Genomic DNA, 115,343 nt, shown 5'->3' on the forward strand with positions numbered 1-115,343 from the left:
TATTCGCATCCGGCATGAGTCTCTTGGATACAGCAGATGGCATGTTTATGACCAAAGCTTACCGCTGGGCCTTCAATACGCCGCTTCGGAAAATGTTTTATAACGTTACCGTCACAAGTGTATCTGTCATATCGGCGCTGTTGATCGGCATGGTGGAGCTGCTGCAAATTGTAACGGAGAGGCTGAACCTGCAAGCTCCGTTCCTGCAGTGGGTTAGCAGGCTTGATCTGGGAGACCTCGGTTATTTCTTAGTCGCCTTGTTCGCCATTGCATGGCTTGTGTCGGTGGTCGTCTGGAAGACGATGAAGCTAGAGGAACGTTATTAGTAGCGCTGCTCTAGCTAGGGTACTAGCAACGAAGCGCTCTGACTTGCTATAATGATCGCAGGTAGGTGATCACGATGGCTAAGAAATCGAAGTACAAACCGGCTTCCCACTCGCAGCAGCAGCAGAAGCAATCCAATGAGGAGAAGCCTGCGACACTGAAGGATCTATTGCGACCGGAAGTGCTTGATAAGCTCAAAGGCGCGGCTCAGGATTTAAAAGATGCGGAAGAAAAGCGTAAGGCAGACCTGCGCAAGCAAGAAGAAGATGCGCGCGCGGCTGAGAAGAAGCGGCAAGAGAACGATTTCGAATATTTGTTGAACAACAGTAAGATGGATTGGCGGAATAATAAAAGCTAAATGTAATGAAAGCTCCCGTCTGGCAAAGAGACGGGAGCTTTTTTCAGTGGAATTATTTGGATTACACGACCACCTGTCCAATCTTTATCCTTCTATTTTACATATGAATAGATAAAGGAGGTGATGTGTAATGGCAGTTTTATTGCTAGATTCGAAAACATCACAAAATGCGAGCTATGCCAACTCCATTAATGTTCCGATCTTGGTTATCAACACGCCGAACTTGATTGCACAGCAAACATTGAATTTATCCGCCGGTGTAGCCGGACAAACCCGTGTCGAGTTTTCTGGCGTTGCGGCAGTTCAATTGCCTCTTGTACCGCTTGTAACGACAGTTACAATTTTCGTGACAAGAGGATTGACAGCGGGCGATGTAAACGTGTTCTCCGCTGCGGCAAACCTTTCGCTGAGTATTCTAGGACCGCAGCTCATCGCGTTCTCCGGATCTGATTTCAATGCCCCTAATATTGCGAACCAGGCTTACTCCGTGTGGATTCAGACGTCTGCAATCGGTACGATTCGCGTAGGACCAGAGAGCTTTAACTTCACCGCATACTCAAACTAATTTTCATTTTTTTTGCCAAGAGGATGCAAGCTCGAAATCGCCATGCTATAATGGGGTATCTTGAACGTTGTAGGAGGTATCCAATTAGACATCATGTGGACCTAATTTTCTGTCGATCATGATTTTCGAAAATGACGATAAGAAATGAGCTCAGCCTGTGCGCGGAGCGGAATAGGTTACGTGTGTCTATAGGAGACGACTCCTTTAGCCTTTATTGATGCCATTCTTTGGTGTCTGTTAGAGGTATGTTCACGCTATCTCTATGTCCGTATATCTGAAGCCGCAGGCGTGCCTTGCGGTTTTTTTGTTGTCTTCGACAATCATCGCCCGTGTCAGTTGTTCAACTAAACTAAAAGTGGTGATTGGTATGACATTATTAACATTGCGCGGAATTAAGAAGAGCTTCGGCGACACGAATGTGCTCGTGAAAGTAGACGCCGATCTGGCAAGCAGAGAACGAGTCGGCTTGGTCGGAATGAATGGCGCAGGCAAAACAACATTGGCCAATATGATCTTCGGCAGCATCCAGCCCGATGAAGGGAAGCTTACGTTTCATAAGGATCAGCTGCGAATTGGGTATTTGCTGCAATCGACTTCGTATACGGTCAGCACGTTCAGTCAAATGATGGACCCCGCTGCAGAATCACGCGAAACCGAGCAATTCCTTCAGACTGCAAGTCATCTGGGCTTGCAGAAGGTGAAGGAGTGGGACGGCGAACGTCTTGCGGGATTAAGCGGAGGCGAGAAGACGAAGCTTGCCATCGCTCATATTTGGGCCTCGAAGCCGGATATTCTGCTGCTCGATGAACCGACGAATCATTTGGATTTTGACGGCGTAGATTGGCTTGTACAAGAGCTGCGGCGGTACAGCGGTACGACAATTGTTATTTCGCATGACCGTTATTTCCTCGATCAAACCGTTGACCGTATTATCGAGCTGCAAGACGGCGTCTCGACATCCTTCCCCGGCAATTATACGTTCTACCGGGAGGAGAAAGCCCGGCGTTTCCAAAGCCAGCTGCATCAGTTCGAAGAGCAGCAGAAGTATGAACAGAAGATTGAAGCCGAGATCAATCGGCTGAAGAACTGGTCGGATAAAGCGCATCGCGAAGCCGGTAAAGTCGGGAAGATGGCTGAAATGCGCACAGGTGTGAAAGAGTTTTATCGCAGCAAAGCCAAAGCAATGGATAAGCAGATCAAGTCGCGCTTACACCGACTGGAGAAGATTGATCTGGAAGGCGTGAAGAAGCCGGTTGAAGAAGCCAAGATTTCCTTCGGGTGGGATCAGCCGGAGAAACGAGGCCGCCGCATCGTCGAAGCACAACGTATTGGCAAATCGTACGGTGGCAGGTCGCTATTTTCAGACAGTTCGTTCTATCTTCAGCGTGGCGAGAAAGTCGGCTTGCTTGGACCAAACGGCAGCGGGAAGACGACGCTCATTCAAATGCTGCTTGGTCAGAAAGCAGTCGATGCCGGGCAGCTGTGGATCAGCCCGACTGCAAAGGTCGCTTATCTAACGCAGGATGTGTCGGATCTGGATCAGCGGCGCACCGTTCTTGAGCTGCTGCAAGACAGCCATGAAATTCGCAGTGATGTTGGGAAAGCGCGGACGATGCTGGCTAATATGGGCTTTGATGCTTCCATGCTGCAGAAGCCGATCGCGCAGCTAAGTCTAGGAGAGCGGACTCGTATTAAGCTGTCGCAGCTTATGATGCGTGAACAGGATCTGCTCATTCTGGATGAGCCGACGAATCATTTGGATTTGCACAGCCGCGAGCAGTTGGAGGTGACATTATCCGACTATCGCGGAACGCTGATCGTGGTCTCCCATGACAGGTATCTGATGGATAAGATTTGTACGAAGCTGCTGGTCTTCCAAGATGGCGGGATCAAGCGGATCGACTCCGGTTATGAGGCGTTTCGCGAGAAGCCGCAAACCTCACAGTCCGGCGAGAACGAGACAATGGATGTGGGTGCAAAGCAGCAGCTTGAGGAAGAGAAGATGGTTATCGCGAACCGAATCGCCTTCCTACTCGGGGAATTCAGTTTGCTAAAGCCAACCGACAGCCGTTATACGGAGCTCGACGCGGAGTATAAGCAGCTCCTTGCCCAGAAGAAGCAATTGAATACACGATAACAATAGTGAAGAGTTATGATGGCATTTTATGCTGCCGCATAACTCTTTTTTTATGGTCAAGTAGCCACCGGTCATGTGCTTCAATTGCTTGAAAATGAGAAACGACTTCACAGGTTTCGAATATAATATCTTAACGTTTGCAGCAGTGAATGACAACGTATTCACCGCCGCATACTAAGTGCTGACGGTCGCACTAGCATATTCGGCCAACACAACAGGGCGGTGACAACAGCATGCAGGCAGATGTTACCTTGGATTGGGATGTCTACTTATTGGCGGGAATAGGCTCGAGTCGTACTATTTTTGCGGAATGTGTGAAGGAACTGCAGCGTCGCTATGCCGAAGCCGGTAAAGCTTCGAGCATCAGGGAGTTATTTCCGTATGGCGATCATACACATAATTTCTTTCAACAGCTGCTAAAGGTGCGGAAGGATTTATACCGAATTCGGCGTGCGGTACAGTTTGGAGCTCGTGCCGTCGCGGGGCAGGTGCGCAAGCAATCCTCAGGCAAGCCCGTGCTGTTCATCGGGCATAGCGGAGGGGGCGTAGCCGCTTACCAAGCGGCTGTCATGCTGCATAAAGAAGGCGTGATTCCGGATTGGAGAGTTGTGCAGGTGGGTTCACCTAAGATGCCGATTGCTGCGGAAAACATCAGTAAAGTACATTATGTCGTGGCGGTAAACGAGAAAGGTGCGTGTGCCGATTTAATTACGCGGCTGGGAAGTTGGGGCGGCATTAGCCGAAACCGGTATGGCATCTGGTACTGGAATCGTGTAAAATATGCTCCGAAACATATTATTCCACTTCCGTTAATCGGAGGGCATCAACACTATTTCCGCAAAGAAGCGCCGTACATTCATCCCGAGCGCGGCTCTAACCTGGTTGTTATGATCGATATGATCTGGGAACGAGTGGCCAGGGAACTGGCACTTGCAGCTTCGAGTTTGATGTAAGCGCGGTATTGCAGGGCAAGAAGGGGATTTGCGCCATGATCCGTACCATTCAAACGTACCAAGCGACGATGCATGACCTTCCGGAGCTAGCCAATCTGTTTGATCAATATCGGCAGTTCTACGGCCAGTCTACCGATCGAGAAGGCGCGCTGCAGTTCCTGAAGGAGCGATTCGTTCATCGGCAATCGGTCGTATTTGTCGCAAAGTTTGATGATCAATTGATCGGTTTTACACAGCTGTATCCGACCTTCTCCTCCATCTCCATGAAGCGCTCGTGGATTCTCAACGATCTCTATGTCTTGCAAGCTTATAGGAGCGCAGGAGCCGGACAGCTTCTGCTCGATGCCGCGAAGCAGTACGGCGAGCAGACTGAGGCGAAAGGAATCGAACTGTCCACCGCGGTTGATAATAGGGTGGCACAACGCCTTTATGAACGTAATGGCTATGAGAAGGACGATCATTACTTGCACTATTTCCGTAAATTATAAGAAAAAGCTTGGTGAGCAACGCATCTGCCATGCATTGCGCGCACCAAGCTTTTTTCTATGCTTCGATTAGGCTTCTGTTGTAGATTCGCTGCTGCTGGTTCCGGATTCACTGAGTTCGCTCGTTTCCGCTTTGCTCGAGCTGCGGATTTTGCGCGGGCCTTTGGCCATTTCAGAATCGAAATAGGCTTCAAGCTCAGCGACTTTACGCGGGTCCTCAAGTGTAACTTTACCACTTAGGACATGTTCCACAATCATCGACCATGTCGGCGTAACTTTCTGGGATGCGATAATGCGGATCGCGTTCTTGACGATTTTGCGTTCCTTCGCGTTTGAATAGACGTCCTTGAACTGCTGAATCCGCTCGAAATCCATATGTTCAAATACAGCGCGGAAGATATCCGCCGTCATCCGAGCATCCTCCAACGCACGATGGGCATTGTTCTCTTCACCGCCAAGACCCAGCTCATTAAGGGCCGTTTCAACGCTTACATCGTTCGTGACGTCCTTGTAACGAATATAGCCTTTCAACAAATCGAAGTAATTAACCGCAAGCCAATATGCATCATCCATCTTATGCATGCGCGTATCGAACACGATTCGCTTCATATCTTCGCCGCCCCAAGTGACGAACAGAAAGTTCTCATTAGAGCCGAGCCAATGCATGAAGTCGCGAATGACGGCCGGGAAACCTTCTGCCGCATCGATACCTTCTTGCGGAATGCCGGTTTTCTTCTTGATAAATTCGTTGAGCTTGGCAAAATAGACCGGTTTGACTAATGCCGAGAATTCAGCAATGGGCTGCAATTCCGCATTCAATCTGACCGCTCCGATTTCGATAACCTCCATCGGCAATTCACTTGCGAATTTGCGTCCGTTAAACTCGATGTCTAAAATAATGTAGTCCAATTACGAAACCTCCGCTGCATTGTTGTCGTCCTTCATTGTAACAGAATTAAGGCCATGCTGTCTTGCGTAGTCTGAAGTCGCAGCTTTAATCGTAATTCTGGCATTTTGAGCCGGATTGATAGATAATGGAGTCCGAATAACCGTTCGTTCGGTACATTGCAGGAGGTGCCTGTGGTTACGTTTCTACAGCTCAATACGATATTTTTAAGCATGATTATGGAAGCGATTCCTTTTATCCTGCTCGGCGTCATCATTTCGGGACTTATCCAGACGTTTCTGTCTGAACGATGGATCGCACGAATTCTTCCGCGTAACCGTTACTTGGCTTCCTTAATTGGCTGCGGCGTGGGACTGTTCTTCCCGGCCTGTGAGTGCGGGATAGTTCCCATAACAAGGCGGCTGATTCGCAAAGGTGTACCGCTTCATGCGGGCATTGCGTTCATGCTGACCGGTCCGATCATTAATCCGATCGTGTTGTTCGCTACCTATATCGCATTCGGCAACGATTGGAGAATGGTGCTGATCCGCGGTGGCATGGCAATCGTTGTCGCGTATATCACGGCAATCGTCATTTCATACCTGTATCCGAAGCTGCCGCTTAGAGGGATGGAAGGAGCGGGTCTCGAAATTGCAGCCAGTGCCGAAATTATTCCTGCTGATATCGTTCGTGTGCCGTTGCGTTCACGCTTATATGAAGTGATGCTGCATGGGATTGACGAATTCTTCTCGGTCGGAAAATATTTGGTATTAGGTGCATTCATCGCGGCATCGATGCAAACCTTCATTCCTACGTCCACGCTGATGCATATCGGCAGCACGCCAATTACAGCCTCTCTGATGATGATTGGACTAGCGTTCGTGATGTCGCTGTGCTCGGAAGCCGATGCTTTCATTGCTTCCTCGTTTCGGAGTACATTCTCGATCGGTTCCTTGTCTGCTTTTCTCGTATTCGGACCCATGATCGACATCAAGAACACGCTTATGCTGCTGGCTGTTTTCCGTGGAAAATTCGTGTTCGTTCTCATTGGACTGGTTGCGGCTTGTACGCTGGCTTCATCGTTACTTGTAGGGAGGTTGATGGGATGATCCGTCTCTATGTGCTTGCCGGTTTCGCATGTTTGTTTATTATGATGCACCTCGGCGGCAATTTGAATAAATACATTAATCTGAAGTACGCCTATTTGACGCAAAGCGCGATTGTGATGTTAGTGATTCTGTTTTTGTTCGAATTTGTGCGGCTGTATAAGAAGGAGAGAGAAGAGAACAAGCGGAAGGCGAAAGAGGCGGAGTGGCATCAAGAACAAGATCAAGACCATGTGCACCACGAACATGAACACGTGCACGCACATCATGATCATCACGAGCCTGCCCATGAACATGAGCATGCGCACTCGCATCATGACCATCACAATCATCACGACCATGCGCACGCGCGCCACGACCATTTCGGCCACTCGCATGAACAACCCATTCGCTGGAAGCGGATTGTCTCTTACAGCATCTTGATTTTTCCGCTGCTCACCGGGTTCTTCTTGCCCGTTAAGACGCTGGATTCCAGTTTCGTGAAGGCCAAAGGTTTCTCGTTTCCGAATTTCGACGCTTCCGCAGATAATCCCGGCTTCCATCAGTTTCTCAAGCCTGATTCCAGTGTGTTCTATGGCAAACAAGGGTATGCGAAGGTGTCGCGAGAAGAGCTTCAGGAGTTTCTGCCTCTGAAGGAGGTTGGATTGACGGATACCAACTACTTGAAGGGACTTGAAGCGGTCTATAACTTCCCGGATGCGTTTATCGGCCGGAAGCTTAGCTTTGACGGGTTTGTTTATACGGGGGAGCAGACGGAAGCGAATCATTATTTCGTATTCCGCTTCGGTTTCATACACTGCGTAGCGGATTCCGGCGTCTTCGGCATGCTGGTTGATTTTCCGTCAGACACGGCTGCCTTTCATAATGATGAGTGGGTGCGAGTAACCGGCACGTTATCCTGGTCGTTCTACCAACCCTTCAAGCAAACGATTCCGATGCTGAAAGTAAGCGAATGGAAGTCGATCCCAAAACCGAAAGACCCTTACGTGTACCGCACATAGCTTACCAACAGGAAAGGCTCTCCGCTCGGATTTCGAATGAGCAGAGAGCCTTTATTTGCATTTCCATTGATTCACACCGTTCTGTGCACTATTCCTCATGGGTTTCGATCACAATCGTAACCTCGTTGGAATAAACCGAGTTGGTGAACAACTCGCCATTCACTTCGTAACTAAATTGCGCCAGTACACGGAACCTCAGACGGTTTTGGAGTGGATGAGCAGTCAACCGGAGTTGATAGGTGACAATTATCGTCTGGTTCGGTGCCAGTATGCCAATCGGCAACCCTTCCCCGGGTATGAAAGGAACCTCGACTCCATTCACCCGAACGCTAGCGATTTCAATGCTCGTTTCATCCGGGATGAGTGCGAATAATGTGACGGCGGCTGCATAATTACCCGTATTCGTGATGGCAACGGAAACCGCAATATATTCGCCCGGTCCAACGACCGGCGGCGCAGCGCTCAGCTCCGCGCGAATAATCGGCACAACTACGGAAGTAGCAACATCATTGGTTAATACGGCATCTGTAACGACGACGCCGCTTGGAAGCCTGAAAGAGTATGCGACGTTTGCTCTGTTGATTAGCTGCGATTGGTTGCCTGAGCGGGTAACCGTTACAAGGAAGGAAAGAACAAACTGCAAACCGGGCTGCAATGTACCTAGCTGGATGCCTGAATCAGGGTTAGCACCGGGCAGCGGACGACCATTCACTTCAGCGCTGCCTTGCGCGAAGAGGGCTCCGGCAGGGATCGCATCGCGTACGGTTACGTCAGCGCCGGTCGTGCCGCTGTTAAAGATGGTAATCGTGTATCGAATAGATTGGCCCACGGTTGCTTGCGATAGACTCGCGGATTTACTGACCGCCAAAGCGGGTCCGGAAACGATCGATGACACGGCATTCGAGGTGACGGATTGATCGAACGTGCCGAATTGGAATCTCAACTCGGCACGATTCGATAATTGGGTGTGAACGGGAACATCCAGCACAATGACGCTAAACATCACTTGGATGGATATACCCGGCTGAATCAAGCCAAGTGTAATGCCGGTCACAGGTGAAGCCGATGGAGAGCGAACACCATTAATAGTGACGCTCCCCTGAACGAACAACGTTCCTTGCGGCAGTGCGTCATAGAGCACACTCTGGCGCATCGGCTCCGTACCTTCATTTGCAGCTGTAACGCTATAGACCAGCATATCACCGGTGTACGTATAAGCAGTATTCACGCCTTTAAGCAGACTTACCTGCTGCACCGTAACAGGAAGCGTCACGATATTCGAGCTTTCCGACCCGGTAATCGTACGACCATCCATCGTTATAAAATAATAGTCGACCGTCGCTTGATTATCGAGCTGACCGGAAGGGGGGGCGGAAACGAGCAGCAGTTGAAATAAAATGGTAACTGTACTGCCGGGAAGGACCTCCCCAATCGGTATACCGCCGTCCGGCGTGACGCCGGGTATAGGAGAACCGTCTACGATGACACTGTTCGCAACAAACACGGTACCCAGCGGCAACAGATCAAAGACCGTTACATTGGCGGAGCGATTCCCGCTATTGGAGACCGTGATCTGATACGTAACCGGCAGCGTCAAACCAGCTTGCGTCGATGTGGTTGTCAAGACAACGGAAATGACCGGACCGTTCACATTGGTATCTACGATATTCGAGTACGAGAAGCTTGTTGTGCTGCCGGTGGAGAAGGACACGACGGACTGGTTGCGAATCGTCTGCGGCGGGTCCGGGACTGCCATCATACTACAAGCACCTGGAATTGTACGGTAGAAACCGCGCCGACCGCAATAGAACCGATGTGGATACTCGTATTCGGATTATCACCTGGCATCGGTACACCATTAACGGTGACGGTTCCTGCAATGAAGCTTGCACTAGGTGGAAGCGGGTCAACCAAGGTGACGTTGTTAACCGGCGATAAGCCATTATTCGTAACCGTGATGGTATACGTAATCGTATCGCCTATAACAGCATCGATTGCGTTGCTGCTCTTCACAACGGACACATCCGGCGAGGAAACCGGAATGATAACGGTATTCGAGTTCACCGTTGCATTGATAACACGGCCATCCGGCGGCGAGAACGTGTACGAGATAGACGCTTGGTTGGCGAGCTGCTGTGGCGAAGGAAGCGCATCGACGGTAACCTGTAACGTGACAAGTACATGGACGGAAGCACCGGCAGGTACGACGCCGACATTAATGCCTGTAACCGGATCAGCTCCCGGCTGAGGAACGCCGCCGACCGCCACGCTGTTCGGGACAAATTCGGCTCCTGTCGGAATGGTATCGAACAGGATAACAGTTGCTTCAAGATTACCTGTATTCGAGATAAGCAAGGAGTAAGTAATCGTATCGCCGACTGTAGCATTCGCTGTACTTGCGCTCTTCACGACAGACATGATTGGATTATAGACCGGTGTCGTCACGACATTCGACATACCTGTGCCGGAGAACACGCCTGATGTAAAGGATACTGTAGACTGATTGCTGATTTGTCCGCTTACAGGCAGTGTATTGACCGTAATGTTAAACGTAACGGTTACAGAAGAAGACGGTGTAATCACGCCAAGCGCGATACCCGATGCTGGATTCGCATCCGGACGAGGCACGCCGCCTACGATAACCGAACCAGGTACGAAGGTCGTACCGGCTGGCACCGGATCGGAGAGAACCGCACTGTTCAAGTTCGCGATGCTTGTATTCGTGACGATATTCGTATACGTGATGACATCACCGAGAATCGCATCCGTGGACAATGTACTCTTCACGACGCTTACATTAGGTGATGTGACCGGAATGGTGAGCGAATTGGATGCAGCGGAACGAATGAACGATCTTGAATCCGGCAATGTAAAGGCATAGCTTGCCGTTGCTTGGTTGGTTAATTGCTGATTAGGCGGCATCGTGTTGATGATGTATTCGAACGTGGTCAGCACCGTCGCTCCCGGCGCAACAACGCCGACGCTGTACCCGACCGCCGGATCTGCACCTGCTTGCGGCGACCCGCTTACAATGACGCTGTTTGGGACTAAAGCTGTTCCCGTTGGTGTAGGATCCGTGATTGTAACGGTTGTTGGATAGTTGCCACTGTTGGTTACGTTAACCCGATATACGATCGTGTTCCCAACGCTGGCCAAGGAGCTGTCGGCTGTTTTAACTAGCGTAATTACAGGCTGATATACAGGTGTAGTAACGGTATTTGAGAACGTAACCGCCGAGAATACGCCGGAGGTAAAGCTGACCGATGAGCGATTGCTGACAAGTTCCCCTACCGGAACTGCGTTAACGGTTACGCTGAAGGCAACAGTGACCGTAGCGCCTGCCGGAATGGGGTCAAGCGAGAAGCCGGCCGCCGGATTCGCATTTGGAAGCGGCACGCCGTTAATCGTGACACTGCCGGATAAGAAGGAGGTTCCCGCCGGGATCGGATCAGAGAAGATAATGTTGTCGACCGTCGCTATCCCGCTATTGGTCACAAGAATGCTGTACGTCTGAATATCGCCGACCGTGAGTGCAGTTTGTGAGGCACTCTTAACGACATCTACATCCGGAGAGGATACCGGATAGGACAGTGTATTGGATACGGAGGAGCCTGTAAGTGTACGGCTGTCAGGCAGCGTATAGCTGTAAGCGGCAGTCGCTTGGTTGGAGAGCGACTGCGTTGGCGGCAAGGATGTAATAACAGCGGTAAAGGTAACATTTACCGTAGCGCCAGGCTGAACGGGTCCGACGGGAATACCGGTAATCGGATCGGCCCCTGCTTGCGGCGAACCCCCGACTATGACGCTGTTCGGGACAAAAGAAAGCTCAGGCGCAAGCGTCGGGTCCGATAGGACAACGGATGCGGCATAGTTTCCGGAGTTGGTGACAGCCATCGTATAGATGACGGTATCACCGACTGACGCATTTGTTGTACTGGCGCTTTTCACAACACTGATAACCGGCTGATAGACCGGAATGTCTACGCCATTTGAGAAGGAGGAGCTGGAGAATGCCCCGGATGTGTAAGTTACGGTAGCTTGGTTAGAAATGAGTGCAGGCGTCGGTACGGAAACAACAAGTAAGCTGAAGGTTACGGTGGCAGAGCTTCCGTTTGGAATCGTGCCTACATTTACACCTACTGCCGGATTCGCATTCGGTACAGGGACGCCATTAACAGCTACGCTTCCGGATACAAACACCGTGCCGCTTGGGATGCCATCGATGAATACGGTATTCGTGATGGGCGCAATCCCGTTGTTCGATACGAGCACTGTGTAGGGGATCGTATCGCCGATCGAAACGGCAGTTGATGTCGAAGTCTTCACCGCAGTCACATTTGGTGAAGACACTGAAATCGAGAGTGAGTTCGATAAGGATGTCCCTGACAGCAGACGCCCGTCAGGCGGGGTAAATTGATAGTTTGCTGTCGCTTGGTTGACGATCTGCTGCGGATTCGGAAGCGAATCTATGACGACGGAGAACATGATGAAGACGGTTTGGTTCACGTTTACCGTGCCAGCATTGATTCCGCCGGAAGGCGTGGCGCTGGGCTGCGGAACTCCGTCAACAATAACACTGTTTGATACGAACGTCGTATTCGCCGGAATCGTATCCGTTACCGTTACGGTGGCAGGAAGATTACCGGTATTGCTGACCGCAATCGTGTACGTGATGGTATCGCCTACTGTGGCAGAGCTTGTGCCCGCCGATTTCACCACGTTAATTTGCGGCTGCGTAATCGGAGTAGTAACGACGTTAGACGATGATGTGCTCGAGAAGCTGCCGGACGTAAAGCTTACTGTCGACTGGTTAACAATTTGATCGGACACAGGCATGATTAGTTTCACCTCATAGGTCACGGTTGCGAAGGCACTCGGTGCCAAGGAACCGATCGGAATACCAGCGGTCTCATCCGCCTGGGGAAGGGCAATACCGTTCACTTTTACACTGCCCGGAACAAAGGCTGTGCCTGGGATCGCTGATCCGACATAGATGATATTGTTGACGTTCGTAATGCCGTTGTTCGTAATGACGGCCGTGTACAGAATCGTATCGCCGGTCGTGATATCTGTTGCGGCTGTGCTAAGCACAACCGATACATTCGGTGCGGATACCGGGATGGTTACCGTATTCGAGTTTGCCGAGCCGTTTACCACGCGTCCAGCCGGAAGGGTGAAGGTGTACGCGGCTGTTCCTTGGTCGACAAGCTGCTGCGGACTGGGAAGCGAATCGACAGATACTTGAAACGTAACCGTCGATGTTTGAAGCGGCGCTACAATGACGCCAGGAATGCCTGTAACGGGATTTACGCCCGGCTGAGGAACGCCATTGACAAGGACAGAGTTCACTACGAACGTCGACCCTGCCGGAATGTTATCCGTCAGCGTCACGTTAGCGCTGATATTGCCGCTGTTGCTGATTTGCAGCGTATATGCGATGGCATCCCCAAGTGTTGCAGCTGATGAATTGGCAGTCTTGGAAACCGCGAGTATCGGCGAATAGACGGGGATATTCACCGTATCGGAGAAGGACGTCCCCATAAATGCACCGGAGGTATAGTTGACTGCAGCCCGATTGGATAAGACAGCAGATGTCGTAAGTGACGTCACGCGAACCTGGAAGCTGACGATCGTTATCGCAGATGGTGCCAGCGTTCCGATCAGAATACCCGCCGCAGGATCTGCGCTTGGAACCGGAATGCCGCCAACGGTCACGCTGCCTGTAATAAATGTAGAGCCATCCGGAATCGGATCCGATACGAATACTTGATTAACGGGCACAATGCTGTTGTTAGAGACGATGATCGTATACGTAATTACATCGTTCAGGGTCGCTTCCGCGAAATCAGCGCCTTTACTGATGCTTACGTTAGGCGCGGAAGCGGGAATGGAAACCGTGTTCGAGCTGCCGCTTCCGTTCATCACACGACTGTCCGGCAACGTGTAGGTATACGTAAAGGTACCGAAATTGGTTAAGGTAGGCGGATTAGGCAGCGATTGAAGCACCACTTGAAACACAACGCTCACTGTGCTTCCTGCGGGAACTGGCCCGACCGGTATACCGGTTTGCGGTGTAGAACCCGGCCTTGGCGAACCGTTGACGGTGATACTGTCAGCAACATACGTCGTTCCGGAAGGAAGCGTGTCGGTCAACGTGAGCTGCGCTCCGAAATTGCCTGTATTCTGAACGGCAAAGGTGTACGTTAACGTATCGCCTACCGTCGCGCGGGTCGTATTCACCGATTTCTGGGCCGAGATGATCGGCTGAAAGACCGGAACCGATATCGTATTCGATAGGGAGGAACCGTTGAATGTGCCTGAGCTATAGGAAACGGCAGCTCGGTTATCGATTTGGGCAGGCGACGGCAGCGATGTGACAGTGAGTTGGAAGACGACCGTTACGGAGGCGCCGGATGCAATTGTACCGATGGAAATACCGGCGGCAGGATTGGCAGTAGGCCTAGCGACACCGCCTACGATGACCGAACCATCTATAAAGCTCGTTCCGGTCGGGATCGGATCGCTGAAGACGACATTCGAAACGGCGGCAACCCCGTTATTGGAAATGAGGGTTGAGAACGTTATCGTATCGCCTACCGTCGTAGCGGAGCGATTCGAGCTCTTCACCGCGTTAACATTCGGCAGTGAAACCGGAATGACAAGCGTATTCGACGTGGCTGATCCGCTAAGCGTTCTGCCGCTGCCATCAGGCGGCGAGTAGGTATAAGATGCAGCTGCCTGATTCGTAATTTGCGGCTGAACAGGAGTCGGCAGCGAATTGACGATGACTTGAAAGGTAACTGTCGTTGACCCGCCGGAAGGGACTAAACCGATGGGAAAGCCGGTAACCGGATTTGCACCGGTTTGGGTGACGCCATTTACTTTGACGCTGTTCGGGACAAAGGTCGTACTTCCCGGAATATTATCCGTAAACGTGGTTGTCGCGCCAATACTGCCGGAATTGGATACAAGCACGGAATACGTTACGGTCGTACCAACGGCTGCGTTCGCTGTATCCGCGCTTTTGACCATCGTAAGTACGGGTGAATAAACCGGTGTTGTAACGGTATTCGAAGGGATGACACCGCTAATAACGTCCCCGCCGGCTACACTTTGAAAGGTGAAAGCGGCTTTGGCGACGTTTGGAATTTGAGGAGGATTAGGCAGAGAGGTGACCTTTGCTTTGTATGTAATGGTTACGGAGCTGTTCAGGGCAAGTGAACCTATCGGCACGCCTGCTGTGATATCGAAGGTAGGCTTAGCGACTCCTGCTACGACGACACTGCCGGCTACAAATGCGGAGCCGGTTGGAAGGGCATCTGAAACGACGACGCTTGCCGCGTTCGCATTACCTGTATTACCGACCGTGACCGTATACGTAATCGTATCGCCAATGACTGCTCCGGTAACGTTCGCGCTCTTGGATGTCGTGATATTCGGGGCGTTAATATTGATCTGCAGCGCATTGGCATTGACGACATAGGCATCCCCAGAGGTGGTTAACGTCAATACGGCCGAGGATTGGTTGTTGGCTAAGTTGGCAGATACATTGACGTTCGTAATGTCCCAGCCTTGCCGGCCGCCGATAATATTCGAGCCCGGTGCTCCGTTAGTCTGATTTCGCGTCCCAAACGTGCCGGTCGTATTCAGCGCACCGGTATCGTCATTAATCTGAGAAGCGAAGAAATTGTTGGCGAAATTGTTAGTTCCGGACAAAGCAACCTGTGTGCCGGTTGTCGGACCGAATAGCGCCTGGTCGCCTGTGCGATTCGCATCGCCTTCCTGGGCGCTGAATAGTGCTCTGCCGCCAAGCGCCCCTGAGACCGGGGTAGCGAATCCGGTTATGGTCGTAACAACCGGGGCAGAGGTGGATTGAACAAGCACGGCTCCTACGCGCAGTGACATGTTTCTAAAAGGCAGCGTAGGATTCTGATAGATGACTGCGAGCGTCCAGCCTGCATGGTTGGCCGTCGGATCCGTAACCGTAATGGTTCCGACAACGGCTCCTACCGTATACGTACCGGCGCCGCCTGTCGTGATCTGCGAGGTTACGTTCGCTGATCGCGTATAACCGAAGGCGCCGCTGCCGAGATCGAATGTATTTGCGGTTGCCGCGTCAGGTGTGATGCTGACGTTCGTCGAATTCGGCAAGGTGAGTGTGACAGGATTGTTGATGGCAGCGGATAAATTGACGCCGGGTACGATATACGTACCGCCCCAGATCAATTCCGCATACAGCACTGTACTGCCTGCCGGCAGCACAAGAATGGCAGATGAGTTGTTGAGCAGATAGTTGTTGGTCGTTCCAAAGGGATAGGTACCGAACCGAACTGCTGTATTGGTCGTGACGAATGCGCCGATACTGTCTTGGGTACCGGGAACCCCTTCCACCGTGGAACGGCTTAGACCGAGCGTGTTACCGGTGAAGGTAATCGCGCCGGTTGCATTAAGGGTAGCCCGAACTACTAGTGCAATGCTCCTCGCCCCCCTTAAGTTCCTATTGGAATATGATGCAGTTTGCACACTAACTCAAACATATGCACCTGCTTAAGGGGCTATGCTACGGAGCATGGTTACCGCATGAGGCTCAGGGTGAACTTCATTACACATCGCTAACCACTCCTCGTCCGTCATAGGCGCCTTCACGACGACAAAGTAATACAGAATCTCATCTACAACGTTAGCTTGCAGCTCTTTGAGTACTTCCAGCTCATCGGGTTCGTAGAGATCGGTTAGATAAGGGGCTTGATAGAAAAGCTCCATACGAAGCAGTCTGAAATCATAAGGCGGAGGCGTGACATAGCTGTACGGCGATAGGGGAGGGCAGATCGGATTTCCCGGAGGTTGTTTAAAAGATGACGTCATATAACGAGGCGTGTGTTCATCGAAACGGTGTTTTAAGAAAGGATTCGAGCTGTGGCGAAAATTGTGCGCATACGGGCATAGCAAACAAACGACGGTCTTATGGACGCTGACACGGTATAACTCTCGCAGTGTAAAGTTTAAGTCAGTTACGTAGGGCAGCATGCGGCTTACGGCAATGAAATCGATGGAGTTATCGGGGAACGGAATTTCAGTATTCAGATCACTGACCAGATTGACACCCGGCAATGCATAACGGTCAATTCCGTAACAGTCAGGGAGCTTATTGGCGCCGCATCCGATATCCAATTTCATTGTTCGAACCCCCTTACACCCGAATACTCTACTAGCTTCTAGTGTATGGAGTCCAAGGTTAGCCTGTATATACGCTTGCCCACCGAAACGAAAAACGTGCAGAGCACCTAAGTGCCCTGCACGTAAAATTACCTAAATGACATCGCGAGCCGTAATGAATGTTTTGTCCCAAATGCTGCCTTTGAAGGTGGAAATGGTAACGCCGATTCCGACGCGGTACGTTTGAAGTACTTTGCCGTTGCCGATATAGATGCTGACATGATTGATTTTGCCATCACGATTCGTATCCGAGAAAATAAGGTCGCCCGGTTTCAGGTTGCTTTTCAGAACCCTAGTTCCTTTAAGGGCTTGCTGTCTGGACGAACGCGGGAGGCTGATGCCATTCTTCTTATAGATGTATTGCACGAATGAAGAACAATCGAATGCGCTCGTAATGCCGGATTTGGCACCGAATTTGTAAGGAACGCCCATATATTGTTTGCCCTTATTAATGATGTTTTTCGCTACGACAGAATCGGATGCTGCGTGTGTCGTCTTCGGCGTAAGAAGCATGCTTCCGGCAAAAGCGATAGATAGGCTGAGTGCTACACCTGCTAGTTTTCTACCTATACGCTTGGTTGTTGTGTTATTCATGTCTTCCTCCTATTAATTGAGAGTATAGTGTGATTACTGGATGCCATGATCACCTGGAGACCACTATACCACAGCAAAAAAAACCACTACTTACCAATGTGGAGGAAAACTCTTCATTACGAACGCTTTCACTGACATTGTTAGAATACGATTAGAAAACATTCATGCAATTCCCATTGACAATGAGAAAAGGCCAATCAGAAAAATCCTGATTGGCCTCTTACTTAATCATGTATGGTTTAAGTGCGTTTAATGAGCGTGAAATCATCATAATGAAAGCCCGGTGCTACCACGCATGAAACAAAGACAGGCTCATTGCCGAGCGGCTTGGCCATCTGCCAAACATTCGCCGGCACTAACGCTTGCGGGCGCTGGCCTTTGGCGATATCCGGTCCAATAATAATCTCTTCAGTCGTTTCCGGATTCTCTCCGATACCGCCTAAGCGGAGCAGAAGCGGGCTGCCGGAGTGCCAGAGCCACAGCTCATCGGACAATACGGTATGCCAATCCGACGTTTCTTCCGGATGCAGGACGAAATAAATGGATGTTGCAGCTACGCGTGCGCCGGAATAGCGCTCGCCCAGAATAGCTTGCGGAATCTCGAATGAGGCTTTCCACAATTCTTTGTACCAGCCGCCTTCCGGATGCGGTTTGAGGTCCAAGGCTTGTACAAGCGGTGATAATTCTTTGGTTATCATCAGTTTGGTTTGCTCCTTTAGCTTTTCTCTGTATTGGATCTATAAGTCCATCTCCATGTTTCAATTTAACGTATGACTCGTCCAATTGTAAATGGCCATGAACCTCGGTTAAGTGAAGGTCATGGCCACGAATGGTTTACATTTCGTTATTGAATAACGCCGCATACAATGCGATTGCCTGAATTTCCGGAAGGGTCGGTCGCGTAGTCATCGGCTTTCTCGTGGATCACAAGCGCAGTGCCGCCTGCCTTCCTGAGGGAGTTCGGTTGGTTCGGTGCTAATGTAACGATTCGCGTCTCGATATCCACTTTAACGGAACCATCTGCTGCGACCGTGATATTCGGCAGATCCCCAACATGGAACCCTTTTGGATTGTTAAATCCGTGCTGCTTGGTTTGCGGATTGAAATGCGCACCGGCTGTTTTGAAATCAGGTGCTTCACATTTGCCTGTTTCGTGAAAATGAATGCCATGTACGCCGGGCGGCAGGTTTTTGGCTTCAACATGCAACACGACGGCATCATTCTTCTGGGTCAACGATGCCATTCCGACGTCGGTGCCGGCTGCCCCAATTAGTTTCACTTGTACGACGGTTGGCGTCGTTTCTTGAACGGGATGCGCGCCGGCAGGACCGCCAATCGTTGCGGCAAGCAGGACGAAGCAAACGGCTGTTCGCGTTGTGTGTAGCAGAGTTCTTCTCATTGCGCTGCGTAATCCTCCTGTGAATTAATCTCCTAGCTCTTGCTTATCATTGCCTACTTTATAATTGCCCAAACGTGGACATTGCTTAGCAGATTTTGTCGCATATTTGGATTGGTAGCAGTCATGTTTTGTGGTAGCTTAAGGTGGAGATGTCTGATTTAACCAAATGCTATATCTATTCCAAGCAGAAGCGGGAGGCTGAATGATGAGCTTGATTCGAGTTGGGATGATTGGAACCGGCGGCATTGCGGGGTGGCACGCGCGCCAGCTGTCGGAGTTAACGGAAGTTCGAATTGCAGCGATAGCGGATCCGAATGGAGCGGGCAGAGAGCAGTTTATGGCTCAGCATCAATTAGGCGATATTCCGGCATTCGCGGATTACGTTGACATGCTGAATGAGGTGGAACTGGATGCGGTAGTCATTTGTTCTCCGCATACCCTGCACTTCGAACAGGCAAGCGCTGTATTACGCAAAGGGCTTCATGTATTAATCGAGAAGCCGATGACTTGCTCTTCCGAGGAAGCGAAAGCACTGATCGAACTGGCGAATGAAGCGGGCAAAATCATGCAAGTATCGTATCAGCGCCATTTTCAGCCCGAATTTCTCTATATCCGGGATGCGATTGCCAGAGGCGAGATCGGCAAACTGACCTCGATTACCGCTTCATTGTATCAAGAGTGGAAACAGGGTACTCCGGGCTCCTGGCGTCAAGACCCTGCGCTCTCCGGCGGTGGATTCTTGATGGATTCCGGCAGCCACATCATTGATGTTCTGCTATGGACGACAGGTCTGACACCGATTGAAGTCAAACCTCAGCTGCATATGCATGGCACGCCCGTTGAAATCGACACCTTCACTTCCATTCGTTTTGCAGAAGGGGCTGTTGCCGGTCTGAACCTCGTTGGTTACGCCCCTTGTTGGCATGAGACATTTGTATTCTGCGGTGAAGAGGGCGGGATCTTCTATGATAACGGCCGTATTACGCTTCGCCGTTTGAGACAAGAACCAGTCGTTCCCGAGCTGCCGGCTGCAACCACTAACCAAGACAAGAGTTTCATTGACGCCATCTTAGGGCGCCATGACGTGCTCGTTCCAGGCGAGTATGCGCTTAAAGTCGTGAAATTATCCGAAATGATTTATGAAGCTGCCGGTTATTCTCCATTGGGACATTTGGAATCTGAGGAGGTAAGTTAAATGACGTATTCAATCGGTATGCGAATTCCGCCCATCATTGGACGCACAGGCATTAAACAAACAGCCGCCTGGGCTGCGGAAATCGGACTTGACATCTTGGATCTATCCGAGCTGACTCCGGAAGTGAAGCAAGCCTGCAGTGAGTTCGGAATTGGCATCGGTTCCGTTGATGCTCGTCACACAGCGCAGCTGCTTAGCCGCGACGATAATCGCCGCTCAGAAGCGATCGAAGCAACAAAGCGCCAAATGGATACCATGGCTGAGCTTGGCGGAAGCGTCCTGTTTATGTGTTTGGTTCCGGAAGATCTCACGCTTCCGCGCTCGGAAGGCTTCGCAATTTGGAAGGATTCCTTTCCGGAAGTCGTTCGACATGCCGAGCAGCGCGGCATCTATATCGCCATCGAAGGCTGGCCGGGGCCGGCGCCTCATTATCCGACGCTCGGTTGCACGCCGGAAATGTGGAGAGCGATGTTTGAGGCGATTCCATCGAAGCATTTTGGCCTCAATTATGATCCTTCCCATCTTGTGCGCCTTGGCATCGATTACTTACGCGCGTTATCGGAGTTCGGCGATCGCGTTAATCATTGTCACGGTAAGGATACAGAGCTGCTAAATGAAGAGCTGTATGAATCCGGCGTATTATCGGCTACATTCGGCGCGAAATACGGCTTCTCGGAAGGCTCGTGGCGTTACACGATCCCCGGTCACGGTGCAGTCGAATGGAGCAAGGTAGCCGTGCGATTGGACCGTCTCGGGTATAAAGGGGCGATCAGCATTGAGCTGGAGGACCATCGTTTCTGGGGAACCTTGGAACGGGAGCAGCAGGGGATTGTGAAAGCGGCGGAGCACCTGCGGACTTATTTTAAATAAAAGGAGGAACGGGAATCGGAGTGTCGCTCGTGGACATCTGGTTCTCGTTTTTCATGCGAACGAACTAGGCCGAGCGCCGTTTGACCTTGTTCGTTCGATTCTAGTACACTTAATGTAAGGAGTGGATATGAAAGTGGACCAAATTCATTTTACATTAAGCGAAGCGAATGCACTATTGCCGCAGCTGCAGGAAGACTTGCTGAAGCTGCAGCTGCTGACGCAGCAATTCGAAGAAAAGTTTGATGAATTGCAAGTACTGAAGGCGAGTACATCCAGAGAAAATGACGATCCATTCTTTGAAGTGGAGAGTCACCTTGAATTCATGAGGATGGAAATTGATCTTCACATCGGAAATTTTGATCGAAAAGGCGTTTTTCTCAAAATGATCAACCCCGGATTGATCGATTTTCCCTCAATTCTCAATGGTGAGGAAATTCTAATCTGTTGGAAGCAAGGCGAGGAGCGAATCTCTCACTATCACGGCTGGAATGACGGTTTTATGGGGCGCAAGGCGTTTCCGGAAGCGTGAAAAAAGATTAAAAAACACTCATAAAGGAGCCTGATTAACTCAGGCTTCTTTTTTGTTCGCCATAGTAGGAATGTCCATCGACAAAAGTACATATTTTTCTTACAGAAGGTTTGACATGCTTTTCAGAAGATAGCATTTACAATCTAACCTATATCGGAAAGGCCCTTAAATCCAAGGAAGAGGTGTTTCAATGACTAGAACCATCCAGTGGAATGTAGTGGCTTATATGATTTGTGCTTTGTTTGTAACTACCGTTATCCTATCCTTTACCTTTACGAATGCACTGTGGAATTCCCAAATAGCCGGTTTATCTGCTCCGCATTGGCTCCATCACAAGACAGTCACATCCCAAACGACCCTATCACCTGCCGCAGAAATCACGCATCTTCCGAAATCCATGTTCCAACCCGCTACAGTCATCCCCAAAGCAACGGCTGAAGTTGCTGAGCCGATTCGCAAGATCCCCGTACCTGCAGCGCCTGTCGTAATTACAAAGACGGCAAATCCTCTTCATACATATAAAGTAACCTCATTCTACCTCAACGTACGTTCCATGCCCGATGCAACCTCGAAGATCCTGACAGAAGTGAAGCAAGGCGAATTGCTGCAAGTTGTGAGCATGACCGAAACCGGATGGTTGTCGCTCAAAGGTGGCGGGTATGTACATGGCGGTTATGCCGTGGAAGTACCCCAAGCAGCACAAACGAAAGCAATGCCGGCTGACCAAGTGAAATCAGCTAAAGCGGAAGTATCTACATTATCTGTGATTCATCAGACGGTCAAGAAGGTGAATGCGCCAACGGCTGCTATTGATAATTTACCCGTGAAGAAGAAGCTTGTAACGCCTCTTGGGAAGCTGGCTAAACCAACATCGAAGGTGATGTCTGACTCGGGACTAACCAAAGAGCAAATCGCGACAATACTGAAAGGAACAAAGCTTGCCGGTCACGGAATCGAAGCAGCCGTTCTTGCGATTGAAGATAAATACGGCATCAATGCTTTCTTCACCATCGCCGTCATGAAGCTTGAAAGCGGTAACGGGTCGAGTCGACTGGCGCAAAATAAAAATAATTTGTTCGGATTAAACGCCATCACAGGCAAAAGCGCTTATAAAAAGGCCTTTACCTTCGCCACCAAGGGGGAGAGCGTAAGGAAATTCGGACAACTCCTCTCGGACAATTACGTGGAGCGCGGCTATACCACGATCGAGAAAGTAGCGAAGAAATATTGTCCTGCAAACGGCCGATGGGCAGGGCATGTCCGAAGTATCATGCGAAGTGATTTTCTTAAATTAGCGTAATTCCCGTCAATCTCCTGTTGACAGAAGCTCACGAGTCATGTTACATTTCCATGAGTGATCACAAGTAATTGCAACGGAAAATATACTTAACTTCATAAAAAATTCGTATAACCTCACGAACCAATAGGGTGAGGGTATCTACAGGAAGCCTTAACTTCCTTACTACGAATACGGAATGATCAGGTGATGATTCTGTATTTGTGGTAAGGAAGTTTTTTGTATTGTTTATTGAATATACGCAAGTGTCGAAAGGGGCATCTTAGATATGAAATATATGATTTCTGTATTTCTTGGCGCGGTCAGTTACGGCATATTGTCGACGATCGTAGTGAAAGCATATGGAGAAGGATACAGCTTAGGTGAGGTTGTAGGTACACAGCTGCTAACGGGATTTATTTTATCCTGGCTGCTGGTCATTATGCTGAAAGTACGCAGTAAACGACAAGCTGCGGGTTCAAGTGAACCGGCTCAGAAACCAATCGGCTTAACATGGAAACAACGTTTCATGCTGATGTCGGCAGGTATTCCGACGGCGATGACTGGTTTGCTGTATTATCAGTCATTACGCTACATTCCGAATTCACTTGCGATCGTATTGCTGTTCCAATTCACGTGGATGGGCGTTCTCATTCATGCAATCAGCACACGCAAACGTCCGAACGGAATTATGCTGCTCACGCTTAGCATCTTGTTCGGTGGAACGCTTCTCGCTGCCGGAATTATGGAGCAGGGGATTTCGGAGTTCAACCTGCTTGGTATTACGCTTGGCTTGCTCGCAGCAGTCAGCTACTCGCTCTTTATTATCTTCAGCGGGAAAGCCGTACCGAGTGTTCATCCCGCTCAGCGAAGCTTATGGATGATTACGGGTGGATTAATCTTCGTGTTTATTCTATTCCCGCCGGTCTATCTGTTTAACGGCGTGATCTGGAGCAGCTTGCTGCTGTTCGGTTTCCTGCTTGGTCTGTTCGGAGCTTTTATTCCTCCCGTATTATTCGCGGCAGGTGTTCCTCATATCGGTGGAGGCATGGCTGGTATTCTTGGCGCTTCCGAGCTGCCTGTCGCGGTCATGCTCTCAGCGGTTGTCTTGCATGAACAGGTTAGCGCGCTGCAGTGGGCAGGCGTCATCCTTGTGTTGCTTGGCGTTGCTCTTCCTGAGCTGGTTAAGGGATCAAGAAACAAAGGCAAAGGTAAAGGTAATGCTCGCAAGAAACTCGAATATTCTGCCGGTTAATTTGTACGTTGACTGGGTTGAGAAAATAAGTGAAGCCCGATTCCACAAGGAACGGGCTTCATGTTTTGTTTCCGATTATGGGCTACTCTTCGTCTTCAGCTTCATTAGCCGCAACGTTAGCCGCAGTTTGGTTCGAAGCCGGGTTGTGCTGGAATACTTCAGCCGCTTCTTCTGCGGAGAACTCGGTGTCTGCTGCACCCGCAACCGGAAGCTTGTTTAATGCCACGGATTGCACGTCTGCTTTAGAAACTTCATTTTGCCCGTTTGCCATGTGTGTGATCCTCCTCATTCTTGTAAATTGCAACAGACATTAATATACCCAAGCAGGTATCGATCTTATGCATGACGAATTGAAAAATTAAACTTTTTATCGATTTAAGCCGTTATTAAGATTAGCTTCATTTCAATTTTAGGTCGAGCTGGTATAGTTGTGGAGCAACAAGATGCAAACGTAAGGAGGAAGTTTCTGAAATGAAGAGAAGAAAGAAGAAGTCACCCGGCACTGCCTTACTTGCCTTAATCGTCTTTGCCGCGGCTTTATTCATATTCCAAGCTCAGAATCGTGCCAACGGATCAAGTGAACATGACGAAGCAGCAGGGGGGCCGATCGTCGCGAGTCAGAACTTGCTTCTTGCCGGCAAAACGATCGTTCTGGATGCCGGACATGGCGGGAAAGACGCCGGTTCGATCGGGCAGCAAGGGACGTTCGAGAAGGATGTCACCCTGCAGACGGTTCTTCACATACGGGACGAGCTGCAGAAGAGAACAGGGGCTAAAGTGATCCTTACTCGCCCTGACGATGAAACCGTATCGCTTGACGAGCGTGTGGAGATCGCAAATGAATCGAACGCCGATGTATTTGTAAGCATTCATTACGATGCCTTCGAATCCAATGATGTCGCTGGGATGACGACGTACTACTACAATGATGCCGATCTCGGCCTTGCGGAGCTCATGCATGGCGAGCTTGTGAAATCCATCGATGCTAAGGATCGCGGCGTAAAGGTTGGCAATTATCAAGTCATACGCGAGAACACCAGACCGGCGCTGCTGCTCGAGCTTGGGTATATTTCGAATCATGCGGAGGAAGCGCGTATGCAGTCAGCCGCGTTTCAGGAAACGGTGTCTAGTGCGATTGTATCGGGTATTATAGATTTTCTATCCTAATCGAAAAGAGGCACAAGTGATAAACACTTGTGCCTCTTTCTTGTCCTTACATCAAGAACGTTCCGATTACAATCGACGATCCGAGAATAATAGCGCGGAGCAGCTGGGCAACGGACTTATTGCCTTTGGAGATCTCTTCACACACGTTTAGTTTAGGTGTAAGGAAATCAAATAGGATATAAACAAGACAGAGCAGGAGAATACCAATCCCCGACCAGATCAGCATCGCCTCCCAATCATGAGAGCTGTACGATACCATCGCTACGATGATGCCTAGACCGAGCAGCTTGCTGCCCATGTATATGCCTGCAGCCTCGTTTCCTTTTTTAATTTCCTCCCAGTCATTAAACCGCGTAAGCTTACTAAATACGAATGCACCAACCAACAGTGCCGCGAGCAAAATAAGGATGCCAATTCCTACATTCAACAGATCATTTCCAAAGTTATTCACGTCTTGATCCTCCTTGGGTTGTGTATGTAATTGCAGCCGGGCAATAATAAGCCATATCTCCGGTAATTCGTCCGCCAATTCGAGGCAGAAGGCCGGCGTAGTGTCCGCCTATGACATAAGCTCCTGTCAGCAGATAGCCGTCGAAGGGACCTTCTTCCGTCTCAACGCGAGCCTCTTGCATCGTGAACATCTGCTGGTACACTTTCGGCTGGTTGTCATAATAGTCTTGAACCTCTACAAGATCATCTTCCTCATGCCCCCACTCCGCTTGCTGGAATTGTCCTTCACCATCATAGAGGGAGGTGCCTTTGCCTTCGCGTCCCCAATACCCTTTGGCTACATAAGGTGTACCGACTTGCACGAACGGAGCCGCATCATAATAAGTCGGGAGCAGGTAGCGCTCTATATCTGCGATATCGCTTTGATCGAACAGAGTGAACCCGATGAATTCTTCGGTTTGATCTCGACGTTCATAGAGCGACCAAATAAGTGCCATAAACCCTTTGCTTTGCGTAATGATGCTTTGTGCGGGATTGATCAACCCGAGCTTGCCCATGGCAACAAGCTGAATTAAGGCTTCACCGACCGGCTCGTTGTCATGTCCATCGTCTGTATCGTGAATTATATATTCGAGCGGATATAAGCGATATAACACGGCAATGCGCTGACCGCCGGCATAGAGTCCGTCTCCCGGAATGATTTCGAGTTCTTCGAGAGGGACGTAGAGTGTCTCATAACCGAGCTCATTGACTGCCTGCATTAAATACTCCGTATTCGTACGATCCTCGAGATGCCAGCCATAACTGGAAAATACGATCGGGCCTGATAAACCTTGCTTGGCGTAATGCCGAATCAGTTGGTCGAAAGCAGTCTGAATCTCATGGCGCATCCCGATTGAAGCGGCTGTATAGGAGGAATAAGCATGAATAAGCTGCTCTGCCAGATAAGCCGTTTCGGGAATGCCAGTCGGCGTATCCGTGTTATTTTCGATACATTTCATGCCATGTGCGTTGATGATCCAATCCTGTCTGGAAACACCGTGATACGGAACTTGCATTCGAGCTGCCGGTAAGAGAGAGGGATGAAGTCCTAATTGCTGAATGAGAAACGCATCGGGCAGATCGTGTTGAGCGAAACGCAGTACCTTCCAGTAAATCCGGTCAACCGCTTCGGAAGCGGCTTGCAGCGCGGCTGCTTCTTCGGGCTGGAACAGCGTTACGGCAGGAAGACAGTATTGCTTGCCATTCATCCGGTGATAGGGGATGTTGCGGGCAATCTCACCTTTAAATATCTCCTCATGGGTCCCTTCGAGCTTCACAATCCGGTTCATCATGCTTTATCCTCCACTGCTGTGGCTGCCGCTGCTGCCAAACCCCTTGTAGGAGCCGGAGCCGCTGCTAGAGCCTTTGACAATACCGGAGCCGCTAGAACCATTATCGCTGTACGTCGGATTCTTTGTCGTAGAACCGCCGCTAGAATAGTAGGTATCGCCGTAATAACCATCATCACAATTCTCGTAGTTCGGGTCGCAGTTATAGCTGGAGCTAGTGTTACAGCCGCTTAACGCGACAGGCACAGCAAGCAATAACGCGAATTTCAGCACCTTGGCGGATGTAATCTCGTCTTTCATTTAAACGTGAACCTCCTTCAGGTACAATAGGACTTTGTTGCGATCATCATCGAGCACGGAATATAAGGACTCGAAGGTACGGGTTTGCTTCACCAAATAATGATCGAGAAGCAGCCTTGCTATATCTTGCGGCCCTTGCGTGCGAACCAGCTGTTCGCCGAGTTCGAAGGATCGGCCGTTCCAGTAAAGGAACTCCGTTTCCAGGAACACAGATCGGTCACAGCGCTCAAGCAGGGCCGGTTTAATATCCGCGCCATAGCTCTCCAGATCGCCGGTTTGGAAAGTAGCTGCATAGATCAGATGAGCACCGGTATCTTCGGATTCATGTGAACTGTGGTGGAGCAGCCTATTCTGGATAACCGTTGCATTGACGAGCTTGCGGACGAACAGTTCATCCGTATCCACGGAATATTGCTTGAGCGTTCGCACTACTCGCTGCGATGTTTCATCCCATTCTTGATAACTAATCGTATGCATTAAGCGCGCACCCCTTTGGTTATAGTCTGATAGACTTCGACTTCACAAACGACGAAGAGCTTGGCGTCCGCAGGAATGGGAGCATTCAGCTTCGTGTTAATGGACATGTCTCCGCGATCAGAGATCAATGTCGCGCCTTGCTTCAAGAGGGCGAGGAAGGCATCCTCATACGTTTTCCACTCCGGCGAGACGACTGGTATCGGGAACACATCCGCGCCATGTTGGCGACTAAGCAGCTGCGTGAAGATTTCAACGCTGCCATCGTTTAGAGCCGAGCGAACCGCGAGCCTTGCAACGGCATCATGAGAGAGGACGAATTCATTCACTTTGACATGTTTGAAGTTGTGGATATGCTTCTCTAGCATAATCTCTACGGTCGTATGTACCTGCGGAGCGATGCTTTCGATGCTGGAGGCAATCAGCAAGGATTTGCCGTCGACTAGCGAGGACTCATCGATGCGATAGTCGGCGAAGATGATCGCTGCTTTCGCGCTGGCGATGCCTGCTTGCTCCAAGATCTCGCTGGAGCTGGGATCACCGTTTACGAAGTGTACGTTATGATGCTCATAAGGATGTTGATCGATGGCATCAATAATCACGATATGAGTGGCAGGCGAGATGGATAGCAGCTCTTCCACCGCGTATCTGGCTTTCTTGCTCCAATTGATAAAGATGACGTGCTGTTTGCCTGAATAGGTCAACTTGCCAGCTCTCCTTTGTCGATGATACTGTGAGACCGAATCTATGATTTTGCCGATGATCAAACTGAGTAGACCGATGCCGAACACATAAATAAAGAGGGTAAGCACCTTGCCTGCGAACGTATGCGCGAAATAATCCCCATAACCGACTGTAGCCATCGTGGTCATCACCCAGTAAAGCGCGTTGAACCACGATTCGAATGTTTCCGGCTCCAACCAGTAGGCTAACGTAGAGAGGATCAGCAGGAAGGCGAGGAAGAGAATGGCGACAGCTGAGTTCTTAAGCCTGAGCAGCTTTAACGACAGCGTGTGCAGAAATAGCGGCATATAAGGGATCCTCCTTCTCTGTTCAGCGTCGCAGTGCACGGTTAACCCGCGAAGCCCTTTACAATAGTACACTATTTCAGTTCATACGAGAACCATATCCATAGGTGTCAATTTATTGAAAAATGGACAAAAGGATACAGTACAATAGTCGGTACTCTCGGCGGGCATGAGCATAAATGTGTATTGTTTATGGAGGTTGTTTTCCTTTATAATCAAGCATAGTAAACGAATGGAGGCGAAGCCCATGCTAATCAGAGAACTAGGACAAGGTGAGCGTGATGCTTCGTTAGCCATTCCAATTCCATATGTGATCCGTAAACACTAAGGCAGCTGCTTTAGTGTTTTATTTTTGTCCAAGGAGGATTGTAATGAGCACATACAAGAGGGTACTTATCAAGTTAAGCGGCGGGGCTGTTGCAGGCAGCAGCGAGTTTGGGTTTGATCCGAGCAGACTGGAGCATATCGCGGGTGAGATTTTGTCGGTGGTGAGCAAAGGTGTAGAGGTATCCTTGGTTATTGGCGGAGGCAACATCTTCAGAGGCAATATGGCGGAGAGCTGGGGAATTGAGCGCGCGGAAGCCGATAATATCGGCACTCTTGCAACGGTAGTGAACAGTTTGATGCTAAGAGGTGTGCTAAAGGCGAAATGCAGCAACGAAGTGCGCGTCATGACTGCCATTCCGCTCACCTCAGTGGCAGAACCCTATATCCGACTGCGCGCGATCCATCATCTGGAGAAAGGGTATATCGTCATCTTCGCAGGTGGGAATGGCCAGCCTTACGTCACAACGGATTATCCTTCTGTACAGCGGGCGATTGAAGTGAATTGCGATGCCTTGTTCGTAGCAAAACAAGGGGTAGACGGTGTATATGAAGCTGATCCGAAGAAGAATCGGGACGCGCGGAAATTCCAATCGCTCCACTATAACGATGTGATTAAGAATGACTTGCGTGTGATGGATCAGTCCGCGTTCCTGCTTGCGCGAGATTATAAGCTCCCCATTCATGTGTTTAATTTCGATGAACCGGGTTCGATGGCAGCCATATGCGATGGCGAGATGATCGGTACCTCTATCAATAGTGAATCCGTCATGACCTTCGCTTGATACGGGGGAGAACGCACGATTCCTTCTCGAACACAATAAAAATGGCTGTCTCAAATGTGCGAAGTTGCACGATTGAGACAGCCATCTCTTTATTCAATGACTCAGCAGCTATTACCTTGAGACTTGTTGTCGCTCTCTTCCGAGAGCTTCTCTCCGTATTGATCCAGGCGTCCCGGGTGGGATGCCGGACCTTTCTTCTTCGGTTTGCTGTTTCGACCTGTCATGGTAATGCTCACCTCCGTCATCCATAAGATGAGCGGAGGGAGCTGAAATCATGCACCGTAAAGCAATTTACGGCTTGCGTGCGACAAGATTACCCCATATCCGGTACATGAGCAGGAGTCGGGACACCGCTAGACTGAGGACGCTTCAAGGTGACAGCGAGCAGCAGACCGAAGATCGCCAATCCGGCAAGCGCTAAGTAAGTATCATGGAAACCGTGTGCCATCGCATCCGGCATTGGCTTCTCGCCTTCAGCCACGTGATGGGTTGTACGGCTGACGATTAATGTGGTTAATCCAGCAACGGCAAACGACGTAACGACTTGCTGCGCAGCGCTTGTAAGCGATGTAACCCTGCTGACCAAGTTGCTTGGCGCAGATTGAATGAGATGCGTGTTTAGCGCCAGGAAGGACAACCCCATTCCCATGCCAAGCATAGCACGGGGAATTAGGAACATCACGGCACTGTCAGTTGGATCGATGCGCGAGATGAGGAATGCGCCTACCGCAACAATCGACAAGCCGGTGACCACTAGCGGACGAGCACCGATTTTGTCGTATAATCGGCCTCCTATAGGCATAAACACCCCGGCGGCAAGCGCTTGAGGCAATGTCCACATGCCGGCATGGAATGCGCTCATTCCCATGAGCTCTTGCATGAAGTAAGGCACGGTGAAGATAATGCCGAACATGACGAACTGCAGCACCCACTGGACGATAATGCCGCGCGTAAACAAAGGAGAGCGGAATACTCGAAGCTCGAGGAGCGGTTCTTTCTTGCGTTTCAGTTCAACGATGATAAAGAGAATCAGCGATACGGAACCAACTGCAAGACCGATAATGGTCTTATCCGACGTCCAGCTTGTAGAGCCTTCGCTTAGTCCATAGGATAAGCCTGCGAAAGCAAGAGGTCCGAGAATAATGCCCCACATATCAAGCGAAGTGAATGACTTCTTCGGCAGTTTCGGCAGCAGCGTTACGCATAGGATGACGCCGAGAATGCCGATCGGTACGTTGATGAAGAAAATCCATTCCCAGTGAACATAATCGACGAGATAGCCGGCTACGATCGGTCCGAGTGCAGGTGCCAGCAGAATAGGCATACCCATAAGGCCCATAATCGAGCCTGCTTTCTCAGGAGGGCTGAGCTGGTACGTCATCGCGAATGCGATCGGAAGCACCATACCGCCGCCGAGCCCTTGCAGAACGCGGAACATAATAAGCTGCTCTGCTGTCGTTGCCAGCGCGCAGAGCACCGAGCCGACTGTAAAGAGAATGAGTGAAATGATGAAGATTTGCTTCGAGCCGAACCGGTCTGTCATCCAGCCGGCTAGCGGAATGACGGCTGCTTGCGCCAGCGCATAACCGGTAACGGTCCACTGCACGGTGCTCAGCGTGCTGTCAAAATCTTTCACAAGAACAGGGATGGCTACATTAACAGCGGTGCTGTCAAGGATAACCATGAAGATGCCGACAATAATGGCCAATAACGGCCCTACAAGTTGTCGCATAGTGGTAAAAGGTATAACAGGTGAATCTGATCGCGCAGCGCTCATGGCAGCCTCCTTGTATAGAAATTCAACCTACTTTTACCACTTTACTTTCCAGTACTCGGGTTGTCAAAAAGGTTTTGAAAATAACAAAAGAGAGGCTTAAATCGCCTCTCTGCGTCTTCTTATTCGGTTTCGGATTCCGGCTCAACCTCGCGGAACGCTTGATTGTAACAGCGTCTGCAAACCGGCTTATAATCTTCATTGCCGCCGATCTGGATTTGCGCGCCTGCATTAACCGGCTGCCCATCGCGGAAACGGATCACCATCGTTGCTTTCCGATCGCAGAACCAGCAGATGGTCTTGATCTCTTCGATCTTATCGGCTTGCACGAGCAGGTTATAACTGCCTTCAAACAGCTGATTCTGGAAGTCGTTCTTCAGTCCGAACGCCATAACCGGGATGTTCAGCTCATCAACGACTTGGGTGAGCTCGATAATATGGTGTTTCTTCAGGAATTGAGCTTCATCGATGAGTACGCAGTAGATTTTTTTAGGACCGGATGAAGTAGATAAATGCGATTTGACGCTTTCATACAGGTTCGTATGTTCGTCGACCGGAATGGCAGCCCGTTCGAAGCCGACTCGTGAGCCGACCAGCTCAGCACCGTCTCTTGCACTGAAAGATGGGGAATAGATGAGAACTTGCTTGCCTTGTTCCTCGTAGTTGTGGGCTACTTTAATAATTTCAAATGATTTCCCACTATTCATCGTGCCGTATTTGTAATAGAGCTGTGCCATCTGAATCTCTCCTAAGCAATATCGTCCTTTACTTATTTAACATATTTAATTGAAAGTGACAAGCCTGTTTTGCAAACGAAACAGGCTGCCGGGCGGTGCCGGCAGCCTGCAAGAATGCGGGCAATGGAGCTACAGTTGCTGTGATTACATTTTTCCTTTGAGGTCCATCAGATACTTGAATACAACTCCGAATGCACCGACGTAGTAAGCGGTCAACATCATCCAGCCCCAGTGATCGAGAGACTGCATGTTCGCAAACATGAATAACGGCAATACAAAGTAAACCATGTCTTTGAGATACCCAAGTACAAAATCGGTGGAAAATGTGCCTGACTTCATCATTTTGAACATATCCATTAAGAAGTTCAAGCCCATGAATCCGAGTACTGCCCACATCGAGTAGAGCATCCAGTCTGTGAGTGCAAATGTCATTAGAATCACCTCCCCTAAAGAAAGAAGAGTTGTTGCATACGTTATCATATGAGGCATGGACGATATGCGTACTGGGGCAACGCTCATTTTTGGGGCGAGCAATGTTCGGAAAGCTTGAAGTGATACCGCCCAAACGAGTACAATATGACGACAGCAATTGAAGGAGATGGATGAACCGTATGACAGCTTTACTAGAAGCGTTTAACCAAACTACCTATCCGGTTACCGGACACAGCAAGTATACGGTGCAGATTTTACTGGATGCATTCCGCGACATGGACGGCGGTGTGGACAGCGACATTTATGGCAATGGCAAGCTGATCGAGGATTTCCAACGTAAAATGGCCGACTTCCTTGGCAAAGAAACCGCCGTATTCTTCCCGAGCGGAACAATGGCTCAGCAGATCGCGCTGCGCATCTGGAGCGATGAGCAAGAAAATAAGAAGGTAGCGTATCATCCATTATGCCATCTGGAAATTCACGAGAAGGACGGACTGAAGGAGCTGCATCATCTGGAGCCGATTCTGCTGGCGGACAAAGATCGGCTAATTACTTTGGAAGATGTAGTGAACATGAAAGAGAATATTTCTTGCTTGCTGCTGGAGCTGCCGCAGCGCGAGATCGGCGGCCAACTGCCCTCCTTTGAAGAACTGGAAGCTATTGCGGCGCATTGTCGTAAACGTGGGATAAAGCTGCATCTGGACGGAGCGAGATTGTTCGAAATTTTACCGTATTACGGCAAGCCGGCAGCGGAAGTATGCGCTTTGTTCGACAGTGTGTATGTATCGTTCTACAAAGGCATCGGCGGAATTGCAGGGGCAATCTTAGCCGGCGGAGAGGCGTTTACCGAGAAATCCAAGATTTGGAAGAGACGCCATGGCGGCGATCTCATCAGCCTGTATCCTTACATCGTAAGCAGCGATTATTATTTCGAGCAGCGAGTAGGGAAGATGGGGCAGTATCACGAGTCGGCGGTGGAGCTGGCGAAGCTCTATAACGAATGTGATGGGCTGAAGACGGTTCCGGAATTGCCGGTCTCGAATATGTTTCATGTTCACTCCACAATTCCGAAAGACAAGTTAGAACCGATCTTCTTAGAGCTTTATAAGGAGAGCGGAATTGGACTTACCCGGTATATTAATGTCATTAATGATTCATTAAGTGGTTACGAGGTTAGTCTTGGCGATCGCTATGACAATATCCCTAAGGCGCAGCTAAAGGAATCATTTGAGCTGTTGAAACAGAAATTGAAAACGATCGGCGTCGAATAGGCAACATAGCAGAGAATATGAAGACAGGCTGTCCAATTTGGGCGGCCTGTCTTCGTTTTTATGGCGGAATATTTGCTAACAGGTTATGGCAAAATATGAAATACGATGAAGTCAGAAGCGAATGTTGAGGTGCGCCATGGAGTTCTTCCTTCGATTATTTAAATTTCTCAATCGCCGCCAAATTCAGTCCTTCAAGTCAATGAAAGAGGACCACACCCCTGCTCGAGGGCTATTGCAAAGCAGCTTAAAGGTAAATGTCGATTCGATCATCGCGATTTTCAGCAAAGCACCTGATCTTGTTGTTCGTTCTTTCTACTATAAGCAAACGGAGAGTCAGGCCGTTCTTGTCTATTTATCAGGATTGGCTGACAAGAATTCCATCAACAATAATGTGCTGAATCAGCTGATGTTCGAGTCCGTTGATAATAACAGCGGCATTGGCAATGGCGGCAAAAGCGTTCTGCCGGTTACCCTTGGCGATATTCGTACGTTGACCACCTTACAGCATGTTGAGAATGCGGTTCTGCAAGGGCAGAGCGTCTTCATCATGGATGGCCAGCTGCAAGCGTACGCCTTTGACACGATGGGATGGCCGCAGCGCGCAATTACCGATTCCCAAGTCGAAGCTTCACTTAAAGGGGCACATCAAGGGTTTATTGAGACTGCAGGATTAAATATCGCCCTGATCCGCCGTTACATTAGCAGCAGAGAGCTGAAGATTAAAGAGCTAAGCATCGGTACCAGAGTACCTTGCAACGTTTCGATTCTGTACCTAGAGGATGTCACGCATCCGGATTTGATACAAGAGTTGGAGAAGCGGTTAACGTCATTAAATGTAGATTGTATCCTAAATACCGGCGAGTTGGCAGAGCTAATTGAGGACAATCCGTTCTCATTGCTTCCGCAGTTTATTACAACCGAACGGCCGGATACCGCTGCTTCGCAAATTTTGCAGGGGCGTATATGCGTGGTAGTCGATCGCTCATCGAGTGTATTAATTGCACCTGCCAGCATCGCCGCTTTCTTCCAGGGCATTGATGATTACAGTACGCGCTGGCCTATCGCAAGCTTCTTGCGATTGCTGCGGTTCTTTGCTTGTTTAATCGCAGCCTTCTTGCCTGGCATCTATATTGCCTGCATTTCGTTTAACCATGAGGTGATCCCGCTCGATTTGATTCTTTCCATCGGACAGTTTCGAGCAGCGGTCCCGTTTCCGCCGTTCATTGAGGCCCTTATTATGGAGCTAATGTTAGAGATGCTTCGAGAAGCCGGAGTCCGTTTGCCTGCTCCTGTCGGTCAAACGGTTGGGATTGTAGGCGGTATCGTTATTGGACAAGGTGCCGTGCAAGCCGGGATCGTAAGTAATCTGATGGTCGTCGTCGTTGCGTCAACTGCCGTTGCTTCGTTTATTTTGCCGAATTACGATATGGCTGCATCGATTAGGCTCATCCGATTTCCAGTTATGATCATCGCCTCAATGTTCGGGATAATTGGCATTATCGTTGCATTTATGGTGCTCGTCGCACATGTAATCAACTTGAAATCGCTTGGAGAACCGTACAGCACACCGATTGCACCTATGCGCATGGGCGATTGGAAGGATGTGTTTATCCGACTTCCTTTGTGGAACATGTTGAAGCGTCCAAAGAGCGTGCGATCGCTGCAGAAGAACAGGATGGGGTTAAACCGCCTCGAAGGTGATGAGGAATGACTGGATTTAGCATGAAGTCTAATAAAGCGAACTCGATAACGCTGCTGCAGTTTATCGTCATCATTCATAGTACGCAGCTAGGTGTAGGCGTCATCTCGATGCCTCGTGATCTGGCAAAGACCGCAGGAACGGATGGCTGGATTGCTTTAATCATTGGGTATGCGGTATCGGTGATTGCCAGTATCTTAATCATTCAAATTATGAAGAAACATCCGAATGGTACGATCATCGATCTGATTTCACACTTTTTCGGCAAAGTTGTCGGGCATTTGATGGCACTCGTTTTTGCCATCTACATGTGCTTGTTTGCCTATTTGATTCTAGATCGCATGGTACTGCTGATTCGTAGCTGGATTATGCAGCAATCACAGGATTATGTGCTGATGCTGCTCTTTGTCATCCCTGCTTATATGATTGTGAAGGGCGGCATTCGCATCCTTGCCCGATATGCGGAGGTTGTGGTTATGTGCTCCTTATGGATGCCCATCGTCCTATTATCGCTGTTCAAAGAGGCTCATTGGCTGAATATGCTTCCTATCCTCAAAGAGGGGTGGATGCCTGTGCTGCAGACCGTGAATACAACCATCATTTCATTTCTGGGATTTGAGGCAGCCTTCTTTATCTACCCTCATTTGGAAAATAAAAAGAAAGCAACGCTAGGGATCATCATCGCCAATACGCTGACCTTACTTGTATATTTGTACGTGACGATAATTTGCTTCGTTGTGTATAGTCCGGATGAAATTCAATTTTTTAATGATACAATGCTGACCGTTGTTAAAGTGATCGAATATCGATTCCTGGAACGATTCGATATCGTGATGTTGACCTGTTACTTGCTTGTGATCTCCAAGACCTGGATACCTGCGCTGTATATGACGGTGTATTGCACAAAGAGGTTGTTTCATATCGGAAGTGCAGGTAAACATATCGTGGTTCTGCTTGCCGGAATGGTATTGATTACTTATATTTGGGAGCCGGGGTGGAATGTCAGCACGATGATGATCCAATACTTCACTTATTTCGGGATCGTCATGGCATTTATTTTCCCGCTCTGTTTGTGGGGGATATTGTCCATCATGACAAGCTTTCCTAGGTGGAACAAATGAAACGCTTCTATCGCACTACAATGCTGTTTCTCATGCTGACACTCGTCTTAACGAGCTGCAAAGATCGTCTTGATCTTGAGAATATAACACTCGTGCTCATGATGGGCATTGATTTGGACGAGAATAACAACCTGGTCATCTTCTCCTCATCTCCGGTCTTCAGTAAGGAAGCGAAGAAGAAGAATGAGACGACGAAAGTAAAAGCGGTAACGAGCCGTCAAGCAAGAGGAGAGTTGGAGGCCCGCGTATCCGCGCTCGTCAGCAATGGGAAGCTTCAAAATATCCTAATCGGCAAAAAGGTGCTTCAGCACGAAGGGTGGATGAATCTGCTCGATGTATTAATGCGCGATTCGAAATCGAGAATCAATGTAAGAATAATTGCAGTGGACGGACCGGTGGAGGAGGTCATGTTTTTCACGCCGGAAGACAAACGAAGGCTCCCTCTGCATATCGCAAAGCTTGTCGATACCGCGCACATGCGCAATCTGGTTGAGAAGACGACCCTATTCGAATTTATTCGGCTTGTCTTTGAGAAAGGGGTCACGCCATACGTGACGGAGCTGCACAAAACGCCAAAAGAGGTGGTCGTAACCGGAACGGCGCTGCTCGACGAGAAAGGGCTTTACCGAGCATCGCTCAATCTGATGGAGAACGAACTGCTGCAGATTCTTCAGGACGAGAAATTCGAGGATTTAACGCTGACCGTTATTTTGCCTGATATCAAGCATAAGAAATCGATTTTCGAAACAAGAGCGGTTAGCTTTTACATTACGAAAGTCTTCGAGAAAGTAAAGATTGCCTATGTAAACAATCATTTTCGCTTCGACATCCGATTAAAGCTGCCTATTCATTTGACGGAACAGATGTTTCGTTATGATGCGGAGAAGCACACGAAAGAGCTTGAAACGATGATCAATAAACAGCTAGAGCTGGAAATGACTAAACTGGTGAAGAAAATTCAACAAAACAAATTGGATCCCATTGGATTAGGGTTATATGCACGGGCTTTTCAATATAAGGCTTGGAAAAAGGTTGAAAATGACTGGGGCAGCGCATTCGCGAAAGCGGAGGTCAACATTCATGTAGAAACGACCATTAAAGATCATGGAGAGGTCCAATAGAAGTGAAAATGCCCGAGCAAGGAGGCCGAGATTGCTGCCTTTACTTGCTTGGGCATTGTTCATCAGCCATATTGCGTTTCATGCCGAAAGAATCATATGCGAAATGATTGAGTTGTAAGGCGTCTAACGCTATAATATAACGAGAAAAAAGTCTAACAGAAAAGGTGTCATTCATGAGTATATTAAACGTAGAACGACTGAGCCACGGGTTCGGAGACCGTGCTATTTTCAACGATGTTTCTTTCCGTTTGCTTAAGGGAGAGCATATTGGACTTATCGGTGCGAATGGCGAAGGTAAATCCACTTTCATGAACATCATAACCGGCAAACTGCAGCCCGATGACGGGAAAGTCGAATGGTCCAAGCGGATGCGCGTTGGTTATCTCGACCAGCATGCCGTACTGAACAAAGGAATGACGATCCGTGACGTGCTGAAGGGTGCTTTCCAATACTTGTTCGACATGGAACAAGAAATGAACGACATGTACGGAAGAATGGGCGATGTTACGCCTGAAGAGCTGGATCAGATGCTCGAGGACGTTGGTACGATTCAAGACACGCTCACGAATCAGGATTTCTACATGATCGATGCCAAGATTGAGGAAACGGCACGTGGCCTTGGTTTGACGGATATCGGTCTGGACAAAGATGTAAACGATCTAAGCGGCGGTCAACGTACGAAAGTACTCCTTTCTAAGCTGCTTCTGGAGAAACCGGATATCCTGCTATTGGATGAGCCGACGAACTATCTCGATGAACAGCATATCGAATGGCTGAAGCGTTACCTGCAGGAGTATGAGAATGCCTTCATCCTCATCTCCCATGACATTCCATTCTTGGATAGCGTCATCAACTTGATCTATCACATGGAAAATCAAGAGCTGAACCGTTATGTTGGCGACTACTCGCATTTCCAGCAAGTCCATGAGATGAAGAAACAGCAGCTGGAGTCCGCTTTTAAACGTCAGCAGCAAGAGATTGCAGACTTGAAGGATTTCGTTGCACGCAATAAAGCAAGTGTTGCGACGCGCAATATGGCGATGTCCAGACAGAAGAAGCTGGATAAGATGGACGTGATTGAGCTGGCGAAGGAGAAGCCGAAGCCACAATTCAACTTCAAGGATGCCAGAGCTTCAAGCAAGCTGATCTTCGAAGCGAAGAATCTCGTCATCGGATACGACGCGCCGCTCTCCAGACCGCTTGATCTGCTTATGGAACGCGGTCAGAAGATTGCGCTGGTCGGGGCAAACGGAATTGGGAAGACGACGCTTCTGCGCAGTATTCTTGGCGAAATCACGCCGATTTCCGGTACGGTACAGCGCGGCGAAATCTTGTCGATCGGTTACTTCGAGCAAGAGGCGAAGGATGCCAATTACAACACTTGTATCGATGAGATTTGGAACGAGTTCCCTTCCTTGAATCAATTCGAGGTGCGTGCCGCACTGGCGAAATGCGGATTGACGACGAAGCATATCGAGAGCAAAATCGCGGTATTGAGCGGCGGCGAGAAAGCGAAAGTGCGTCTGTGCAAGCTGATCAACCGTGAAACAAACCTGCTCGTACTCGATGAGCCTACGAACCATTTGGACGTGGACGCGAAGGAAGAGCTTAAGCGCGCACTGAAAGCTTATAAAGGAAGTATTCTTCTTATTTCCCACGAACCTGAATTCTACCGCGATGTCGTAACCGAAACGTGGAATTGCGAATCGTGGACGACGAAGGTATTCTAATTGGCCTTGCATATTTGGAGAAGCGAAAAGCCGCTTCAAGCAGTCATTAATGGCTGTTTGGAGCGGCTTTGTCGTTGTATGACGGAATGCCCAGTAATTACAAAAGGTCGAATCGCGACTGAACCACCTGAAAAACGGATCTCACTGCGAACTACTATCTGAGGCAGGGCAGGATAGGAAGAGGTTGGGAGACAAATAGCATGAAACCGATTAGCAAAGAGAGATCCACACTTCGAATGTCGTGGAAAAGGATAGGAATAGCAGCCATACTGACAAGTATCTTAGTCATTGCTTTGGGGTGGGCCGTATTCGGTGCACTGGTTAACAAGCAGGATATTACCCTGTTGGCAAAGCCGCTTCCGGCGGCAACGATCATCTATGATCAAGATGGAAAAGAAGCAAGCCGAATATCACTCAATACGATTGAACCTGTTAAATTCGAGCTATTGCCGAAACATCTCATTGACGCGGTAGTTGCTGTCGAAGATAAACGTTTCTTCGAGCATGAAGGGACAGACGTATGGGGCATCGGTCGTGCGCTCTTTACAAACCTGACGAACGGAAAGACTGTACAGGGAGCCAGCACGATTACACAGCAATTGGCCAAGAACGTCTTCCTGACCCAAGATCGAACCTGGAGCAGGAAATGGAACGAAGTGCTGTTATCCAAAAAAATCGAGGGGCAATACGATAAGCAGCAGATTATGGAGATGTATCTGAACCAGATCTATTTTGGAGAAGGCGCTTGGGGAATTAAACGGGCGGCAGAGACTTACTTCAGTAAGAAGGTGGAGAATCTGACACTATCGGAGTCAGCGCTGCTGGCGGGTATCATCAGAGCACCTTCGGCTCTTTCGCCATTCAAGCATCTCGATAAAGCTAAGGAGCGCCGGAATCTTGTCCTTCAGCTCATGAAGGATCAAGGGAAGCTAAGTCCAACAACGTATGAGAAGACGATCCTTGAACCGATTCATCTCGGAAGCGCCAAGCCAAACCGCGGAGAAGGAATCAAATATCCGTATTATGTGGATCAACTGATTCGGGAAGCGTCCGCCCTGTACGGATTGACCGAGAATGAAATCCTGCATGGAGGACTACGGATCCATACTACATTGGATACGCGCATGCAGCAGGCTGCTGAAAAGGTTTATTCGAAGGACTCGGTGTTTCCGAGCAGCGGTGCCGACCAGCTTATTCAAAGCGGTGCGGTATTGGTAGATCCGCGTGATGGCGGGATTAAAGCGCTTGTTGGCGGAAGAGGGCAGCAGCCGTTTCGCGGATTTAACCGCGCCGTGCAGCTGAAGCGCCAACCCGGTTCCACGATGAAGCCGATATCGGTGTATACGCCGGCTTTCGAACAAGGCTATCGTCCCGAGGATACGCTGCTTGATGAGCCGGTCGCGTTCGGAAGTTATGAACCGAAAAATGCAGGCGGGGGCTACCACGGAGAAGTATCGATCTACGAAGCGATCGTTAATTCCTACAATATCCCGGCCGTGCGGTTATTGAACGAGATGGGGATTGATGCCGGGATGGAGGCTGCAGAGCGCTTCGGGATCAAGCTCAAGGACGAGGATCGAACACTCGGACTCGCGCTTGGCGGGCTCCAAGAAGGCGTTTCGCCGCTTGCAATGGCTGAAGCATTCGGGGTATTCGCCAATGACGGAACTCGCATGCCTGCGCATTCCATTCTTACCATCGAGTCGGCGGACGGAGAAGTGTTGGCGGAAGCCGCTGAGGATACAGGAGTGAAGACCACCGAGCCTTTCGTCGCGCGCACCATGACCGCAATGCTTGAAGGTGTCGTAGAGGAAGGAACGGGGAAGGCGGCAGCCCTTACAGGCCGGCCTGTCGCTGGGAAAACAGGCACAACCGAAATGCCGGGTACCGGAGGCGAAGGGATCAAAGACAACTGGTTTGTCGGCTACACTCCGCAGCTCGTGGGAGCTGTTTGGCTCGGGTATGATCATACCGATGCGCAGCATTATCTGACTACAACTTCAAAGGCCGCAGCGGCAGTCTTCCATGAGTTGATGGGCGAGGCGCTACAAGGCGAACCGATACTTGCTTTCCCGAAAGCAACTGGCAACAGTACTAAGAAACCCGGTAAACCACCGAAAGGTGACGGTGGAGACAAGAAGGATAAAAAGCCGGGGGATAAGGGTCCCGGACATAAAGGGTCTGATCATAAAGGTCCTAAGAAAGACCACGGTAAGAAAGATGAGGGGCGACCACCGAAGGGGCACAACAAGCATGGTGGACCGAAAGATCAGGATTAGATAGGATCATCTTCATCCACGACGAAGGCTGCCGGACAATAAATCCGGCAGCCTTTGTTAGGCTCCTAACCAATATCTTCAGCAAGTAACTGCTGCGCCACGATATAACCCGATCCGCCGTTAATGCCATGTCCCGGCCAAGTGGCTGCTCCCAGCATGTACAGATTCGGAATCGCTGTACGATGGCTCGGTTGCGAAGGCAGTGGTCTGAACAAGTAGCTTTGTGCGAAATCATGGGAACCGCCGTAAGGGTCGCCAGGTCCGGAATTCGGATTAAAGCGGGCGATGGTGTCCGGCGTTACGACGGATTTGCCAATAATTGCGTCCGGAATATTCGGAATATGTTTGCCGACTACGTCAATTACGCGTTCCGCGAATCGTTCGGTGAGCTCATGCGTCCAAGAACCGTCACCAACATCAATCATACCGGCTGCATCGCCTCGGGGGCGACAAGGTACCTCAAGAACTTGGAGGCGCATAATCGCTTTGCCCGCAGGTGCTCTGGTGGGATCAAGATTGGTCGAGCAATCCACCGTGAAAGTCGGTTTGGCCGGAAGCAGATCAGCCATCCCTTGTGCGATAGCTTGAGTGAAACCGTCAAGCCCATCCGTTAAGTGAGGCTGGCCAACGCGATTGAAGCGACTATCCGGCCAATTCGGCGCTTCTCGGAGTGCGAGATGGATCTGAACGCAGCCTCTTCCATAACGGAATCGCTTCGCTTCACTGCTGATGTCAGGGCTGACTTCGTCATCCGATAAGAGCGATAGGAACAGCTGATCCGGTCCGGTTGAGGCGACGACAGCATGCTTAGCATGGAACTCTTCTCCATCAGCCGTGCGTACGCCGACAGCTTTTCCATGCTTAACGATGACCTTCTTGACCATCGTTCCGGTAATGATTTTGCCGCCTTGATCTTGGACCAACCGAGACAAAGCCTGCGCAAGCTGCTCGCTTCCACCTACTGGAATAGGCATCCCGCCGCCCATTAGAGCCATCGAAGTGAGCGGCACCCAGATCCCGCTGCCAATTTCGTCGGGTGTGCGTCCTAAATGCGTGACCCACGAAGCCAACATGGCGCGCGTGACCGGCGATTGGAACTCGCTTACGACATTACGAGCGGTCGAGAAGAGGGAAGGGGCGAATGTCGTTAAGCTTTTGCCTCCAACTCGTTTATCATAGAGCAATTTATGAATAATTTCGGTAGCCTGCTGACTGGATAAGTCTAAGTTGAATAGCTCGAATACATCGCCGGCATATGGAGCAAAGGCTTCGAACATGCGGCCAAGCACAGCCCCGTCACCGGGAGCTAGTCGTTCGGCTTCGAGGGCAAGCTCTTCCGCGGAACGAGCGAAGACGGCGGTTTCCCCGTTTTCCATCGAAACACCTGTGGGGAGATCCGTATTCACATAATGGAGTCCCCGCGCTTCGAGCTCATTCTTGAAATCCGCATATGCAGGGCCGGTCAGGAAAAGAGGGTGCGCAGCGGCATATACATCATGCTTAAACCCCGGCAATGTGAGTTCTTCCGTACGCAAAAATCCGCCCGGACGGTCGTTCTTCTCCAGCAATAGGACGCTTCTTCCGGCCCGTGTCAAGTAAGCGGCTGCGATGAGTGCGTTGTGGCCGCTGCCAATCATAATGACATCATACTTGTTCAATGACGATCCCCCTTCCAAGACTAACTGCCAGTTCCAGTTTAACGTATACGGGAGAGCAATTAGTGGCGCATATTGTCGTCTATTCCAAAAATTTTCTAAAGATTTTTTGTGCATTTGATTAAGCTGGAATACCCATCAATTGGCCGTTATTTCTAGTCATTTCATTGACGCACCAAATGTTCCTTTATATATTTATTGAGGGGGTGCGTGAGTGATGGTCATACGCAGTAGACTGAAAGAAGTTATGGAGAAACATGATCCTAAATTATCGATTCGTAAGCTAGCGAAAGAGGTCAATTATCATTTTGATTCCATTCGCCGCATGTATAAAGATGAGATGGTCCAATATCCGCGGGATTTGCTGCTTAAACTCTGTATATATTTTGATGTGCAACCTGGGGATCTGATAGGAATTGAACAGGGAAATGAGCGTATGGACGAGCTTGATTGACTAGATTCTATGGTCATGTTATAATTGCGATGACAAGAATTTATGGTCAAAGAGAGCGGGAAACAAGCAAATGGGTATATTTATTCAATTAAACAAGCGTACTGGAGAAACAAAGTCCCACAGGAATCAAGCAAGAAAGCAGGGGCGTATTCCGGCCGTGTTGTATGGTATTGGTAAAGATACTTTATCTCTGGAAGTGAAAGAAACGGAAATGCTGGACATTTTGAGAAGCAATCCGCGTGCCATTCTGCAAGCTACTACTCCCGATGAGAAAGTGATGCCAATCAAAGTGCAGCACATTCAACGGGAAGTCATGACGGGCAAACTGCTCCATATTGATTTTCATCATGTAAACATGACGGAAAGCATGGACAGCAAAGTGACCATTCACTTCGCAGGCGAAGCGATTGGCGTGAAAGCCGGCGGCACATTGACAGTCATCCTACATGAAGTTGAAGTTCGCTGCATGCCTGGTGATTTGCCTACAACGATGGAAGTAGACATCAGCAACCTTGATGGCGGCGATCAACTACTCGTATCGGATTTGATCTTCCAGGCAGGGATCGAAGTATTGACCGATCCGAAGACAGTCATGATTCAGATCAAAAAGGTTCATGAGGAAATCGCATAATCGAACGCATACGATTGAACATATAAAACCTTTCAGCTGCTGCTGAAAGGTTTTTTGTTTGTATAGGAGATTTTCCAGCTTGCTTAAATTAGATATTTAGAATATTATCTAAATATCTAATACAGTGTTCCAAATGAGGAGTGACACCTACGTGAACGACGCTTTCAAGGCGTTGTCCGATCCGACTCGCCGTCAGATTCTGCAGTATCTCAAGGAACAGGATTTATCCGCCGGACAAATCGCCGATTATTTTCAAATATCAAAGCCGAGTATCTCTCACCATCTAAACCTGCTCAAACAAGCCAAACTAGTTACGGAGGAGCGGCAAGGTCAGAATCGGGTGTACTCGCTGAACATGACTGTCGTCCAAGAAGCCATGGGCTGGTTCCTCGGCATGCTCGGAACGAAAGGAGATTCAACCAACCATGAATGAATCAACCGAACAACCTCCATTATGGACACGGCAAGATTGGCTGCTGTTAGCTGTTAATGCGGCGATCTATATCATCGTATTTCTCTTGTTCAATCACCGATTGCCGGGAGTCGTAGGTACTCATTACAGCCTCAGCGGTGAGCAGAATGGCTGGATGACCAAAACCAACATGTGGCTCGTTTATGCTGGAATTGGTGTCGCACTCCCAGCTATACTATCCGTTATGCGGTATGCGGATCCGCGTCGACAGAACTATATCCGATTTAGCGGCTATTATATGTTGTTACGATGGGCTCTAAGTCTGTTTCTGCACGGCGCTTTCGTGCTGATGATGCTGCAAAATCTTAACTATGATTTGCCGTTCGTCAACATTGTATTCGGAGGAATGGGCATCCTGTGGATGATCATGGGTAACCGAATGGGGCAGCTGCGCAGCAATTTCTTCGTCGGCATCAAGACCCCTTGGGCGATCTCCGATGAGAACAATTGGCGCAGCACACATCGGCTCGGAGCACGATTATGGTTTCTCGCGGGCATGCTTTTGTTCGCAGGGGCGTGGCTGTTCTCGGATCGTTGGCTTATCATTGATTTGATCTTTTGCATTGTGATCAGCTCATTCGTACCGTACTTGTACTCCTACTTGTTGTTTGTCCGAACTAAGAAGCGTCAATAATACTTTGTATCCTTAGAATCCGCGGAATCCGCGGATTTTTTGGTGTGCATGCAAGCTCGTTCAGAGGAGAACAATATGTATTTGGATTGAGGGGCTAAAAAAATAAAAGACCCAGTACATCAGGCCTTTTGGAAGTTATTCAAACCATTAGTTGCCCCACTGCCACCAGCCGTTGCCGTTGTTTTGCCAACCGCCGTCGCCGCCCGAACCATTGCTGCCACGCGAACCGTTGCTGCCACGCGAACCATTGCTGCCCCGTGAACCGTGGCTACCATGTGAACCATGGCTGCCATGCGAACCGTTGCTGCCATGCGAGCCATGGCTGCCATGCGAACCATTGCTTCCGTGCGAACCGTTGCTGCCACGCGAACCATTGCTGCCACGCGAACCATTGCTGCCTCGTGATCCGTTGCTGCCACGCGAACCATTGCTGCCTCGTGATCCGTTGCTTCCGCGCGAACCATTGCTGCCACGCGAACCGTTACTTCCTCCCGATCGTGCCATTCTATCAACTCCTTTATAATAGGATCTTAATAAAATATGCTGCGAATCTATCAAATGCTATAGTTGAATGCTCATTTACTAGATAAAGGTCGAGTTTGGATCGATCGGAACCGGAGCAATTGTAAAGTGCATTCTTTTGAAAAATGTTGCTCGTACCATGCAGCGAATCCTACTCGAAGACCGTCTAATAGGGTGGAGGTGGTTATCCAGTGAAGCCGGCCGGCATACAGAACAAAGAAAAATTCCCGAAAGATCCTGCAGAAGCGCTCGAACAGCTCATGGAACGATACGGTGCGATCGTCATGCGTACCGCCTATTTCTATACAGGTGATCGGCATCTTGCAGAGGATATCAGTCAGGAAGTTTTTCTAAGAAGCTATCGCAAATGGACATCTTTCCGCGGAGAGAGCTCCATTAAGACCTGGTTGACGACCATTACGATTAACGTCTGCAGAGATAAAATGGGGGTTCGCATGTTCACCGAGAAGCCCACCGATCCGAGCCAGATGGAGCGAGGTCGAACCATTAGTGTCGAGGATGAAGCATTTGAAAGGCTAAAGAAAAGCGAGGTGCTGCAATACTTGCTCCGCTTACCTTTGCCGTTTCAAGAAGCGCTGTATCTCTATTACTATCTGGATCTCAGCACCAAGGAGATCGCAGATGCGACTTCATCACCGGAGGGGACTGTACGTAACAGGCTTCACCGGGCAAGAGAAGCGCTAGCTAAGCTTATTATGAAGGAGGAATCGACAGATGACAGACATAGATAATCAATTGCGCCAGCACCTTCGGGAAGAATCGGATGCGATCCTGTTCTCCGAAATGGAACTGAGTGACCAAACAAAGCAGAACATTCGGCAAGGAGCGGCTGCTCAGAAGAGGAACCGAAGATTCTTTTTCCCGAAAATGTGGACGATGGGAATCTCGGCAGCAGTTGTAATCATCGCACTATTCGTGATCATAGGGCAGCAGAACCCGAGCTCGAATACAGCCGATAACGTACCGTCAACCAATCAAGGGACCAGCGGTTCGCAGTTGTCTCAATTGATCACTATACCGGTAAGCACGATAAAAGAAGCGAAGGCATCCTTCGGACCAAGTCTGCTAGTACCGGATATCGTACCGGAAGGCTACTCGCTTAAGGAAATTGTAACCGTGGGGATGAAGGATGAACCGGCAAGAGATGTGATCTTCACTTATGTGTCTGGGGAGAAAACAGTGACATTCGCCGTGAGCCGCATGAAGGCCACGTTCCCGGTTGATCTGTTCCAGCCTACGCAAGTGAGTGGTAGAGACGGGTTTGTATTTGAACAACCTGAACTCGTCGAGTTGTATTGGCTTGTAGACGATATTCAGTACTCCATTACCGGCCCGCTGTCGGCGGTGGAAGCAATGAGGATGGCTGAATCGGTAAAATAAAAACAAGGGCTGCCATAGAGGCGGCCCTTGTTTTAGTTCTTCCATCCATTCGCGATGATCAAACATAGACTATCATAGAAGAGATCATCAACCGTGCGGCCGGAACCAAAATACTCCTCAATTCCGGCTATCGTCGTCGGGTGGTCGCTTTTGACATCGTCGGCGAGAGATGCGCCCCAACTACTACCCGTGCAACTGGCTTAAAGCTGAGCAGCTGCATATCGAGATTGAAACAATACCGCTGGAGCCTATTGAACAGACGTGGAAGCGGACAGATTTTCAGGGGAAAAGAATTGTAATTACTCCATAACTTATAAAGTTGGCTGCCAGCACATGTGGCAGCCTTTTATTTTCAAATAACTGGGCGTTCTACAAAATTTATACTAGAATAAAGGAACTGCATTTCAATATTCGCGTAACAGTTATTGGGAACTTAGTTCATCACAAACAGGAGGCGAGTACATTGAATTTATATTTCAGAGATAATTTCTTCAATTCGGGTGAAACGGAAATTCTTAATGAACAAGAAGCGAATGTCGGTCGGCTGGACTTGAAGAGTGCTTTCGGCTCTGCGATAGACGTGTATGGGCAAAATGATCAGCTGCTGTGTGCCGGAAGTTTTCCTTTCTTATCCGGTAAGTGGGAGATTAGCGATGCGAATGGAGAACAGTTGGGCGTACTGAGAAGCCGGTTTACTTTCTTCTCGAAGAAATTCACCTACGAAACGGAAGGGCGTGGCAGCTACGAGATCATTTCGCCGGCATTTTCGAAAGAATACGATATTACCGATGAGTCCGGCGCGCTGGTTGCCCGTTTCGAGCAGATTAACGGATGGTTTTCTTCAGGCGCATTTCAGTTGAACAATCAGAGCGAATACCTGGACTCCTATGAGCTGGTGGCCGTAATAATGGGCATGCATGCGATTCAGAAAAGGCAGCGGGCGGCAAGTAGTGCAAACACTTAAAGGTTGCGAACAGGCCACATTGGATATTTATTCCGATGTGGCTTTGTGCTGATTGTGGAATCGACAAGCTGGGAAAAATTATTCTTTACTGATCGTTCCCGAAATGATAAGATCACTAAAGAACAAAGGCGATACGATCGAGACCTTTTTTTTAGACCATTCGAGAATGATCGTTCCCAAATAACAAAACAACAACAGGAGGTTAAATACATGAGTAAATCCATTACAGTAGGTAATGCCCCGCTCGAACAGCTGTCTGTTACAGCCGAGAAGAGGTCACTAATCAACGAGCATTTTGTAACATTCATGCTTGGTTTTACCGTTGTATTGGTAATTATGAACACGATGATGTTCAACTTGGCACTTCCTAAGGTAGCGGAGCAATTCTCACTCGCCACTTCAACTGCGTCATGGATCGTGACCGGTTATTCGATCGTTTTTGCCATTTCGTCGATTACTTATAGTCGGTTATCCGACATTCTATCGATTCGCGCTTTATTCATTGTTGCATTGATCTCCATTGGCGGAGGCTCGCTGATAGGTCTATTTAGCGACGGATTCGGTGTGCTGCTTGTGGCCAGACTCATTCAAGCGTCAGGTGCAGGTGCAATACCATCACTTGGTATCGTGCTTCTAACTCGTTATATCCCATTGTCGCGCCGTGGCAGAGCGATGTCGATCATGCTGGCTGCAACATCTCTTGGTTTAGGACTTGGCCCTGTAATCGGCGGGTCTGTCGTGCAATATTTGGGCTGGCATTTCCTATTCGTCATTACCGGTATCACCTTGCTGCTCATTCCGATTTTCCTGCGAATGCTGCCTACCGAGAAAGCTGCAGGCGGATCATTTGATGTGCTTGGCGCATTGCTAATCGGGATTGGAACAACATCACTGCTATTATTCTTAACGTCGAAGAGCTTGTTAGCACTTGTCATCGGCTTACTTGCAATCGTATTGTTTACGCTGCGAATCCGTATGGCGAAGAATCCATTTGTGCTGCCTGTGCTTTTCCGTAATAAAGCTTTCTTGGCATTAGGAGCAGTAGCTATAGGAGCCTATATCGTTAGCTTCGGCTTCTTGTTCCTTGCACCGCAAATGTTGTCTCACATTTACGGGTTGACGCCGGGAGCCTCTGGTTTAGTATTGTTCCCTGGTGCTTTGCTGGCTATGCTTGTTTCAAACCGAGTAGGTCGCATCATTGACCGGTACGGCAATGGAGCATTGATTCGTTATATACCTTGGCTGCTTCTACTCTCAGTCGTAATGTTGGCATTGTTCGCAACACATTCCTATTATGCCCTTGGTGCTATCTTTATCCTATTGAGCGTCTGCTTCTCAGCCATCTCCAGTTCGGTGTCAAACGAGATGTCACGATTGCTCCCGAAAGAACAAATCGGCTCCGGAATGGGACTATTTCAATTAATGCAATATATTAGCGGGGCTTTCAGTGTCGCGATCTCGGCCAGTGCACTTGCTTGGCAGCATGATTTGCCGCAAGTCCGTGCGTTCGATAATATAATCTGGGGCATGGTATTCGTAGCCATGCTTTCCATCGCCAGTGCATTTGTGTACCGCTGGTTTAAGAAGAGAAATGCGATTGTAGACGTGAACACCCAGAATTAATAATATGGGATCCTACCGCCCCAAATCCAAAAGCAACTGACCTGTAATAACAGGTTCAGTTGCTTTTTTTATTGCTGCAAGCAACCTGAAACTCCATAAGCATCAGCATATTATTGCCGAATAATGGGGGAAGATAAGGCTATCGAACTTTACAGTAGGAGGCTTATTCAGTGAAGGGGTTCAGGAAATGGATACGACGCACACCTCAGTATCCAACTATACCGGAGGATCATTCTGAAGCTGGTGAGAGCCTAAGGTTAACTTCGGATTTAGTGCACAATGAAAAGATTATCAAACAAATCTTCGAGAAAGATTCCGATATCGTATTCCGTAATATCCAGTCTGCTGGCCAAAATCAATGGATTATCATTTACCTCGCTAGTCTGGTAGAGGAGGATTTGATTGATAAGCATATCTTGAAACCATTGATCGCCAGAAATAACCTTCACGACGAGAGCCATGTACAAACAGAGTCTTTGGATGATCTCATGATAACTGCAGCTAAAACGTATATAACCTCCAACGTAACGGATATCGTAAAGCACCTATTGGACAGCCATGCCATTGTGCTAACGAGAGCAGACAATAGTGCAATGATGATCAAGTTGAAAGGCTTTAAACAGCGCAGCCTGGAAGAGCCTTCTTCCGAGCCGGTCATTCGCGGTCCGAGGGATGGATTCATCGAAAGTATTTCAACGAATATAGGGTTAATTCGAACCAGATTGAAAACGTCACGGCTCAAAATGGAATCTGTGACGATCGGGCAACTCACTCAAACTACTGTTGTCATCAGTTACATCGTTGGAATCGCAGAAGAATCCGTTGTAGAGGAAGTTCGTAATCGAGTATCCCGGATTCAAATCGATGGCGTCCTCGATTCAGCTTACATTGAAGAGTTCATCGAGGATTCTCCGTATTCTCTATTCCCACTTGTCCATAGCACGGAGCGGCCCGATGTTGTAGCCGCAGAGCTGTTGGAAGGGAAAATAGCTATTCTTGTTGACACGAGTCCATTTGCATTAATTGTTCCGATGACATTCTGGACCGGGCTCCAAGCGAGCGAGGATTATTATATTCGCTGGCCTATTGCGACTTTCGTGCGGTGGATACGGTTTATATTCATTTTCATTGCCATATTCGCGCCTCCGCTTTATGTTGCGGTAACAACCTTCCATCAGGAAATGATACCTACCAATCTTGTGCTGAGCATAGCTTCCTCAAGGGAATCGGTTCCGTTCCCGGCTTTGATTGAAGCTTTTCTGATGGAAGTCATATTCGAGGCATTGCGTGAAGCAGGCATTCGTTTACCGAAACAAATTGGACAAGCAGTAAGCATTGTAGGCGCATTGGTCATCGGTCAATCTGCCGTACAAGCGGGTATTATTTCGGCTCCTGTCGTTATTATCGTATCGATCACCGGTATTGCGGCGTTCACGATCCCGCGTTACAGCTTTGCAAACGGGATTCGATTGCTCCGCTTTCCGATGCTGTTTTTGGCAGGTACACTTGGACTTTATGGCATCGTGCTCGGTTTTCTGGGTATCTTATTGCATGTTGCATCGCTTCGTTCGCTCGGCATCCCTTATTTTTCACCGGTTGCACCACTTACCTTAAGTGATCTGAAGGATGTCTTCATTCGGACGCCAATTTGGGCGAGAACACAACGTCCGGAGACAACTGGCATGAATGACTTGGTTCGGCAACCGACGGGTCAGAAACCTAGTTCAACGCAAGGGAAACAACCATCCGGAAGTAAGTAGCAGGATCGAAGAAAGGGACATGAACTTGAAACTGAAACCATTCCTATATATCGGTCTAGTATGCAGTGTTTTGATGACAAGCGGTTGTTGGGACCGAACGGAAATCAACGACCTTGCATTCATTTTGGGTTCGGCATTTGACTTAACTGAGGATGGTCAATGTGTTCTTTCGCTTCAGCTGGCCATTCCGTCTTCCGGACTCGCGGGTACCGGCCAGCAAGAGAAGTTTTTCGTCATATCCGCTGCAGGACGTAATGCGAACGAAGCGTTTGTGAAGCTGCAAAATCAGAGCTCCCGACGGTTATTTACCTCCCATCGCAGCGTTATCTATATTAGCGAAGCATTCGGCAGACGTGGGATTAATGATATTCTTGATGTTTTCACGCATGATCCAAGGCAACGGTTGAAAACGTACATCATCATCGTAAGAGGAGGGGATGGGAAAGATCTTCTACGCACGAGATACCCTTTTGAACAAGTGCCCACCGAAGCTGTCAAAGAAATGGAAGGATTAGGAGGAAATATATCCGCTACGCTTCGCGACTTTTTTATAGAAGCTACAAGTGAAGGCATCAACCCTGTTATGGGCGCGATCGAGGAGGATAATCATTCCGGATCTCTAAAAGGAAACAAGCACGAGTTATTCACTTTAAAGGGAACGGCAGTCTTCAAGGGGCTAAAAGTGGTCGGTTTTCTAAATCAGGAAGAGACAAGCGGTCTACTATGGGCTACGAATCGAATGAAAAATGGCAGAATCAATGCAATGCTGCCGCAGTATGGCGGTTCTGCCGGGGTAATTATAGTTCACGCCAAGCGTAAGATCACCTCGAAAGTAAGCGGGGATAAGATCAAAGTTAAGATCCAGGTGCAAGGCCAGGCAAGTTTAGTTGAGAATAATACACATTTGGATGTCTTTCGGCCGAACAACCTTCTGATGATTGAGAAAGAGATGGAAAAATCAATTGAACTGCAAATCCGTAAAACGCTGACTAAAATTCAAAAGACGTACAAGGTGGATAGCATTGGACTAGGACAAGACATTTACCGCAACAATCCGAAAGAGTGGAAATTGCTTAAAGACCATTGGGAGCAGAAGTATCCTGACGTGGAGGTTTCGATCGGGGTTAAATTGAGCATTAACGGAGCTGGGATGGCCGGTGCTCCTTTACAGTTGAAAGAGAAGGAGATCGTAAGATGATTGTACAAATAGCGGGCTACATCCTACTTTTAACGGTATGGGCTTTTGTGAAAATGCAAGCACTGAGTAGACAGCATAAAATCAAAGAGGCCATGGTATACGGGGGGATATTGGGCGTTTCCGCTATAGTAGGTTCTTTATTGATGGCGCGTGTTGATGTGCCGAGCTTCACGGAACCGGCAAGGATGATTTTGGAACCGATTGGGAAAATGCTGCTACAGCAGTGATTGCCGTGTACTTCTTCGGATCGAATCAATCATGAGCAATAGGAGCGGTATAAAGCTATGGTTTAAGAAACCCAAGAGCGGGAATGTAAAGGCGAGATAGTTTATCAACTCTGATCCGTTCTTGAAGATCCATACCGAGCCAATAAGAGATATCATGCTTACCGGAAGTACGATATCACGATAATTTTGAATGCCAAAGAGATGACATACGCACAGACATAAGATAAACAAGCAAATTGATACTTTAATAAAGCAACCCATCACCCAAATGGAGACAGCGATCGCCTCCAAACGTTCAAAAGAACCTGTAATCCCAATATATTGGATGACGCTTAAGAAGGAATAGGTCAACTTGCCCGTCAAAGGACCGAGTAATGTAATCGTAAGCAATACAATGGCTAGGATTAGTACGAAAATACAAGTGAGGGCAATTAAAGAAACTTTTCGCGCTTTATTAGGTTGATTCAAATAGGGGTAAAGCCACCCCAGTATGAAAAGTTGATTCATAAATCCGCCCGCCGGGCTGACAGCGCCTTGAAGTACAGGGATTATACCATCTCCTAAAATGGGTTTTAGTTGATTCATATCTCCTTGCATCGCAGTCAGGACGAGCAGAGGTAGTAAAGAAGTCAAGATAATAACGCTAAGAAACTCGTTGCATCTTGCGATCACTTCAATCCCTGTCAGAACAGCCAGCGCACAAAGAATCAAGAACGTCAGGCTTCCTACGATATGGGGACTTTGCGGTAACAGCAGCGTACTTACAAACCCGACATGCTGCAACGTAATCGTTGTTATCGATACAAACCAGTAATAGATGTAATTGAACCCGATTAATGCCCCTAACCATTTACCGACGATTTTGGAGCTATACTGGGTAATCGTTAATCCCGGATAGCGTTTCCCAAGCGTAATCATCACCCAGATACTAAGGAGGCCGGTTAAACTTGCCGGGAAGAAAGAGAGCCAGGAGTTTTGTTTGCCAAACATGACCATGATACCCGGGACCGTCAAGATAATCGTAGAAATGACAAAGGTAATCAGTAAAAAGCCGAGCTGGGTAGCTGTGATTTGTTCTCTTGCTTGTACGTTCATCTGCTCTTCTTCTCCCTGACTGACGATGATGTACCAAGTATTTACAATGACAGATCGAGATATACAAGTCGTCAGGTATCGTTGTATGATCATAGCGGTTGAAAATAAAGGCAGATGAATGGAGGTAAATAGAATGGAAAGACCCACTTGGCTTGTTCTGCTTGGCGGCATGACGGCATTGATCGTAGCGATGGGGATTGGCAGGTTCGCTTTTACTCCCATCCTGCCAATGATGATGGATCATGGTCTGTTCAAGGCGTCAGGGGCGGGTTATTTGGCAGCAAGCAATTATTTGGGTTATTTGGTCGGTGCCGTTATGCTGACGCTGATGCCGATTAGAAATCGGCCTATATGGCTGTTGGTTGGACTAATTGCCAGTATTGCAACTACATGGGGAATGAGTATGTTCCATAACTTTGAGATATGGTTTATCCTTCGTTTCTTATCGGGGCTAGCCAGCGCGGTTGTGTTTATTATCGTCTCCAGCATTGTACTGGAACGGATTTCGGCGTTGCAAACCGGAATATTCTACGGCGGGGTAGGGACAGGAATCCTGCTTACCGGATTCGCAGTTCCGCTATTGACTCGAAATGGCGATTGGATCGAAGCGTGGCAAGGACTGGGCTTGATTAGTCTGATTCTTGGCATTGTAGCTTGGTACTCTCTTCGAGGGAAGAACTCGAGTAAGCCAGTGATCAACACTACAATTTCAAAGCAGCTTGATTCGGCTTCGTCCGTGCGAAGAATCTTGATTTGGCTGATGATTGCCTATGGATTGGAAGGTTTAGGTTATATTGTGACCGGCACTTACCTTGTTGCTTTTGCTAAGACGGTTTCGGATATCCCGAACATGGCCTCACTTAGCTGGATGGTGGTCGGTATTGCTGCTGCACCTTCATGTTTAGCTTGGTCCTTGTTAGCTGCAAGGATGGGGAAGAAGTGGACATTAACGATAGCTATGCTTCTGCAATCGATTGGCATTGCACTGCCGGTAATTATATCGTCGACAGCTTCCATATTCATATGCGCTGTCTTATTCGGAGCCACCTTTATGGGGATCACGACTTTGTTTGTGTCTTATGCAAAAGAGTTATATCCGCAGAACAATCGTAAGATCATCGGCTTGCTTACAGCCTCATTTGGTTTAGGACAAATGATCGGTCCGCTTATAGCCGGACTTCTGATCTCGGGACACGGTAATTATATTGCCGCTTTACTTGGTGCAGCTTTGATTGTCTTACTTGGTGCGCTGAGCCTGCCGCTTGGAATCCGTAAGCATATTCGTAACCCGATCAGAGAATGATAAAAGCACCGTAAATTTCCGGGTTGATTTATTATCTACTAGAAGGTAGAATAAGCACATGAGCAAAAACACAAACACAGCAGAAGCCATATTGGATGCCGCCGAGTCCATGGTGATGGAATCCGGATTCAACGGATTCAGCTACGCGCACATCGCCGAAAAAGTAGGAATACGTACAGCAAGTATCCATTACCATTATCCAAGCAAGGAGGATTTAGGAGAAGCGCTTATTAAGCGATACCGCGAAAGCTTTGTTGCCTTCATTGCAAGAGTGGATAGAGAATCGCCGAGCAGTTATGATAAGCTGGTTAAGTTCATCGAACTGTATCGCAGCGGTCCGGCCGACAATTATCGCACCTGTCTGGGTGTTATGTTATCGACGGATCTAACCTCATTATCCGATCGTGCACGCGATGGGGTTGCGGAATTCTTTGAAATCAACCTGAATTGGTTGACACAGGTTTTGGAGAATGGCCGCCAAGGGGGAGATCTTCGCTTTGAAGGTGCCGCTGTCGTGCAAGCTCATAAGTTGTTCGCCGCCGTTCAAGGCGCTCAACTCATTGCAAGAAGCTTCAGGGATATGCAGAGATACGACACAATTGCCGAAGGAATACTATCCGCTTTTAAGTAAGAGATAAGGGCGGATGTTTTTCACCACATTGTCTACCTATTAATAGGTCATTTATATATTCGATGCTTAATAGGCAAGATAAAAATGATTAAGAGGAGGAATCATTACTATGCTGTACGAATTGCGCGTTTATCATATCATGCCGGGTAAAATGCAGGCGATCCAAGCTCGATTCAGAGATCATGTCATTCAACTGTTCAGTAAGCATGGCATGAAAATTACCCAGTTCTGGGAAGATGCCGATACTGAGAAAAACCAGCTGTATTATATTGTTGAACATGAGAATATGGAGCAGCGAAATCTCAATTATGAACGATTCCGCAATGATCCCGAATGGCTCGAGTTGAGACGAGTTACGGAGGCAGATGGCGCACTGGTAGCAAAACAAGAAAGTATCTATATGAAGAACGTCGATTTTTTTGAAAACAAGTAATAGCGTTTGTGCAGGCAGAAGTGGTCGACTAATTGGATTCGTACAGAAGAACATTAGTTGACCAGAAGTACCTGATATTGCCGTTGAAATACTATCTACTAAAAGGTAGAATAAAAACATAAAGAACAGCAACACACATTGTTGGCGTAGAGGCAGAAGTAATAATAGTGATTAGCATCAAAATTAACTACCTATTAATAGGTCAAAGGAGATTAAACAATGAACATGCAAGGTAAAGTAGTCGTTATCACAGGTGGAAGCAGCGGAATTGGCAATGCAACAGCGATGGAGTATGTGAAGCTTGGAGCGAATGTAGTGATTAACGGTCGCCGTGAAGATACTTTGATTGCGGCAGCAAAAGAGCTTGATCCAACCGGTAAACAAGTCGCTGCAGTTGCAGGTGATATCTCTGATCCTCAAGTTGCTGATCATGTTGTCGCCGCAGCATTAGAAAGATTCGGACGTGTGGATACGTTGGTCAACAATGCAGGTATCTTCCTTGCTAAACCATTTACGGAATACACGGATGAGGATTTTGCAAATGTGGTTTCAATCAATATGGGCGGTTTCTTCCAAATTACGCGCCGTGTCGCAGCCGAAATGCTGAAAACCGGCTCTGGGCATATCGTAAGCATTACTACAAGCCTTGTAGATCAACCGATCGCTGGCGTGCCTTCTATCTTAGCTTCACTTACAAAAGGCGGCTTAAATTCCGCTACGAAGTCTCTGGCTATTGAATACGCAGATAAAGGCATTCGTGTAAACGCAGTAGCACCCGGCATAATCAAAACACCTATGCATCCCGCTGCCACCCATGATTTCTTGAATAAATTGCATCCAATGGGCCGAATGGGCGAATCAAGCGACATCGTCGACGCGATCCTTTACTTGGATTCAGCAAAATTCGTAACCGGAGAGATTCTACATGTAGACGGCGGACAAAACGCCGGCCGTTAATCCGATTGAAGAAATAGTCCATTAATGCGTGTCCTTATCATTAACAATGACCAAAAAAACCAAAAACGAATGGAGATTATAAACATGAAAACACTAGTTATTATTACTCATCCGAATATGGAACAATCCCGCGTGAACAGTGCTTGGCGCGAAGAGTTGCAAAAACACAGCGAAATCACAATTCACGAGTTATATAAAGAATATCCTGACGAAAATATCGATGTTGCGAAGGAACAAGCATTAATTGAAGCTCATGACCGTATCATTTTCCAATACCCGCTGTATTGGTACAGCACGCCCGTATTGCTGAAAAGATGGTTTGATACTGTCTTGCAATATGGCTGGGCATATGGACCGGATGGCAGCAAAACCGCAGGTAAAGAAATTGGCGTAGCCATCTCGACCTATGGTTCCGAAGCTTCGTACCAACATGACGGTTCCAATCAATTTACACTAGAAGAAATTTTGCGTCCGGTTGCTGCACTTGCTAAGTTTATCAGCGCGAAATACTTGCCTCACTTTGCAGTAAGTGATGTATCTAATCTCTCGGATGAACGATTAGCTCAAAGCAAAGTCGATTATATTCGTCATATCAAATCGGTTCAGCCTGTTAGTCAATTGGTGGGAGCAAAGTGAAACAAGTAACCATTGACGTATATTTCGATACCGTTTGTCCCTGGTGCCGAATGGGAACAACGAGTCTACTGACAGCCTTGGAGCAATTGCCGGCTGATACGAAGGCAACGGTTCGCTGGCACGCTTTCCAGCTTAATCCTGATATTCGCCCTGAAGGGGAAGATTATCGCAAACTCATGATTGGCCGCTTAGGCGGAGTCGATCAGTTCGAAGCAAGAATGAAGCAATACAATACTACCGGTGCACAATTTGGCCTCAACTACAACATGGATCTTGTGAAATTCACACCGAACACGGCAAAATCCCATCAATTAGTTGCGATTACGCCAGAGCATTTGCAAGTGCAATTAATTGAGGCGTTGTATAAGGCTTATTTTGAAGAAGGAATTGATATCGGCAACGTGGACGAACTTGTGCGAATCGCAACTGCAGCGAACGTAACAGTTGATGCAGATGAGTTGAAAAAACGCCTGACAAGTGGTGAAGGAATCGATAAAGTGGTATCCGGTCAACGTAACGCTCAGAAGTTGGGAGTCCGAGGAGTGCCTTACTTTATCGTTAACGAGAAGGTTAGCTTTTCCGGGCTGCAGTCACCTGAAGAATTCATTAATGTGATGAATCAAACCATCTAACCAGGGGGAACTATCATGCCGATCGTAACCATTCAAGTGACCAAAGAGGGGACTACGCCAGATCGTCAGTCGATTACGGCGGAAGAAAAGGCAGCCCTCATCAAAGGGGCCAGCGAGCTCATGCTTAACGTGCTCAATAAGCCGTACGAAGCGACCTTCGTTGTCATTGAAGAGGTGGACACGGACAATTGGGGCTGGGGCGGATTGCCTGCGTTGGAGTACCGCCGGCAGCTTGCTGCTAAGAAGAATTAATTCATAACGATCCGTGTTGCAAACCCAGTGCTGAGCAAGCACTGGGTTTGCTGCGTTTACATACGAATGCTTCCTCGCCAAACAAACGGTTACCAGCAGAAACCAAGGATGAAGCATCTCCATCTGGGAGAAACCAAACGTGTAGCTTATTTTCATGAAGCCAATAAACTTGTGGAGGTTGTGAATGAGTGAAAAAAGCAATCGCAAGTGCTGCTATGTGTGTGACTTTATCTGCGATGTTGGCAATTCCAGCTATGGCAAATACTTCGATGAGCAATGGGGATACGAACCGAAGCCATTCAAGTATGTATGGAAACGGAAATTTTAACGGAACACCTGGAGCAACCGGTACACCGGATGTTTATGGGATTCCTGGCACGCCTAGGACGTCTACTGATTTGAATTTGAACAATACGAACAATACAAGGAATTATACAAATTATAGTAGCGGCAACTATGGTAGAATAACCCCTTACAGAACGATGACTAACAAAACCATCTCCGGTGTTACAGGTCTGACGAATGCAAATAATTTGCGGGCTACCGCAGTAGACACAAATGATAATGATTTTGATTGGGGATGGCTTGGGTTGCTTGGATTAATCGGTCTTGCCGGATTACGGAGTCGATCAAGTGAACGTGATCGTGCTTAGTTAGCGATGACTTAAAAAAATGGCTACCGATTGTGTCCATATCGGTAGCTTTTTCATTTGTGAATAATTGTTTAGATCATTGCTGGACTAAGACCTGAAATTACAGTTAGTTCCGGTAGTCTAAAACTCTGATCTTCAACTAAGTTTCCGAATTCGTTGATTCCGGTAACCGTTAGCAATGCATTGTTCATGGATAGGTCGACTTGAACTTCATAAGCAACGTTACCTGCAATAAAGAACTCGCGTACATCAAAAGAATTTGCCGGAAGTACATACGAAGTAAGATAACCGGTATAGAATACACTTGAATCGACGGAAGCGAAAATTTCAATCATCACGGTAAGGGGATTGGATAGATCCAAATTTCTTGTACTCACTACGATATTAGTTGCAGCTGTACCAAAATCTCGGGTATTTGTTACTACTCCTGTAGAATAAGAAGCCATTTTTTTTCACCCCTTTTTATTAAGACATGCTCTATTCTATGAAAATCGCAATCAATGGTTACAATTATTGGAAACTCAGAAGAGACCGCGTAAATTGCGGTTTTTTTGTTTATTATTTTCGGCTCGAAGGAAATACTAAGGCTGCTAGTACGTGTGATGGAGCGATGAATATGACTGATAAATATACATGTCCTTGCTGCGGATATCAGACATTGGACGAACAGCCAACAGGTACGTATGAGATCTGTCACATCTGTTTTTGGGAAGATGATGGCATTCAGTTTCATGACCCCGATTATGAAGGCGGGGCCAACGAGGTATCATTAAGACAAGCGCAAAAGAATTATTTGGAATTTGGGGCATGTGAAGAAAGATATAAGCAATTTGTCAGCAAGCCTACACAACAGGATATCTCCGATCCGAACTGGAAACCTTTTTAACGGTGTCACAAAAATGACATGACGAATTTAATAGGCAGGACATGAATAGTTAATAGATCTTTAAGAAATGGTCCCTCTTCTTCTACTATTTGGCTTCAAAGAAATCATCGCCTTCTGGTTTGCTTATATCATGACACGCCCAGTTGGAGCCTCCTTCGCGGATTGGTTAGTCGAAGCACATAGCAGCGGAGGGATAGGGTTTGAAAATATTAATGCTAGATTGGCAAGCTAGTTTGGAGTAGACCTGCCGGACATAGAGCCGGCAGGTTATTTTGCGTATAAGGGAAAGAATCGCGTACTTCATGACACTTGTCTAACAATTTAAGAAGTGAGGTTGAATAGATTGTCTGAAAGGTCTAGTGGGAGGTCTGCTTAGGTGACGGCTAAGAACAGAATAAAGAAGCGACGTAATTCCCGAACAGCTAAACCCGTGAAGAAGCGAAAACGAAAGTTCCTAAAGAAGAAGAAACGGCATCATCGAAAACATAAATCGAGAAGACCGCGTCCCATTGTGGTGCAGAGGCCCAAAACCATCGGGTATGTCATCCCGAGCTGTGATATTTCGGGCGGTGTCGCCGTTATTTGTCAGCATGTCAACAGACTTCAAGCCCGAGGGCTTAATATGGTACTCATCAGTATGGATCAAAAATTGAACACGATTGACTGGTTCCCTCAGCAGCAGGTGCCGATCCTAACATTTGAAACGGCTGCTCTGCAGCATTTTGATGTCGTAGTTGCCACGCACTGGTCGACAGCTCACCCAACGCTTCAATTATCAGCAGACCGCAAAGTGTATTTCGTCCAATCGATTGAAAGTCGATTCTATCCCGAAGGCAGTGCAGAGTTCGAAGCCGCCAAGCAAACTTATACGCTGCCTTTTATTTATATGACGGAAGCACGCTGGATTCAGAATTGGCTGTTGCAGAACCACGGGCACACCTCGATCTATGTGCCGAACGGCATAGATGAAACCCTTTTCCATCCTACAGAGCCAATTGTGCCGAAGAGTAATAAAGTCAGAGTACTGCTGGAAGGCCCTATACTTAATCCGCTCAAGGGAATGGCAGAAGCGTTCCGGGTAGTCCGAGACTTGGATTGCGAAGTATGGTGTGTTTCAAGTAACGGAGAGCCGGATCCTGAATATCGCTGTGATCAGTTCTTCTCTCATGTACCGATGGAGCATATGAAGCACATTTACTCCAGCTGCGATATCTTACTGAAATTAAGCCATGTTGAAGGTTTTTTCGGACCTCCAATGGAGATGATGGCGTGTGGAGGCACTGCAGTCGTTGGGAATTGTACAGGACATGAGGAGTACATTGTTCACGGTTATAATGCGCTGGTCGTTCCGCTTGGGAATGAAGAAGCTGCGAAAGCCAGTTTATTTCGGTTAATTCATGATCCTTTATTGCGGCATCAACTCACTCAGAATGGAATGGCTACCGTACAGAATTGGCGATGGAACCCTACAGTCGACACCTTATATCAACTGTTTAGCTAATTGTAGCCCCCGAAATCGGGGGCTTTTTCATTTGTCCGGCTTGCGACTGTATCCAGTCGATGGCAGGTTGACAGACATTTATCCTAGTATTATAATAAATTGTGTTAGGATAAATAAATATAGGATGACTTGTTTATTAAGCAGAACAAGAACACACTATAAGAAAGGAGCAATTCATGTGAACATCCAAGTGTTAGGCCCTGAACTTCAAGGTAAAGAGGAATTTGACGGAGGCAAAATTCACGCTCAGAAACCACTGGGTTTCTCAGGCCAAGGTGCGATTACCGTCAGACTTGGTCCGCTTTTCTATTGGGCTTGGGGTCATGCGGAGTCAGCTGGAGGCATCGGGTTTCATCCTCACCAAGGGTTTGAAATCCTCTCATACGGGATTAGAGGCAAAGGTCTTCACAGAGACACACTCGGTACGGAAAGTTATTTGGAGGCCGGAGATATTCAGCTTATGCAAGCTGGTTCAGGTCTTCAGCATGCCGAGAGCGTGGAGGCTGGCTTCGAGAGTTTTCAAATCTGGCTTGAGCCCTATCTGAATGATGCAGTCAAACGTAAGCCGACTTATACGCTTTATAAACATGAACAATTTCCGCAGACGAACCAAGACGGTGTAAATATCAAGACGATACTGGGCGAAGGTACTCCGATTCACCAGTTGGTAGCAGATGCACGGATGTTTGATGTCGAAATTGAGCCGGGATCGAGCTACAACTACCGTATTGTGCCAAAGCGGACGCTCGCTGTCTTGGCGATAAGAGGTGCAGGAGGTTCCGTTTTGTCAGCCGGACAAGATGAGGCTGCATTCAAGAACAAAGATTTTGTCATCGTACAAAGCGAACAAGAGGGAGAAGTCAGCATTCGCGCGGAAGAGGAGAAACTTCGCATTTTTATGATTGAAGTTCCTACCGAAGTCGAATATCCTTTGTATAAGAAAGCAAGATAAGGTGGTTATGAAATGGTTGAACCTAATGCTGAAGGTACCGCTCTGGATTTAAGGCTGATTCGCGTCATGAGAAATATGGTGAACACGCTGTTTGGGAGTTTAGAGCGCGATATCACCGGCTACGGTCTCAATATTGAAACCTTCCAAATACTCGAGTTTCTATACAATAAAGGTCCGCATCCCATTCAGAAAATAAGCGATACCTTCTCCATTCCAAGCGGAAGTATCACCTATGTGGTCGATAAATTGGAGAAGAAGGGGTATGTGGAGCGGCTTCCGATTCCAGGGGATCGACGTAAAACGAATGCCGCGTTGACTAACGAAGGACGCAGCTACTTCGATACGATCTTTCCTAAACATGTGCAGACGATTTCCGACAATTTGTCCTTTGTGACCGATGAGGAGAAGCAACTGCTGATCGAGCTGTTTAAGAAGATCGGGTTTGGTATTCAAGAGCGACAAGAAAACGAAGCAAAAAAAATATAACATTCGTGGAGGTAATTCTTATGTTGAAAATCGCTATTATTCTTGGAAGCACACGCCCGGGCCGCAATGGTGAAGCAGTAGCACGCTGGGTAACTGAAATTGCAAACAAACGCACGGACGCAGCATTCGAGCTTGTTGATCTGGCAGATTTCAATTTGCCACTGCTTGATGAGCCGATTCCGGCATCCATGGGTCAATACAGCAAACCGCATACGATCGCTTGGTCAGAGAAAATTTCATCCTTTGACGGCTACGTATTCGTTACACCTGAGTATAACCATGCTACTTCCGGCGCACTCAAGAATGCCATTGATTTTCTCTTCCACGAGTGGAAAGATAAAGCTGCAGGCTTCGTAGGTTACGGCGGCAGCGGCGGCTCACGTGCAATCGAGAATCTTCGCTTGATCGTTGGCGAGCTTCATATGGCTGATGTACGTGCGCAAGTTGGACTATCGCTCATTACTGATTTTGAAAACTACAGTGTGTTCAAACCAGGTGCGCATCAAGAGCCGGCGGTTAACACCATGCTTGACCAAGTGATCGCTTGGAGCGGCGCTTTGAAAACATTGCGTTAATACGAGTCGAATGAATACTGCCGTATCAGATCTATTTCTGATACGGCTTTTTGCCGTTTCCGGACATTGAGGCAGGAGTATGCATGAAAATGGAGAAATAGTAGCGGATAATCATACCATTTATCATGTAAAGGATTGTGATAGCCGCATGCGTCAGATTGGCACTATTATTCAACGAGGGCCTCAGCCTTGGGCAGTTATTCAACAGGAGAATGGGATAGGGAGCATATCGTTATCCGGGGTTTGGGCTGCTCCGGAAGATGTAACATTCAGGACGGCACAAGTACTCGTCCGGGTTGTTGGCGAGGACGATGCAAGAGAGGTTGTCTCTTGGCAGCCTGCGAACATGTTAGCAGGTCAAGCATGGGAAATCACCTTGAACGCCATCGCGCAAGGCGGACTTTATCGTCTTGAAACCAGCTTGCAGCTTGACGATAATCCTGCCTTAGAATGGGCAACTCGCGGAGATATGATCCATCATATTGGCGTAGGTGATCTATGGGTAATCGCGGGACAGAGCAATGCGGCCGGCTATGGTAAAGGTCCATTCCAGGATGCTCCGCAGCTCGGCATTCATTTGCTCCGCAATAATGGGCAATGGGATTTGGCCTCGCATCCGTTTAATGAATCGACGGCATCCATTCATTTCGAGAATCGAGAAGGGGCTAATCCCGGTCACTCTCCGTTTCTGGCGTTTGGCAAGCTGCTGCAGAAAGAGCTGCGAATCCCTATAGGCTTAGTGCAGACCGCCTTAGGCGGCTCGCCGCTGAAAGCGTGGAATCCAGATGAGGATGGCGTTCTTTATCGCAATATGATGAATATCATTCAATCCGTCGGCGGCAAAGTTCGCGGCATACTCTGGTATCAAGGCTGCTCCGACTGCTCACCTACGGACTCGGTCACCTACCTGGAACGATTTGAGCAAACCGTTCAGCATTGGCGCCACGAATTGAAGGATGACAGCTTACCGATCTTGACGGTTCAGCTTAATCGCTGCACGGATTCCGCATCGGAAGAAGGGGATCGTTCGTGGGGCCGCGTGCGTGAAGCACAGCGTCAGGCCGCTTTGAATATTCCTCATATTTATGTCATTCCGGCTTTGGATTGTCCTTTATCCGATGGCATTCATAACAGCCCTGCCGGAAACATGATCATTGGGGAGCGAATGGGCAAGCAGGCGTTGGCTCTCGTTTATGGGCGAGCTGCGCTGCATGCGAAAGCACCGTGCCTCACTTCTGCAACCTTTATCGAGAAAAATGCCAGCCCTGGCATTCGTTTGCAATTCGCCAACGTTGCCGGTTACTTGCACGCAATCGGACCTGTCTCGCAGGTATTTGCTGTGGAGGACGTGAATGGCAAAGTCAACGTTAGCAGCTGGCAAATAACCGCTCGCGATGAGATCACATTGAATCTAGACAGAGCAGCAGAAGGTCAAACCGTCGTACATGCGGCGTATGAAATGAATCCTTCGAGCTTCCTGCCGCTGGATTCCGGAACTTATATGCCGATTCTTGCTTTCTATGGACAGAAGGTAAGTGAGTAAAATTAATAAAATATCTAAAACAAGCGCTCGGCGGAATATCCCGCCGAGCGTTTTCATGTTCATTCATAAAATGGAAAATTTTTGCGCAGACTACATCGAAATGTTGTCCATGCTTAAAGCGGAGGAATTTCCCCTATGCCGAAGATTTATCAGGAAAAAGAGCAGACAAAAGGCACGACAAGCAGCATGCTGACAACCACATTGCAAGAAAACGAAATCGTATTAAGGGACACATTCGAAGGCTGCTCGGATGTGGTTTTCCATTCTTTTCGAATCCGCGGTCAGAAGAATGCACTGCTTACTTATATAGATGGATTAATTGAAGAAGGACAGTTGGATGATTCACTGCTTAAGCCGCTTATGCGAAATCAATCATCCGAGCCGCTGGATGAGAGCGAGGACATGCTTTCTTTTCTGCAAAATCAATGCATTACTATCAGCCAAGTGAAAAGAGATTCGAATATTTCAAGCCTCATTCAACAGATATTGAAAGGCTCTACTGTCATTATCATAGATGGCGAAACGGAAGCGCTTGTGCTTAACATTCCGGGCGGGAAAACAAGAGCCGTCGAGCAGACGTCTTCGGAGAATACGATTCGAGGCCCGCGCGATTCGTTCACGGAAGGCATCCGAACAAACGCAAGTCTTATTCGTCGAAGAATACGATCTTCTAAGTTAAAATTCGTAATGGTAACGATAGGCGAGTATACCCAAACGGATGTGGCGATCGCTTATCTGGAAGATATCGCTAATGATGCCGTAGTCCAAGAGGTTAAATCCAGAATTCAGAGTATACAGATCGACGGCGTGCTGGAATCGGGGTATATCGAACAGTTTATCGAAGAGCGCGCATTTTCTCCATTTCCTCAATATCTCGTCACGGAACGACCGGATTATATTGTAGCCGCATTATTGGAAGGGCGAGTTGCGATCTTGACTGATGGCTCTCCGTTCATCATTAGCGGCCCGATGTCGTTCTGGGGGTTTCTGCAGGCTGGAGAGGATTATTATGACCGCGTTCTGTTTGCGAATTTGGTTCGTTTCATTCGACTCATCTTAACATTGATTGCGCTGTTATTACCCTCTGTATATGTTGCATTAACCACGTTCCATCAGCAAATGATTCCGACAAATTTGTTATTAAGCATATCCGCCGCCAGAGAGGGTGTTCCTTTCCCGGCTATAGTGGAAGCGTTGATTATGGAAAGCACATTCGAGGCTTTACGTGAGGCAGGCGTACGTTTACCTAAGCAAATAGGTCAAGCTGTCAGTATCGTAGGTGGCCTTGTCGTCGGACAAGCAGCCGTGCAGGCAGGCATCGTTTCGACCCCGATGGTTATCGTGGTGTCCTTAACCGGAATAGCATCGTTTGCCATTCCCCGGTACAATTTCTCGTTCGCATTTCGAATACTAAGGTTCCCGATGATTCTGCTTGCCGGTATGTTTGGACTGTACGGCCTTACAGTAGGGCTGCTTTGCATCATTATCCACCTTGCGAGTCTCAGGTCGCTCGGCGTTCCCTATTTATTCCCTATGGCCCCGGTTAGCTTTCAAGGACTTAAGGATACGTTCTTCCGAGCGCCGTTATGGACGATGTATTATCGCCCGCAGCTGGACGGGAAACACCAAGCCCAAACCCGAATACCCAAAGGACAACAACCGAAATGAGCAGAGGAGGAATCGGGTTTTGAACAAGAAAGCGCCATTGAGGCTCCTTATGCTTTTATTTGTTCCGCTATTGAGCGGTTGTTGGGACCGGGTGGAAATGAATGATGTAGCCTTCTTCATGGCATCTTCGCTAGATAAAACCAAGGATGGCCGTTTGCTTGTTTCCATACAGATTCCTCTCCCCGCTGCAAAAGGGACTCCGTCAGGTAATTTGGGCAAAACGTTTTTCGTACTGTCCGCGGTTGGTACGAATATTTACGATGCAGAGCGCAAATGCCAGCAACTGCTTTCGCGAAAGTTTTTTAAAGGACATCGCCGGGTTGTTTTCATTGGAGAGACCTTCGCCCAAAAAGGGATTAAAGATATTATGGATTACTACACCAGAGATCCGGGAACCCGTCTTCGTACCTACCTGGTTATTGCCAAAGGCAAACAGGCGATCGAACTGATCAAAATGGATCATCCTTTCGAACGTATTCCTTCCGAGGAGGTTCGAGAATTGGAGTATAAACAAGTAGGTACAGCGGTTACCTTCCGGGATTTTCTGATTAACCAAGGTCGCGATGGAATTGTTCCTGTTCTGGGCGCAGTGGAAATTCAGAAACTACCGCAGAATAAGGAGCAGCAACAAGGCGATAAGTCGGAGCAAACCGTATTTCACCTTTCGTCGACAGCCGTCATGAAAAATTATAAATTGGTTGGTTACCTGGATGACATTGAAACGAGAAGCCTTAGGTGGGTTAAAGGCGAATTAAAGCATGAATACCTGGCCGAGAAAATTCCGAACGCTGAAGGGAGTGTTGGCGTTATTATGAATAAACCGGGGAGGAAGATAAAAGTGGTTGTCGAGCATGGCAAAGCAACGATTCATGTTGAGCTAACCGGTGAAGGATTACTTCAGGAATCGACTGTCAAACTGGATCTTCGTCGTCCCGAACATGTAGCCCAAATCGAACAAGGACTTAATAAGCTGATTACGGAGCAAGCGCTTCACACTATCAGGAAGGCGCAAACGGAATGGCGATCCGACATCTTTGGATTCGGCTTATGGGTTCATCAATATCATTATGGGACTTGGAAAAAGGTGCGTGCGGATTGGGATACGATATTCGCTGCAGCAGACGTTACCGTAGATATCGAAATCCATCTACGAAGAGCCGGAATGATTAGTTCTTCCAACAATATAGAATGAAAAATATAATCTTATACTCGTTATCCGTTGCCATGCTCTACTGGGTACAATTCAAGCTAATGAAAAAAACGGCTCGAACGTGGGATTATGTGATGGTGGGCATCATTTTAAGCTTGTCGACAATCATCGGTTTATGTTTATCAATGGGTATTGAACTGACTAGTCCCACTATGATTCTAGAAAAATGGGTAGTAGCTGTTTGGAATTGATGGAGCTGAGAAAGGGAATTACGAATGAAGAGTTATGGACTGAACAACATGATCTCCAATACAGAGCTGTGGGCTCTTATGTTCGTATTTATGATCGCAAGCTCCATGTCGCTGCCTATTGGTTATACCAGCGAACATGATTCATGGATTTCTGCCATCATTGGCAGCCTAGCCGGGCTGTGCATGGCTTGGACTTATGTGACACTTTGCGGAAAATTCCCACAAAAGTCCGTCATCCATATCGCCCAAACCCTGTTAGGGACCTGGTGTGGAACCGTGATTGGGATCTTGTATACAGGTTACGGGTTTCAGCTAGGGGCATACGTACTGCGAAACTTTGAAGATCTTACCGTAACGGTGTTGCTGCCTCGAACCCCGAGCGTTGTCGTTGGGGTGATTATGATCTCGATTTCGGCATGGGCCGCTTATCAAGGGATTGAGGTGATTTGCAGATGCGCACTTATCTTATTGCTCGTCGTCGTTCTGCAAATCGTCTCATTCAGCCTGTTATTGATACCAGAAATGAATCCAACCTTACTTTTACCCGTATTAGAAACGGATTGGGGTTCCTTGTTCGACGGTGCTATGCAAATCTCAACCTCCCCTCTGGGAGAGACGATATTGTTTATCATGATTATCCCTTTCATTAACCGTCCCGAAAAAGTGAAAAAGACGGTCCTCACAGTTGTTGCAATAGGCGGAATCGTCTTGATCTCCACTCATTTATTCAATGTGATGGTCATGGGGGAGCTCTCAAGTACACAAATTTTCCCTTCCTACACAACCGCAATGTACATTTCGGTAGGGGATTTCTTCGAACGAATCGAGCCGCTCGCGTTTATCGTCTGGGTATTTGGTGAATTCACGAAGCTCAGCGTTTGTCTCTATGCTGCCTCTTTAGCTTTAGCACAGACGCTAAGGAGCCCAAACTATCGGATATTCATTTTACCTCTCGGACTTGCACTGTTAGAGCTGTCCCTGTTTCTTCACCCGAATCAACTGGAAGTGATTGAGTTTCAGAAGCATATTTGGCCATGGGTATGCGTACCGTTCCAGTTTGCGATCCCTCTGTTTTTACTGCTTTTCTCACTCATCAAACGAAGAAAGCCCGATTAGTTTCAAACTCTTGGCTTGGTCGGATCGCATGCCGGTCTTGCTATGTCTTCCGCAGCTTGAGAGAGTTTCGTCAAATAATAGCATTCTTCCCGGTACATATGATCGGGAATCAGCGGCGATAGCGTGCTCAGCAATTCTTTGCCCTCCGCGAGTTCCTCTATTTCGGACAGAAATTTCATGAAAATGAGCATTACGTTATTCGCGTCCCGATTAAAGGCTCGCAAGGCAGGGAAATCCGTCAGGGAGGTTCGCATATATCCCGCAAGCTCGATCGCTTTGAGATAGTAAGCTTCGAAGTCGCGCTCGAATGTATCGCTTCTGTTTTTCCAAGCCTTCTCTACCAGATCGAACTGGCAAGACAAAATGCCCGCATGGCCGATTGCGTCTTGAAGCCATAATAAATGCTGGTGAATCGCGGGTCCAGGGGGAGGCAATTGTCTTCGCGTCAGAAAGCCAAATACGCGAATGGCTTCATCGAGTTCATTGACATTATGATTCAAGAACGTTGGAGCCAGCGAAATAACGATCGTTCCCGTCAGCGAGCGTTTCAACAAATGGAGCTTATACACTCGCAGTTGCGCGTTCAACGGATTCGCTGCTTGAAGCAAGGAGGCGATCCCACCGGCATCCAGGTTCTGCCGCGCTGTATTCAGAGAGCTATCGTAGGCTTGAATAAAATGGCGCGCACGGGCGATTTCCGCAGCTTCACCCGGGGCCAGCGCCTCATGAATAAACCTGGCGTGATCGCCTAATACTTGCAGCCAAAATCGGAGTTCAAAGAGCGCGCCAGCCTCAAAGCTCATATTCACAACTCCTTATTGAGTTGACTTTTCTACCTCTATCACCCTATGTGGAAGCATCTAGTCCAATGCCATGGGCTATCTGGCACACACCTATACTCATGTGCAAAGAAGAGGCATTTATATGTTGCAATTTGATGGTACAATAGAGTTGGAAAAATGAGGTGTACCTACTAAATGAAGAGCATGGGGTGGCGCTTGGAGATGAAGCCCGTCGATCGGAAGTCAATTTCTGCGGAGTTAGAAACAGTTTTGAAAGCGGTTGCGGACCGTTTGGTCCCGGAGGATACTTGGCCATCTGCCTCAGATGCCGGTGTGATTAGTTACTTAGAGCGGCACTTGAACGAGGATCCTGATACTTGGCTGAATCTTATAGAACCGGGTCTTCGAGCATTACAAGCAAATGCAACCATCCGCTATGAGCGGTTATTTGCTGAACTGACGGAGGAAGAGCGTGACCTTCTGTTGACTGATGTTCAGCGTGGCCAAGTTCAGGACTGGCCTGTTTCACCGAAGCTATTTTTTGATACATTATTGACTTTAGTCATTGAAGGTTATTATGGAAGTCCTGAAGCAGGCGGTAATCGCGAGGGCAAGTCGTGGGACATGATCGGGTTCCGTCCAGGTCCTGTTCCGGGAACCGAAGCTTCTGTCGAAGAAACCGATTTGCCACAGCGATCCTTTGATCAGCTGCGCGATCAGTATGATGTCATCGTGGTTGGGGCAGGGGCCGGAGGATCCGTAGCCGCAGGCGTCCTAGCTGAATCCGGACTTCGCGTGCTCGTCGTCGAGCGCGGCAGCTGGCTGCGTTATGATCAGGTTGGCCGCGACCATCTGCGCAATCATCGGTTGAGCAAATACGGTCACAATACCGGACCTGCGGCGGTAGGAAATCCGCGGACGATTCTATTGCCTAACGGGCAGGAGAGAATTACGGTTCCCTTCGAGGGCGACTATCACAATAACGCCATGACTGTTGGCGGCGGAACAAGGGTTTACGGTGCACAGGCTTGGCGGTTTCACCCGGAAGATTTTCGCATGGCGTCACGTTATGGCATTCCGGACGGAAGCTCGTTAAGCGATTGGCCGATCAGCTATCAGGAGCTTGAACCTTATTACGAGCGCGCCGAATGGGCAGTTGGCGTCTCCGGTGATGGGGATGCCCACGCCGGACGAGGCAAGAGGGAGCGGCCTTATCCGATGCCGGCAATACCGAGAACAATTGAAGGGGAACGTTTGGCACAAGCTGCCAAGAAGCTGGGTTGGGACGCGGGACCGGTGCCGTTGCTCATCAATTCTGTTGAACGAGATGGACGCCCGGCATGCGGGCAGTGCGGACAGTGTGTAGGTTTCGCATGTCCAACCGACAGCAAGAACGGCGGTCACAATACGATGATGGTGAGGGCTATCGCTTCAGGTAACTGTGACCTCATCTGCGATACGAAGGTGGAGCGTATTGAGACAGAAGGGGGAAGACGCGCCACCGGCGTGCATCTTATAAATGAGCGTCCTGATGGTACATTCCAGCGCAAGCAGATTCGAGCAGGGCATGTTGTGGTCGCAGCCGGCGCGATCGAGAGCGCCAGACTCCTTCTTCAATCAACAAGTGAAATAGAACCAAACGGGATTGGCAATCGATTTGACCAAGTGGGCAGGCATCTGCAAGGTCATGTTTATGCCGGCGCTTATGGCGTCTTTGATGAGCAAATTCAAGACGGAAACGGACCAGGCGTAAGTATTGCTACCTTCCGGTTTGAGCATAGCAACGAAGCAGGTGTAATCGGGGGAGGTTTGCTTGCTAACGAGTTCATTCGTCTGCCCCTCATACACTGGAATCGCGCACTTGCTCCGGATGCTGCCCGCTGGGGAACTGCTGGCAAGGAAACGATGCGTGAGACATTTCTGCGAACGAGCCAAATTCAAGGTCCCATCCAAGAGATTCCAACAGCCGAATCCAGAGTAAGGCTGTCGCCCGCGGTTAAGGATCGCTTCGGTCTTCCCGTTGTTCAGCTTTCCGGAGGTGTTCACCATGAATCTCTACGCGCTTCGGCCATGCTGGCTGAGCAAGCTGAGAAGTGGCTCTGGACTGCAGGCGCACGCCAAGTGTGGCGGACGCGGGCAGGCAATGGTCTTAGCGGTGGTCAACATCAATCTGGCACGCTGCGCATGGGAAATGACCCTTCGACATCGGTTACCGATCCAACGGGGCGAGTACATGGGTATGACAATCTCTGGGTAAGCGACGGCTCCGTGCATGTTACGAACGGCGGCGTGAATCCTGTATTGACGATAATGGCGCTGGCATTCCGCACCGCGGAGAATCTGCTGAAGTGTAAAGAATAATTTCTAATGCTGACCGATTTCGTTGAAATCTTCACCTGCGCAGCAGCGATTGTCCCTGAAAGCAAAGCTGTTTCAAGCCGATTTCAGGAGCTCCGAGCTCGAAACACAATCACTTAAAGCGAGAAAGGCTGCTGACTACAATGAAGCAGCCTTTTTCCCTTTATCGCAGAGACCTAAACCCAGCACGAACCTCTTCGGAGAACAACAGAGGTACTTCCCAAGCAGCGAAATGCCCGCCTCTGTCGACCTTGTTAAAGTAGATTAGTTTAGGGTAGGCTTGCTTCGTCCAGGTAAGTGGAGCTTCATAGAGCTCGTAAGGGAAGACGGTCACGGCAGTCGGGATCTGGACGCCCTTCACCACGAAGAAAGAGAACTTATTCTCCCAATAGAGCCGAGCCGATGATATAGCTGTTCTCGTCAGCCAGTAAAGTGTAGCATTATCGAGGATGTTATCTCGCGTAAGGCCTTCTGGATGTCCATCGAACGCCTTGATGATCAGCTCCAGACTGCAGACATCATGGTCCATTAAGAATGCGGCTAAACCTATGGGCGAATCCACCAGTCCGGTCAACGTCTGCGGGCGTGTGCCCATCATTTCAGCATAGCCGAGATGTCTGTAAACGAATGCTAACTGCTCGCAAGCACGCTTCTCTTCCGGTGTAAGATTGGAAGGGAGGGGATTGCCTTTCATGAGAGCCGTATCAATGTGAGGTGGAACCGCACCCGGCATGTTGGAGTGAATACCGAGCAGTCCCGGTGGTTTCATAACGCCCATGAAATCGGTAATAACCGCTCCCCAGTCGCCGCCCTGCGCCACATACTTCGAATATCCAAGTCGCTTCATTAGTTCAATCCATGCGCTTGCGATGCGGACAGGACCCCAGCCGGTCGTTGTCGGTTTGCCGGAGAAGCCGTATCCGGGCAGCGACGGAATGACCAGGTGGAAAGCATCCGATGCCTTAGCGCCATATGCGGTGGGATTGGTCAGCGGGTCGATCACTTTCAGCAGCTCGATGATCGAGCCGGACCATCCATGTGTCATGATCATCGGCAAAGCATCTTCGTGCTTGGAACGAATATGCATGAAATGAATGTCCAAACCATCGATCTCGGTCAAGAACTGCGGAATGCCGTTCAGCGTCTCCTCGCACTTGCGCCAATCATATTCCGTTGCCCAATAACGTGCGGTTTGCTGCATGGTTGCAAGCGGGACTCCCTGCGTTTGATCAGGCACCGTTTCCTTGTCCGGCCATCTTGTCGCGACGATGCGGTTATGCAATTCGGTAAGCTCCGATTCGGGAAACTGTATGGAAAACGGCCCCCGAATGGCGGTTTTGTCAGCTTGTTGCCCAACACTTTGTTGAGTAGTGTTTTCTTGTGCCATTGTATGAACTCCTTTGGATAAAGGCTGAATAGAACTCAGTAAAAACTCGGTAAATGAAAGATCATCATGGATTAATTCGTATAACATATTCAAGCATCCGCCCATTCGGACCAAATAAACTTCGCCGAATGTTGTCCGCTTCTGATATTCATTGACTTTATGCTTGGAAGAGGCAATAATGTGACTACATTATATTCGTGAGATCAGCGTCTTCAGAGGTGAAGGGAATGAGTAAGAAACAGGATATCATGACTGCTACGCTCGATTTGATTCATGAAGAGGGACTGCAATCGTTTACCTTCTCGAAAATTTTCAAACGAGCGAATGTCGGATCCGGCACGATTTATAACTATTTTGCCAATAAAGAAGAGCTGGTCAATGCAGTCTATAAAGAGGCACGGATGCATATCATTACGATTGTCAATGAAGAGAATCCGCCGCTGCGCTTGCTGCTGGGCAGTGATGAAGTCGAGATTGCAAATGCGGTAGACCATGGCAAATTAGCCGAAACGAAACGCTGGGAGAAGCTTAGCTGATCGGCAGATTTTGAAGTAAAAGAGCTCCCGCTGTAGAATAAATCGACGCTGATAAGAGCCCTTTGCGACCTTGAGTCCAAAGGGTTTTTTGTGTTTCAACTGCAGCAGGAAGGCGAGAATATCGGATTGCGATCATGGAAAATATAACGAAATATAGGTACGGACTCGAAAGACCATTGGGGGAAGCCAGCTTGGAAGTGTTTATAGTCGTACTTGTGTTACTTGTCCTTATAGGTGTGTCGAATGTGATTTATCGGTTCGTTCCATTCGTTCCGGTACCGCTCATACAGATTGTACTCGGCGGCCTCATTATCATGCTGCCGATCGGCATTCATCTTCAGCTGGAGCCGGAGCTGTTCTTTATCTTGTTCATCGCGCCGCTGCTGTACAATGACGGAAGACATACTCCGCGCGAGGAGCTTTGGCGGCTCCGGGCACCTATATTACTGCTCTCAGTGGGACTTGTTTTCGCAACTGTATTCGTGGTCGGTTATACGATCCACTGGATGATTCCCACAATACCGCTGGTTGCTGCTTTCGCACTCGCAGCCATACTTTCGCCTACCGATGCGATCGCCGTAAGCGCCCTTGCGGGACGAATCCACCTGCCCAAGAGCCTTATGCGACTTCTGGAAGGCGAAGCGTTAATGAACGATGCTTCAGGTTTGGTTGCATTCAAATTTGCGATTGCGGCGGCGGTGACCGGTATTTTCTCGCTGCAGAAAGCCGCTTTCAGTTTCATTCTTATTTCCATCGGCGGCCTGCTTGTGGGGGCCACACTCGCCGTGATCATAGCCGGTATACGACAATTGCTGCGCCGCAATGGACTCGATGACGAAACGATGCACATGCTGCTGCAACTGCTAACTCCATTTCTGCTTTATTTATGTGCCGAGGAAGTCGGCGTATCCGGCATTCTAGCCGCGGTTGCAGGCGGAATCGTGCATGCGATTGAGAAAGATCGCGTGGAATGCGACATAGGGAAGCTGAAATCCGTGTCTACCAGTACATGGTCGGTCTATTTGTTTATTTTAAATGGACTCGTATTTGTCATTCTGGGGACGCAAATTCCCGATGTGACCTCAATCATCTTCAAAGATCCCGGCTTTAACAATATTGTCGTTATCGGGTACGCCGTTGCTATCTTTGCGCTGCTGCTCGTGCTCCGTTTCGTGTGGACGCTGCTCTTTACGCGTGGCTGGCGGATATTTGGCACCTATAGCAAAGAAGCTTTAAGCTTCAAAGCGCTCATCATGACGACCATCTCCGGTGTACGTGGTGCGGTTACATTAGCGGGTGCATTCTCCATCCCTTTATTTCTGCATAACGGAGAGCTGTTTCCGGAACGGAATCTAATCATTTTTCTTGCAGCCTGTGTCATCCTATTGTCCTTGTTAACTGCCAGTATATTATTACCGCTAATTGCGAAGAAGCGTGTTGCGGTGGACGAAACTGCACTGGTACAAGAAGAGAACGAATGGCATATTCACATTTTGCAAGCCGCTGTGCGCCAATTACAGCAGGAGAGCAATGAAGTCAATGAGGATGCAGTAGAAGCCGTCATTGAAGAGTACAACCAAATGATCCAGCAGCTTGGATTGAAAGACAATCAGTACAAACGTGTATCGCGTTTGAATCAAGATGAAATCGCACTGCGGATCGAGGCGCTGGACATCGAACGCAACTACATCCAGTCACGGCTCGAGCAGGGCACGATCACGAAGAACCACGCGGAATTCTACAACAAAATGTTAGATCAAGTTGAAATTATTTTGGCGAATCGGCTGCACTTGTGGTTGTTGGTGTTCAAAAGGCTGCTCGGGAGATTAAAAGAGCTGCTCACAGGCGCACCGAATTCCGGGAAGAAATCATTAACGGAGAATGATCTTGAATCGCTGAGGGGACTCCGTATCGAGTGCGGTCAGGTCGTAATTAATCAGATGGGGCCATTGTGCGCACCCGAGAGTGCCAATGATCCAACGGAATGCGTAGTTGCTTATTATAAGCAGCTCGTGAATCGGCTTAGATCCTTTCAGCTTCACAACAAACGCAAGAAAGAAGCATTCGATGAAACGCGCAGAGAGCTTCATTGGATTGCGGTTCAGGCGGAGCGGTACGAGGTTCAGAATTTATACGAGCAGGGGAAAATCGACCGTGGGTTGGTATCCGAATTGCGACGCATCATACGGGACCGCGAGGCATCCATGTATGAACAAGTGGAGCTTGGTTAGTTCCTATGTAGAACCATCAACAGGCTTCCGAATATCGGCAGCCTGTTGAAGAGTTCACTGAAATTGTATGAATAACTGGAATCTCCCATATTAAACTAGCACAGTGCGGAAGCAGAAATAATGACTAATAGGATGAATAGGACTAATATTCCTGCTGCTCCAAAACCGGCGCCACCAACGTGACTTGGGCCACAATGACCTTGGCCAACTCCTCCGACGTTGTTCCCCATTCCATATCCCATAACGTTCATCTCCCTAAGTTTAGGTACGTTGCCAGTATATGTTCGTTTGTCTATACTGCAAGGGCTATTATCAGAATGGGCTCTAATGAGTTAGGTACATGTGAACATCCTGCATGGGCGGCCGTCCGTAAATCCTGGCATATTCCCGGCTGAACTGGGAAGGACTCTCGTAGCCAACGCGGAATGCCGCATCAGCGGCCTGCATGGATTCTGTGAGCATGAGCCGCCGTGCTTCCTGTAAACGTACCGTTTTCTGATATTGTAAGGGACTCAGTGACGTAATCCGTTTAAAATGTTTATGAAATGCCGACGTGCTCATATTGACAGACTTTGCGAGCTGTTCCACCACGATGGTCCGATCGAATTGTCGGTTTATGGTTTGGATCGCAAGAGCGATATTGTTCGCATGGCTGCCGATCACTGCGAATTGATAAAGGAGCGCGCCATGTTCACTTTGTAGGACGCGATACAAGATTTCGCGAATAACGAGTGGAGCCAGAACCGGAACATCATCAGGCTCATTTAGCAGCTGCATTAGGCGTACTATGGATTCCAGTAAAGCGGGAGATGTTCGATTAACCGTTATTCCACGGCTGAGTTCTGCGGGAACTTCAACCGGACGATTCCTCTCTTTCACGATATCCAAAATCATGTCGGTGTCGAAGCTCAGTTTCAAGCTTAGATAGGGGATCTCGGGCGAAGCTTCGATAATCCGCCCAACGATCGGCAATTCAACAGAAGTGATCAGGTAATTCGAAGGATCGTAGCGGTAGGTTTCGTCGCCTAATGTGCTTGTTTTTGCCCCTTGCGCCACGACGCATATGGATGGTTTATAGACGGATTCCAGTGGCTCGGACAGCTGTGTAGCATGCATGAGCTGCAAAGATGGCACTACCGTTTGATGCGTGCCAGTCAACGGAGCATGCCGGTGAATCAAGAATGCCAACTGCTGCAAGGCTTGCTCTGTTCGCAGCGGTTCAGTCCTGGTGTCCATGCCTACAGCTCCTTCCCGGTAACAATGTCATGTACTCTAATAATAGCGAACCCGAAGAGAATTAGGCAAGAATCGTGCAGGTATGTTCTAACGGATTCTTACAAACGCTGGCTATAATAAACTTACAAGTCGAGTTCAACCGATAAAACCGATTGGCCAATTCTAAGTTGCTGGGAGAGAACAGATATGAGTTTGAATGGTAAAGTAGCGATCGTCACCGGGGCATCACGGGGTATTGGGCGGCAATTAGCTATTCAACTAGCGCAGTCCGGTGCAATGGTAGTCATCAATTATGCTTCCAATCCAGGGAAAGCGGACGAGGTTGTATCCGCGATTGAACAATTCGGCGGAGAAGCGATTGCCATTCGCGCCGATGTAAGCAAAGTAAGCGAAGTCGAAGCGTTATTCTCGGAGTCGATTGCGCGCTTCGGACGATTGGACATTCTGGTCAATAATGCCGGGATCATGGAATGCACGGCAATCGCGGAAGTGACGGAAGAGATGTTTGATCGGCAATTCGCAATCAATGTGAAGGGTACCTACTTTGCATGCCAACAAGCGATGAAGCTTATGGCGCAAGGCGGGACGATCATTAACTTCTCCACATCTGTCATCGGCGCTATGCTCCCAACTTACAGCGTATATGCCGCAACGAAAGGGGCAGTCGAACAAATTACGCGCCAATTGGCAAAAGAATTCGCTCCCAAAGACATCGTGATCAATTGCATCGCTCCGGGACAAATATCGACCGAATTGTTCTTAACTGGCAAATCACAAGATCAAATAGATTCGTTCAGCCGTTTAATCGCATTTGGCCGGCTTGGAGAACCTGAAGACATCGCGAATGCGGTCGATCTGCTTGTCAGCGACAAAGCCCGTTGGATTACGGGGCAGACGATTCGCGTGAATGGCGGGTTTAACTGAAAATGAAACGAAGCCCTTCTTATTTCGTTATAATATAAATGATGATACGGAGGTGTTTCAGATGGATTTTCTGAAAGGGATCGGGAAACTGGCGGGCGATGTGACAGGCAGAGTGATCGGAGGTACTGTGCGTGTTGCCGGGGAACTCATTCATAGCGATTATATTAAAGAAATCGGGAATGATGTGGAGAGAGTTACTTCTAGAACAGGCGAACTTGCCGGTCAAGCTGCAAGCGGTGTATGGGATGTCGGCGCGGGCTTGGTAACTGCGGATAAGCAGCGTGCGCGAGCGGGCCTGGACGATCTCGGAGATGCGGCAACGACAACGGTCCGAGGTGCAGGACAAGGCATCCAATACGTGGTCGAAAGCGGAATCGAAGTGGTGGCAGGTATCAAAGAGAACGATAAGGAATTAATCAAAGACGGCGTCAAGAAGTTGGGAAAAGCAGCCGCAATCACGGTGCTTGCCGTCGGTGTCGTCGATCTTGTTGATGGGCCGGATGGAACGGGTTCATCGGGTACAGTTTAGGTGAGCTAGTTTGGATACAGACATTGTGAAGCCCGCGATATCGCGGGCTTTTTTGTTTTGCTTTTTTAGAGGTCTACTATGAGACTCTGAGAGGTCTCGCGAAGGTGGAAATGGTTAGTTTACTTACTGAGAGTTCGATTTCGGAACTCTCAGCATCTTTATATGCCGATTTCAGCGGTGAGGGTTCGATTATGAGACTCTCAGAGTCTTGCGAAGGTGGAGATGGTTAGTTTACTTACTGAGAGTTCGATTTCGGAACTCTCAGCAACTAATTATGCCGATTCCAGCCATGAGAGTTCGATTATGAGACTCTCATTGGTCTTGCTAAGGTGGAAATGGTTAGTTTACTCACTGAAAGTTTGATTTTTAAACTCTCATACAAAGCCAACTGAATCAAAAAAGACCAGCAGTCCAGTCGCTAACACGCGCCTGGGCTGCTGGCCCCAACATGCACCTATCGGCGCCTAATTTAACCATTAATGCTGGCAGAAAAATATTCACGTGTCTCTTTACGCGCTTCTGGCGATAACACGCGATCCAGCTCTTCTTTTAACCAAGTTAACGTTTTGTTGCGAAGGACATTGCGCATACTTTCTTCCGCTTCTAACATAGCTAAGTTAATAACGCAGGGAGTGGCCTTCGAGCACGCGGCATATCCCTCGTCCTGACATAAATAGCTGTTATCTTTGATGTTTTTACAGTTGAAAATCGGTGTTGCGCCTTCAATCGCTCGAACAACATCCCAGAAAGAAATGTCATCAGGAGACTTGGCTAATCGATATCCCCCTTTAGCACCGGGAACGGAGCTGACAATACCGGTTTTTGTTAATTTACCAAATATTTTAGAAAGGTAAGTCTCTGAAACCCCTTGGAAAGTAGAGAGCTCTTTGATCCCAATAGTAGAGTCTGGTGGAATATCAATTAAATAGACTAAGCAATGCAGTCCATATTCAACGCCAATACTATACTGCATGCAAACACCTGCTTTCTGGATCGATCAATCGTTTGTTAGTTCTCATCTTAGGTGGATTTAAAACCCTTGTCAAATCAGGCGGTTCGGTTATCACCTGTAATTTCCTCAGCCTTAGCATTGACATTCAGAATCAAAAAAACTATATTGTAGACAAGATTGATCGACGATATATATTATCGACGATTATCTGGCGAGAAAAATTGACTCATGGAGGAGATTCATAATGAAGAAGAGATTCGATCATGTCAGTGCAAGCCCGGGTGCAATGCAAACTATGATGAAGCTGGAAGGTTTTATTCAAACAAGCGGACTAGATGCCAAACTCTATGAGTTAATCAAGATAAGAACATCACAAATAAACGGATGCGCATTCTGTCTAAACATGCATACACGGGATGCTCGGAAGATGGGAGAGTCAGAGCAGCGCATTCATTTACTTAGTGCATGGCGCGAAGCGCCTTTCTATACCGACAAAGAAAGAGTGGTGCTCGAGCTTACGGAGGCTGTAACCCGTATCTCCGAGCAAGGCGTTCCGCAGGAATTATATGAGCGCGTTCGGGCACAAGTGGATGAGACTGAGTACGTGGCAATCATTATGGCGATCAACACCATTAATGCATGGAATCGAATTGCGATCTCCACAGGGATGTTCCCTGAAGCCGAGTAAAGAGGAGGGACTACTTGGCAACGGTACTGTACATTACTGCACACCCGCTAGAAAAGGATTCATCCCATAGTTTGTCCGTAGGCGATGCGTTTATCCAAGCTTATCGCGAAGCAAATCCTAACGATGAAGTGATTCATCTGGATTTATATAAAATGGATATTCCGCAACTAGACGCGGAAATATTAAATGGCTGGTTCCACCTGTGTTGAAAGCCTATATCGACGCGATTTGTATACCCGGAAAAACGGTTCGTTTTACACCGCAAGGCACGATTGGATTAGCTTTCGACAAGAAGCTGCTTCATATTCAAGCTTCAGGCAGTGTACTTACAAAGGGATCAGCTGCAAGCTTAGAATTCAGCCATCACTATCTGTCAACTGTAGCCGAATTTATGGGAATTCCTTCAATTGAAGTGATTTATATGGAGGGCATGAGAGCTGCGCCAGATCAAGCTTCGATCATGAAAGAAAATGCCATGCAGCAAGCGCTCGAGCTAGCCGGAAGCTTCTAATGCTCGTGAATACATGAAACCTATCTTCTTTGTTTTAGCCGGCGCATGCAGCTTTGGATTATTATCGACTTTTGTCAAGAAAGCTTATGAGCATGGGTTTCAGTGTCGGTGAGGTCGTCGGCAGCCAAAACCTATTCGGTGTCATTATGCTATGGATATTGGTGTGGTTATCCGCCAAATCAGCCCTGCAGCCTTCAGATTATCAAGCAAGCTCAATAACGAAGCGGCAAACACTCTTGCTCATGGCTGTAGGAACTACGACGGGTTTAACGGGTATGTTCTATTATGCAGCGCTCCAGTTTATTCCGGCTTCTTTCGCCATTATCTTGCTTTTTCAATTTACGTGGATGGGCATTCTACTGGAAGCAGTGGTTGAGCGCAGGCGACCAACTAAAGATAAGATGATATCGCTTTTCATTTTGTTAGTCGGAATTGTTATGGCGAGTGGCTATTTAGGTGGATGGCAGGAGGATTTCTCTGGGATCGGAATGATTCTTGGCTTACTGTCCGCAGTTACCTATACACTATTCATTTGGTACAGTGGCAGAACAGCCAAACATGTTGCTCCCATCAAACGAAGCGCGATTATGTTGTCCGGCTCGTTTAGACTCGTCAATGTGCTGTTCCCACCACAGTTTCTTATAAATGGCTCTTTGTTTGAAGGGCTTTTACCTTGGGCACTGCTGCTTGCTCTCTTCGGGATCGTCATTCCGCCATTGTTCTTCGCCATTGGCGTACCCCGTATTGGTGGAGGGCTAGCTACGATATTAGGTGCTGCAGAGCTGCCTACAGCAGTAATCATATCCTATATCGTACTGAATGAATCCGTCCATTGTCTGCAATGGCTTGGCGTGGGGATCACCTTAGTTGGCATGGCCCTTCCTGAAATCATGAAGCGTCAGATGAGACAACCCGAAGTTGCCTATGAAATAGAGATGAAAACAACTTAAAAGAAGAGGTGTATAGACATGGAAATGAGATTAAACTATATGAAAGTACAACCCGAGTCGTTTCAGACGTTATTGAAATTGGAAGGTTATGTGAAGAAGAGCGGTCTTGATCACCATTTGTGGGAATTGATTAAAATCCGTGCCTCGCAAATTAACGGCTGCGCGTACTGTCTGGATATGCACACAAAAGACGCACGTGCTATGGGAGAAACGGAGCAGCGTCTATACATGCTTAATGCATGGAGGGAAGCGCCGTTCTATACAGATGAGGAACGGGCTGCACTCGCTTTGACTGAAGCCGTGACCAGAATCTCAGATGGCGGCGTTCCGCAGGAGTTGTATGAGCAAGTTCGCAAACATTTTGATGAGGGCCAATTCGTGGATTTGATTATGGCGATTAATGCGATTAACTGTTGGAATCGAATGGCGATTTCAACGGGCATGGTGCCTGGGGAATATCAACCGGCCGCACGCAAATAGTAATTTGTAAACAGTCTATCGCTGTACATCGGAGATGTATGGCGATAGACTGTTGTATATTATATAGTTAACAGAGGTGAATAGATGAGCTACAACATACTGCTTTTTGATTTAGACGATACCTTGTTAGATTTCGGCGCGAATGAAATCGAATCGCTGACCCAATTGTTTCAGCATCATGGATATACGTTCTCGGACGAGTTATTCCGCGTGTACAATTCCGTAAACAAACAACTGTGGGCGGATTATGAGAATGGGACGATCGGTTTGGATGTCGTGCTTAACTCAAGATTTTCCGAAACGATGTTGAAGCTTGGCAAAGTTGTGGACGGCCCTGAATGGGAGAAGATGTATAGAGAGCTGCTCGGAACCGGAAATCAGCTGCATATCGAAGGTGCGCTAGAAGTTATTCAAAGCTTATCTGCATCCCATAGACTGTTTGTTGTTACGAATGGGATTACTCAAACGCAGATCAAGAGATTGAAGCAATCCGGATTACATGATTTTTTCGAAGCAATTTTCGATTCGCAGAGCATTGGCTATTCAAAGCCGTCTATAGCATTCTTCGATTACGTAATGAGTCATATTAAGGGTTTCAATAAAAGCGAAGCTCTCATTATCGGCGATTCGTTGAGTACCGATATAAAAGGTGGTATACTCGCTGGAATCGATACCTGCTGGATCAACAGAAAATCACAAACAGGCCCTGCAGATATTCAAAGCACCTATACGATTACTTCCTTAGTTGAGCTATTTGCGATTTGCCCGCCTCACCAAACAAACGAATAGAAAGTTGGTTCATTGTCCAATGTCACAATCGCCGCAAGAAAAAATCTCATTTTCCGGTTTCATGCTGGATCCGAAGTTCGCTGAATTCAACAATATTGCGCATGAGAAGCAGCCTCAAATGAATGCCATTATTGAGTTATGGGACAACAAAACTTTAGTAACCAACATTACAAAATTAAATCGTGAATTACTCCGCCGTGATGCTCATGGTGTGCAAGAAACTCCGTTTGCCGAAACAAACGAGGAACTGCATTTAATGCTGTATTCGCTGACGATGTACTTGAAAGACCGTTTAGAATAGAAAAGGCATGATTCAGGTATGATCAGCTCTCACCATAGGAATGGTGGGGGCTTTTTGGCGTTTACTCTCATGTGCTTATTCAGGATAGTACATGATTTCGAATAATGTATAAGCGTTCATTTCGCGCTAATGGAGCATTTTCGGCAATTGTACACTATCCGCCTTTTTGATCCATGATGTAGCATCGTAAATGGATAACCTGCAAGGCACCGCCAATCCAATCGTGAAGGAGAGAATTGAAGAATGAAAGGAAAGCCGTCCAAGAAAGCTGTGTTTCGTATGTTCTTGTCCGCAATTATGGTGCTGTCCGCTATCCCTTTGAGCGTGGCCGCAGCAGCGCCGCTCGCGCCCGGCACGCTATCCGCCGCCGATTTCGGAGCAAACGGGGCAGACAATCTCGACGACAAAGCCGCGATTCAAGCCGCAATCGACGCAGCATCGCCGGGGAATACGGTACTCCTCCCGAAGGGGACGTATTATTTGGCAGGCACAGTAAAGGGCAAATCAGGCGTCGCTATTCGGGGAGAGGATCGCAACAGCACGATCGTGAAATACATGGACAATCCGGAGACGTACATGTTCTATTTTCTGAATGTATCCGGTGCTTCGATCAAGAACATGACGCTCGATGGCAATAACAGCACAGTAGCCATGTCAGCCGTAGTATCCGAAGGCGGCGGCAGTAATGAGATGAGCGAGCTGACTGTCAAGGATTTCGCCGCGGTCGACGGCTTCGGTCCTCATGCGTTGTATGTAGTCGGTTCCCAGAACGTACGCATTACGAACAACAATGTCTCGAACATCGGAGTAGGCTCCATCTGGGGCGCAGCCGTTCGTGCAGGCTGGGATTCGAAGCATGTAACCGTTGAAAATAACGTCATCGCAAAAACCGGACGCGGAGGTATTCTCATCAATGACGGAAGCTCCGGGGCCATTATTAGAAACAATACAATCACGGGATCCGGCTTGAAGGAGCACGGATTATCCATTGAGTTGCACACGAATTCGGACAATGCCATCATCGAGGATAATCATGTAGACTTCTGGATCAGTGCCGTTCGCTCCAAGAATATCGCTGTGCGCCGGAACGTCGTGCATCCGACGGACGGAAGAGTCGGTTCGATTGGGCTGGAAATTATGGCGGAGAATGCCGTAACGACGGACAACCTGGTAGATGGCGGGCAGCAAGTAGGGATCCAGCAGTCTCCGGGAACCGGGCATCAATTGTGGAGCTACAATGTAGTGAAGAACATGGTTATGTGGGGCATGCAGCTTCAAGGTGCGGGCTCAAGCGAGACGGAACAGTTCCAATATTTCTACAAGAACAGCTTTATCAATACACAGCTGGGCAATCCGAAAGCCGCTTATCCCGGCTATGAAGGCAATGGGATTCGTATTCACGGGAACGCTCAGAACCTCGCTTTCGATAGCAACCTTATTGCAAACAATGGTAGAAAGGCGATCGAAATTACGGATGCAGCGGGAGTCGATCGCCTCAGTTTTACGAACAACCTTATCTCTGGCAACAAAGGCGTAACGATGGATCCTTATCCGACAGCTGCGCAGCACTTGGAATGGGCAGGTAATCTTGTCTTCCTTAACGGCAGCAATGCGCAGCCGACTTCGCGCGGGTTTGCGAATGCGAAGCCGGTTGCTGACTTTACGAATCCTGTGCTGGTACGCGCCGGCGCACCGGTCACTTTCGTCAGCACCTCGACGGATAATGGAACGATGGCAACCTATCTCTGGGACTTCGGGGCAGGGCTGCCAAGCGCATCCGCTATGCCAACGTACGTCTACGATCAACCGGGCGTCTACCGGGTGACACTTGTCGTGTGGGATAATGAAGGACGTTCGAACGTGAAAGAAAAGGTTATTCTTGTAAGTCCGGGACTGCCTGACACGAAGAAGCCTAACGTTCCAACGAATCTCGTTTCACCATCGCAGACAGATGAGACGATAGATTTGACATGGAGTCCAACATCCGACAATGTAGGCGTCGTCGGTTACGATGTCTATCGAGATGGGGCGCTTGTGGGCAGTACTGCGCCAGGTGAATTAGCCTTTACGCTTACGGGTCTGTCGCCGGTCACGACTTACAGCATCACGTTACGTGCGCGTGACGCGGCAGGCAATGTCTCAGATTCCAGTTCTGCGCTAAGCGTGACGACAGAACTTCCGGATTCGCAGCCGCCAACAGCGCCAGCTGGTTTAACAGCTGCATCCGTTACAGGCACTAGCGCAACATTAACTTGGACAGCTTCAACGGATAACAAGGCGGTTACAGGTTATGAGGTTTATAGGAACGGCAGTCTGGTCGGTAAAACTACTGGGGCAACGGCGACTTCGTTTACAGCATCCGGTCTTATTCCGGGGACTTCCAGTGCTTTTACCGTAAAAGCGAAAGATGCAGCCGGCAACAGCTCCGATGCCAGTAACGCCTTTCATGCCGTTCTTGCACCGCCTTCTTCGCCGACAGTGTACCTCAGTGACTATTCATGGGATTACGGCGTTGCAGGCTGGGGCAATATCCAGCGTGATAAATCATCCGACGGTAAACCGATTACACTTAATGATGTCGTCTATGCGAAAGGTTTAGGAACCCATGCCGAATCTACAATCGTGTATACGCTCGGAGGCGAATACGCGAAATTCCAAGCGAGTGTTGGCGTTGACGACGAGACTTATGGCAATGGCGGCGTTAGCTTCGAGGTGTGGCTGGATGGCGTATTGGCATTCGACAGTGGATTCATGAATGCAACAGCGCCGACGCAAAATATTGATCTGCCTATCGCCGGTGTCAATGAGCTGAAGCTCGTCGTCACCAATGGCGGTAACGGCGGCGATTGGGATCATGCGGACTGGGGAGATGCAAGAATCCTCTATCCGGCCGGAGAATAACGAGGATTGTTATGAAATGGGAGGCCGATCTTGGATCGGTCTCTTTTCAGTGAAACTGCGTCCATGAAACAGTCCAAAAAACGTATGATTGTCCATTTGTTTGCGTGCACCAGATGACTATACTTTATTCAGTTCCTTCAATGCAGGGAAAAGGATTGCTATTCATAGGAGTAGGGAGAGTAGATACGATGTCGGATGTAAAAATAACGCATGTCGAGACGATTCTGTTATCTCGCATGCATGAACCTGAAAGGCAATGGATGACTTCTACCTTTCGGGTAATCAAAGCGGAAGCCGCAATCGTGGTCATTCGTACCGATGCGGGCATTACAGGAATCGGCGAAGCCTGTGCTTATGGTGTACCCGGTAAGATCAGCGATATGGTAAGGAGAGTCAGCCCTTTACTAATCGGGCGTGATCCGAGAGATCCATCCATCGTGTTGCATCCGAATGGGCAATCCTGGGCATACGACTGTGCGATCTCCGGGATTGATTGTGCGCTTTGGGATATCCGCGGGAAATTAGCAGGTAAACCGGTTGCGCAGCTGCTTTCGCCTAATCCGATTGGCAAAGTGCAGCTCTATGCTTCCGGCGGATGCAGCTACGATTGGAGAGCTCGGCCGGAGCAATTAATAGAAGAAGCTTTATCGTATATCGCCGAGGGCTATGAGGTGTTCAAGTTCAGAGTTGGCACACATTGGGATTGGGATCGCGTAACCGTGGATCGCATGCTCGGTTTGATTCAAGAGCTGTCCCAGGAAGTGAAGGGCCGGATGGAGCTTGCCATTGACGGGAATCAGCGCCTAACGGAAGAGATCGCACTAGCGCTTGGCAAAGGGCTGGATCGGATTGGCGGATTCCGTTGGTTCGAAGAACCGATTCCGCAGAAGGATGTTGAAGGTTACGCGAGGCTGAATGCAGCATTGGATGTTCCCGTTACCGGAGGCGAACAGTACACGACGGTAGAGCAGTTCATTCCATATATGGAACGGAAGTCATATTCTATCATTCAACAGGATGCAGGAATATGCGGGATTACCGCGGCTATGTCGATTGCGCAATTCGGCATGCAGTACGGTGTTCCGACAATCCCTCATAACTGGCATAATGGCGTCATGACCATGGCGAACGCACATCTGGTTGCTGCGCTTCCAAATCCGATTCTGTTGGAATTGTGCCGTATTCAAGGGCCTTTGCAATGGGGAATCGTGAAAGAAAGCCCAGTTATTCAAGGCGGATGGCTCGCGCTTACGGACAAACCGGGACTCGGCGTGGAACTGACAGAGGATGCGCTTGAGCGGTTCCCATTTGTAGAAGGCAATTACTACGTCTCTATTGATAGATGAAGAAGGTTTAAATCGAATGGCTTGCAGAGGTTTCTCCAATCGGAGAAGCCGTCTGCAAGCCTTTTTTCTATTGGGGTCTACAATTATCGATCCATTTCTTCGATTTCCGTTAGAATCTGACAGAAAAGTTCGCAGACCTTTGCCTCATTGATCTCTGGAAAAAATCTCCTTATAATGACCTTACCGATTTATGAAAGCGCAACCATTAAAAGCCATTTCGCACTATAGACAGCTGTTACTACCATGTAGGAGTGAAGCCAATGATGAAATGGATTAAAGTTCGATCACTCAAATACAAAATCATTATTGCTTTCATTATCATTTCACTCCTTCTGGTCATCCTGCAGGCGGGTTTCTTCCAGCATTGGATTAGCGGGATTATCCTGCGGCAATCGGAAGCCAATTTACAGGAAACCGTTCGGCAAATCGGGAAGCAAGTTGATCTTCAATACAAACAAATCGATGCCAACGCTCGCGTCATACGCAACAACCAAGTATTAAAGAACTATTTGAAGGATTTGAAACAGCATGCCATCAACTATCAAATCGCGAAATACCAGATTGCAAGGCAAATCGTAAGGCTGCCTAATTTAGAAATGATCGAGAACATCTACATATTTCCGGTTGGCTACGCACCGATGAACCTCTTTTATTCCGATGCGATATTCGAAGTAGACAAGCTTACCGAGCAATTGATGACAACAAATCGGCCGACCAGCCATGAGGATGTCATCTGGACGGTGCAGCCGCAAACGCATCTCATTACGATGATGATGCTCATCTATGATGGAGGAGAACTGCTCGGTCTGCTCAGAGTTGACCTGAATGAGAAATTCCGAGATCAACTGGACGATGTGCGATTAGGAGAAGAAGGGAGTGTGTTTCTGCTCAAAGATAATACCATCATGTTTGCCACGGATAGGAGGCTTGTTAATCAGAAGGAAACCCGTTTAGCGCAGCAGCTCGATTCAGGCACGCAGGTCACCTTCACACTGGATTATCAGGGATGGAAACTGATCGGGGTAGTACCGAACAAAGAAATCCTTAATCAAGTCAACCAAGTGAATAAAGTGTTACTGCTTATGGAATTGATCGTGTTTGCGTTCATCTTTCTATTTGCTTTGCTCATACTACGTATGATTCTAAGACCGCTGAAACAGATACTAAGAGGGATGGAGAGCATTGAGCAAGGCAGACTGGATGTTATCGTGAATCGAGAAGGTAATGACGAATTCAGCGTCATTATAAGGCATTTCAACCATATGGCAGAACGGGTCAACCGTTTGATTAAGACTGTGTACTACCAACAGCTAACCTATCGAAAAGCCGAAGTGATCAATCTGCAGTCGAAGCTGAATCCCCATTTTCTATATAACACGCTCGATATGATTTACTGGATGACGGTGGTCAAGGATGAGGAAGAAATCGGCGAAGCGATAATTTCATTGTCCACGATATTGCGCTATTCCATCTCTCATCAGAATGAATTTGTCACGGTCTCGGAAGATATGGAGCAATTGGAGAATTACTTGAAAATTCAGCGCATGCGCTTTGAAGACAAACTATCCTATGTGTTTCATCTTGACCCTGCGATTGCAGACATTAAGATTCCAAAGCTGCTCATTCAGCCGCTAGTGGAGAACGCCATTAAATATGCATTTCAACAAATGTTGCTTGGCGGCATCGTTATCATTCGAGGTTATGCCCAAGACGGCGACTTGTATCTCGAGGTCGAGGACAATGGGACCGGCATGCCTGCAGAGAAAGTAGAGGCTTTACTGGCATCATTCGAGCAGAAAAGCTTAAGCAGCGGTCTCGGCATTCAACTAGTCAGGCAACGAATTGCTTTTATCTATGGGGAGGGGTTCGGATTGTCCATACGGAGCGAAATCGGCCGCGGAACAGCCATTATGCTGAAGCTGCGGACAGATGCAGGCGTGCCGCAAGAGGAGCTTTGGAAGGATGAAGCCATGCATGCCTAACTTATTGGCAGGAAGGGGAGGTCTGCTTTGAGAATCGTACTCGTCGATGATGAGAGGTCAGTACTCAAAGGGTTGCAGCATATTTTCGCCAAACACTGTACGGGGCATGAAATCGTCGGGACAGCGCAAAGTGCGGAGGAAGCGCTGAATGTCATGCAGGTTACGGAGGCGGATATCGTCATTACGGATGTGATGATGCCGGGGATGAACGGAATTGAGCTTACTCGCGAAATCAGCAAGTTGTATCCGTATATGTATATTGTCATTTTGAGCGGACACGCGGAATTTGACTATGTTCGGGAAGCGATGCGGTGCGGTGCAATCGATTACTTACTGAAGCCATGCCATTACCAGACGGTCATCGACCTGTTGGATAAGATTAAAGGGAAAGCAGCAGAGAAAGAAACGGAGCACGAGAAATTGTCACACAAGCAGCTGCTCGAGAAGTTAATCAGCGGGAGTCTCGAGCTTCCGGATAGCTGGTCGGTACTCTATGATTTGCAGATGGCCGTCTTCTCGGGTCATGAGAACATCGACGTCCGATTAGAAGAGCAGATCCGTCATCAATTACTCCATGCGAACATCGAGCGAGCGGCCTTGGATACGGTGATTTATGAGGGGAAATGTATCGTTCTTTATCGCGGTATGATGAATGCAATAGACTTCAAGCAGCTGCTAAACGAATGCCGGCTGGCGATGCGCAAACAGAACCGAACTATAGTTGCGGCCGTCCATCGCTTTACTAGTGGGTCCAGATCGATTGAGCATGCCTATAAAACTTGCCTTAAATACTGTGAGTTTCTAGCGTTTAATGAGTATTCCGCCGTTATGGATGACGACATGTACAAGGAGCAATTGAACCAGCCGGAGCCATTTACGATAAGTGAATACTTCTCAGGAGACCGATTTGGCAAATATTATGCCTTAGCGGATGCAAAGAAGCTGCGACACTATATCGAAACCATCCTGCAGCAGCTTCATCGTGTTCCCAGTAGATTTGAGCCGGTTCGGTTGAAGCGAGAATTGCTGAGCGAACTTATTTATTTAGAACATGTACTAAAGGATCATGGGGTTGAGCCGTTCTTCGGCGGCCACATCGATTATGTGCAGGAAATGAAGGGAATCCGTAACTTTAAAGAGCTGCTCAGCTGGCTGAAGACCTATTTTATGTCCGCTATTATGTGTATGACTGACGAGAATCATAATCCGCATTATATTCAATCCGCCATCCGTTATATCGAGATGAATTATATGAAGAACCTTACGCTTAAAGAGGTGGCTGATGCCGTCTATCTGAATGCGTGGTACTTTAGCTCCCAATTCAAGAAGTATACCCATGTCACGTTCAGTGAGTACATCAATCTCATCCGCATTCGAATTGCCAAGGAGTTTCTCAGACAGCAGGATTTAAAGGTCTATCAGGTGGCGGAGATGGTAGGCTTTCAAGATGCAGCCTACTTTAGCACGGTGTTTAAAAGCATTGAACATATGAGTCCCAAAGAATATCAGCAGTCCTTTCTAATCGCCAATGATTCTTAATGAAATCCAAGTATTTTGAAATTAATCAATCCTTCTAATCGCTATACTCGGATTATCCCAATAGAAGGAGGAGTGTTCATTGCGAATCATGAAAAGGCTTACAGTGCTGTTCGTACTCACGGCACTGATCATCACAGCTTGCAATAACGACAATGACAAGGGCAGCTCTACTTCAGACACGAACAAGAATAATACGGCTGTAGGAACGGACGGCAACAAGGATTCGGGGGATTCCAAATCAGACGGCAAGATGACCGATGTCGGTACGCCGAGAAGCGAAACGTTAATCGTCGACATCTTAGGCGGCCGCAGCCCTGACCCGGACCGGTACAATCCCTATGTACCTGGAGCCGTTGCCATGGATGCCGGCGTGCATCAGCTCATGTTCTCGAACTTATGGGAAATCGATACGCAGAAAGGCACGCAGATCCCGGATTTGGCTTCTACGTTCCCGGAGCCATTGGATGCAACCAATACGAAGTTTTCGTTCAAAATCCAGGAAGGTTTGACTTGGTCGGATGGCCAGCCATTCACGGCGCATGACGTGGAATTTACGGCAACGATGATTACAGGCGCGAAGGAGCTCGGCTACAACGGCTACTTCACGAATCTGATCAAGAGCATGAAGGCGACCGATGATTACACGATTGAAGTCGAAACCGTTAATCCGGAGACGAGATTGGCGCAGAAGCTCGGTGTCGTGATTTGGGGGAATAGCTTCCGCGTTATGCCGAAGCATATTTGGGAGAAAGAAGACCCGGCAACGTTCAAGTTCTCGAATCCGATCGGCGTAGGTCCGTACAAGCTGAAGGATCGCGATCCTCAGGGGAATTGGTTCCTCTGGGAGAAGCGTGAGGACTGGCAGAAGAGCGATATCGGCAAGCTTGTAGGCGAGCCCGGCCCGAAATACATTTTGTTCAAATTTTTCGGACCGGAGGAGAAACGGATTATCGCGATGATCCAGCATGATATGGACATCCTGCAGGATATTACGCCTGAAAGCTGGGATGTGCTGCGGCAGAAGAACGAATATGCCAAAGCTTGGTACGAAGGCTTCCCGTACGCAACGATGGATGATCCGTGCGAGCGCGGGATGTCCTTTAATACGGCGAAAGAGCCATACAATAATCCGGATGTACGCTGGGCTCTCACATTGATGACGGATATTAAGAATGTATCGATGGCTACCTTCGGCGGCATGCTGCGCGTATCTCCGATCCAGCTGCCACCGATCAAAGTGCTACAGGACACTTACCATAAGCCGATGTTAGGATGGCTGAAGGATTTTGCGCTCGATGACGGTTACAAACCGTTCGACGACAGCTATGCCGCTGGTATTGTCGACATGCTGAAGCAGCAGGGCATTGAAGGTTTGCCGACCGATGAGAGCGCGATCAATGACACCTTCGGCGTAGGCTGGTGGAAGTTCGATCCGGCTGAAGCGGCGAAATTGCTGGAGAAGAGCGGATTTAAGAAAGACGGCGACAAATGGCTTCTGCCAAACGGCAAACCATGGACCTTGACCATCAATGCACCGGCGAACTTTGAAGTCCAGTCGATGCGATTGGCATTTGCAGTGGCGGATTCCTGGCGCAAGCAAGGCATTGACGTCAATGTGCAGCAGATGGAAGGCGCATCCTTCTGGGACAGCGAATCAACCGGAGCGTTCACAGTCGGCTCTTACTGGCCGGCATGCGGCTTGCTGCCGGATACGACGGCGAATATGACCGGCTGGCATAAGCAGTACATCGTGCCGATCGGCGAGCAGGCGCCGGGTAACCGCAACCGTTGGGCGAATGACCGTGTGAGCTCTTTGCTTGACGAGCTGGACAGCTTGCCGAGCGACGATCCGAAGGTGATCCAGAACATCACGGAAATCAATAAAGAATTCGTCAAGGGCATGCCGTTTATTCCAATGTTCGGTACATCCAAATTCGTGCCGGTCGATACGTACTATTGGGATGGATTCCAAACATCGGAGAATGCGTTCGAGGGTCCATGGTGGTGGTGGTCGCAGTTTAAGTTCTACACCCCACATTTGAAGCCGACAGGCAGATAATACGGAATCCGATTTCGAATACATACCGGGCTGCAGAGGTCCGGTATGTATTTATCCGAAAAGGCGATTAACGCAGGCGGGGGAGATGCTGCTTTATGGGGTTTTACAAGTTTTTGCTGTCCAAAGTGCTTTCCTTTGTGCTCGTCGTATTCATCGGCATCACGACCGTTTTCTTCGTGCCCCGGTTCATGCCATCGGATCCGGTAGAAGCGATGATCGGCAAGATGACGGCAAACCAAGCATTCATGGAACCGGATGCGATCATTACCTTACGTGAAACCTTGAATGAATCCTTCGGTCTTGAAGGCTCGATGTGGGATCAGTATTGGGGATTTGTGAAGCGGGTTATCGTGACGCAGGATTTCGGCCCTTCACTGGCCAGCTATCCGAATCCGGTCAATGAATTAATCGCGAAAGCACTGCCCTGGACAATGGGATTGTTATTAATCTCGACGATCATTGCATGGCTGATCGGCAATATTGTCGGCTTGCTTGCAGGGTTTCTCAAAGATAAATCGTACTCCAAGGCGATGGAAGCCATCTCCATCATGATCTATCCGATTCCCTATTATATTTTGGCCCTGATTCTGATCATGCTGCTGTCGTATATTTATCCGATTTTCCCGTTATCGGCTACCTTTCAAGGAGATGGGTTTTCATGGGAGCATATTAGAAGCATTGTCTATAACTCGATCTTGCCGGCGTTCTCCATGATACTCGTTGGAACGGGGTGGTGGGTGATTAGTATGAAAACCTTGTCGTCCGGCATCGCCGAAGAGGATTACGTTCAATTCGCCAGACTCAAGGGCTTAAGCGAGCGCAGAATTATGACCAAATACGTGCTGCCCAATGCGGCGCTTCCGCAAGTTACGATGCTGGCGCTTCAGATCGGAACGATCTTCAATGGGGCGTTAATTACGGAAATCCTGTTCGGATATCCGGGTATCGGGACTCTTATTTATACCGGTATTCTACAGGCAGACTATAACCTGATCATGGGGACGATTACGCTTTCTATTATCGCAGTGGCAGCGGCTACTTTTATCGTGGATTTCTTATATCCGTTCCTGGATCCAAGGGTTCGTTATAAATAAGTGTGCTTCGGAGGTGAGTGACACGTGAAGCATTGGAATATTCGTTTAAAGCTAGGTGTAGCCATGCTGAGCATCTTTATTATTCTGGGCTTCATCATTCCTTTCTTCTATCAGGGCAATCCGATCGAATGGGGAACGTATTTGAAGAATCTTAAGCCGAGTAAAGATCATATCTTCGGAACGACGAACCTTGGTCAAGACACGTTCTGGCTGCTTGCCAAATCGATCCAAAACTCATTCATTATCGGCATTATCGTTGCATTCTTCGCTACATTGATCGGCGTTTTGTTAGGACTTTGGGCCGGATTTAAAGGCGGCTTTATCGATCGGCTGATTACCATTATGACCGACTCTTTTATCGTCATTCCATCGCTGCCTATTCTGATTCTGCTCGGAAGTCTCATGCAAGGCAAGGCTTCGCTCTTCATGATCGCGTTTGTGTTAATTATCTTTAACTGGCCCTGGCCGGCGCGTCAGCTTCGCTCTATGGCGTTATCGCTCAGCGAACGTGATTTTATCAGTACCGCCATCTTCTCTGGGCAGAATACGCTGAAAATCATCGTTAAAGAAATCTTTCCTTTTGTTGCGGGCTGGTCGGTAGCTAATTTTGTCAATACGATTCTCGTGGCCATCGGCTCTGAATCCGGCATGGCCGTTATCGGGATGTCAAGCAACGAGAAGGCTACGCTCGGCACGATGATTTATTGGGCGAATCAGCATCAGGCCATGCTCTCCGAGCGCTGGTGGTGGATTGGATCTCCGGTTGCTGCGATCTGCTTGATCTTCATATCCTTATTCCTGGTTATGACGGGCTATCAGCAATATTCTGCGCTAAGGAGAGGGAAGTAAAATGCTGAAGCTAAATCAGGTAAGTGCGCAATATAACATGTTGAATGGCTATGTGAAGGCCGTCGATAAAGTAGATTTCGAGGTTCGGAAGAACGAGATCTTCGGCATCGCGGGCGAATCCGGCTGCGGAAAGTCAACGCTGCTCAAGGTCATGTATGACTTGATCAACTATCCGCTTGAAATCGCATCCGGTTCTGTCGAAGTGCATACTTCCGACCGGAAAGGTGCGCCGGTCGTCTATCGCAACGGGGAGATCCATAAGAGCTGGTGGAAAGATATCTCCTACGTGCCGCAAGGTGCTATGCATGTAATGAATCCGGTGACCCGAGTGAGAAACCAATTCTTCGATACCATCAGCAAGTTCCATGGCGTGAAGAACAAGAAAGCGCTGGAGCATGAAATCACGGCTTACCTAAAGGAGCTGGAGCTTCCGCCGGAGGTGCTCAAAGCTTATCCTCATCAGTTAAGCGGCGGAATGAGGCAGCGGGTGTTAATCGCACTTGCTACGTTCTTGCATCCCAGTATCGTCCTTGCAGATGAGCCGACGACAGCGCTGGATGTCGTTGTACAACGTGGAATACTCACCATGCTGTCGCAGGTGCAGAAGAAACTAATGAATTCCATGGTTATCGTCTCTCATGACATGGGGGTTCATTATCAGATTACGAATCGAATGGGCATTATGTATGCCGGCCAGATGATTGAAATTGGTCCGACGGACCGGATCTTTACTGAGCCGCAACATCCCTATACCAAAATGCTCATTCATGCACTGCCGAGAATCGGAGATAACAGCCAGAAGGAAGGCATACCGGGAACGCCTCCAAGCTTGAAGAATCCGCCTGCCGGCTGCCGATTTGCCGCAAGATGCCCGCATGTGACGGAGGTCTGTCGTTTGGTCGAGCCGGAGCGGGTAAGTGTTGGCGAGGGTCATTATGCGAGCTGCCATTTACTCAGTTAGCAGTTAGGCTGTGTCTTATCGAAATGAGTTCATGCGGAGCAACAGCTATGAAGGAGGTGTTTGTTTGGCTGCAAACATTCTGGAAATCCACGGTCTCTCCATGCATTACAAAATCGGCGGCATGCTGCTGGGGACCAAAATAACAGCGGTAGATCATATTGATTTAACCCTTCCGGGAGATAAACCGCAAATCATGAGCATTGTCGGTGAATCCGGTTGTGGGAAGACGACGCTCGCGAAGATGATTTTGCGCCTGCTCGAGCCGTCTTTCGGCGAGGTTGTCATAGAAGGTACGCCGCTGTCTTTCTATGCGAAACGAAAGAACAAGAAAGCTTTTCTAAAGAAAGTACAGCCCATCTTTCAAAATCCGTTCTCCACGTTCAGCAGCCGCAAGACGGTGGATACCTATCTCTATGAAACGGCACTCAATCTGGATATTGCCAAGACGAAGCAGGAAGCAAAGCGGATCATCACGGATGTTCTGAAATCTGTTGGCCTTGATCTGGCGAATGTGGCCGGCAAGTATCCCAATCAGTTTTCCGGTGGTGAGCTGCAGCGGATATCGATCGCGCGGGCGCTCATTCCGAAGCCGAGGCTCATCGTAGCGGATGAACCGGTCGCCATGATCGACGCTTCGCTGCGCATGAACGTCGTCAACTTATTCATGAAGCTGAAGGATGAATATAACGTCAACTTTATTTATATTACGCATGATCTATCCACCGCTTATTATGTCAGCGATTATATTGCCACGATGTACAGGGGGAATTTAATCGAATATGGCAAAGCCAAAGAAATATTGAACCATCCTGCACATCCCTATACAGAGCTCTTGCTGGAGTCGATCCCGCGGGTCGGGAAGAAATGGGATGAGGACATGAAGCTCCCTGATCTTGAGAGCAAGGAGTATGGCCTTGGCGGTTGCAAGTTTGCCGGTCGGTGCGTGTATGCCCAAGAAATTTGCCGTTCGACCAAACCGGAGATGCTTCAACTGAATGCGGATCATCAGGTGCTTTGCTTCAAACACAGCGGCTATCAAGTCGCGGCAGGAGAAGCTAGAATCGGCGTACACGTTGCTGCAACCGGCAATCATTCAGATCTTAGTTCGTAAATATAAGTAGGAGGTTGTTCACATGCTGCACAATCAAGGGTTAGGATTCGGTTTATCTACGGCACCGCTGATGACGAATGGAAAGACTCGTTCGATCAGCGCCGAGAATCCGAGGGGGGAAGTCGGTGCCGGCGGGAAGGAAGCCAGTAATTTAGGCGTTGGCCGGAAGGGCAGGCCGTGTATTACGCTGCAGCAAGGGGAGACGGTCACATTGATGGAAGTGGACGGCCCCGGTGTGATCCAGCATTTCTGGATTACGGTTACGGATCGGACAGATAAAGGGTATTTCGTGCTGCGAGATCTGGTAATACGGATGTACTGGGATGACGAGGCTGAGCCCTCGGTAGAAGTGCCGCTGGGCGACTTCTTTTGCAACGGATTCGGTGCCCGGAGCCTCGTGAATTCTCTGCCGATTGTCGTCAATCCGACCGGAGGCATGAACTGCTATTTTCCGATGCCGTTCCGTACCAAAGCCAAGATTACGATCGAGAATCAGCATGCGCGCGAGATCGGGGGATTTTTCTATCAATTTAGTTATACTTTGGTCGATGAGATTCCGGAAGAAGCAGGTTATTTCCATGCACAATGGAGAAGGGAAAATATTACGACTGCAGCCCAGGATTTCACCATCCTTGATAATGTAAAGGGGAAAGGACACTACATCGGTACTTACTTGGCTTGGGCCGCGCTGGAGCGGTATTGGTGGGGGGAAGGCGAGATCAAGTTTTATATGGATGGCGATGAAGAGTGGCCGACCATATGCGGCACGGGGACGGAAGATTATTTCGGAGGCGCTTGGTGCTTCTATGAGAAACGGGATGGGAAAATCGTTGAAGTTCCCTATAATACGCCTTATCTGGGCTATCCCTATTATTCGAAGACGGATACGACGCGCAGCGATATCTTCGGTGAAGACAGCGTTCCGATGCATGGCTTGTACCGTTGGCATTTAATGGACCCGATTCGCTTCGAGAATGAGCTTAAGGTGACCATTCAACAAATGGGGCATAACAGCCGCGCTTTGTTCGAGAGAACGGATGATGTGTCCTCGGTGGCTTATTGGTACCAAGCCGAGCCGCATGCTGCGTTCCCTGCTTTGCAGGCTGTTGAAATGCGCTGGCCAAGGTAAAGTTACGTTGTGTGTGTGATACTGCTTAAATGAAAGGCTGCCTTGGCAGTCTTTCTATTTATGCTTATGTAGAAAGGCGGGGACGATCATGGATGCGTTGGTTGATAACAAGAAAATACCGGGTGGAACGAAACGATTAAGAGAATTGGAAAAACAAAGGCTAAAGGAACGAAAACGATGGATCTTCTTCAGCATCTGTTTCGCAGCGGCCGCATCTATCGTATTAGCGGTTGTATTCGCGCCTAAGCCAGAGCCGGTTGCGTTCGATTACCAGCAGCTTCCCATGCTCGGTTCTGCTGACGCGCCGGTCAAAATTGTCGAGTTCGGTGACTTTAAGTGCCCGGCTTGCCGCTACTTTAGCCAGGAAATGAAACCGAAGCTGGTTCAGGACTATATCGATAAAGGGACAGTAGCACTGTATTTCATGAATAATACGATTATCGGACCGGATTCCTTTGCTGCCGCTATGGCGGGCCAATCGATTTATCATCAGAACCCACATGAATTTTGGAACTATTATGATGCGATTTATAAGAATCAAGGCGATGAGCGGGTTGCATGGGCAACGCCGTCATTTCTCGTTGAACTAGCTAAGAATGCGCAGCTTGAGGTTGATTATGAGAAGTTGAAGCAGGATATCGAAACCGAGGCGTATGCGGATGAAGTGATTGCTCATAACGCGAAGGCTGAGAAGCTGATTACTTCAACGCCGACGCTTTTTATTAATGGGGTTAAATACGTGGATTTCGCCGATTATGATAAACTTAAGAGAGCAATCGCCAATGCAGGTTAGGGCTTAACTAATGCTGCAATTTTCATTATAATAAAGGAAGAAGAAGTTCGAACAGGCTGTTGAACGACTACATAAATAAGGACGTGCGATTGAATGAATTTGGAAGCGGTCATGCAGGAGCTTGAAGCAATCGGCAAGGAACGCAGCAAGAAAATGTACATGTCCAATGGGGCGCAGGAGCCGCTTTTTGGAGCGACTACAGGCGAGATGAAACCGATTGCGAAGAAAATTAAAATCAATCAGCCTTTAGCCGAAGAGCTGTACGCTACGGGGAATTACGATGCGATGTACTTTGCCGGCGTAATTGCGGACCCGAAGGGGATGACTGCGGCTGATTATGACCGATGGATGGATTCGGCTTATTTCTTTATGCTGTCTGATTATGTGGTGGCCGTAACGCTGGCGGAATCTGATATTGCCCAGGAAGTTGCCGATAAATGGATTGCCAGCGGGGAAGAGCTTCGCATGTCAGGTGGCTGGAGCTGTTACTGCTGGCTGCTCGGCAATCGAAAGGATAGTGAGTTTTCCGAAAGTAAGCTTGCCAACATGCTTGATCAGGTAGCAGCTACGATCCATGATGCTCCCGAGCGTACGAAATTTGCGATGAATAACTTCATTTATACCGTAGCGGTGTCTTATACGCCTCTCCACGACAAGGCTGTCGAGATTGCGAGAGCGGTTGGCCCCGTAGAAGTGAACAAGGACAAGGCAAAGAGCAAGTTGATATCGGCTGCCGATAATATTCAGAAAGCAATTGATAGAGGGCAGATTGGTTTCAAACGTAAGTATGTTAGGTGTTAAATTGGAGCTATAAAGTGGAGCATAAATAAACGAACGGCAGCGATCTTTTGGATTGGCTGCCGTTTGTTGTTGGTGCGAAGGGGGGACACAAGTGAGAAGGAATTTCTATCTTCACCTAATCATGCAGTATTTCATTATGTTGGTTCCCCCAGCGATAGCTGCGTTTCTATTTGATCTTAACGAAAACTTCAATACGTATTTAGAAGAGTACATTGGCTATTCAGTAGGATTAACGGGGTTAATTATTATGGGTCTTTTATCCATGTTCCTCCATAGTTATGTCATCATGTCGATCATCTACTTGATAATAAAAATGATTGTATTATATCCGCTCTTCATGATGTTGTATGTATCATTAGGGCGAGTTAGATGGTTACCTATTGTGATAAGTTCCGCGCTGAGTGTATGGGGAGTGATCTTTGGTGCATTTATTATGGTCGCAGCAAATCAGTGAATTCTTATGTTATTAGCTTTGTGATATGCAGCTAGGCTGAGCCTAGAGCGCCTCGCCAAAGTAAATCGTATGTCCCTGATCATCCTCGATGACAAACTCCCGAGTACTCCAATCCGTCTCATGCACATCCTTAATCAAATTGACCCTTCGCTCTTTCAGCAACTCAGCCAAAGCAGCGGCATCATCCGTCTGCAGGTAGAGAGTGAAATGGTCTCCATCGCGAGTATAGGGGATTGAAGGATCCTGTTCACAAACGTACTTGAGATGAAAAATCTGGTTGCCTGCACGTATGCCGGCATAAAAATCTTCATATCGGAATGCGAGTTCCAAGCCTAGTTGAGTCGTGTAGAAGCGTATGGAACTGTCTAAATTCATCGTTCGCAGCTGCGGAATAACGCCTGCTATTTTCATCTTTTTTCCTCCTACCAGAGTGTGAATGCACATGTAAAGGATCATTATTTGTTCCTAATTATACCTTTTCTACTAGATTAAAACGAAGGTTAATGTCATTAGAAATGATGATTGCTTAGGGAGTGAATGTTCTGGAAGTAAAATATCGTATCGAAGATCGAGTACTTGCCTCCTACCTGGATAGAGAATACGGGATACAAGTTGAAACCATTCAATTCATTCCTTTTGGGGATTCAGCTTACTCTTACCGGCTGTCATGCATAAATGGAGAGCGTTATTATCTGAAATTATTTGATCATAAGAATGACAGACATAGACTGAGTATCGATCGTTTTCAATATTACTTGCCATTGACTTGGAACATGTACCATCAAGGACTGTTTCAAAAAATGACTTATCCAATTAAGAACCGAATTGGCGGATTTTCAACAACAATAAACGAGATTACGGTCGTATTATTTAACTATATTCACGGCGAGTCATTGGCTGATGCTTATCCGTTCTCTCTAGAGATTCTTGAAAGCATTGCTCAATCAGTGGCTGCAATTCACCTAATTAGTCCTTTAATAGACAAGAGTATGATCTTGATAGAATCATTTGATATTTCCTTTGAATTTGACCTCGATAAGTGTATTTCGTTGCTTGAAAGCACTGTGACATTTGACAATCCTAGTAAACAAGCGCTAAGAGCGCATGTATGGCCCAACAAAGAGCAGATCATGAACCTGCTGGATCTCGTTCGCAAACTTCGCCATTCAGCGATAACAGATACGAAAGAAAAAGTAGTGTGCCACGGAGATATGTGGGGAGGGAATTTGATTCGTCAGGGCAACGAATTGTATGTGGTCGATTGGGAATCCGCGATTTTGGCGCCTCCGGAATTTGATTTAATTGGCTATATCGGTGATGAGTTCGATGTTTTCTACTCCGCTTACTTAAAGCATTTAGGTAAATCTGTGGCGATTAATCTCGATTTATTGCGGTTTTACTCCTACCGCCACCATCTTCGGAATCTAACGAATTGGCTTATGAATATTCTGTTTCGCAACACAGAGGAAGCGCAGAATGAAAACGACTTAGACATGATTCTTCATCACTGCATGAATCGTTGGGATCGTATTGAACCCATGGTTAAGGAAGTTGCTGTTATCCTTCGGAAAAGGAGCGCTGGAGAGTGAAAATGAACATTTCCATTTCCGGATTGCTGGCTTCCGTAGGATGCATCATTTTGTGTTGTCTATTTTTGTTTTGGAACCCGTATTCCAATACGCCGATAAGTCACTCCACATTTCTGATCATTTTTGCAATGTTGATTCTACCTGCAGTTCTAGGTATTGCAGCCTCGTTTAGAAATAATCGAATCTTAATGGTAATTGTGATGCTATGGTCACTTCCTTATGGACTTTATCTAAGTGTCGTGTCGATACCTAGTGTTTGGAACTTCTATGGTTTGGTTCTATTTCTATACCTGAGTTCAGTGATTAGGATGACAAGAGCATTGAGTGACTAGGCAAACCTAACGGAAGGGGGAAGATCGATTGAAGCAATTCGTCATTAAGGCATTCAGATTATCCAACATTATTTGAGCGTTGCAATTTTTGGGCAGGACTAAGAGATGGGAAGGATGAGCTTATTGCATTCGGATATGTCGCAGGTAAAAAGGAACATCAAAATGGTAAAGCCGGGCAATCCACTTTCTAAAATGAAAGCGCTATACTTTTAGTGCTAGCGCAAGTAAAGCATGCTTAGCGCGAAAAGTACGGCACACACCATGGTTACGGAAGATATGTACGCCGTGCGAGAAGTTGAGGGTAGGAAGGGGGATTTAATTGTAAACGCTGGCTTCACCAAGTTGAAACGTCCACTAAGAGAGGAAGTGCGGGACATGCGATTATTCAAATGGTTGGCTTCCGCCGCTTTGTTCCTGACGGTCGTCACGGGATTGCTGCCGGTTAAGGCTCTGCCTCAAGCGCTTCATGTTTATGCCGATAACCCCAATCACACGTTGGTCGGTGCCATTCGCTGGGATGCGTGGGTTGGCACGCTGAACACCGACGGGGTCGGCGCACCTCAGGTTGGACTGCAGGTCGAGCAGACGCTAGGACCGAATAAGTACCATTTTCGGCTGCCGTATTTCGGTGTGGAGACCGGGACAAATTCCGTTAACGCCCGGCAGTTGACCCAGAGCCTCATGGACCAGGACATCGCCTTCGCCAAATACGCGGGCATTGATTACTGGGCATTCTGTTTTTATCCGGACGGAAGCGGCATGGATACGGCAAGGAATCTGTACGATTCCAGCACGCACAAGAGCGATGTGAAATACACGTACATCCTCGGAACGGGCAGCCTGCCATCTACGAAATTCGACTGGCTGGTGAGCAAATTTCAAGAAAGCAATTACCAGAAGGTGATGGGTGGTCGGCCGCTGCTTTATATTTTCGGTGGTACAGGCGGCTATAGTGCGACGGATATCGCCTCGATCCGTAGCAAGGCGACCGCGCTTGGGTTGGCAAATCCTTACGTCGTCGTCATGTCCGATAATTCATCCGCAGCATCGAGTGCGGCGACTTCGATCGGAGCGGACGCGATCAGCGCGTATATCACGTGGTCGGGTGGTGGTGGCGCATACTCGGGCTTAGCCGCCCAGGACCAGGTGAACTGGAACAACCACAAGGCTACCGGTAAAAAGGTCATTCCATGGGTGACAACGGGCATGGACACGCGTCCACGTTACGATCATCCCGTGAGCTGGACGTCGGTCGGACCGAACGACTGGGTCCAAACCGCGACGCCGTCCGAAATCGCGGCAAACCTGACGAATGCGCTGAGCTGGGTCGGCAGCAACGCTTCGACGGCAGAAGCAAACGCGGTCATCATGTACGCGTGGAACGAATACGACGAGGGAGGATGGATCGCACCGACACTTTACGACGGCACGGAGCGTCTCGACGCGATCAAGAACGTGCTGAAACCATCCGCGAATCCGGCAAATCTAGCGCTGGATCGCGACGCTTACAGCAGTTCTTCCAACTGGGATGCCAGCCAAACGGCAGCCAAGGCGTTCGACAGCAACGGAGCGACGAACTGGCAGGCCGCTTCGGGTTCGGCATATAACGGGCAGTGGGTGCAGGTTGATTTTGGTGCAAACACGCGCTTCAATCAAGTAAAGCTGTCGGAATATGGCAGCCGCACAACGGGCTATCGCATCGAATACTGGAACGGCTCGAACTGGACAACAGCTTATACTGGCACAACAATCGGAAGCGTGTCTTCTCCTACAACGGTGTCCTTCCCAACTGTGCAGGGCACGAAAGCAAGAATCTATTACACCGGTGGCAGTTTCACGCCGATCCTTTACGAGTTCGAGATAAACCGTCAGTATGTCAATCTCGCCGCGGGCAAAACCTACGCCAGCTCCTCCGATTGGGATACGGTCCAAACGGCGGACAAAGCCTTCGATGGCAATGTCGGCACTAACTGGCAGGCAGCCCTCGGTTCCACCTATAACGGACAGTGGGTGGAAGTGAATTTCGGCGCGAGCACGACGTTTAACCGAGTTGCGTTGTCGGAGTATGGTAGCCGGACGACGGGCTACCGCATTGAATATTGGAACGGCTCGAGTTGGGCTACCGCATACACCGGTACGACAATCAGCGATCCCGGTGCGCCGACAGTCGCGACGTTCCCCGGCGTGACGGGCACAAAAGCGCGCATCTACTACACCGGCGGAACTAACACGCCGATTTTGTACGAGTTCGAGATTTCCAATTGATCGTAGTGCGTGATTGGGGAGGAAGCCTGGTTAGAGAAATGAAGCTGAGAGTTCGAATTAAGAACTCTCAGCTTCATTTTTCGCCGTTTTTGCGCTTTAAAGTGGTCGAAGAAGGGAAACATGCACATCTACTGCTGCATTCGGGGCGGTATGCGGAGCTCTGCCGTTTGCAATATGCATAAGCATAGTCTCAACTGATCGCCAACTTATCATGGAATAGGAGGAAAATGGGAACGGAAATGGAATATGTTCCAGTAAGAACATATTTTCGTAACCATGGGAGGCAAACCGAATGAAAATCAGCATTTGTTCGTTCAGTTTTCACAGATTGTTGGCGGAGGGGAAACAAGATATTTTCCAATATATTAAGGATTGCAAAGAACTAGGGTGTACGCAGCTGGATCCCTGGAACGCACACTTAGCAGAGTTGAATCATGGCGAGGAAGCGCTGCATGCCGGTGCTAACCCTGACCAATCGCAACATCTGACGGCTATGGACGATGAGTTTCTGGAACGCGTGAAGCTCGCGGCAGATGAAGCCGGATTGCCGTTCGGCTGTATCGCGGTTGACGGGGCGCATATTTATGAAGAGTCCGAGGAAGCGCGGGCTGGCAATCGGCAGCGCGCATACCGCTGGATCGATATTGCCGAGAAGCTCGGCGCATCCCAAATTCGTATCGACTCCGGCGGACCTCAGCAATGGACGGACGAAGTTTTTGGTATTGTCGTTGAAGGTTATCGGGATCTCATTGATCGTGCCGAGCGAGCCGGAATCCAAGTAATCGTGGAGAATCATTGGGGGCCGACCGTAGATCCGGATAATACGGTCGAACTTCTGGAAGCGGTTCCCGGGCTGGGCTTGCTGCTGGATTCGTGGAATTGGGCACATGGCAAGCAGGCTGAAGGCTGGTTGAAGTGCGCGAAATACGCAACGGTCACTCATATCAAATCCTTTCACTTTACAGAGGATGGTCAGGAACTGACTCAGAATGTTCCTTCTTTCTGTAAGTTGCTTCAAGATAATGGGTTTGAAGGTACCTGGGGCGTAGAAAGCGTGCCGGCAGACGGCAATGAAATCGAAGGCGCTCGCAAGACGATTCAGTTAATTCAACGCTCTGTTCGCTAAACCTTTCTCGAAGATTCATGATTGGTAACCGATAGGAGATTGTGAGAGGAGATGTCGTCATGCAGAATACGATTGCAGTTGAGCTGGTTGAAGTTGCTCCATTTAAGGCACTGGCAGTTCGGACGGGGATGACGGAGGACAAGAGTGGAACTCGGAAAGCATGGAGCGAATTAACAGAGCAGGTTCCTCTTAATGATGCGAGGCTTTCTGATGTACCTAATGCGTATGTATTTATACCGCAAGAGCAATGGAACAAACAAGTTGACACGCTCTGGGTGGGACTCGCGGTGGATGAATTCGGCGATGTTCCTGCTGGTATTGAAACATTAGAGGTTTCCGGAGGTCTATGCGTCAGCGCTCGTGTATCGGGGAATGAGGCACATATGTGGAACGTTTATGATGCCGTATTTGCGTGGCTAGAGCAGTCAGCTGACTATGAACTCGATTCAAGGGAAGGCGTACTCGGCATGGAGACCGTTCCTTATGAACCGTTGAATGCGCTAACCGTACCTTACACGGAAATCGAAACTTTCAACTTCACGATGCTTTACCCGGTAAGAAGAAAGTCCGGCATTTAACGACATTAACTTTCAGGCGTAATGGCTCGGCTAGCATTTATGTGATAGAGACGGATTCCCTTTCCTTCAGGGAGTCCGTCTATTAATCGTTCATATAGGAGCCAGCCGCGTAGATACCATTAAGGATGGGGAATGAGAGGCATGCCGATGAGTGAGCAAAGACCCAACATCATTATTTTCAATCCGGACCAGTGGCGGGGCAAGGACGTGGGTTGTTTAGGTAATCCGGTCGTCCAAACGCCGTATACGGATGCGCTTGCCGAAGAGGGAGTGGCATTCTCCCGATGTTTTGTCCAGAACACGGTATGTACGCCGAGCCGGTGTTCTTTCATGACCGGCTGGTATCCCCATGTACGGGGGCATCGGACCATGCATCATATGCTGTCGCCGGAGGAGCCGTTTTTGCTTCAAGAGCTTAAGGATTCGGGATATACCGTGTGGTGGGGTGGAAAAAATGACGTCGTAAGAGTGGAGCATCAGATGGAGGTTTGCAATATTCGCGTGACCCCGGACGATGTTAATTACGATCGTATCGCTCCGACGCCTATGGAACAGGACGATCCGCTGTTTTATACCCATTATCGGGGCAAACTTGCCGAACACGAAATTGTCAGCAATGATGATGCGCTCGTTCAGGCAGCGATTGCATTCCTGCAAAGTGGTCCTCAGGAGCCGTTCTGTATCTGTCTTACTCTGCATGATCCACATGTCCCTTTTCAGGTTGAAGAGCCTTATTATTCGTTGTATGATCGCGAGCGGCTGCCGCCTCTGATTCCAATGCCGGACAACGGAACCAAGACAAGACACCTGGATGAAATTCGAGCACGTATGAAATTAGGTGATTTGCGTGAAGAAGACTTCAAAGAAATCCTCGCCGTTTATTATGGCATGATCACGAAAACAGATGCGGCGCTTGGCAGACTGACGGATGCACTCAAGGGAACCGAGCATTGGGATGACACGGCGATATTCGTATTTAGCGATCATGGTGAATATGCGGGAGATTATCGAATGGTTGAAAAAACGCAAGTGACGTTCGAGGATGACTTGACCCGTGTGCCGCTCGTCATCAAGTATCCCGCTTCACTACCGGTACCGAGTAGAACAGAGCCGGTAGATGCACTCGTGGAACTGATCGACTTTTATGCGACTGTGGCAGAGCTAGCTAAGCTTCCCAAGAAGCATACTCATTTTGGAAAATCATTGATTCCCATTAGTATAGGCGCAACTGCCGAGCACCGGGAACATGTCTTCTGCGAGGGAGGCGCTTTGATAGATGAGCCGCACACGCATGAGCCGGAGCCCGCTCGAACGCATGTATATTGGCCACGAGTAAGTGTGCAGTCCGATTTTCTCGAACAGCACGGCAAAGCAGTCATGATTCGCTCTAAGGAATGGAAGCTTGTCCGTCGGCTCTACGAAAGAGACGAGCTATACCATCTATCGACAGATCCTGATGAGCTGCTCAATGTCATAGACGACGAGGACTGCCGGGACATTCGGCTGCAATTGACGGAACGAATCGCGGATTGGTACTTAGCGACAGGTGATGTCGTGCCGTATAAACTAAATCCACGTTCGAAAACGGAGATTGTGCCGACATACGAATAACTGCATTTCGCCCAATCCACTTCCTAAAATGGGACTTGCAACCATTTCCGTGCTTTCATCGTCTGAGTAGGTAATTCAAGATCGAGTTAATCACCGATCTACTACGACGCCAAGGAGATGGAAACGGATGAAACATAAAATTGCAGCTGCGATAGTAGCGACTACGGTTATGGCCGGCGCTTTCTTCTCGCTGCCAGGCACAGAGCGGGCACAGGCGAATGCCGCCTCAACAGCGAAGATTCAAATTGAAGTGATGGGGAAGGCAACCTCGACGGATGCCGCTCCAATTATTGACCATGGACGGGTGCTGGTGCCGCTGCGCGCAGTCAGTGAAGCTTTCGGAGCGAAAGTAGAGTGGAATGCCAAGACAAATACGGCGATCGTTCGAAAGTGGGGCGTAACGGTCCGCTTCACTGCGTTTAGCAGCGTTGCAGTAGTGGAGCGCGATCAGCCCGGTGGTACGAGCAAAGCGACTGAGCGGCTAGATACAGCCATGAAGCTGCATGGTAATCGTGCCTATGTACCGCTTCGTTACCTGGCTGCTCAATTTGGCTATGCCTCCGATTGGCATGACCGGACGGTGTTCATCTCATCCTACATCGGCAAGAAGAAGCATGATACGCTGTATAACGGCAGCCTGGCTGAAGCACGACTAGTAGCGGTTGGTCTCAGCTATAATCCGCAATATGCGATTAAGCCATTGATCGCGGAGAACGTCGGCGAGACCGACGGGGCGACGATGCTGTTTCCCGAAGGGGAAGCGCTTCGATTCATCCGTATTGATGGAAATCTAGCGCAGCTGATCGAGATCATTGACGATCAAGGGGTTGTAACATGGGCCGGCAGATTATCCGGGGTCATCGAGGATCAGCTCCGGATCTTCATGAAGGGTAAATGGACGGACAGCGTCGGCACCGCACCGAAACCTAGCGGCGATTTCATTTATTATAACAGCGGCATATTCGGCGAGACCGGATGGACGGAATACGGTGTTGTTAATTCCGAAGGCGCGTTTACGGAGACGGGCTACAAACACTACGGATTTGGCGAAGTGGATACCGAATCAGGCACGCTGGAAATCGCCAAGAAGGGCGAGCAGCGTACCGATGCTGCCGGCACATCAACCAGCTGAGTAACTTAACTATTCAAATAACGCCTCTACGGTTCGTTAGATTTTCGAGGAATGCAAGATGATAGTTAAAAAGGCTGTCGAAACTTTAGCGTCAGCCCGGGCAGCAGGTCACTTCGATCTGCTGCTTTTTAGTTGCTACTATGCAACATGCACAGACAAAACCGTTATAGAAAAACGTAGTTGAGATGAAAATAAGAGGTGAGGCTGCTCCGGAGTTTCAACCAGCACGCAGTTGACATGACACCAAACGAAGTCCTATAATAAACATGTCACCAAATGGTGTCCAATACCACAGTCAACAAAATTAGGAGAGGGTGTTGTGAGCGAGAACAACCAGTTGCGGGATACGTTTGACGCGATTGCTGATCCAACCAGACGCCAATTGATTCGACTGCTGGCAGAGGCAGAGGAATTGCCGCTGCACGAATTAACGGCACAGTTTGAAATGGGCCGTACAGCGGTATCCAAGCATTTGACCATCCTTAAAGAAGCCGGACTCGTACTTGACCGTAAGGTCGGCCGAGAAACGAGATTTCGATTAAACGCCGAACCGCTCCGAGAAATTCAACATTGGGTTTCTTTTTACAGCAAATTTTGGAACACGAATCTGATCCGTTTGCAGCACCTATTAGAGGAGGATGAGGAATGAGTTTCACTTTAAATTTGGATTATCAATATACAGCAACAATAGAGAAGCTATGGAGTGCTTTAACCGATCCAACTAAGCTTGCCAAATGGGTGATGGAGAATGATTTCAAGCCCGTCGTCGGTCACCGTTTCCAATTCCGTCAGAAGCCGACTGAATATTGGGATGGTATCGTTGAAGGCGAAGTGCTCATCGTAGATGAACCAAGCACGTTGTCTTACACTTGGGGAACCGGTGAGGAGAGACACACGGTTACTTGGACGCTGCAAGATCTTGGAGACGGAAAGGTTAATCTTCATCTCGAGCAAACCGGCATCTCCAATGAACAAGCGCTCAATGGCGCAAAATATGGCTGGGGTGCAATGCTCGGTCAGCTGGTCAAACTGTTTGAATAGTACCCGAAACGCTATAAACCGGCTGCATGTGGAATGCAGCCGGTTTATGCTGCTTCGGACAATGATCATGATCGGGAGGGGAACGGCAGCATGAGCGAAATCAATCAAGAATATATCGTCATCTCGGGAGCAAGGGAGAACAATCTTAAGAATGTCTCTTTACGCATTCCGAAGCGGAAAATTACGATCTTCACGGGGGTATCCGGATCGGGTAAGTCATCCATCGTCTTCGATACCATCGCCGCGGAATCAACGCGATTGCTGAACGAGAACTTCAGCATGTTTGTGCGCACCTTCTTACCTAAGGTTCCGCAGCCTGAAGCGGACGCCATCGAGAATCTGAGCATGGCCGTCATCGTGGATCAGAAGAGGCTTGGCGGGGGCTCCCATTCCACGATGGGCACGATTACCGACATTTCTCCCATTGTCCGCCTACTCTTCTCCAGGGCAGGCAAGCCTTATGTTGGGCCAGCGAACATGTTCTCCTTCAACGATCCGCAAGGCATGTGTCCCGAGTGTAATGGAATTGGCCGCAGCATGATCGTGAACATGGACAGAGCGGTAGACATGACCAAGTCGCTAAACGAAGGGGCCATCATGCTTCCGGATTACAAAGTTGGCGGCTGGGAAATAAACATGATCTTGCAGTCGGGCTCCTTCGACGTGGACAAGAAACTGAGCGAATACTCGGAAGAGGAAATGGAGCAACTCTTATACGCGAAGGCGCGTAAAGTCGAGATGGATTTTGCCGGCAAAGCGATGAATATTACGGTGGAAGGCGTCATCGAGAAGTTTACGAACAAGTACATCAAGCGTGATGTGAAAACGATGTCCGATCGGACGCAGCAAGCCGTTGCGCCTTTCATCATCGAGGGCTCCTGCTCCAGCTGCCACGGCGCGAGACTTAGTCAAGCTGCGCTTAGCTGCAAAATCAACGGACACAATATTGCGGAGTATTCCGCTATGGAAGTCGGGCAGCTTATCCGAGTCGTTCGGGAGATCGAGGATCCGGTCGCAGCTCCGGTCATCAAGTCGCTGACGGAACGACTGCAGCACCTTGTCGACATCGGTCTTGATTACTTGACGCTGGATCGGGAGACAGACACCTTGTCCGGCGGTGAATCGCAGCGCGTCAAAATGGTCAAACATCTGAGCGGCAGCTTGGTCGATGTCACTTATATCTTCGATGAACCTAGCGTAGGATTGCATCCCCGCGATGTTCATCGATTAAATGAATTGCTTCAGAAGCTTCGCGACAAAGGTAATACCGTGATTGTCGTTGAGCATGATCCCGATGTTATCAAGGTGGCGGATCATATCGTGGACGTCGGGCCTCATGCCGGCAGCCGCGGAGGAAACATCGTATTCGAGGGAAGCTACCAAGGCTTGCTGGAGTCGGGTACGCTTACGGGCAACCACATGATGCGGCCGCTCCAGCTGAAGCAGGATTGCAGGAAACCATCCGGCAAACTGGCCGTCAAGAATGCTACGCTGCACAACCTACGGAACGTAAGCGTGGATATTCCAACCGGTGTGCTGACCGTTGTTACAGGTGTCGCCGGCTCGGGTAAGAGTACGCTGATTAACGACGTCTTCCTTAGTCAGCATTCCGATGCGATCGTCATCGATCAATCGGCCATCGGCATCTCATCCCGGTCGAACCCGGCCACGTATACGGGCATTATGGATGACGTGCGCAAGGCATTTGCTTCGGCGAATAAGGTCAATCAGGGCTTGTTCAGCTTCAACTCCAAAGGCGCTTGCGAGAACTGCCAGGGGCAGGGCGTTGTGTCAATCGATCTATCTTTCTTGGACAGCGTGGATCTGCCATGTGAAGTTTGCGGAGGCAGACGGTTCAAGGAGGAGGTGCTTGAATACAAGTTTAACGGCAAATCGATCGCGGATGTGCTGGAGATGACCGTGGAGCAGGCACTGGAGTTCTTCGAGCTCAAAGAGGTCGTGCGCAAGCTCCAGGCCATGAGCGATGTGGGATTGACTTATATTACGCTCGGACAGCCGATGAGCACGCTCTCGGGCGGGGAATGCCAGCGCATCAAGCTGGCAAGCGAACTGCATAAGAAAGGCAGCATTTACGTGATGGACGAGCCGACGACCGGGCTGCATATGTCCGATATCGGTCATCTTCTGGCGATCATGAACCGCCTCGTGGATGCCGGAAATACGGTCATCGTGATCGAGCATAACCTTGAAGTGATCAGCCAAGCGGATTGGATCATCGATATGGGACCGGATGGAGGCAGCAGAGGCGGACAGCTCGTGTTCGAGGGAACACCTTCGCAGATTACGCAGGCGCAGCAGTCCATTACGGGGAAATACTTGCAGTAATCGCGCCATCCACAAGAGTTTGCAGCCCAATTCGCACGAAAAAACAACTATACCCGTTCTTTCACTTGTCTGCACGCATCTGAATATGCGTTAATATAGATGTCGGGCCCGACAAAATCTTCATGAAAGGAGCTGATTCAATTGATCAAGCACACGGAGGTGGCTTTCGCCTAAAGCGAAGGTCACCATAAAGAGGGAGGCCTTCCGGCCTCCCTTTTCTTACAAAAGGAAGACGGCATGAACCGTTTTCACTTATAATGAGTATTGAAGCACGATTTTTAAGAATGATCGTGTTTTTTCCATATTAATGAGAGGGGGAAGGAAACGTGAACAAATCGCATTCAGATGGCGTTGTATTGGCCGATACGATTAAGGAGGTTTACGTTGAACTACAAGAACGGAAGAGATGTGCTTCCCCCTAGACTATTGGAGGAGCTTCAGCGCTACATTCAGGGCGAGCTAATTTATGTCCCGAAGCAGCAGAGCGAGCGCGCCGGTTGGGGCGAGAAGAGTGGATCACGCGTCATCATCGGACAGCGTAACGAAGAGATCTTCCAGCGTTACGCAAACGGAAGTACCGTACAAGAACTTGAGCGACAGTATCATCTGTCCGGAGATAGCATTCGCAAAATCATTATCAAGCTGCGCAGCGCTTCAGCATTCCCTTTAACCGAGGGAGAGGGCCTGGAAGCGCCGACCGCTTATGAAGCGGTTCAAGCAGGCAAACATTGAAGGAATAGAACAAGCTGACGTCGGTTAGACCCGATGTCAGCTTGTTTGTTTTACAACGTTATAGGATTAGTAAACTTCCAACTCGAACAGAGAGTAACCGTACTGCGTATTGCGCTCTGTGCCATGAACCTTGACGAAACGAGCTTCGGCAGGCGTAATGAAGATGTTGTCGATACCTCCGTCTCCTTTAGCTGTCGCATAAACGGTTGTCCAGTTCTCGCCATCTTGTGACACTTCGATGGAGTATGCCTTTGCGGAGGCATTCTCCCAATTCAAGAGGACTCGGCTGATCGTATTCGTTGTGCCGAGGTCAACACGGATCCACTGGGGATCGCTGAATGCCGACTCCCAGCGTGTGCTTTTGTTTCCATCGACAGCACGCTCGCCGCCTTGAAGGGCACCTTCAGAAGTAGCGGTGCTCTTGTTAAGAGCAAGGTTGATACCCGCTGTAATTGGCTGTACTACGGAATCGGCCTTGTATCCCA

The 115,343-nt window shown here is 48.5% G+C and carries 109 protein-coding genes, 1 pseudogene and 1 riboswitch (2 of these 111 running past the window's edge); of the genes and pseudogenes, 83 read left to right on the top strand and 27 right to left on the bottom strand.

Translation table 11 applies throughout. The features are described from left to right. The 6 genes from AC50Y3_RS03985 to AC50Y3_RS04010 all read left to right on the top strand — a co-directional run. Positions 1-326 carry the end of a HoxN/HupN/NixA family nickel/cobalt transporter gene (locus AC50Y3_RS03985; RefSeq protein WP_494817442.1) on the top strand. The gene continues 685 nt to the left of window position 1, outside the view, so only the last 326 of its 1,011 coding nucleotides appear in the window; the start codon falls outside the window, past its left edge; its stop codon occupies positions 324-326. 74 nt (positions 327-400) lie between these two features. After that, entirely contained in the window at positions 401-682 is a 282-nt protein-coding gene (locus tag AC50Y3_RS03990; protein WP_494817443.1) for a YqkE family protein, read from the top strand. Between the two features lie 130 nt (positions 683-812). Further along, the gene (locus AC50Y3_RS03995; protein WP_494817444.1) at positions 813-1,247 is read left to right on the top strand and encodes a hypothetical protein; all 435 of its coding nucleotides are present in this window, start codon (positions 813-815) and stop codon (positions 1,245-1,247) included. Between the two features lie 367 nt (positions 1,248-1,614). Further along, on the top strand, positions 1,615-3,384 hold the full coding sequence (gene abc-f / locus AC50Y3_RS04000; protein ID WP_494817445.1) for a ribosomal protection-like ABC-F family protein: 1,770 nt from the start codon (positions 1,615-1,617) through the stop codon (positions 3,382-3,384). Positions 3,385-3,617: 233 nt separating this feature from the next. Further along, a complete protein-coding gene (locus AC50Y3_RS04005) occupies positions 3,618-4,337 on the top strand; it encodes a hypothetical protein (protein WP_494817446.1) in 720 nt (239 codons plus the stop codon). A 47-nt stretch (positions 4,338-4,384) separates the two neighbouring features. Beyond that, a complete protein-coding gene (locus AC50Y3_RS04010) occupies positions 4,385-4,825 on the top strand; it encodes a GNAT family N-acetyltransferase (protein ID WP_494817788.1) in 441 nt (146 codons plus the stop codon). A gap of 66 nt (positions 4,826-4,891) precedes the next feature. On the opposite strand, the gene AC50Y3_RS04015 is transcribed toward AC50Y3_RS04010, so the two are convergent. Then, positions 4,892-5,731 (bottom strand): 3'-5' exonuclease, encoded by an 840-nt coding sequence (locus tag AC50Y3_RS04015; RefSeq protein ID WP_494817447.1) that lies wholly within the window; start codon positions 5,729-5,731, stop codon positions 4,892-4,894. Positions 5,732-5,941: 210 nt separating this feature from the next. Between AC50Y3_RS04015 and AC50Y3_RS04020 the strand changes: the two genes are divergently transcribed. Both AC50Y3_RS04020 and AC50Y3_RS04025 read left to right on the top strand, forming a co-directional pair. After that, complete coding sequence (locus tag AC50Y3_RS04020) at positions 5,942-6,817, top strand: permease (RefSeq protein WP_494817789.1); 876 nt, start codon at positions 5,942-5,944, stop codon at positions 6,815-6,817. Continuing rightward, positions 6,814-7,815, top strand: coding sequence for a TIGR03943 family putative permease subunit (locus AC50Y3_RS04025; protein WP_494817448.1), 1,002 nt, complete (start codon positions 6,814-6,816; stop codon positions 7,813-7,815). The genes AC50Y3_RS04020 and AC50Y3_RS04025 overlap by 4 nt, the downstream gene beginning before the upstream one ends. Positions 7,816-7,903: 88 nt before the next feature. Here AC50Y3_RS04025 and AC50Y3_RS04030 read toward each other — a convergent pair whose 3' ends face one another. The 6 genes from AC50Y3_RS04030 to AC50Y3_RS04055 form a co-directional block, all read right to left on the bottom strand. Continuing rightward, on the bottom strand, positions 7,904-9,574 hold the full coding sequence (locus AC50Y3_RS04030) for a hypothetical protein (RefSeq protein WP_494817449.1): 1,671 nt from the start codon (positions 9,572-9,574) through the stop codon (positions 7,904-7,906). Beyond that, positions 9,571-16,290, bottom strand: a complete 6,720-nt coding sequence (locus tag AC50Y3_RS04035; RefSeq protein ID WP_494817790.1) for a DUF7507 domain-containing protein — start codon at positions 16,288-16,290, stop codon at positions 9,571-9,573. The genes AC50Y3_RS04030 and AC50Y3_RS04035 overlap by 4 nt, the downstream gene beginning before the upstream one ends. A 72-nt stretch (positions 16,291-16,362) precedes the next feature. Continuing rightward, positions 16,363-16,992 carry a methyltransferase domain-containing protein gene (locus tag AC50Y3_RS04040; protein ID WP_494817450.1) on the bottom strand — a complete coding sequence of 210 codons (630 nt, stop codon included), beginning with the start codon at positions 16,990-16,992 and terminating at the stop codon, positions 16,363-16,365. A gap of 132 nt (positions 16,993-17,124) precedes the next feature. Then, entirely contained in the window at positions 17,125-17,625 is a 501-nt protein-coding gene (locus AC50Y3_RS04045) for a C40 family peptidase (RefSeq protein WP_494817451.1), read from the bottom strand. Positions 17,626-17,864: 239 nt separating this feature from the next. Further along, the gene (locus tag AC50Y3_RS04050; RefSeq protein ID WP_494817452.1) at positions 17,865-18,323 is read right to left on the bottom strand and encodes a cupin domain-containing protein; all 459 of its coding nucleotides are present in this window, start codon (positions 18,321-18,323) and stop codon (positions 17,865-17,867) included. Between the two features lie 146 nt (positions 18,324-18,469). Then, on the bottom strand, positions 18,470-19,024 hold the full coding sequence (locus tag AC50Y3_RS04055) for a superoxide dismutase family protein (RefSeq protein ID WP_494817453.1): 555 nt from the start codon (positions 19,022-19,024) through the stop codon (positions 18,470-18,472). A gap of 205 nt (positions 19,025-19,229) precedes the next feature. Here AC50Y3_RS04055 and AC50Y3_RS04060 point away from each other — a divergent pair, with 205 nt between their 5' ends. The 5 genes from AC50Y3_RS04060 to AC50Y3_RS04080 all read left to right on the top strand — a co-directional run bounded on the left by AC50Y3_RS04060 (position 19,230) and on the right by AC50Y3_RS04080 (position 24,149). Continuing rightward, on the top strand, positions 19,230-20,219 hold the full coding sequence (locus tag AC50Y3_RS04060) for a Gfo/Idh/MocA family protein (protein ID WP_494817454.1): 990 nt from the start codon (positions 19,230-19,232) through the stop codon (positions 20,217-20,219). Beyond that, on the top strand, positions 20,220-21,089 hold the full coding sequence (locus AC50Y3_RS04065) for a sugar phosphate isomerase/epimerase family protein (protein ID WP_494817455.1): 870 nt from the start codon (positions 20,220-20,222) through the stop codon (positions 21,087-21,089). A 127-nt stretch (positions 21,090-21,216) separates the two neighbouring features. Continuing rightward, positions 21,217-21,618, top strand: a complete 402-nt coding sequence (locus AC50Y3_RS04070) for a DUF2203 domain-containing protein (RefSeq protein ID WP_494817456.1) — start codon at positions 21,217-21,219, stop codon at positions 21,616-21,618. 190 nt (positions 21,619-21,808) lie between these two features. Then, positions 21,809-22,918: a glucosaminidase domain-containing protein gene (locus AC50Y3_RS04075; RefSeq protein WP_494817457.1), complete on the top strand. Its 1,110-nt coding sequence runs from the start codon at positions 21,809-21,811 to the stop codon at positions 22,916-22,918. 83 nt (positions 22,919-23,001) lie between these two features. Then, a riboswitch (purine riboswitch) is annotated at positions 23,002-23,103 on the top strand. Between the two features lie 80 nt (positions 23,104-23,183). Then, complete coding sequence (locus AC50Y3_RS04080; RefSeq protein WP_494817458.1) at positions 23,184-24,149, top strand: EamA family transporter; 966 nt, start codon at positions 23,184-23,186, stop codon at positions 24,147-24,149. An 82-nt stretch (positions 24,150-24,231) separates the two neighbouring features. On the opposite strand, the gene AC50Y3_RS04085 is transcribed toward AC50Y3_RS04080, so the two are convergent. Continuing rightward, a complete protein-coding gene (locus AC50Y3_RS04085) occupies positions 24,232-24,420 on the bottom strand; it encodes a hypothetical protein (protein ID WP_494817459.1) in 189 nt (62 codons plus the stop codon). 200 nt (positions 24,421-24,620) lie between these two features. Between AC50Y3_RS04085 and AC50Y3_RS04090 the strand changes: the two genes are divergently transcribed. Next, on the top strand, positions 24,621-25,316 hold the full coding sequence (locus tag AC50Y3_RS04090) for an N-acetylmuramoyl-L-alanine amidase family protein (RefSeq protein WP_494817460.1): 696 nt from the start codon (positions 24,621-24,623) through the stop codon (positions 25,314-25,316). Between the two features lie 46 nt (positions 25,317-25,362). Here AC50Y3_RS04090 and AC50Y3_RS04095 read toward each other — a convergent pair whose 3' ends face one another. Genes AC50Y3_RS04095 through AC50Y3_RS04115 form a run of 5 tightly spaced genes read right to left on the bottom strand, consistent with a single transcriptional unit; the run spans position 25,363 to position 28,902 of the window. Next, positions 25,363-25,767 (bottom strand): DUF350 domain-containing protein, encoded by a 405-nt coding sequence (locus tag AC50Y3_RS04095; protein ID WP_494817461.1) that lies wholly within the window; start codon positions 25,765-25,767, stop codon positions 25,363-25,365. Continuing rightward, complete coding sequence (locus tag AC50Y3_RS04100; RefSeq protein ID WP_494817462.1) at positions 25,760-27,100, bottom strand: glutathionylspermidine synthase family protein; 1,341 nt, start codon at positions 27,098-27,100, stop codon at positions 25,760-25,762. The genes AC50Y3_RS04095 and AC50Y3_RS04100 overlap by 8 nt, the downstream gene beginning before the upstream one ends. 3 nt (positions 27,101-27,103) lie before the next feature. Continuing rightward, entirely contained in the window at positions 27,104-27,397 is a 294-nt protein-coding gene (locus tag AC50Y3_RS04105; protein WP_494817463.1) for a hypothetical protein, read from the bottom strand. Further along, positions 27,398-27,874 carry a hypothetical protein gene (locus AC50Y3_RS04110; protein WP_494817464.1) on the bottom strand — a complete coding sequence of 159 codons (477 nt, stop codon included), beginning with the start codon at positions 27,872-27,874 and terminating at the stop codon, positions 27,398-27,400. After that, complete coding sequence (locus AC50Y3_RS04115) at positions 27,874-28,902, bottom strand: ion channel (RefSeq protein WP_494817465.1); 1,029 nt, start codon at positions 28,900-28,902, stop codon at positions 27,874-27,876. Before AC50Y3_RS04115 ends, AC50Y3_RS04110 begins: the two co-directional genes overlap by 1 nt. 368 nt (positions 28,903-29,270) lie before the next feature. Here AC50Y3_RS04115 and pyrH point away from each other — a divergent pair, with 368 nt between their 5' ends. Further along, positions 29,271-30,008: a UMP kinase gene (gene pyrH, locus AC50Y3_RS04120; protein WP_494817466.1), complete on the top strand. Its 738-nt coding sequence runs from the start codon at positions 29,271-29,273 to the stop codon at positions 30,006-30,008. Between the two features lie 101 nt (positions 30,009-30,109). On the opposite strand, the gene AC50Y3_RS04125 is transcribed toward pyrH, so the two are convergent. The 4 genes from AC50Y3_RS04125 to AC50Y3_RS04140 all read right to left on the bottom strand — a co-directional run bounded on the left by AC50Y3_RS04125 (position 30,110) and on the right by AC50Y3_RS04140 (position 32,951). Then, positions 30,110-30,232, bottom strand: a complete 123-nt coding sequence (locus AC50Y3_RS04125) for a hypothetical protein (protein WP_256208255.1) — start codon at positions 30,230-30,232, stop codon at positions 30,110-30,112. A gap of 89 nt (positions 30,233-30,321) precedes the next feature. Continuing rightward, positions 30,322-31,785: an MDR family MFS transporter gene (locus AC50Y3_RS04130; RefSeq protein WP_494817467.1), complete on the bottom strand. Its 1,464-nt coding sequence runs from the start codon at positions 31,783-31,785 to the stop codon at positions 30,322-30,324. A gap of 119 nt (positions 31,786-31,904) precedes the next feature. Then, a complete protein-coding gene (locus AC50Y3_RS04135; RefSeq protein ID WP_494817468.1) occupies positions 31,905-32,519 on the bottom strand; it encodes a thymidine kinase in 615 nt (204 codons plus the stop codon). Between the two features lie 144 nt (positions 32,520-32,663). Then, positions 32,664-32,951 carry a hypothetical protein gene (locus tag AC50Y3_RS04140; RefSeq protein ID WP_090975602.1) on the bottom strand — a complete coding sequence of 96 codons (288 nt, stop codon included), beginning with the start codon at positions 32,949-32,951 and terminating at the stop codon, positions 32,664-32,666. A 170-nt stretch (positions 32,952-33,121) separates the two neighbouring features. Here AC50Y3_RS04140 and AC50Y3_RS04145 point away from each other — a divergent pair, with 170 nt between their 5' ends. The 6 genes from AC50Y3_RS04145 to AC50Y3_RS04170 all read left to right on the top strand — a co-directional run bounded on the left by AC50Y3_RS04145 (position 33,122) and on the right by AC50Y3_RS04170 (position 42,172). Then, complete coding sequence (locus tag AC50Y3_RS04145) at positions 33,122-34,222, top strand: threonine aldolase family protein (protein WP_494817469.1); 1,101 nt, start codon at positions 33,122-33,124, stop codon at positions 34,220-34,222. Positions 34,223-34,358: 136 nt separating this feature from the next. Further along, the gene (locus AC50Y3_RS04150; RefSeq protein WP_494817470.1) at positions 34,359-35,933 is read left to right on the top strand and encodes a spore germination protein; all 1,575 of its coding nucleotides are present in this window, start codon (positions 34,359-34,361) and stop codon (positions 35,931-35,933) included. Then, positions 35,930-37,042 (top strand): GerAB/ArcD/ProY family transporter, encoded by a 1,113-nt coding sequence (locus AC50Y3_RS04155; RefSeq protein ID WP_494817471.1) that lies wholly within the window; start codon positions 35,930-35,932, stop codon positions 37,040-37,042. Before AC50Y3_RS04150 ends, AC50Y3_RS04155 begins: the two co-directional genes overlap by 4 nt. Further along, positions 37,039-38,163: a Ger(x)C family spore germination protein gene (locus tag AC50Y3_RS04160; RefSeq protein ID WP_494817472.1), complete on the top strand. Its 1,125-nt coding sequence runs from the start codon at positions 37,039-37,041 to the stop codon at positions 38,161-38,163. Before AC50Y3_RS04155 ends, AC50Y3_RS04160 begins: the two co-directional genes overlap by 4 nt. A gap of 173 nt (positions 38,164-38,336) precedes the next feature. Further along, positions 38,337-39,893: an ABC-F family ATP-binding cassette domain-containing protein gene (locus tag AC50Y3_RS04165; protein WP_494817473.1), complete on the top strand. Its 1,557-nt coding sequence runs from the start codon at positions 38,337-38,339 to the stop codon at positions 39,891-39,893. Between the two features lie 200 nt (positions 39,894-40,093). Then, positions 40,094-42,172 carry a transglycosylase domain-containing protein gene (locus AC50Y3_RS04170; protein ID WP_494817474.1) on the top strand — a complete coding sequence of 693 codons (2,079 nt, stop codon included), beginning with the start codon at positions 40,094-40,096 and terminating at the stop codon, positions 42,170-42,172. Positions 42,173-42,237: 65 nt separating this feature from the next. On the opposite strand, the gene AC50Y3_RS04175 is transcribed toward AC50Y3_RS04170, so the two are convergent. After that, positions 42,238-43,830 (bottom strand): phytoene desaturase family protein, encoded by a 1,593-nt coding sequence (locus AC50Y3_RS04175; RefSeq protein WP_494817475.1) that lies wholly within the window; start codon positions 43,828-43,830, stop codon positions 42,238-42,240. Between the two features lie 214 nt (positions 43,831-44,044). Here AC50Y3_RS04175 and AC50Y3_RS04180 point away from each other — a divergent pair, with 214 nt between their 5' ends. The 4 genes from AC50Y3_RS04180 (at position 44,045) to AC50Y3_RS04195 (ending at position 46,018) form a co-directional block, all read left to right on the top strand. After that, positions 44,045-44,281, top strand: a complete 237-nt coding sequence (locus AC50Y3_RS04180) for a helix-turn-helix domain-containing protein (RefSeq protein WP_494817476.1) — start codon at positions 44,045-44,047, stop codon at positions 44,279-44,281. A 70-nt stretch (positions 44,282-44,351) separates the two neighbouring features. Further along, positions 44,352-44,912: a 50S ribosomal protein L25 gene (locus tag AC50Y3_RS04185; protein WP_494817477.1), complete on the top strand. Its 561-nt coding sequence runs from the start codon at positions 44,352-44,354 to the stop codon at positions 44,910-44,912. Between the two features lie 151 nt (positions 44,913-45,063). Continuing rightward, entirely contained in the window at positions 45,064-45,345 is a 282-nt protein-coding gene (locus tag AC50Y3_RS04190; protein ID WP_494817478.1) for an autorepressor SdpR family transcription factor, read from the top strand. Continuing rightward, positions 45,338-46,018, top strand: coding sequence for an SdpI family protein (locus tag AC50Y3_RS04195; RefSeq protein ID WP_494817479.1), 681 nt, complete (start codon positions 45,338-45,340; stop codon positions 46,016-46,018). Before AC50Y3_RS04190 ends, AC50Y3_RS04195 begins: the two co-directional genes overlap by 8 nt. 119 nt (positions 46,019-46,137) lie before the next feature. Here AC50Y3_RS04195 and AC50Y3_RS04200 read toward each other — a convergent pair whose 3' ends face one another. Further along, positions 46,138-46,491, bottom strand: coding sequence for a hypothetical protein (locus AC50Y3_RS04200; protein WP_494817480.1), 354 nt, complete (start codon positions 46,489-46,491; stop codon positions 46,138-46,140). Between the two features lie 240 nt (positions 46,492-46,731). On the opposite strand from AC50Y3_RS04200, the gene AC50Y3_RS04205 reads away from it, so the two are divergent. From AC50Y3_RS04205 to AC50Y3_RS04235, 7 genes are all read left to right on the top strand, one after another. Beyond that, positions 46,732-47,292, top strand: a complete 561-nt coding sequence (locus tag AC50Y3_RS04205; RefSeq protein ID WP_494817481.1) for an RNA polymerase sigma factor — start codon at positions 46,732-46,734, stop codon at positions 47,290-47,292. Next, positions 47,276-47,941, top strand: a complete 666-nt coding sequence (locus tag AC50Y3_RS04210) for a hypothetical protein (RefSeq protein WP_494817482.1) — start codon at positions 47,276-47,278, stop codon at positions 47,939-47,941. The genes AC50Y3_RS04205 and AC50Y3_RS04210 overlap by 17 nt, the downstream gene beginning before the upstream one ends. Before the next feature lie 463 nt (positions 47,942-48,404). Further along, a complete protein-coding gene (locus tag AC50Y3_RS04215) occupies positions 48,405-48,905 on the top strand; it encodes an LURP-one-related/scramblase family protein (protein ID WP_494817483.1) in 501 nt (166 codons plus the stop codon). A 210-nt stretch (positions 48,906-49,115) separates the two neighbouring features. Beyond that, on the top strand, positions 49,116-50,528 hold the full coding sequence (locus AC50Y3_RS04220) for an MFS transporter (protein ID WP_494817484.1): 1,413 nt from the start codon (positions 49,116-49,118) through the stop codon (positions 50,526-50,528). 170 nt (positions 50,529-50,698) lie between these two features. Further along, on the top strand, positions 50,699-52,288 hold the full coding sequence (locus tag AC50Y3_RS04225) for a spore germination protein (protein WP_494817485.1): 1,590 nt from the start codon (positions 50,699-50,701) through the stop codon (positions 52,286-52,288). Then, positions 52,215-53,486 (top strand): Ger(x)C family spore germination protein, encoded by a 1,272-nt coding sequence (locus tag AC50Y3_RS04230; RefSeq protein ID WP_494817486.1) that lies wholly within the window; start codon positions 52,215-52,217, stop codon positions 53,484-53,486. Before AC50Y3_RS04225 ends, AC50Y3_RS04230 begins: the two co-directional genes overlap by 74 nt. Beyond that, entirely contained in the window at positions 53,483-53,713 is a 231-nt protein-coding gene (locus AC50Y3_RS04235) for a hypothetical protein (protein WP_494817487.1), read from the top strand. The genes AC50Y3_RS04230 and AC50Y3_RS04235 overlap by 4 nt, the downstream gene beginning before the upstream one ends. Here the strand turns inward: AC50Y3_RS04235 and AC50Y3_RS04240 are convergent. Then, complete coding sequence (locus AC50Y3_RS04240) at positions 53,702-54,808, bottom strand: GerAB/ArcD/ProY family transporter (RefSeq protein WP_494817488.1); 1,107 nt, start codon at positions 54,806-54,808, stop codon at positions 53,702-53,704. The two genes, AC50Y3_RS04235 and AC50Y3_RS04240, sit on opposite strands and share 12 nt — an antisense overlap. A 133-nt stretch (positions 54,809-54,941) precedes the next feature. Between AC50Y3_RS04240 and AC50Y3_RS04245 the strand changes: the two genes are divergently transcribed. From AC50Y3_RS04245 to AC50Y3_RS04280, 8 genes are all read left to right on the top strand, one after another. Then, a complete protein-coding gene (locus AC50Y3_RS04245; RefSeq protein WP_494817489.1) occupies positions 54,942-56,111 on the top strand; it encodes a YbfB/YjiJ family MFS transporter in 1,170 nt (389 codons plus the stop codon). Between the two features lie 58 nt (positions 56,112-56,169). Continuing rightward, positions 56,170-56,742, top strand: a complete 573-nt coding sequence (locus AC50Y3_RS04250; protein WP_494817490.1) for a TetR/AcrR family transcriptional regulator — start codon at positions 56,170-56,172, stop codon at positions 56,740-56,742. Between the two features lie 109 nt (positions 56,743-56,851). Further along, positions 56,852-57,175, top strand: a complete 324-nt coding sequence (locus AC50Y3_RS04255) for an NIPSNAP family protein (protein WP_494817491.1) — start codon at positions 56,852-56,854, stop codon at positions 57,173-57,175. Between the two features lie 219 nt (positions 57,176-57,394). Continuing rightward, positions 57,395-58,132 carry an SDR family NAD(P)-dependent oxidoreductase gene (locus tag AC50Y3_RS04260; RefSeq protein WP_494817492.1) on the top strand — a complete coding sequence of 246 codons (738 nt, stop codon included), beginning with the start codon at positions 57,395-57,397 and terminating at the stop codon, positions 58,130-58,132. Between the two features lie 84 nt (positions 58,133-58,216). Then, positions 58,217-58,768: an NAD(P)H-dependent oxidoreductase gene (locus AC50Y3_RS04265; protein ID WP_494817493.1), complete on the top strand. Its 552-nt coding sequence runs from the start codon at positions 58,217-58,219 to the stop codon at positions 58,766-58,768. Next, positions 58,765-59,400 (top strand): DsbA family oxidoreductase, encoded by a 636-nt coding sequence (locus tag AC50Y3_RS04270; RefSeq protein WP_494817494.1) that lies wholly within the window; start codon positions 58,765-58,767, stop codon positions 59,398-59,400. Before AC50Y3_RS04265 ends, AC50Y3_RS04270 begins: the two co-directional genes overlap by 4 nt. Before the next feature lie 15 nt (positions 59,401-59,415). Continuing rightward, complete coding sequence (locus AC50Y3_RS04275) at positions 59,416-59,652, top strand: tautomerase family protein (RefSeq protein ID WP_494817495.1); 237 nt, start codon at positions 59,416-59,418, stop codon at positions 59,650-59,652. Between the two features lie 188 nt (positions 59,653-59,840). Beyond that, the gene (locus AC50Y3_RS04280) at positions 59,841-60,305 is read left to right on the top strand and encodes a WGxxGxxG family protein (RefSeq protein WP_494817496.1); all 465 of its coding nucleotides are present in this window, start codon (positions 59,841-59,843) and stop codon (positions 60,303-60,305) included. Positions 60,306-60,376: 71 nt separating this feature from the next. On the opposite strand, the gene AC50Y3_RS04285 is transcribed toward AC50Y3_RS04280, so the two are convergent. Beyond that, positions 60,377-60,751 carry a hypothetical protein gene (locus AC50Y3_RS04285; RefSeq protein ID WP_494817497.1) on the bottom strand — a complete coding sequence of 125 codons (375 nt, stop codon included), beginning with the start codon at positions 60,749-60,751 and terminating at the stop codon, positions 60,377-60,379. Positions 60,752-60,921: 170 nt separating this feature from the next. On the opposite strand from AC50Y3_RS04285, the gene AC50Y3_RS04290 reads away from it, so the two are divergent. The 10 genes from AC50Y3_RS04290 to AC50Y3_RS04335 all read left to right on the top strand — a co-directional run bounded on the left by AC50Y3_RS04290 (position 60,922) and on the right by AC50Y3_RS04335 (position 70,433). Continuing rightward, a complete protein-coding gene (locus AC50Y3_RS04290; RefSeq protein ID WP_494817791.1) occupies positions 60,922-61,191 on the top strand; it encodes a CPCC family cysteine-rich protein in 270 nt (89 codons plus the stop codon). A 67-nt stretch (positions 61,192-61,258) separates the two neighbouring features. Next, positions 61,259-61,423 (top strand): hypothetical protein, encoded by a 165-nt coding sequence (locus AC50Y3_RS04295; protein ID WP_494817498.1) that lies wholly within the window; start codon positions 61,259-61,261, stop codon positions 61,421-61,423. 144 nt (positions 61,424-61,567) lie between these two features. Next, positions 61,568-62,692 carry a glycosyltransferase family 4 protein gene (locus tag AC50Y3_RS04300; protein WP_494817499.1) on the top strand — a complete coding sequence of 375 codons (1,125 nt, stop codon included), beginning with the start codon at positions 61,568-61,570 and terminating at the stop codon, positions 62,690-62,692. A 178-nt stretch (positions 62,693-62,870) separates the two neighbouring features. Then, positions 62,871-63,644: a pirin family protein gene (locus AC50Y3_RS04305; protein ID WP_494817500.1), complete on the top strand. Its 774-nt coding sequence runs from the start codon at positions 62,871-62,873 to the stop codon at positions 63,642-63,644. Between the two features lie 12 nt (positions 63,645-63,656). Then, positions 63,657-64,130, top strand: a complete 474-nt coding sequence (locus AC50Y3_RS04310) for a MarR family winged helix-turn-helix transcriptional regulator (RefSeq protein WP_494817501.1) — start codon at positions 63,657-63,659, stop codon at positions 64,128-64,130. Positions 64,131-64,150: 20 nt separating this feature from the next. Next, positions 64,151-64,705 (top strand): NADPH-dependent FMN reductase, encoded by a 555-nt coding sequence (locus AC50Y3_RS04315; protein WP_494817502.1) that lies wholly within the window; start codon positions 64,151-64,153, stop codon positions 64,703-64,705. A gap of 148 nt (positions 64,706-64,853) precedes the next feature. Continuing rightward, positions 64,854-66,248 (top strand): sialate O-acetylesterase, encoded by a 1,395-nt coding sequence (locus AC50Y3_RS04320; protein ID WP_494817503.1) that lies wholly within the window; start codon positions 64,854-64,856, stop codon positions 66,246-66,248. A gap of 135 nt (positions 66,249-66,383) precedes the next feature. After that, entirely contained in the window at positions 66,384-67,916 is a 1,533-nt protein-coding gene (locus AC50Y3_RS04325) for a spore germination protein (protein WP_494817504.1), read from the top strand. Positions 67,917-67,935: 19 nt separating this feature from the next. Beyond that, entirely contained in the window at positions 67,936-69,108 is a 1,173-nt protein-coding gene (locus AC50Y3_RS04330) for a Ger(x)C family spore germination protein (protein WP_494817505.1), read from the top strand. Between the two features lie 233 nt (positions 69,109-69,341). Beyond that, on the top strand, positions 69,342-70,433 hold the full coding sequence (locus AC50Y3_RS04335; protein WP_494817506.1) for a GerAB/ArcD/ProY family transporter: 1,092 nt from the start codon (positions 69,342-69,344) through the stop codon (positions 70,431-70,433). A 2-nt stretch (positions 70,434-70,435) separates the two neighbouring features. Here the strand turns inward: AC50Y3_RS04335 and AC50Y3_RS04340 are convergent, their stop codons facing one another. Beyond that, positions 70,436-71,236, bottom strand: a complete 801-nt coding sequence (locus AC50Y3_RS04340) for a DUF2935 domain-containing protein (protein ID WP_494817507.1) — start codon at positions 71,234-71,236, stop codon at positions 70,436-70,438. Between the two features lie 174 nt (positions 71,237-71,410). On the opposite strand from AC50Y3_RS04340, the gene AC50Y3_RS04345 reads away from it, so the two are divergent. After that, complete coding sequence (locus AC50Y3_RS04345; protein WP_494817508.1) at positions 71,411-73,576, top strand: GMC family oxidoreductase; 2,166 nt, start codon at positions 71,411-71,413, stop codon at positions 73,574-73,576. Positions 73,577-73,736: 160 nt separating this feature from the next. On the opposite strand, the gene AC50Y3_RS04350 is transcribed toward AC50Y3_RS04345, so the two are convergent. Continuing rightward, positions 73,737-74,960 carry an epoxide hydrolase family protein gene (locus AC50Y3_RS04350; RefSeq protein ID WP_494817509.1) on the bottom strand — a complete coding sequence of 408 codons (1,224 nt, stop codon included), beginning with the start codon at positions 74,958-74,960 and terminating at the stop codon, positions 73,737-73,739. Positions 74,961-75,187: 227 nt separating this feature from the next. Here AC50Y3_RS04350 and AC50Y3_RS04355 point away from each other — a divergent pair, with 227 nt between their 5' ends. Beyond that, positions 75,188-75,496, top strand: coding sequence for a TetR/AcrR family transcriptional regulator (locus tag AC50Y3_RS04355; protein ID WP_494817510.1), 309 nt, complete (start codon positions 75,188-75,190; stop codon positions 75,494-75,496). 197 nt (positions 75,497-75,693) lie between these two features. After that, positions 75,694-77,727 (top strand): Na+/H+ antiporter, encoded by a 2,034-nt coding sequence (locus AC50Y3_RS04360; protein ID WP_494817792.1) that lies wholly within the window; start codon positions 75,694-75,696, stop codon positions 77,725-77,727. 324 nt (positions 77,728-78,051) lie between these two features. Here AC50Y3_RS04360 and AC50Y3_RS04365 read toward each other — a convergent pair whose 3' ends face one another. Then, positions 78,052-78,963: an AraC family transcriptional regulator gene (locus tag AC50Y3_RS04365; protein WP_494817511.1), complete on the bottom strand. Its 912-nt coding sequence runs from the start codon at positions 78,961-78,963 to the stop codon at positions 78,052-78,054. Positions 78,964-79,149: 186 nt separating this feature from the next. Between AC50Y3_RS04365 and AC50Y3_RS04370 the strand changes: the two genes are divergently transcribed. Together AC50Y3_RS04370 and AC50Y3_RS04375 are read left to right on the top strand one after the other, a co-directional pair. Continuing rightward, positions 79,150-79,887, top strand: coding sequence for an SDR family oxidoreductase (locus AC50Y3_RS04370; protein ID WP_494817512.1), 738 nt, complete (start codon positions 79,150-79,152; stop codon positions 79,885-79,887). 61 nt (positions 79,888-79,948) lie between these two features. Continuing rightward, the gene (locus AC50Y3_RS04375; RefSeq protein ID WP_494817513.1) at positions 79,949-80,416 is read left to right on the top strand and encodes a hypothetical protein; all 468 of its coding nucleotides are present in this window, start codon (positions 79,949-79,951) and stop codon (positions 80,414-80,416) included. A 469-nt stretch (positions 80,417-80,885) separates the two neighbouring features. Here the strand turns inward: AC50Y3_RS04375 and AC50Y3_RS04380 are convergent, their stop codons facing one another. After that, positions 80,886-81,389, bottom strand: a complete 504-nt coding sequence (locus tag AC50Y3_RS04380; protein WP_494817514.1) for an RrF2 family transcriptional regulator — start codon at positions 81,387-81,389, stop codon at positions 80,886-80,888. A 223-nt stretch (positions 81,390-81,612) separates the two neighbouring features. On the opposite strand from AC50Y3_RS04380, the gene AC50Y3_RS04385 reads away from it, so the two are divergent. The 18 genes and pseudogenes from AC50Y3_RS04385 (at position 81,613) to AC50Y3_RS04470 (ending at position 101,652) form a co-directional block, all read left to right on the top strand. After that, complete coding sequence (locus tag AC50Y3_RS04385; protein WP_494817515.1) at positions 81,613-82,056, top strand: carboxymuconolactone decarboxylase family protein; 444 nt, start codon at positions 81,613-81,615, stop codon at positions 82,054-82,056. Between the two features lie 14 nt (positions 82,057-82,070). After that, a pseudogene (locus tag AC50Y3_RS04390) lies at positions 82,071-82,567 on the top strand (FMN-dependent NADH-azoreductase). Between the two features lie 92 nt (positions 82,568-82,659). Further along, entirely contained in the window at positions 82,660-83,517 is an 858-nt protein-coding gene (locus AC50Y3_RS04395; protein WP_494817516.1) for an EamA family transporter, read from the top strand. An 18-nt stretch (positions 83,518-83,535) separates the two neighbouring features. Continuing rightward, entirely contained in the window at positions 83,536-83,997 is a 462-nt protein-coding gene (locus AC50Y3_RS04400) for a carboxymuconolactone decarboxylase family protein (RefSeq protein ID WP_494817517.1), read from the top strand. 84 nt (positions 83,998-84,081) lie between these two features. Beyond that, the gene (locus tag AC50Y3_RS04405; RefSeq protein ID WP_494817518.1) at positions 84,082-84,786 is read left to right on the top strand and encodes a YjjG family noncanonical pyrimidine nucleotidase; all 705 of its coding nucleotides are present in this window, start codon (positions 84,082-84,084) and stop codon (positions 84,784-84,786) included. 19 nt (positions 84,787-84,805) lie between these two features. Continuing rightward, positions 84,806-85,087: a hypothetical protein gene (locus AC50Y3_RS04410; RefSeq protein WP_494817519.1), complete on the top strand. Its 282-nt coding sequence runs from the start codon at positions 84,806-84,808 to the stop codon at positions 85,085-85,087. A gap of 243 nt (positions 85,088-85,330) precedes the next feature. Further along, positions 85,331-87,988 (top strand): NPCBM/NEW2 domain-containing protein, encoded by a 2,658-nt coding sequence (locus AC50Y3_RS04415; RefSeq protein ID WP_494817520.1) that lies wholly within the window; start codon positions 85,331-85,333, stop codon positions 87,986-87,988. Positions 87,989-88,176: 188 nt separating this feature from the next. After that, positions 88,177-89,334, top strand: a complete 1,158-nt coding sequence (locus AC50Y3_RS04420) for a mandelate racemase/muconate lactonizing enzyme family protein (protein WP_494817521.1) — start codon at positions 88,177-88,179, stop codon at positions 89,332-89,334. Positions 89,335-89,594: 260 nt separating this feature from the next. Next, positions 89,595-91,316: a sensor histidine kinase gene (locus tag AC50Y3_RS04425; RefSeq protein ID WP_494817522.1), complete on the top strand. Its 1,722-nt coding sequence runs from the start codon at positions 89,595-89,597 to the stop codon at positions 91,314-91,316. Positions 91,317-91,343: 27 nt separating this feature from the next. Beyond that, a complete protein-coding gene (locus AC50Y3_RS04430) occupies positions 91,344-92,855 on the top strand; it encodes a response regulator (protein ID WP_494817523.1) in 1,512 nt (503 codons plus the stop codon). An 88-nt stretch (positions 92,856-92,943) separates the two neighbouring features. Then, positions 92,944-94,914, top strand: a complete 1,971-nt coding sequence (locus AC50Y3_RS04435; protein ID WP_494817793.1) for an ABC transporter substrate-binding protein — start codon at positions 92,944-92,946, stop codon at positions 94,912-94,914. A 95-nt stretch (positions 94,915-95,009) separates the two neighbouring features. Then, on the top strand, positions 95,010-96,008 hold the full coding sequence (locus tag AC50Y3_RS04440; protein ID WP_494817524.1) for an ABC transporter permease: 999 nt from the start codon (positions 95,010-95,012) through the stop codon (positions 96,006-96,008). A 24-nt stretch (positions 96,009-96,032) separates the two neighbouring features. Beyond that, the gene (locus AC50Y3_RS04445; RefSeq protein WP_494817525.1) at positions 96,033-96,857 is read left to right on the top strand and encodes an ABC transporter permease; all 825 of its coding nucleotides are present in this window, start codon (positions 96,033-96,035) and stop codon (positions 96,855-96,857) included. A 1-nt stretch (position 96,858) separates the two neighbouring features. After that, positions 96,859-97,818: an ABC transporter ATP-binding protein gene (locus tag AC50Y3_RS04450; RefSeq protein WP_494817526.1), complete on the top strand. Its 960-nt coding sequence runs from the start codon at positions 96,859-96,861 to the stop codon at positions 97,816-97,818. Between the two features lie 64 nt (positions 97,819-97,882). Beyond that, positions 97,883-98,929 carry an ABC transporter ATP-binding protein gene (locus AC50Y3_RS04455; RefSeq protein WP_494817527.1) on the top strand — a complete coding sequence of 349 codons (1,047 nt, stop codon included), beginning with the start codon at positions 97,883-97,885 and terminating at the stop codon, positions 98,927-98,929. A 22-nt stretch (positions 98,930-98,951) separates the two neighbouring features. Then, a complete protein-coding gene (locus tag AC50Y3_RS04460; RefSeq protein WP_494817528.1) occupies positions 98,952-100,058 on the top strand; it encodes a glycoside hydrolase family 172 protein in 1,107 nt (368 codons plus the stop codon). 88 nt (positions 100,059-100,146) lie between these two features. Next, a complete protein-coding gene (locus AC50Y3_RS04465) occupies positions 100,147-100,851 on the top strand; it encodes a DsbA family protein (protein WP_494817529.1) in 705 nt (234 codons plus the stop codon). Positions 100,852-100,944: 93 nt separating this feature from the next. After that, positions 100,945-101,652: a DNA alkylation repair protein gene (locus AC50Y3_RS04470; protein WP_494817530.1), complete on the top strand. Its 708-nt coding sequence runs from the start codon at positions 100,945-100,947 to the stop codon at positions 101,650-101,652. Positions 101,653-102,148: 496 nt separating this feature from the next. Here the strand turns inward: AC50Y3_RS04470 and AC50Y3_RS04475 are convergent, their stop codons facing one another. Beyond that, a complete protein-coding gene (locus AC50Y3_RS04475; protein ID WP_494817531.1) occupies positions 102,149-102,517 on the bottom strand; it encodes a VOC family protein in 369 nt (122 codons plus the stop codon). A gap of 122 nt (positions 102,518-102,639) precedes the next feature. Here AC50Y3_RS04475 and AC50Y3_RS04480 point away from each other — a divergent pair, with 122 nt between their 5' ends. The 10 genes from AC50Y3_RS04480 (at position 102,640) to AC50Y3_RS04525 (ending at position 114,858) form a co-directional block, all read left to right on the top strand. Then, the gene (locus tag AC50Y3_RS04480) at positions 102,640-103,695 is read left to right on the top strand and encodes a phosphotransferase (RefSeq protein ID WP_494817532.1); all 1,056 of its coding nucleotides are present in this window, start codon (positions 102,640-102,642) and stop codon (positions 103,693-103,695) included. Between the two features lie 707 nt (positions 103,696-104,402). After that, the gene (locus tag AC50Y3_RS04485) at positions 104,403-106,292 is read left to right on the top strand and encodes a galactose-binding domain-containing protein (protein WP_494817533.1); all 1,890 of its coding nucleotides are present in this window, start codon (positions 104,403-104,405) and stop codon (positions 106,290-106,292) included. A 292-nt stretch (positions 106,293-106,584) separates the two neighbouring features. After that, on the top strand, positions 106,585-107,418 hold the full coding sequence (locus AC50Y3_RS04490) for a sugar phosphate isomerase/epimerase family protein (protein WP_494817534.1): 834 nt from the start codon (positions 106,585-106,587) through the stop codon (positions 107,416-107,418). A 59-nt stretch (positions 107,419-107,477) separates the two neighbouring features. Further along, entirely contained in the window at positions 107,478-107,996 is a 519-nt protein-coding gene (locus tag AC50Y3_RS04495; RefSeq protein ID WP_494817535.1) for a GyrI-like domain-containing protein, read from the top strand. A 147-nt stretch (positions 107,997-108,143) separates the two neighbouring features. Further along, on the top strand, positions 108,144-109,607 hold the full coding sequence (locus AC50Y3_RS04500; RefSeq protein WP_494817536.1) for a sulfatase family protein: 1,464 nt from the start codon (positions 108,144-108,146) through the stop codon (positions 109,605-109,607). 127 nt (positions 109,608-109,734) lie between these two features. Further along, entirely contained in the window at positions 109,735-110,739 is a 1,005-nt protein-coding gene (locus AC50Y3_RS04505; RefSeq protein WP_494817537.1) for a copper amine oxidase N-terminal domain-containing protein, read from the top strand. 319 nt (positions 110,740-111,058) lie between these two features. Next, positions 111,059-111,388, top strand: coding sequence for an ArsR/SmtB family transcription factor (locus AC50Y3_RS04510; protein ID WP_494817538.1), 330 nt, complete (start codon positions 111,059-111,061; stop codon positions 111,386-111,388). Beyond that, a complete protein-coding gene (locus tag AC50Y3_RS04515) occupies positions 111,385-111,780 on the top strand; it encodes an SRPBCC family protein (protein ID WP_494817539.1) in 396 nt (131 codons plus the stop codon). Before AC50Y3_RS04510 ends, AC50Y3_RS04515 begins: the two co-directional genes overlap by 4 nt. Positions 111,781-111,870: 90 nt before the next feature. After that, complete coding sequence (locus AC50Y3_RS04520; RefSeq protein WP_494817540.1) at positions 111,871-114,126, top strand: ATP-binding cassette domain-containing protein; 2,256 nt, start codon at positions 111,871-111,873, stop codon at positions 114,124-114,126. 384 nt (positions 114,127-114,510) lie between these two features. Further along, positions 114,511-114,858 (top strand): CD3324 family protein, encoded by a 348-nt coding sequence (locus tag AC50Y3_RS04525; protein ID WP_494817541.1) that lies wholly within the window; start codon positions 114,511-114,513, stop codon positions 114,856-114,858. Between the two features lie 66 nt (positions 114,859-114,924). On the opposite strand, the gene AC50Y3_RS04530 is transcribed toward AC50Y3_RS04525, so the two are convergent. Then, a protein-coding gene (locus tag AC50Y3_RS04530; RefSeq protein ID WP_494817542.1) for a discoidin domain-containing protein crosses the window boundary here: on the bottom strand, positions 114,925-115,343 show its final stretch. It continues 5,515 nt past the right edge of the window; only the last 419 of its 5,934 coding nucleotides appear in the window; the start codon falls outside the window, past its right edge — the gene reads right to left on this strand; the stop codon is at positions 114,925-114,927.

The organism is Paenibacillus sp. J22R98 (assembly GCF_059383835.1).

Coding starts and splice junctions, on each gene's coding strand:
- AC50Y3_RS04275 (WP_494817495.1), top strand. CDS start 59,416: ATGCCGATCGTAACCATTCAAGTGACCAAAGAGGGGACTACGCCAGAT.
- AC50Y3_RS04350 (WP_494817509.1), bottom strand. CDS start 74,960: ATGGCACAAGAAAACACTACTCAACAAAGTGTTGGGCAACAAGCTGAC.
- AC50Y3_RS04485 (WP_494817533.1), top strand. CDS start 104,403: ATGCGATTATTCAAATGGTTGGCTTCCGCCGCTTTGTTCCTGACGGTC.
- AC50Y3_RS04440 (WP_494817524.1), top strand. CDS start 95,010: ATGGGGTTTTACAAGTTTTTGCTGTCCAAAGTGCTTTCCTTTGTGCTC.
- AC50Y3_RS04170 (WP_494817474.1), top strand. CDS start 40,094: ATGAAACCGATTAGCAAAGAGAGATCCACACTTCGAATGTCGTGGAAA.
- AC50Y3_RS03990 (WP_494817443.1), top strand. CDS start 401: ATGGCTAAGAAATCGAAGTACAAACCGGCTTCCCACTCGCAGCAGCAG.
- AC50Y3_RS04235 (WP_494817487.1), top strand. CDS start 53,483: ATGATTGTACAAATAGCGGGCTACATCCTACTTTTAACGGTATGGGCT.
- AC50Y3_RS04085 (WP_494817459.1), bottom strand. CDS start 24,420: ATGGCAAACGGGCAAAATGAAGTTTCTAAAGCAGACGTGCAATCCGTG.
- AC50Y3_RS04090 (WP_494817460.1), top strand. CDS start 24,621: ATGAAGAGAAGAAAGAAGAAGTCACCCGGCACTGCCTTACTTGCCTTA.
- AC50Y3_RS04195 (WP_494817479.1), top strand. CDS start 45,338: ATGAATGAATCAACCGAACAACCTCCATTATGGACACGGCAAGATTGG.
- AC50Y3_RS04125 (WP_256208255.1), bottom strand. CDS start 30,232: ATGACAGGTCGAAACAGCAAACCGAAGAAGAAAGGTCCGGCATCCCAC.
- AC50Y3_RS04500 (WP_494817536.1), top strand. CDS start 108,144: ATGAGTGAGCAAAGACCCAACATCATTATTTTCAATCCGGACCAGTGG.
- AC50Y3_RS04470 (WP_494817530.1), top strand. CDS start 100,945: ATGAATTTGGAAGCGGTCATGCAGGAGCTTGAAGCAATCGGCAAGGAA.
- AC50Y3_RS04425 (WP_494817522.1), top strand. CDS start 89,595: ATGATGAAATGGATTAAAGTTCGATCACTCAAATACAAAATCATTATT.
- AC50Y3_RS04160 (WP_494817472.1), top strand. CDS start 37,039: ATGAAACGCTTCTATCGCACTACAATGCTGTTTCTCATGCTGACACTC.
- AC50Y3_RS04220 (WP_494817484.1), top strand. CDS start 49,116: ATGAGTAAATCCATTACAGTAGGTAATGCCCCGCTCGAACAGCTGTCT.
- AC50Y3_RS04320 (WP_494817503.1), top strand. CDS start 64,854: ATGCGTCAGATTGGCACTATTATTCAACGAGGGCCTCAGCCTTGGGCA.
- AC50Y3_RS04075 (WP_494817457.1), top strand. CDS start 21,809: ATGACTAGAACCATCCAGTGGAATGTAGTGGCTTATATGATTTGTGCT.
- AC50Y3_RS04045 (WP_494817451.1), bottom strand. CDS start 17,625: ATGAATAACACAACAACCAAGCGTATAGGTAGAAAACTAGCAGGTGTA.
- AC50Y3_RS04155 (WP_494817471.1), top strand. CDS start 35,930: ATGACTGGATTTAGCATGAAGTCTAATAAAGCGAACTCGATAACGCTG.
- AC50Y3_RS04415 (WP_494817520.1), top strand. CDS start 85,331: ATGAAAGGAAAGCCGTCCAAGAAAGCTGTGTTTCGTATGTTCTTGTCC.
- AC50Y3_RS04475 (WP_494817531.1), bottom strand. CDS start 102,517: ATGAAAATAGCAGGCGTTATTCCGCAGCTGCGAACGATGAATTTAGAC.
- AC50Y3_RS04005 (WP_494817446.1), top strand. CDS start 3,618: ATGCAGGCAGATGTTACCTTGGATTGGGATGTCTACTTATTGGCGGGA.
- AC50Y3_RS03995 (WP_494817444.1), top strand. CDS start 813: ATGGCAGTTTTATTGCTAGATTCGAAAACATCACAAAATGCGAGCTAT.
- AC50Y3_RS04150 (WP_494817470.1), top strand. CDS start 34,359: ATGGAGTTCTTCCTTCGATTATTTAAATTTCTCAATCGCCGCCAAATT.
- AC50Y3_RS04340 (WP_494817507.1), bottom strand. CDS start 71,236: ATGAGCTTTGAGGCTGGCGCGCTCTTTGAACTCCGATTTTGGCTGCAA.
- AC50Y3_RS04265 (WP_494817493.1), top strand. CDS start 58,217: ATGAAAACACTAGTTATTATTACTCATCCGAATATGGAACAATCCCGC.
- AC50Y3_RS04515 (WP_494817539.1), top strand. CDS start 111,385: ATGAGTTTCACTTTAAATTTGGATTATCAATATACAGCAACAATAGAG.
- AC50Y3_RS04180 (WP_494817476.1), top strand. CDS start 44,045: ATGGTCATACGCAGTAGACTGAAAGAAGTTATGGAGAAACATGATCCT.
- AC50Y3_RS04110 (WP_494817464.1), bottom strand. CDS start 27,874: ATGCATACGATTAGTTATCAAGAATGGGATGAAACATCGCAGCGAGTA.
- AC50Y3_RS04355 (WP_494817510.1), top strand. CDS start 75,188: ATGAGTAAGAAACAGGATATCATGACTGCTACGCTCGATTTGATTCAT.
- AC50Y3_RS04070 (WP_494817456.1), top strand. CDS start 21,217: ATGAAAGTGGACCAAATTCATTTTACATTAAGCGAAGCGAATGCACTA.
- pyrH (WP_494817466.1), top strand. CDS start 29,271: ATGAGCACATACAAGAGGGTACTTATCAAGTTAAGCGGCGGGGCTGTT.
- AC50Y3_RS04375 (WP_494817513.1), top strand. CDS start 79,949: ATGGATTTTCTGAAAGGGATCGGGAAACTGGCGGGCGATGTGACAGGC.
- AC50Y3_RS04405 (WP_494817518.1), top strand. CDS start 84,082: ATGAGCTACAACATACTGCTTTTTGATTTAGACGATACCTTGTTAGAT.
- AC50Y3_RS04400 (WP_494817517.1), top strand. CDS start 83,536: ATGGAAATGAGATTAAACTATATGAAAGTACAACCCGAGTCGTTTCAG.
- AC50Y3_RS04100 (WP_494817462.1), bottom strand. CDS start 27,100: ATGATGAACCGGATTGTGAAGCTCGAAGGGACCCATGAGGAGATATTT.
- AC50Y3_RS04260 (WP_494817492.1), top strand. CDS start 57,395: ATGAACATGCAAGGTAAAGTAGTCGTTATCACAGGTGGAAGCAGCGGA.
- abc-f (WP_494817445.1), top strand. CDS start 1,615: ATGACATTATTAACATTGCGCGGAATTAAGAAGAGCTTCGGCGACACG.
- AC50Y3_RS04080 (WP_494817458.1), top strand. CDS start 23,184: ATGAAATATATGATTTCTGTATTTCTTGGCGCGGTCAGTTACGGCATA.
- AC50Y3_RS04325 (WP_494817504.1), top strand. CDS start 66,384: ATGCCGAAGATTTATCAGGAAAAAGAGCAGACAAAAGGCACGACAAGC.
- AC50Y3_RS04505 (WP_494817537.1), top strand. CDS start 109,735: ATGAAACATAAAATTGCAGCTGCGATAGTAGCGACTACGGTTATGGCC.
- AC50Y3_RS04025 (WP_494817448.1), top strand. CDS start 6,814: ATGATCCGTCTCTATGTGCTTGCCGGTTTCGCATGTTTGTTTATTATG.
- AC50Y3_RS04315 (WP_494817502.1), top strand. CDS start 64,151: ATGTTGAAAATCGCTATTATTCTTGGAAGCACACGCCCGGGCCGCAAT.
- AC50Y3_RS04040 (WP_494817450.1), bottom strand. CDS start 16,992: ATGAAATTGGATATCGGATGCGGCGCCAATAAGCTCCCTGACTGTTAC.
- AC50Y3_RS04105 (WP_494817463.1), bottom strand. CDS start 27,397: ATGAAAGACGAGATTACATCCGCCAAGGTGCTGAAATTCGCGTTATTG.
- AC50Y3_RS04245 (WP_494817489.1), top strand. CDS start 54,942: ATGGAAAGACCCACTTGGCTTGTTCTGCTTGGCGGCATGACGGCATTG.
- AC50Y3_RS04185 (WP_494817477.1), top strand. CDS start 44,352: ATGGGTATATTTATTCAATTAAACAAGCGTACTGGAGAAACAAAGTCC.
- AC50Y3_RS04140 (WP_090975602.1), bottom strand. CDS start 32,951: ATGACATTTGCACTCACAGACTGGATGCTCTACTCGATGTGGGCAGTA.
- AC50Y3_RS04335 (WP_494817506.1), top strand. CDS start 69,342: ATGAAGAGTTATGGACTGAACAACATGATCTCCAATACAGAGCTGTGG.
- AC50Y3_RS04310 (WP_494817501.1), top strand. CDS start 63,657: ATGGTTGAACCTAATGCTGAAGGTACCGCTCTGGATTTAAGGCTGATT.
- AC50Y3_RS04050 (WP_494817452.1), bottom strand. CDS start 18,323: ATGATAACCAAAGAATTATCACCGCTTGTACAAGCCTTGGACCTCAAA.
- AC50Y3_RS04370 (WP_494817512.1), top strand. CDS start 79,150: ATGAGTTTGAATGGTAAAGTAGCGATCGTCACCGGGGCATCACGGGGT.
- AC50Y3_RS04450 (WP_494817526.1), top strand. CDS start 96,859: ATGCTGAAGCTAAATCAGGTAAGTGCGCAATATAACATGTTGAATGGC.
- AC50Y3_RS04165 (WP_494817473.1), top strand. CDS start 38,337: ATGAGTATATTAAACGTAGAACGACTGAGCCACGGGTTCGGAGACCGT.
- AC50Y3_RS04250 (WP_494817490.1), top strand. CDS start 56,170: ATGAGCAAAAACACAAACACAGCAGAAGCCATATTGGATGCCGCCGAG.
- AC50Y3_RS04460 (WP_494817528.1), top strand. CDS start 98,952: ATGCTGCACAATCAAGGGTTAGGATTCGGTTTATCTACGGCACCGCTG.
- AC50Y3_RS04060 (WP_494817454.1), top strand. CDS start 19,230: ATGAGCTTGATTCGAGTTGGGATGATTGGAACCGGCGGCATTGCGGGG.
- AC50Y3_RS04285 (WP_494817497.1), bottom strand. CDS start 60,751: ATGGCTTCTTATTCTACAGGAGTAGTAACAAATACCCGAGATTTTGGT.
- AC50Y3_RS04420 (WP_494817521.1), top strand. CDS start 88,177: ATGTCGGATGTAAAAATAACGCATGTCGAGACGATTCTGTTATCTCGC.
- AC50Y3_RS04230 (WP_494817486.1), top strand. CDS start 52,215: ATGACTTGGTTCGGCAACCGACGGGTCAGAAACCTAGTTCAACGCAAG.
- AC50Y3_RS04295 (WP_494817498.1), top strand. CDS start 61,259: ATGGTCCCTCTTCTTCTACTATTTGGCTTCAAAGAAATCATCGCCTTC.
- AC50Y3_RS04395 (WP_494817516.1), top strand. CDS start 82,660: ATGGGTTTCAGTGTCGGTGAGGTCGTCGGCAGCCAAAACCTATTCGGT.
- AC50Y3_RS04145 (WP_494817469.1), top strand. CDS start 33,122: ATGAACCGTATGACAGCTTTACTAGAAGCGTTTAACCAAACTACCTAT.
- AC50Y3_RS04065 (WP_494817455.1), top strand. CDS start 20,220: ATGACGTATTCAATCGGTATGCGAATTCCGCCCATCATTGGACGCACA.
- AC50Y3_RS04135 (WP_494817468.1), bottom strand. CDS start 32,519: ATGGCACAGCTCTATTACAAATACGGCACGATGAATAGTGGGAAATCA.
- AC50Y3_RS04290 (WP_494817791.1), top strand. CDS start 60,922: ATGACTGATAAATATACATGTCCTTGCTGCGGATATCAGACATTGGAC.
- AC50Y3_RS04020 (WP_494817789.1), top strand. CDS start 5,942: ATGATTATGGAAGCGATTCCTTTTATCCTGCTCGGCGTCATCATTTCG.
- AC50Y3_RS04130 (WP_494817467.1), bottom strand. CDS start 31,785: ATGAGCGCTGCGCGATCAGATTCACCTGTTATACCTTTTACCACTATG.
- AC50Y3_RS04490 (WP_494817534.1), top strand. CDS start 106,585: ATGAAAATCAGCATTTGTTCGTTCAGTTTTCACAGATTGTTGGCGGAG.
- AC50Y3_RS04055 (WP_494817453.1), bottom strand. CDS start 19,024: ATGAGAAGAACTCTGCTACACACAACGCGAACAGCCGTTTGCTTCGTC.
- AC50Y3_RS04435 (WP_494817793.1), top strand. CDS start 92,944: ATGAAAAGGCTTACAGTGCTGTTCGTACTCACGGCACTGATCATCACA.
- AC50Y3_RS04520 (WP_494817540.1), top strand. CDS start 111,871: ATGAGCGAAATCAATCAAGAATATATCGTCATCTCGGGAGCAAGGGAG.
- AC50Y3_RS04465 (WP_494817529.1), top strand. CDS start 100,147: ATGGATGCGTTGGTTGATAACAAGAAAATACCGGGTGGAACGAAACGA.
- AC50Y3_RS04240 (WP_494817488.1), bottom strand. CDS start 54,808: ATGAACGTACAAGCAAGAGAACAAATCACAGCTACCCAGCTCGGCTTT.
- AC50Y3_RS04255 (WP_494817491.1), top strand. CDS start 56,852: ATGCTGTACGAATTGCGCGTTTATCATATCATGCCGGGTAAAATGCAG.
- AC50Y3_RS04210 (WP_494817482.1), top strand. CDS start 47,276: ATGACAGACATAGATAATCAATTGCGCCAGCACCTTCGGGAAGAATCG.
- AC50Y3_RS04410 (WP_494817519.1), top strand. CDS start 84,806: ATGTCACAATCGCCGCAAGAAAAAATCTCATTTTCCGGTTTCATGCTG.
- AC50Y3_RS04380 (WP_494817514.1), bottom strand. CDS start 81,389: ATGCAGTATAGTATTGGCGTTGAATATGGACTGCATTGCTTAGTCTAT.
- AC50Y3_RS04030 (WP_494817449.1), bottom strand. CDS start 9,574: ATGATGGCAGTCCCGGACCCGCCGCAGACGATTCGCAACCAGTCCGTC.
- AC50Y3_RS04365 (WP_494817511.1), bottom strand. CDS start 78,963: ATGGACACCAGGACTGAACCGCTGCGAACAGAGCAAGCCTTGCAGCAG.
- AC50Y3_RS04495 (WP_494817535.1), top strand. CDS start 107,478: ATGCAGAATACGATTGCAGTTGAGCTGGTTGAAGTTGCTCCATTTAAG.
- AC50Y3_RS04345 (WP_494817508.1), top strand. CDS start 71,411: ATGAAGAGCATGGGGTGGCGCTTGGAGATGAAGCCCGTCGATCGGAAG.
- AC50Y3_RS04115 (WP_494817465.1), bottom strand. CDS start 28,902: ATGCCGCTATTTCTGCACACGCTGTCGTTAAAGCTGCTCAGGCTTAAG.
- AC50Y3_RS04385 (WP_494817515.1), top strand. CDS start 81,613: ATGAAGAAGAGATTCGATCATGTCAGTGCAAGCCCGGGTGCAATGCAA.